Annotated in this window: 110 protein-coding genes, 1 tRNA gene and 1 pseudogene (2 of these 112 running past the window's edge); 64 read left to right on the top strand and 48 right to left on the bottom strand. The window is 69.2% G+C overall.

Annotation, left to right across the window (positions count from 1 at the left end; translation table 11 throughout):
• Both HPO96_RS06875 and HPO96_RS06870 read right to left on the bottom strand, forming a co-directional pair.
• A protein-coding gene (locus HPO96_RS06875; RefSeq protein ID WP_171671949.1) for a nicotinamidase crosses the window boundary here: on the bottom strand, positions 1 to 343 show its 5' portion. It extends 236 nt beyond the left edge of the window; only the first 343 of its 579 coding nucleotides appear in the window; it begins with the start codon at positions 341 to 343; the stop codon falls past the left edge of the window.
• 124 nt (positions 344 to 467) lie between these two features.
• Positions 468 to 830, bottom strand: coding sequence for a hypothetical protein (locus HPO96_RS06870; protein WP_171671947.1), 363 nt, complete (start codon positions 828 to 830; stop codon positions 468 to 470).
• A 361-nt stretch (positions 831 to 1,191) separates the two neighbouring features.
• Between HPO96_RS06870 and HPO96_RS06865 the strand changes: the two genes are divergently transcribed.
• Positions 1,192 to 2,235, top strand: coding sequence for an XRE family transcriptional regulator (locus HPO96_RS06865; RefSeq protein WP_171671946.1), 1,044 nt, complete (start codon positions 1,192 to 1,194; stop codon positions 2,233 to 2,235).
• Positions 2,236 to 3,349: 1,114 nt separating this feature from the next.
• Here the strand turns inward: HPO96_RS06865 and HPO96_RS06860 are convergent.
• Positions 3,350 to 3,856 (bottom strand): GNAT family N-acetyltransferase, encoded by a 507-nt coding sequence (locus HPO96_RS06860; RefSeq protein WP_171671944.1) that lies wholly within the window; start codon positions 3,854 to 3,856, stop codon positions 3,350 to 3,352.
• A gap of 62 nt (positions 3,857 to 3,918) precedes the next feature.
• On the opposite strand from HPO96_RS06860, the gene HPO96_RS06855 reads away from it, so the two are divergent.
• On the top strand, positions 3,919 to 4,506 hold the full coding sequence (locus tag HPO96_RS06855; protein ID WP_171671943.1) for a HutD/Ves family protein: 588 nt from the start codon (positions 3,919 to 3,921) through the stop codon (positions 4,504 to 4,506).
• Here the strand turns inward: HPO96_RS06855 and HPO96_RS06850 are convergent.
• Complete coding sequence (locus HPO96_RS06850; protein WP_171671941.1) at positions 4,418 to 6,547, bottom strand: GH92 family glycosyl hydrolase; 2,130 nt, start codon at positions 6,545 to 6,547, stop codon at positions 4,418 to 4,420. The genes HPO96_RS06855 and HPO96_RS06850 overlap by 89 nt on opposite strands.
• A 220-nt stretch (positions 6,548 to 6,767) precedes the next feature.
• Between HPO96_RS06850 and HPO96_RS06845 the strand changes: the two genes are divergently transcribed.
• Positions 6,768 to 9,713 carry an AfsR/SARP family transcriptional regulator gene (locus HPO96_RS06845; RefSeq protein WP_171671939.1) on the top strand — a complete coding sequence of 982 codons (2,946 nt, stop codon included), beginning with the start codon at positions 6,768 to 6,770 and terminating at the stop codon, positions 9,711 to 9,713.
• Positions 9,710 to 12,646, top strand: coding sequence for an AfsR/SARP family transcriptional regulator (locus tag HPO96_RS06840; RefSeq protein ID WP_171671938.1), 2,937 nt, complete (start codon positions 9,710 to 9,712; stop codon positions 12,644 to 12,646). Before HPO96_RS06845 ends, HPO96_RS06840 begins: the two co-directional genes overlap by 4 nt.
• Here HPO96_RS06840 and HPO96_RS06835 read toward each other — a convergent pair.
• From HPO96_RS06835 to HPO96_RS06790, 10 genes are all read right to left on the bottom strand, one after another.
• Positions 12,630 to 18,179 carry an RHS repeat-associated core domain-containing protein gene (locus HPO96_RS06835; protein WP_171671936.1) on the bottom strand — a complete coding sequence of 1,850 codons (5,550 nt, stop codon included), beginning with the start codon at positions 18,177 to 18,179 and terminating at the stop codon, positions 12,630 to 12,632. The two genes, HPO96_RS06840 and HPO96_RS06835, sit on opposite strands and share 17 nt — an antisense overlap.
• A 2-nt stretch (positions 18,180 to 18,181) precedes the next feature.
• On the bottom strand, positions 18,182 to 21,973 hold the full coding sequence (locus tag HPO96_RS39535; protein ID WP_171671934.1) for a LamG-like jellyroll fold domain-containing protein: 3,792 nt from the start codon (positions 21,971 to 21,973) through the stop codon (positions 18,182 to 18,184).
• Between the two features lie 316 nt (positions 21,974 to 22,289).
• On the bottom strand, positions 22,290 to 23,669 hold the full coding sequence (locus tag HPO96_RS06825) for an alkaline phosphatase family protein (protein ID WP_171671932.1): 1,380 nt from the start codon (positions 23,667 to 23,669) through the stop codon (positions 22,290 to 22,292).
• Entirely contained in the window at positions 23,666 to 24,814 is a 1,149-nt protein-coding gene (gene eboE / locus HPO96_RS06820; protein ID WP_171671931.1) for a metabolite traffic protein EboE, read from the bottom strand. Before eboE ends, HPO96_RS06825 begins: the two co-directional genes overlap by 4 nt.
• Complete coding sequence (locus HPO96_RS06815; protein WP_171671929.1) at positions 24,811 to 25,662, bottom strand: TatD family hydrolase; 852 nt, start codon at positions 25,660 to 25,662, stop codon at positions 24,811 to 24,813. Before HPO96_RS06815 ends, eboE begins: the two co-directional genes overlap by 4 nt.
• An 8-nt stretch (positions 25,663 to 25,670) precedes the next feature.
• Positions 25,671 to 26,222 (bottom strand): EboA domain-containing protein, encoded by a 552-nt coding sequence (locus HPO96_RS06810; protein WP_171671927.1) that lies wholly within the window; start codon positions 26,220 to 26,222, stop codon positions 25,671 to 25,673.
• A complete protein-coding gene (locus HPO96_RS06805) occupies positions 26,219 to 27,043 on the bottom strand; it encodes a sugar phosphate isomerase/epimerase family protein (RefSeq protein ID WP_171671926.1) in 825 nt (274 codons plus the stop codon). Before HPO96_RS06805 ends, HPO96_RS06810 begins: the two co-directional genes overlap by 4 nt.
• Complete coding sequence (locus HPO96_RS06800; protein WP_337796525.1) at positions 27,040 to 27,903, bottom strand: SCO3242 family prenyltransferase; 864 nt, start codon at positions 27,901 to 27,903, stop codon at positions 27,040 to 27,042. Before HPO96_RS06800 ends, HPO96_RS06805 begins: the two co-directional genes overlap by 4 nt.
• Positions 27,897 to 29,021, bottom strand: a complete 1,125-nt coding sequence (locus HPO96_RS06795; RefSeq protein WP_171671924.1) for an inositol-3-phosphate synthase — start codon at positions 29,019 to 29,021, stop codon at positions 27,897 to 27,899. The genes HPO96_RS06800 and HPO96_RS06795 overlap by 7 nt, the downstream gene beginning before the upstream one ends.
• Before the next feature lie 59 nt (positions 29,022 to 29,080).
• On the bottom strand, positions 29,081 to 29,956 hold the full coding sequence (locus tag HPO96_RS06790) for an AraC family transcriptional regulator (protein ID WP_202885520.1): 876 nt from the start codon (positions 29,954 to 29,956) through the stop codon (positions 29,081 to 29,083).
• 149 nt (positions 29,957 to 30,105) lie between these two features.
• Here HPO96_RS06790 and HPO96_RS06785 point away from each other — a divergent pair, with 149 nt between their 5' ends.
• From HPO96_RS06785 to HPO96_RS06765, 5 genes are all read left to right on the top strand, one after another.
• Entirely contained in the window at positions 30,106 to 31,188 is a 1,083-nt protein-coding gene (locus HPO96_RS06785; RefSeq protein ID WP_202885519.1) for an aldo/keto reductase, read from the top strand.
• 329 nt (positions 31,189 to 31,517) lie between these two features.
• Positions 31,518 to 32,609 carry a HesA/MoeB/ThiF family protein gene (locus tag HPO96_RS06780; protein WP_171671922.1) on the top strand — a complete coding sequence of 364 codons (1,092 nt, stop codon included), beginning with the start codon at positions 31,518 to 31,520 and terminating at the stop codon, positions 32,607 to 32,609.
• Positions 32,606 to 33,820: a hypothetical protein gene (locus tag HPO96_RS06775; protein WP_171671920.1), complete on the top strand. Its 1,215-nt coding sequence runs from the start codon at positions 32,606 to 32,608 to the stop codon at positions 33,818 to 33,820. Before HPO96_RS06780 ends, HPO96_RS06775 begins: the two co-directional genes overlap by 4 nt.
• Positions 33,817 to 34,383: a DUF3105 domain-containing protein gene (locus tag HPO96_RS06770; protein ID WP_171671919.1), complete on the top strand. Its 567-nt coding sequence runs from the start codon at positions 33,817 to 33,819 to the stop codon at positions 34,381 to 34,383. The genes HPO96_RS06775 and HPO96_RS06770 overlap by 4 nt, the downstream gene beginning before the upstream one ends.
• 60 nt (positions 34,384 to 34,443) lie before the next feature.
• Complete coding sequence (locus tag HPO96_RS06765; RefSeq protein WP_171671917.1) at positions 34,444 to 34,623, top strand: alpha/beta fold hydrolase; 180 nt, start codon at positions 34,444 to 34,446, stop codon at positions 34,621 to 34,623.
• Here HPO96_RS06765 and HPO96_RS06760 read toward each other — a convergent pair.
• Entirely contained in the window at positions 34,604 to 36,001 is a 1,398-nt protein-coding gene (locus HPO96_RS06760) for a carboxyl transferase domain-containing protein (RefSeq protein WP_171671916.1), read from the bottom strand. The genes HPO96_RS06765 and HPO96_RS06760 overlap by 20 nt on opposite strands.
• Entirely contained in the window at positions 35,995 to 37,263 is a 1,269-nt protein-coding gene (locus HPO96_RS06755) for an SLC13 family permease (protein WP_337796524.1), read from the bottom strand. The genes HPO96_RS06760 and HPO96_RS06755 overlap by 7 nt, the downstream gene beginning before the upstream one ends.
• Before the next feature lie 69 nt (positions 37,264 to 37,332).
• On the opposite strand from HPO96_RS06755, the gene HPO96_RS06750 reads away from it, so the two are divergent.
• Positions 37,333 to 38,037 (top strand): FadR/GntR family transcriptional regulator, encoded by a 705-nt coding sequence (locus HPO96_RS06750; RefSeq protein WP_171671914.1) that lies wholly within the window; start codon positions 37,333 to 37,335, stop codon positions 38,035 to 38,037.
• The gene (locus tag HPO96_RS06745) at positions 38,034 to 38,798 is read left to right on the top strand and encodes a TSUP family transporter (RefSeq protein ID WP_171671912.1); all 765 of its coding nucleotides are present in this window, start codon (positions 38,034 to 38,036) and stop codon (positions 38,796 to 38,798) included. The genes HPO96_RS06750 and HPO96_RS06745 overlap by 4 nt, the downstream gene beginning before the upstream one ends.
• On the opposite strand, the gene HPO96_RS06740 is transcribed toward HPO96_RS06745, so the two are convergent.
• Positions 38,795 to 39,826: a YdcF family protein gene (locus tag HPO96_RS06740; RefSeq protein ID WP_202885518.1), complete on the bottom strand. Its 1,032-nt coding sequence runs from the start codon at positions 39,824 to 39,826 to the stop codon at positions 38,795 to 38,797. The two genes, HPO96_RS06745 and HPO96_RS06740, sit on opposite strands and share 4 nt — an antisense overlap.
• Before the next feature lie 37 nt (positions 39,827 to 39,863).
• Positions 39,864 to 40,832 (bottom strand): hypothetical protein, encoded by a 969-nt coding sequence (locus tag HPO96_RS06735; protein WP_171671911.1) that lies wholly within the window; start codon positions 40,830 to 40,832, stop codon positions 39,864 to 39,866.
• A 24-nt stretch (positions 40,833 to 40,856) separates the two neighbouring features.
• On the opposite strand from HPO96_RS06735, the gene HPO96_RS39530 reads away from it, so the two are divergent.
• A complete protein-coding gene (locus HPO96_RS39530; protein WP_337796523.1) occupies positions 40,857 to 42,122 on the top strand; it encodes a D-arabinono-1,4-lactone oxidase in 1,266 nt (421 codons plus the stop codon).
• A 3-nt stretch (positions 42,123 to 42,125) separates the two neighbouring features.
• Here the strand turns inward: HPO96_RS39530 and HPO96_RS06725 are convergent, their stop codons facing one another.
• Positions 42,126 to 42,812 (bottom strand): cache domain-containing protein, encoded by a 687-nt coding sequence (locus HPO96_RS06725; RefSeq protein WP_171671907.1) that lies wholly within the window; start codon positions 42,810 to 42,812, stop codon positions 42,126 to 42,128.
• Between the two features lies 1 nt (position 42,813).
• On the bottom strand, positions 42,814 to 43,557 hold the full coding sequence (locus HPO96_RS06720) for an FCD domain-containing protein (RefSeq protein ID WP_171671906.1): 744 nt from the start codon (positions 43,555 to 43,557) through the stop codon (positions 42,814 to 42,816).
• Between the two features lie 118 nt (positions 43,558 to 43,675).
• Here HPO96_RS06720 and HPO96_RS06715 point away from each other — a divergent pair, with 118 nt between their 5' ends.
• From HPO96_RS06715 to HPO96_RS06695, 5 genes are read left to right on the top strand one after another with little or no spacing between them, the layout of a single operon-like run.
• Complete coding sequence (locus HPO96_RS06715) at positions 43,676 to 45,112, top strand: gamma-aminobutyraldehyde dehydrogenase (protein ID WP_171671904.1); 1,437 nt, start codon at positions 43,676 to 43,678, stop codon at positions 45,110 to 45,112.
• A gap of 8 nt (positions 45,113 to 45,120) precedes the next feature.
• Positions 45,121 to 46,161: an ABC transporter ATP-binding protein gene (locus HPO96_RS06710; RefSeq protein ID WP_337796522.1), complete on the top strand. Its 1,041-nt coding sequence runs from the start codon at positions 45,121 to 45,123 to the stop codon at positions 46,159 to 46,161.
• A 35-nt stretch (positions 46,162 to 46,196) separates the two neighbouring features.
• Positions 46,197 to 47,405 carry an ABC transporter substrate-binding protein gene (locus HPO96_RS06705; RefSeq protein ID WP_171671901.1) on the top strand — a complete coding sequence of 403 codons (1,209 nt, stop codon included), beginning with the start codon at positions 46,197 to 46,199 and terminating at the stop codon, positions 47,403 to 47,405.
• Between the two features lie 6 nt (positions 47,406 to 47,411).
• A complete protein-coding gene (locus HPO96_RS06700) occupies positions 47,412 to 48,254 on the top strand; it encodes an ABC transporter permease (protein ID WP_171671899.1) in 843 nt (280 codons plus the stop codon).
• Positions 48,254 to 49,063, top strand: coding sequence for an ABC transporter permease (locus tag HPO96_RS06695; RefSeq protein ID WP_171671897.1), 810 nt, complete (start codon positions 48,254 to 48,256; stop codon positions 49,061 to 49,063). Before HPO96_RS06700 ends, HPO96_RS06695 begins: the two co-directional genes overlap by 1 nt.
• A 183-nt stretch (positions 49,064 to 49,246) precedes the next feature.
• Here HPO96_RS06695 and HPO96_RS06690 read toward each other — a convergent pair whose 3' ends face one another.
• Positions 49,247 to 50,551, bottom strand: a complete 1,305-nt coding sequence (locus HPO96_RS06690; RefSeq protein ID WP_202885731.1) for a nicotinate phosphoribosyltransferase — start codon at positions 50,549 to 50,551, stop codon at positions 49,247 to 49,249.
• 94 nt (positions 50,552 to 50,645) lie between these two features.
• On the opposite strand from HPO96_RS06690, the gene clpS reads away from it, so the two are divergent.
• The 7 genes from clpS to HPO96_RS06655 all read left to right on the top strand — a co-directional run bounded on the left by clpS (position 50,646) and on the right by HPO96_RS06655 (position 57,606).
• Positions 50,646 to 50,933 carry an ATP-dependent Clp protease adapter ClpS gene (gene clpS / locus HPO96_RS06685; protein WP_171671894.1) on the top strand — a complete coding sequence of 96 codons (288 nt, stop codon included), beginning with the start codon at positions 50,646 to 50,648 and terminating at the stop codon, positions 50,931 to 50,933.
• Entirely contained in the window at positions 50,930 to 51,481 is a 552-nt protein-coding gene (locus HPO96_RS06680; RefSeq protein ID WP_171671892.1) for a DUF2017 family protein, read from the top strand. Before clpS ends, HPO96_RS06680 begins: the two co-directional genes overlap by 4 nt.
• Before the next feature lie 369 nt (positions 51,482 to 51,850).
• Complete coding sequence (gene ileS / locus HPO96_RS06675; protein WP_171671891.1) at positions 51,851 to 54,871, top strand: isoleucine--tRNA ligase; 3,021 nt, start codon at positions 51,851 to 51,853, stop codon at positions 54,869 to 54,871.
• A gap of 10 nt (positions 54,872 to 54,881) precedes the next feature.
• A complete protein-coding gene (locus HPO96_RS06670; RefSeq protein WP_171671889.1) occupies positions 54,882 to 55,859 on the top strand; it encodes an aldo/keto reductase in 978 nt (325 codons plus the stop codon).
• Between the two features lie 64 nt (positions 55,860 to 55,923).
• Positions 55,924 to 56,376 (top strand): Mov34/MPN/PAD-1 family protein, encoded by a 453-nt coding sequence (locus HPO96_RS06665; protein ID WP_171671887.1) that lies wholly within the window; start codon positions 55,924 to 55,926, stop codon positions 56,374 to 56,376.
• Position 56,377: 1 nt separating this feature from the next.
• Positions 56,378 to 56,656, top strand: a complete 279-nt coding sequence (locus tag HPO96_RS06660) for a MoaD/ThiS family protein (protein WP_171671886.1) — start codon at positions 56,378 to 56,380, stop codon at positions 56,654 to 56,656.
• 2 nt (positions 56,657 to 56,658) lie between these two features.
• On the top strand, positions 56,659 to 57,606 hold the full coding sequence (locus HPO96_RS06655; RefSeq protein ID WP_171671884.1) for a pyridoxal-phosphate dependent enzyme: 948 nt from the start codon (positions 56,659 to 56,661) through the stop codon (positions 57,604 to 57,606).
• Positions 57,607 to 57,636: 30 nt separating this feature from the next.
• On the opposite strand, the gene HPO96_RS06650 is transcribed toward HPO96_RS06655, so the two are convergent.
• Complete coding sequence (locus tag HPO96_RS06650; RefSeq protein ID WP_171671883.1) at positions 57,637 to 57,996, bottom strand: hypothetical protein; 360 nt, start codon at positions 57,994 to 57,996, stop codon at positions 57,637 to 57,639.
• Positions 57,997 to 58,199: 203 nt separating this feature from the next.
• Here HPO96_RS06650 and murI point away from each other — a divergent pair, with 203 nt between their 5' ends.
• Entirely contained in the window at positions 58,200 to 59,003 is an 804-nt protein-coding gene (gene murI, locus HPO96_RS06645; protein WP_171671881.1) for a glutamate racemase, read from the top strand.
• On the opposite strand, the gene HPO96_RS06640 is transcribed toward murI, so the two are convergent.
• Positions 59,000 to 59,230: a hypothetical protein gene (locus tag HPO96_RS06640; protein ID WP_171671879.1), complete on the bottom strand. Its 231-nt coding sequence runs from the start codon at positions 59,228 to 59,230 to the stop codon at positions 59,000 to 59,002. The genes murI and HPO96_RS06640 overlap by 4 nt on opposite strands.
• Positions 59,231 to 59,304: 74 nt before the next feature.
• On the opposite strand from HPO96_RS06640, the gene HPO96_RS06635 reads away from it, so the two are divergent.
• Positions 59,305 to 60,054: a TetR family transcriptional regulator C-terminal domain-containing protein gene (locus tag HPO96_RS06635; protein ID WP_202885517.1), complete on the top strand. Its 750-nt coding sequence runs from the start codon at positions 59,305 to 59,307 to the stop codon at positions 60,052 to 60,054.
• 10 nt (positions 60,055 to 60,064) lie between these two features.
• On the top strand, positions 60,065 to 60,811 hold the full coding sequence (locus HPO96_RS06630; RefSeq protein ID WP_171671878.1) for an MBL fold metallo-hydrolase: 747 nt from the start codon (positions 60,065 to 60,067) through the stop codon (positions 60,809 to 60,811).
• Here HPO96_RS06630 and HPO96_RS06625 read toward each other — a convergent pair.
• On the bottom strand, positions 60,808 to 61,635 hold the full coding sequence (locus HPO96_RS06625) for a hypothetical protein (RefSeq protein WP_184999613.1): 828 nt from the start codon (positions 61,633 to 61,635) through the stop codon (positions 60,808 to 60,810). The two genes, HPO96_RS06630 and HPO96_RS06625, sit on opposite strands and share 4 nt — an antisense overlap.
• A 166-nt stretch (positions 61,636 to 61,801) precedes the next feature.
• Positions 61,802 to 62,974, bottom strand: coding sequence for a Gfo/Idh/MocA family protein (locus HPO96_RS06620; RefSeq protein ID WP_171671876.1), 1,173 nt, complete (start codon positions 62,972 to 62,974; stop codon positions 61,802 to 61,804).
• 162 nt (positions 62,975 to 63,136) lie between these two features.
• Between HPO96_RS06620 and HPO96_RS06615 the strand changes: the two genes are divergently transcribed.
• The 4 genes from HPO96_RS06615 to HPO96_RS06600 are packed head-to-tail and all read left to right on the top strand — an operon-like array spanning position 63,137 to position 65,954.
• Positions 63,137 to 64,036 carry an SGNH/GDSL hydrolase family protein gene (locus HPO96_RS06615; RefSeq protein WP_337796521.1) on the top strand — a complete coding sequence of 300 codons (900 nt, stop codon included), beginning with the start codon at positions 63,137 to 63,139 and terminating at the stop codon, positions 64,034 to 64,036.
• 10 nt (positions 64,037 to 64,046) lie between these two features.
• On the top strand, positions 64,047 to 64,763 hold the full coding sequence (rph, locus tag HPO96_RS06610; RefSeq protein ID WP_171671873.1) for a ribonuclease PH: 717 nt from the start codon (positions 64,047 to 64,049) through the stop codon (positions 64,761 to 64,763).
• Positions 64,760 to 65,365 carry an RdgB/HAM1 family non-canonical purine NTP pyrophosphatase gene (gene rdgB / locus HPO96_RS06605; protein ID WP_171671871.1) on the top strand — a complete coding sequence of 202 codons (606 nt, stop codon included), beginning with the start codon at positions 64,760 to 64,762 and terminating at the stop codon, positions 65,363 to 65,365. Before rph ends, rdgB begins: the two co-directional genes overlap by 4 nt.
• Position 65,366: 1 nt before the next feature.
• Positions 65,367 to 65,954 carry a hypothetical protein gene (locus tag HPO96_RS06600; RefSeq protein WP_171671865.1) on the top strand — a complete coding sequence of 196 codons (588 nt, stop codon included), beginning with the start codon at positions 65,367 to 65,369 and terminating at the stop codon, positions 65,952 to 65,954.
• On the opposite strand, the gene HPO96_RS06595 is transcribed toward HPO96_RS06600, so the two are convergent.
• Positions 65,938 to 66,285, bottom strand: coding sequence for a DMT family transporter (locus tag HPO96_RS06595; RefSeq protein WP_171671863.1), 348 nt, complete (start codon positions 66,283 to 66,285; stop codon positions 65,938 to 65,940). The genes HPO96_RS06600 and HPO96_RS06595 overlap by 17 nt on opposite strands.
• A gap of 17 nt (positions 66,286 to 66,302) precedes the next feature.
• The gene (locus HPO96_RS06590) at positions 66,303 to 66,623 is read right to left on the bottom strand and encodes a DMT family transporter (RefSeq protein WP_171671862.1); all 321 of its coding nucleotides are present in this window, start codon (positions 66,621 to 66,623) and stop codon (positions 66,303 to 66,305) included.
• Positions 66,624 to 66,729: 106 nt separating this feature from the next.
• Here HPO96_RS06590 and HPO96_RS06585 point away from each other — a divergent pair, with 106 nt between their 5' ends.
• The gene (locus HPO96_RS06585) at positions 66,730 to 67,170 is read left to right on the top strand and encodes a MarR family winged helix-turn-helix transcriptional regulator (protein ID WP_171671860.1); all 441 of its coding nucleotides are present in this window, start codon (positions 66,730 to 66,732) and stop codon (positions 67,168 to 67,170) included.
• Between the two features lie 17 nt (positions 67,171 to 67,187).
• On the opposite strand, the gene HPO96_RS06580 is transcribed toward HPO96_RS06585, so the two are convergent.
• The gene (locus HPO96_RS06580; protein WP_171671858.1) at positions 67,188 to 67,580 is read right to left on the bottom strand and encodes an arsenate reductase ArsC; all 393 of its coding nucleotides are present in this window, start codon (positions 67,578 to 67,580) and stop codon (positions 67,188 to 67,190) included.
• On the bottom strand, positions 67,573 to 67,914 hold the full coding sequence (locus tag HPO96_RS06575; protein ID WP_171671857.1) for a metalloregulator ArsR/SmtB family transcription factor: 342 nt from the start codon (positions 67,912 to 67,914) through the stop codon (positions 67,573 to 67,575). The genes HPO96_RS06580 and HPO96_RS06575 overlap by 8 nt, the downstream gene beginning before the upstream one ends.
• Positions 67,915 to 67,994: 80 nt before the next feature.
• Between HPO96_RS06575 and HPO96_RS06570 the strand changes: the two genes are divergently transcribed.
• A complete protein-coding gene (locus HPO96_RS06570; RefSeq protein ID WP_171671855.1) occupies positions 67,995 to 69,239 on the top strand; it encodes an FAD-dependent oxidoreductase in 1,245 nt (414 codons plus the stop codon).
• A gap of 10 nt (positions 69,240 to 69,249) precedes the next feature.
• Here HPO96_RS06570 and HPO96_RS06565 read toward each other — a convergent pair.
• From HPO96_RS06565 to bcp, 3 genes are all read right to left on the bottom strand, one after another.
• Positions 69,250 to 69,333 (bottom strand) — tRNA-Leu (locus HPO96_RS06565).
• Between the two features lie 47 nt (positions 69,334 to 69,380).
• Positions 69,381 to 71,042 (bottom strand): VWA domain-containing protein, encoded by a 1,662-nt coding sequence (locus HPO96_RS06560; protein ID WP_171671853.1) that lies wholly within the window; start codon positions 71,040 to 71,042, stop codon positions 69,381 to 69,383.
• A 267-nt stretch (positions 71,043 to 71,309) separates the two neighbouring features.
• Positions 71,310 to 71,777 carry a thioredoxin-dependent thiol peroxidase gene (bcp, locus tag HPO96_RS06555; protein WP_171671851.1) on the bottom strand — a complete coding sequence of 156 codons (468 nt, stop codon included), beginning with the start codon at positions 71,775 to 71,777 and terminating at the stop codon, positions 71,310 to 71,312.
• A 155-nt stretch (positions 71,778 to 71,932) separates the two neighbouring features.
• Here bcp and HPO96_RS06550 point away from each other — a divergent pair, with 155 nt between their 5' ends.
• From HPO96_RS06550 to HPO96_RS06525, 6 genes are all read left to right on the top strand, one after another.
• Positions 71,933 to 73,516 (top strand): circularly permuted type 2 ATP-grasp protein, encoded by a 1,584-nt coding sequence (locus tag HPO96_RS06550; protein ID WP_171671850.1) that lies wholly within the window; start codon positions 71,933 to 71,935, stop codon positions 73,514 to 73,516.
• Between the two features lie 16 nt (positions 73,517 to 73,532).
• Positions 73,533 to 74,477 carry an alpha-E domain-containing protein gene (locus HPO96_RS06545; protein WP_171671848.1) on the top strand — a complete coding sequence of 315 codons (945 nt, stop codon included), beginning with the start codon at positions 73,533 to 73,535 and terminating at the stop codon, positions 74,475 to 74,477.
• Entirely contained in the window at positions 74,474 to 75,316 is an 843-nt protein-coding gene (locus HPO96_RS06540) for a transglutaminase family protein (protein WP_171671846.1), read from the top strand. The genes HPO96_RS06545 and HPO96_RS06540 overlap by 4 nt, the downstream gene beginning before the upstream one ends.
• Positions 75,317 to 75,320: 4 nt before the next feature.
• The gene (locus HPO96_RS06535; protein WP_171671844.1) at positions 75,321 to 76,364 is read left to right on the top strand and encodes a glucose 1-dehydrogenase; all 1,044 of its coding nucleotides are present in this window, start codon (positions 75,321 to 75,323) and stop codon (positions 76,362 to 76,364) included.
• Positions 76,365 to 76,432: 68 nt separating this feature from the next.
• Positions 76,433 to 76,696 (top strand): DUF3618 domain-containing protein, encoded by a 264-nt coding sequence (locus HPO96_RS38960; protein WP_171671842.1) that lies wholly within the window; start codon positions 76,433 to 76,435, stop codon positions 76,694 to 76,696.
• Complete coding sequence (locus HPO96_RS06525) at positions 76,693 to 77,031, top strand: GroES family chaperonin (protein ID WP_425551743.1); 339 nt, start codon at positions 76,693 to 76,695, stop codon at positions 77,029 to 77,031. Before HPO96_RS38960 ends, HPO96_RS06525 begins: the two co-directional genes overlap by 4 nt.
• Here the strand turns inward: HPO96_RS06525 and HPO96_RS06520 are convergent.
• Together HPO96_RS06520 and HPO96_RS06515 are read right to left on the bottom strand one after the other, a co-directional pair.
• Complete coding sequence (locus tag HPO96_RS06520) at positions 77,022 to 78,095, bottom strand: FAD-dependent oxidoreductase (protein ID WP_171671841.1); 1,074 nt, start codon at positions 78,093 to 78,095, stop codon at positions 77,022 to 77,024. The two genes, HPO96_RS06525 and HPO96_RS06520, sit on opposite strands and share 10 nt — an antisense overlap.
• Positions 78,096 to 78,116: 21 nt before the next feature.
• On the bottom strand, positions 78,117 to 78,494 hold the full coding sequence (locus tag HPO96_RS06515; protein WP_171671839.1) for a DoxX family protein: 378 nt from the start codon (positions 78,492 to 78,494) through the stop codon (positions 78,117 to 78,119).
• Positions 78,495 to 78,580: 86 nt separating this feature from the next.
• Here HPO96_RS06515 and HPO96_RS06510 point away from each other — a divergent pair, with 86 nt between their 5' ends.
• The 6 genes from HPO96_RS06510 to HPO96_RS06485 are packed head-to-tail and all read left to right on the top strand — an operon-like array spanning position 78,581 to position 83,860.
• Positions 78,581 to 79,051 carry a MarR family winged helix-turn-helix transcriptional regulator gene (locus HPO96_RS06510; protein WP_171671837.1) on the top strand — a complete coding sequence of 157 codons (471 nt, stop codon included), beginning with the start codon at positions 78,581 to 78,583 and terminating at the stop codon, positions 79,049 to 79,051.
• A gap of 17 nt (positions 79,052 to 79,068) precedes the next feature.
• Entirely contained in the window at positions 79,069 to 80,169 is a 1,101-nt protein-coding gene (dapC, locus tag HPO96_RS06505) for a succinyldiaminopimelate transaminase (protein ID WP_171672425.1), read from the top strand.
• 53 nt (positions 80,170 to 80,222) lie between these two features.
• Positions 80,223 to 81,380, top strand: coding sequence for an amino acid deaminase/aldolase (locus HPO96_RS06500; protein WP_171671836.1), 1,158 nt, complete (start codon positions 80,223 to 80,225; stop codon positions 81,378 to 81,380).
• Positions 81,377 to 82,684 carry a D-arabinono-1,4-lactone oxidase gene (locus tag HPO96_RS06495; RefSeq protein ID WP_171671834.1) on the top strand — a complete coding sequence of 436 codons (1,308 nt, stop codon included), beginning with the start codon at positions 81,377 to 81,379 and terminating at the stop codon, positions 82,682 to 82,684. The genes HPO96_RS06500 and HPO96_RS06495 overlap by 4 nt, the downstream gene beginning before the upstream one ends.
• Before the next feature lie 9 nt (positions 82,685 to 82,693).
• Positions 82,694 to 83,416, top strand: coding sequence for a PIG-L deacetylase family protein (locus HPO96_RS06490; RefSeq protein ID WP_171671833.1), 723 nt, complete (start codon positions 82,694 to 82,696; stop codon positions 83,414 to 83,416).
• A gap of 42 nt (positions 83,417 to 83,458) precedes the next feature.
• Positions 83,459 to 83,860: a hypothetical protein gene (locus tag HPO96_RS06485; protein ID WP_171671831.1), complete on the top strand. Its 402-nt coding sequence runs from the start codon at positions 83,459 to 83,461 to the stop codon at positions 83,858 to 83,860.
• Between the two features lie 13 nt (positions 83,861 to 83,873).
• On the opposite strand, the gene HPO96_RS06480 is transcribed toward HPO96_RS06485, so the two are convergent.
• The gene (locus tag HPO96_RS06480; RefSeq protein WP_171671829.1) at positions 83,874 to 84,425 is read right to left on the bottom strand and encodes a DUF6817 domain-containing protein; all 552 of its coding nucleotides are present in this window, start codon (positions 84,423 to 84,425) and stop codon (positions 83,874 to 83,876) included.
• A gap of 212 nt (positions 84,426 to 84,637) precedes the next feature.
• On the opposite strand from HPO96_RS06480, the gene HPO96_RS38955 reads away from it, so the two are divergent.
• Positions 84,638 to 84,766 carry a hypothetical protein gene (locus HPO96_RS38955; protein WP_272954513.1) on the top strand — a complete coding sequence of 43 codons (129 nt, stop codon included), beginning with the start codon at positions 84,638 to 84,640 and terminating at the stop codon, positions 84,764 to 84,766.
• Between the two features lie 115 nt (positions 84,767 to 84,881).
• Here the strand turns inward: HPO96_RS38955 and HPO96_RS06475 are convergent, their stop codons facing one another.
• The 4 genes from HPO96_RS06475 to gndA form a co-directional block, all read right to left on the bottom strand.
• Positions 84,882 to 85,121, bottom strand: coding sequence for a hypothetical protein (locus HPO96_RS06475; RefSeq protein ID WP_171671828.1), 240 nt, complete (start codon positions 85,119 to 85,121; stop codon positions 84,882 to 84,884).
• Between the two features lie 28 nt (positions 85,122 to 85,149).
• Positions 85,150 to 85,380, bottom strand: coding sequence for a hypothetical protein (locus HPO96_RS06470; RefSeq protein WP_171671826.1), 231 nt, complete (start codon positions 85,378 to 85,380; stop codon positions 85,150 to 85,152).
• Between the two features lie 448 nt (positions 85,381 to 85,828).
• Positions 85,829 to 86,263: a DUF6319 family protein gene (locus HPO96_RS06465; protein ID WP_171671824.1), complete on the bottom strand. Its 435-nt coding sequence runs from the start codon at positions 86,261 to 86,263 to the stop codon at positions 85,829 to 85,831.
• 110 nt (positions 86,264 to 86,373) lie between these two features.
• Entirely contained in the window at positions 86,374 to 87,813 is a 1,440-nt protein-coding gene (gene gndA, locus HPO96_RS06460; RefSeq protein WP_171671822.1) for an NADP-dependent phosphogluconate dehydrogenase, read from the bottom strand.
• A gap of 173 nt (positions 87,814 to 87,986) precedes the next feature.
• Here gndA and HPO96_RS06455 point away from each other — a divergent pair, with 173 nt between their 5' ends.
• Entirely contained in the window at positions 87,987 to 92,648 is a 4,662-nt protein-coding gene (locus tag HPO96_RS06455; RefSeq protein ID WP_171671821.1) for a DUF2961 domain-containing protein, read from the top strand.
• Here the strand turns inward: HPO96_RS06455 and tyrS are convergent.
• The gene (gene tyrS / locus HPO96_RS06450; protein WP_337796520.1) at positions 92,638 to 93,840 is read right to left on the bottom strand and encodes a tyrosine--tRNA ligase; all 1,203 of its coding nucleotides are present in this window, start codon (positions 93,838 to 93,840) and stop codon (positions 92,638 to 92,640) included. The two genes, HPO96_RS06455 and tyrS, sit on opposite strands and share 11 nt — an antisense overlap.
• Positions 93,841 to 94,075: 235 nt before the next feature.
• Between tyrS and idi the strand changes: the two genes are divergently transcribed.
• Positions 94,076 to 94,642 carry an isopentenyl-diphosphate Delta-isomerase gene (gene idi / locus HPO96_RS06445; RefSeq protein WP_171671819.1) on the top strand — a complete coding sequence of 189 codons (567 nt, stop codon included), beginning with the start codon at positions 94,076 to 94,078 and terminating at the stop codon, positions 94,640 to 94,642.
• Positions 94,643 to 94,676: 34 nt separating this feature from the next.
• Positions 94,677 to 95,573 (top strand): GNAT family N-acetyltransferase, encoded by an 897-nt coding sequence (locus HPO96_RS06440; RefSeq protein ID WP_171671805.1) that lies wholly within the window; start codon positions 94,677 to 94,679, stop codon positions 95,571 to 95,573.
• Here HPO96_RS06440 and HPO96_RS06435 read toward each other — a convergent pair.
• The 4 genes and pseudogenes from HPO96_RS06435 to HPO96_RS37985 all read right to left on the bottom strand — a co-directional run bounded on the left by HPO96_RS06435 (position 95,550) and on the right by HPO96_RS37985 (position 97,514).
• Positions 95,550 to 96,548 carry a 2-dehydropantoate 2-reductase gene (locus HPO96_RS06435; protein ID WP_171671803.1) on the bottom strand — a complete coding sequence of 333 codons (999 nt, stop codon included), beginning with the start codon at positions 96,546 to 96,548 and terminating at the stop codon, positions 95,550 to 95,552. The two genes, HPO96_RS06440 and HPO96_RS06435, sit on opposite strands and share 24 nt — an antisense overlap.
• A gap of 11 nt (positions 96,549 to 96,559) precedes the next feature.
• Positions 96,560 to 96,868: an ABC transporter permease gene (locus HPO96_RS37995; protein ID WP_337796546.1), complete on the bottom strand. Its 309-nt coding sequence runs from the start codon at positions 96,866 to 96,868 to the stop codon at positions 96,560 to 96,562.
• A 238-nt stretch (positions 96,869 to 97,106) separates the two neighbouring features.
• Positions 97,107 to 97,304, bottom strand: a pseudogene (locus HPO96_RS37990) (hypothetical protein); the annotation flags it as partial.
• Between the two features lie 48 nt (positions 97,305 to 97,352).
• Positions 97,353 to 97,514: a hypothetical protein gene (locus tag HPO96_RS37985; protein ID WP_238354707.1), complete on the bottom strand. Its 162-nt coding sequence runs from the start codon at positions 97,512 to 97,514 to the stop codon at positions 97,353 to 97,355.
• A gap of 30 nt (positions 97,515 to 97,544) precedes the next feature.
• Between HPO96_RS37985 and HPO96_RS06420 the strand changes: the two genes are divergently transcribed.
• The 4 genes from HPO96_RS06420 to HPO96_RS06405 all read left to right on the top strand — a co-directional run bounded on the left by HPO96_RS06420 (position 97,545) and on the right by HPO96_RS06405 (position 101,732).
• On the top strand, positions 97,545 to 97,862 hold the full coding sequence (locus tag HPO96_RS06420) for a hypothetical protein (RefSeq protein WP_171671802.1): 318 nt from the start codon (positions 97,545 to 97,547) through the stop codon (positions 97,860 to 97,862).
• 45 nt (positions 97,863 to 97,907) lie between these two features.
• Complete coding sequence (locus HPO96_RS06415) at positions 97,908 to 98,591, top strand: response regulator (protein ID WP_171671800.1); 684 nt, start codon at positions 97,908 to 97,910, stop codon at positions 98,589 to 98,591.
• Between the two features lie 47 nt (positions 98,592 to 98,638).
• Entirely contained in the window at positions 98,639 to 100,009 is a 1,371-nt protein-coding gene (locus HPO96_RS06410) for a HAMP domain-containing sensor histidine kinase (protein WP_171671798.1), read from the top strand.
• Positions 100,010 to 100,133: 124 nt separating this feature from the next.
• A complete protein-coding gene (locus tag HPO96_RS06405) occupies positions 100,134 to 101,732 on the top strand; it encodes an ABC-F family ATP-binding cassette domain-containing protein (protein ID WP_171671797.1) in 1,599 nt (532 codons plus the stop codon).
• Here HPO96_RS06405 and HPO96_RS06400 read toward each other — a convergent pair.
• Both HPO96_RS06400 and HPO96_RS06395 read right to left on the bottom strand, forming a co-directional pair.
• Complete coding sequence (locus HPO96_RS06400) at positions 101,705 to 102,220, bottom strand: mycothiol transferase (protein WP_171671795.1); 516 nt, start codon at positions 102,218 to 102,220, stop codon at positions 101,705 to 101,707. The genes HPO96_RS06405 and HPO96_RS06400 overlap by 28 nt on opposite strands.
• Positions 102,217 to 103,101 (bottom strand): endonuclease/exonuclease/phosphatase family protein, encoded by an 885-nt coding sequence (locus HPO96_RS06395; RefSeq protein ID WP_171671793.1) that lies wholly within the window; start codon positions 103,099 to 103,101, stop codon positions 102,217 to 102,219. The genes HPO96_RS06400 and HPO96_RS06395 overlap by 4 nt, the downstream gene beginning before the upstream one ends.
• Positions 103,102 to 103,157: 56 nt before the next feature.
• Here HPO96_RS06395 and HPO96_RS06390 point away from each other — a divergent pair, with 56 nt between their 5' ends.
• Together HPO96_RS06390 and HPO96_RS06385 are read left to right on the top strand one after the other, a co-directional pair.
• Positions 103,158 to 103,553 (top strand): ArsR/SmtB family transcription factor, encoded by a 396-nt coding sequence (locus HPO96_RS06390; protein WP_171671792.1) that lies wholly within the window; start codon positions 103,158 to 103,160, stop codon positions 103,551 to 103,553.
• 1 nt (position 103,554) lies between these two features.
• Positions 103,555 to 104,538, top strand: a complete 984-nt coding sequence (locus HPO96_RS06385) for a cation diffusion facilitator family transporter (protein WP_171671790.1) — start codon at positions 103,555 to 103,557, stop codon at positions 104,536 to 104,538.
• Here HPO96_RS06385 and HPO96_RS06380 read toward each other — a convergent pair.
• The gene (locus HPO96_RS06380; protein ID WP_171672422.1) at positions 104,492 to 105,004 is read right to left on the bottom strand and encodes a GNAT family N-acetyltransferase; all 513 of its coding nucleotides are present in this window, start codon (positions 105,002 to 105,004) and stop codon (positions 104,492 to 104,494) included. The genes HPO96_RS06385 and HPO96_RS06380 overlap by 47 nt on opposite strands.
• 96 nt (positions 105,005 to 105,100) lie before the next feature.
• Here HPO96_RS06380 and HPO96_RS06375 point away from each other — a divergent pair, with 96 nt between their 5' ends.
• The 7 genes from HPO96_RS06375 (at position 105,101) to HPO96_RS06345 (ending at position 110,327) form a co-directional block, all read left to right on the top strand.
• Positions 105,101 to 105,379, top strand: a complete 279-nt coding sequence (locus HPO96_RS06375; RefSeq protein WP_171671788.1) for a DUF1905 domain-containing protein — start codon at positions 105,101 to 105,103, stop codon at positions 105,377 to 105,379.
• 202 nt (positions 105,380 to 105,581) lie between these two features.
• Complete coding sequence (locus HPO96_RS06370) at positions 105,582 to 105,842, top strand: hypothetical protein (protein WP_238354706.1); 261 nt, start codon at positions 105,582 to 105,584, stop codon at positions 105,840 to 105,842.
• Between the two features lie 322 nt (positions 105,843 to 106,164).
• Positions 106,165 to 106,707, top strand: coding sequence for a response regulator transcription factor (locus tag HPO96_RS06365; protein ID WP_337796519.1), 543 nt, complete (start codon positions 106,165 to 106,167; stop codon positions 106,705 to 106,707).
• Positions 106,708 to 106,726: 19 nt separating this feature from the next.
• Positions 106,727 to 107,353: a DUF2461 domain-containing protein gene (locus tag HPO96_RS06360; RefSeq protein ID WP_171671783.1), complete on the top strand. Its 627-nt coding sequence runs from the start codon at positions 106,727 to 106,729 to the stop codon at positions 107,351 to 107,353.
• An 87-nt stretch (positions 107,354 to 107,440) separates the two neighbouring features.
• Positions 107,441 to 108,658 carry an FAD-dependent monooxygenase gene (locus tag HPO96_RS06355; RefSeq protein WP_171671781.1) on the top strand — a complete coding sequence of 406 codons (1,218 nt, stop codon included), beginning with the start codon at positions 107,441 to 107,443 and terminating at the stop codon, positions 108,656 to 108,658.
• A 30-nt stretch (positions 108,659 to 108,688) separates the two neighbouring features.
• On the top strand, positions 108,689 to 109,396 hold the full coding sequence (locus tag HPO96_RS06350; RefSeq protein WP_171671779.1) for a TetR/AcrR family transcriptional regulator: 708 nt from the start codon (positions 108,689 to 108,691) through the stop codon (positions 109,394 to 109,396).
• A 10-nt stretch (positions 109,397 to 109,406) separates the two neighbouring features.
• Positions 109,407 to 110,327, top strand: coding sequence for an alpha/beta fold hydrolase (locus tag HPO96_RS06345; protein WP_171671777.1), 921 nt, complete (start codon positions 109,407 to 109,409; stop codon positions 110,325 to 110,327).
• Here HPO96_RS06345 and HPO96_RS06340 read toward each other — a convergent pair.
• Positions 110,324 to 110,668 (bottom strand): hypothetical protein, encoded by a 345-nt coding sequence (locus HPO96_RS06340; protein WP_171671775.1) that lies wholly within the window; start codon positions 110,666 to 110,668, stop codon positions 110,324 to 110,326. The two genes, HPO96_RS06345 and HPO96_RS06340, sit on opposite strands and share 4 nt — an antisense overlap.
• Positions 110,669 to 110,794: 126 nt before the next feature.
• Between HPO96_RS06340 and HPO96_RS06335 the strand changes: the two genes are divergently transcribed.
• On the top strand, positions 110,795 to 111,667 hold the full coding sequence (locus tag HPO96_RS06335) for a helix-turn-helix domain-containing protein (protein ID WP_171671774.1): 873 nt from the start codon (positions 110,795 to 110,797) through the stop codon (positions 111,665 to 111,667).
• A gap of 4 nt (positions 111,668 to 111,671) precedes the next feature.
• Positions 111,672 to 112,305, top strand: the 5' portion of a protein-coding gene (locus tag HPO96_RS06330) for a Scr1 family TA system antitoxin-like transcriptional regulator (protein WP_171671772.1). It continues 230 nt past the right edge of the window; the window shows 634 of its 864 coding nt (coding positions 1–634); the start codon lies at positions 111,672 to 111,674; the stop codon falls past the right edge of the window.

Genomic DNA, 112,305 nt, shown 5'->3' with positions numbered 1-112,305 from the left:
CGAAACCCGAGTACGCCGCGGCGTACTCGCCCTTGTCGAAGATGGCGTCGAACGGCTGTGGGTCGAGGTTCGGATGGAAGCTGACGCCGTCCGTCCCGGCCACGCAGTGCCGCGGCCAGGAGTTCACGTAGTCGGGCTCGTCGGAGAAGTGGTCACCCGGGTCGATGTGGTGGTCCCGGGTGGCCACGACGTACTGGTACTGCCGCTCCTCGGGCTCGGCCTCGTGCCAGCGGTGCACCAGCTCGCCGATCCGGAACGCCACCTCGGCGCCGCCGCTGACCGCCAGACTCCCGCCTTCGCAGAAATCGTTCTGCACATCCACCACGATCAGTGCCTTACTCATCCACGTCCTCGCTTCGCTCCGGGCGCGGCTGAGGCACCAAGCGACCCGTCTCATTTGTGAACTCGCTTCGCTCCTTCACGGCGACGCTCCCTTTTCGCAGGTCCTTGAGCCCCACCGTACAAGCTCAGGGCCGGAGTTTGCCGAAGATCAGCCGGCTCAGCAGCGCGGCGAGGATGAGCGCGATCAGGCCGGCCAGCGCGATCACCGAGATGACGCAGGCGACGTTGGTGGCGATGGTGAGTTTGGTGGTCGCCTTCGTGAAGCCCTCGGTGAGGATCGCGAGCGCGGCCAGCATGGCGAACCCGATCGCGGCGGCGATCATCACGATCAGGTGGTGGCCGCCGAGGGTTGCCGTGGAGGTGAAACGGGACGAGTGGTCGAGCCAGGGGCCGAAGATGTGCATCCAAACGACGGCCATCAGATCGGCGGCCATCAGGAACCACAGGCTGGTGGCGGGGCGCGTGGTGCTGCGCGTGGATTTCAGCATGGTCACCACCTCTTACGAAATGCGGAGGACCGGCGACGCCGTCGAACTCTCGGCGTAGGCCAGGGTTCCCTCGCGCACTGCGTGTCGAGTGGGGCCCTGGCGTCTCCTCTACCGTCCTTACCGACTACACCTGAAATCGGTAGACTCTATGTATAGAGAGTAGATCCGGTGTGATCCGCTGGCAATGCGGTTCTGCGCGTCGGTGTGAACCGTGACCTTTGGTGACCGCATCCGTTGTCTCTGTGCCGACTGCACCGCGAAAGGTCTCGAATGGCATGCATCTACAGCATTTCGGGTGTAATCGGGTGTATACACGGGTGTACGCGTTCCGAACACTCAACCGATTTTCCGGGAGCCTGTCTTGGTCGCTTCACCTGAGGCCGTCCGGCTTGCCAGCAAGCTGCGGGACCTGCGCGAGTCGCAGGAGCCGAAGCTGACTCAGGCGATGCTCGCGGATGCCCTGAGCGCGGAGGAGCCGGTCGCGGTCTCGACGATCAGCTCCTGGGAGTCGCTGTCCACGCCGAAGCTACCGCCGGCCGAGCGGCTGCATTCCTACGCGCTGTTCTTCGCCTCCGATCCGCCGCGCCTGATCCCCGGCGGTGAGCTCTCGGCCGTCGAGCAGCGCAACTTCCAGGAGCTGCACCAAGAGCTGATCGGTCTCCGGGACGCCGTCCACGGCGGCGCGCGCCCGGCGTCCACCTGGAAGTTCGAGGACGGGCCGATCACGATCATCTGCCCCGAAGTCCCGGAGGACGAGCGGTCGCCGCTGGCGAACGAGGCCGATCCCAACTACACCCGGATGTACCGGTACGCCGATCTCGACGCGCTCATCGAGCTGGTGGGTCATCTGCGGGCGGTCAATCCGGAGCTGACCGTCGTCCACCGCCTGCCCTCGGAGTTCGTCCACGAGGATCTGAGCAGTCACGTCGTCGTCCTCGGCGGCGTCGCGTGGAACCAGCTGGCCAAGCGGATGCTGCGGATCTTCCGGGAGCTCCCGGTCTCCCAGGTCGAGGTCCCGGAGCTGGAGACCGGCGAGATCTTCCGGTCGAGCAGCGCCGGCGGCCAGGAGTTCTGGCCGGTCTGGGACGAGGTCGAAGGCGTCCGGATGCTCGCCGAGGACGTCGCACTGCTGGCCCGCCTGCGGAATCCGTTCAAACACGGCCGCACTGTGACCATCTGCAACGGTATCCACAGCCGTGGCGTGCTCGGCGCGGTCCGGACGCTGACCGATGCCGACGTGCGCGAACGCAACGAGGCCTACCTGGCCGAGCACTTCCCGGGCGGCTCGTTCGCGCTGCTGCTGCGCGTTCTGGTGGTCGGCACCGAGACGATCTCACCCGACCTGGAGATCGCGGCGAACCGCCTCTTCGAGTGGTCGCCGAAGAAGAAGGCATCTGCCGAGTGAGCCACCCGATCAAACACGTCCCCTCCCACGCGTCCCTGCTGCGCGACGTCTCGACGGTCCGGTCGACCTCGGCGAACAGCCGGCTGGACGCGATCGTCGTCCCGGCCGCGCGATCGTCGCTGCAGCGGCTCATCGAGTTGTCCGCGCAGCTGTCGGTCCCGCTGGTCGTGTTGTGCAGCCGGCAGGCCCAGGCGGACAAGGTCGCGGCCCGCGTCGAGGACACCTTCGGGGCCCAGGCGCTGGTCGTCGACGTCCCCGACGACTACACGCTGCCGGGCCACCAGCCGCGCACATCCGACGAGATCTTCCGGACGGTCAGCTGCGGCCGCTCCAGCGATCTCAGCGTCAAGCGCAACCTCGGCCTGCTCCTCGCGCGGCTGCGCGGCTGGCGCAAGATCCTGTTCGTCGACGACGACATCTACCAGCTGCGCCCGCTGGATGTCTCCCGGCTGGCCGCTTCGCTCGATCGCTATCCGGTCGCGTCGATGGCCAGCCGATACTTCCCGGACAACTCGGTGGTCTGCCACGCCCGCCGCCTCGCCGGCCTGCAGCAGGACATCTTCGTCAGCGGCGCCGTGCTCGGCGTCAACACTCAGCATCCGGCGTTGTCGTTCTTTCCCGATATCTACAACGAGGACTGGTTCTTCTTCGCGCAGCACGCGGCCGCTCGCGCGCTGCCCAAGATCGGCGAGGTCCGGCAGGACGAGTACCGGCCGTTCGAAGATCCGGAGCGGGCCGGCCGTGAGGAGCTGGGCGACGTCCTCGCCGAAGGCCTCTACGCGCTCTTCTCCAGTACGCCGGGCTGGAGTCTGGCCGAGCAATTGGAGGCTGCGACCGGTCCACGGCATTGGCAGTACTTCCTGGAAGACCGCCAGGCGATGATCAGCACGACCCGCGACCGGCTGGCGCGGCTGTCGGCAGACGATGCGCTGCAATCGCTGGCGCAGGCCACGGAGCAGCTGAGCTTGATCAGTCCGGAGCTTTGTGTCGACTTCATCGAGAAGTGGCGTGCCGACGACGCGAGCTGGCAGCGGCTGCTGCCGGCGGCAGGGACGGCCTGTAGTGAGCGTGAGGCGATGGAGACTCTCGGGCTCTCGACTTGGTACGCGGCGGGCTACGACTCCGGGGCGGGGTCGGTCGAATCGTGGTTGGCGTTGAGTGCGAGTCTGAGCCGCTCCTCGACGCGGCGCGGTGCGCCGGGGAGGGGCTGGCGCTCGCCGGTGGATTCGAACCCCAGCCGTTCGTAGGTGGCGCGCGCCGCGTCGTTGCCGTCGAGGATCCAGACCATCAGCGTGCGGACGGCCGGGTCGTAGGCGACCAGATGGCTCAGGAACGCGCGCAGGACGCCGCTGCGCCGGTGCAGCGGATCGACCCAGACCGACTCGAAATGCCGCTCGTCCGCCGGTCGGTCGTCACCCCGCACGCAGTGGACGACGCCGATCACCTGCTCGCCGTGCCGGGCGACGATCCAGTCGCCGTCGCGGACGGCGGCCCGCCACTCCGGCTCGCCCCAGGAGGTCTCGGTCTTCGCCAGGAACGCGGCCGGCGAGTCTTCGAGCGCGCGCAACCGAACGGAGCGGAGCGCTTTCCAGTCGTCTTCGGCCAGCACCTCGATGTCCACGCTCGATGCCCCCCGGTGCGTCCAGCCGTCACCCGTCCGAACCAGCGTACTAGCGTTACCGGATGAGGTTTCGGGTGTTGCGAGCCGCGGAGCACCGGCCGGTGCCGTGGAAGAACGGCCTGGGGGTCACTTACGAGGTGGCCCACGGGAGTGGCGAGCCGCCGGGCGATCGCGGCGCCGCCGATCGGTTCGACTGGCGGCTGAGCTTCGCGGAGATCGAGCGGCCCGGCGCCTTCTCCGTCTTCCCGGGGATCGATCGGATTCTGACGGTCGCGGCCGGTGACGAGCTCCGGCTGATGCTGCCGCGAGCGCGGGTCCTGCGGCCGTTCGAGCCGTTCGCCTTCGCGGGCGAGGCGGAGGTCACGGCTGAGGTGGCGGCGCCGGTGGTCGCCTTCAACGTGATGACGCGTCGGGGCGTGGTGACGGCCGCGGTGGAGTGTCGGCGGGTAACTGGCGAGGAGTCGGTGCAGGGTGACTTCCTGGCCGTGCTGGACGGCGCGTTCACGGTCGGGAGCGAGCTGCTCGGCGTCCGTGATGTGGTGGCCGGGCCGCCCGCTTCCGTCACCGGCGCCGGAGTCGTGGCGGTAGTTGCTTTGAGCCCCAATCTGTCGGCGCCGGCGTCAGGTGGAAGTGGAGCTCCCCACCGGTGACGACTTCGGAGTGGGTGATCCAGGCGCGGTCGATTGGCCGGCCGTTGAGGGTCGCGCTCGCGACGTACGGGCCGGTGCCGGTTCGGCGTACGGCGAACTCCGTCCCGCGGCTGGTGCGGAAGGTGACGGTGTCGAAGATCGGGCTGCCGAGGATGTAGATCTGGTCGACGGGGGAGACGGGGTAGAGTCCGGCGGCGGCGAAGATGTACCAGGCGGACATCTGGCCGCAGTCCTCGTTGCCGCCGAGTCCTTCGGGGCCCGTGCCGTAGCCGTGGTCGCAGATGTAGCGCGACCATTTCTGGGTCAGCCAGGGGGCGCCGGCGTAGGTGAACAGGAACGCCATCTGGTGCACCGGCTCGTTGGAGTGGTTGTAGAAATCGTTCCACTTCATCAGGTCGGCCGGGGGCGTGTTCTCGAAGATCGCGTTCAGGCGCTCGATGAACGGCTCCGGTCCGCCGACCAGGTCGATCAGGCCGGCGACGTCGTGCGGGACGAACCAGCCCTGCTGCTCGGGGTTGCTCTCCGCGCAGCCTTCGTCCGGGCCCATCCAGGTTCCGTCGGGGTGCCGGCCGCGGAACCAGCCGAGCTCGGGGTTGAAGACGTTGCGGTAGTTCTGCGCGCTCGCGTCGAGGATCGCCGCGTCGTCCGGGTGGCCGAGGTGTTCGGCGAGTCTGGCCAGTGCGTGGTCGGTGTAGGCGTTCTCGACGGTCATCGACAGCGAGTACTCGCCGGATGCGTAGCCCTGCTGCAGCCAGTTCGCCAGTTCGCCGCGGTTCGACCGCTCGGCCGGGCCGAGTGCGACCTCGCGGCTGAAGCGGTACGCCTTGTCGACGTCGAAGTCGACGATGCCCTTCAGCACGGCCTCCGCGATGAGGTTGATCGCCGGGTCGCCGAGCATCGTGTCGGTGTCGGTGCCGAGCAGTTCCCACCGGGCCAGGCCTATGACCTGACCCGAGTCGGTCAGGTCGATCAGGGTGTTCAGCTGATCGGTCACCACCTGCTCGTCGATGATCGTCATCAGCGGCATCTGGGCCCGGAAGACGTCCCAGCCGCTGAAGACGGTCCGCCGCTCGTACGGCGTACCGGCGTCGACATCCGCGAAGCGGCGGGGCTCGAGCATCGTGTGATAGAGCGCCGTCCGGAAGATCTGCCGCTGGTCGGGGGTGCCGCCCTCGATCGCGACCTTGTCGAGGACGGCGGCCCACTGCGCGCGGGCGCGGGTGACGACCGCGTCGAAATCCCAGTCCGGCAGGTCGTGGGCGAGATTCGCCCGGGCGCCGTCGAGACTGGTGTAGGAGATGCCGGCCTTCGCGCGCAGCACTCCCGGGCCGTCGAACTCCGCGTAGCAACCGGCCTCCGCCGCGGTCGTCGTCCGGGATCGGTCGGCGCGCACCTCGGCGCCTTCCCAGTTGCCATGCGCAACGATCGCGCGATCGAAGACCAGCGCGAAGTGGACCGTGAACGCCGGGCCCTGGCCGCAGATCCAGCCGCCGCCGCTGCGATCGCACCGCATCCAGCCCTCGACCCGGTGGTCGTCCACGACGGTGAACGACTGCTCGACCGAATGCGACCCGTCGAACCCGATCCGCCGGGCCAGGTCGACCTTGACCCGCGGCCGGTCGGCGGCGAACGTGAATCGCAGCATCCCGGCCCGCGCCGCGGCCGCGAGTTCGACGCGGACGTCGTACCGCTCCAGCTCGACCGAGTAGTACCCGGCGCTGACGGTCTGCTCGCGGTACCGGCTGTTCGCCGCGACCCGGCCGGTGACCAACGCGCCCGTCTGCGGCATCACCTGGAGGTTCCCGAGGTCGCCGTAACACCCGACTCCGCCCAGATGCGTGAAGCTGAACCCCTCGATCGTCTCCATGTCGGCCGAGTAGCCACTGCCGTGATCACCCCCGCTGACGGTGTCCGGGCTGAGCTGCACCAATCCGAACGGCGTCACCGGCCCCGGGTACGTCTTCCCACACGCCGTCTCCGGCAACGTGGTCAGTGCTCCGATCAATGGGTCGATATCGTCCACCGCTGGCCGCTCAGTCATCGAACGTTCCCTCGCAAAGATCCGATCTATGGCCGCCACAGCATGCCAGTCCACCCCGCCGTCCGCGCACCCGGCGCTCACCGATCGGACACCGCGGCCTCCGCCCTCGGCCGACGGAGGCCGCGGCGCCGACCCCCTCCATACGTCGGCTCGCGGGCGCCGGTTCAGCGCGTGAGATCTCGGCTGCTGGGATGACCGTTGAGCTGTTAACGTCCGCGGCATGCCGCCTTCCCCCGCCAGGATCCGGCTGCTCGGACCGGTGGCGATCGCCGGCGACGTGATCCGCGCGCCCAAGCTCGCCTGTGTGCTCGCAGTCCTTGCGCTGCAGCCTGGCATGCCGGTGCCGCAAACCGACCTGATCGACCGCGTCTGGGACGGCGACCCGCCGGACAGCGTCCTGAGTGCGCTCTACTCGTACGTCGCCCGGCTGCGCACAGCGCTGAAGGCGGTGCCAGGGGCTGCGATTCGGCGCGCCGGTGCCCACGGGTACGTGCTGGAGGTCGAGCCGGGGGAGGTCGACCTCCATGCGTCGCGGGTGCTGCGTGACGAGGCGCGTGGCCTCGGCCGCGGGGAAGCAGCTCTGGAGGCCTGGCGGAGTGCCTGTGGGTTGGCTGGTGAGGAGGCGCTGGTTGGGATCGGCGGACGTTGGGCCGAGCAGACGCGGGCGGCGCTGGCCGTTGAACGGGGCGAGCTGCTGGCTGAGCGGTACGCGGCCGAGCTGGAGGCTGGCCGGCATGAGGCTGCGCTGACCGAGCTGGTCGGGCTGGTTGACGCGGCGCCTCTGACTGAGCCGCTCGTCAGGCTGCTGATGCTCGCTTACTACCGCTGCGGCCGCCCAGCTGAGGCGCTCGCTCGGTTTGAGGCGACACGGACGCACCTGCGGCAGGAGCTGGGAACAGATCCGTCCCAGCAGCTGCGTGACCTGCAGCTGCGCGTTCTTCGGCAGGACCCGACGCTGGAGCTGGTCACCGCGCCGGTTCAGCTACCGGCGGACATCAGCGGTTTCACCGGCCGCACCGAAGAGCTGAAGCTCCTGGACCAGCTGGCAGACCCGGCGGCTGCCGTGGCACTCGCCGCGGTGATCGGGCCGGCTGGGGCCGGCAAGACCGCACTGGCCGTCCACTGGGGGCACTCGATGGTCGAGCGGTTCCCTGGCGGTCTGCTGTCGGTGAACCTGCGCGGCTTCGACGACGGTGAGACAGTCGCGCCGCGGGAGGCGCTGAGCCGGTTGCTGGTGGCGATGAACCTGCCAGGTGAGGCGATCCCCCAGGACGTCGATGCCGCCGGGGCGCTCTTCCGGAGCATCACGGCCGATCGCCGCGTCCTCGTCATCCTCGACAACGCGCGCAACGCCGAGCAGGTTCGGCCGCTGCTGCCCGGCGCCGGATGCTTCACGATCGTCACGAGCCGCGACCGGCTCACCGGGCTGATCGCTGTGAACGGCGCCCGTCCGGTGCCGGTCGGCATGCTCGGACCAGCAGAGGCAGTCGAGCTGCTCGCGCGCATCCTCGGCCCGGAGCGGGTTGCGGCCGAGCCAACGGCAGCTGAGCGGCTCGCAGAGCTGTGCGGGCACCTGGTGCTCGCACTGCGGATCGCCGCGGCCTACGTGGCCGCCGAACCGCACCTCCGGATCGCCGACTACGTGCGTGAGCTGGAGCGACGCGACCGCCTCGATGTCCTCGCTGTCGATGACGATCCGGCCGCCGCCGTCACTGCCAACCTGGATCTGTCGCTCCGAGTGCTCGACGCAGAGGCGCGTGAGCTCTTCGCCCAGCTGGGCGTTCTGCCCGGGGAGGACTTCACCGAAGAGCTGATCGGGTCCCTGTCCGAGCTGGCCGAGGCGGACACGGTGCGGGCGCTCCGCAAACTCGTCGGCGCACATCTGCTGGAACAGCACCAGGCGCGCAGATACCGCATGCACGACCTGGTCCGCCTGTACGCCGCTCGCACCGGCGCCCAGGCGCTCAGCGAACCCGCTCGAGCCACGCTGATCGACGGCTTCATCACCTGGCACCATGACCGCGCCTACCGGCCGGTCATTGCCGAAGAGACCAACATGTTCGTCGCCTGTGAGGTCCTGCACGACCACCCGCAACTGTGGCGGCTGGTCTTCGGACTGCGCAACGTCCTCAACGAAGGTCGTCTCAGCGGCCGCCTGCGCCAGCTGACCGAGCTGGCCGGCGACAACGCGGCGGCGGCCGGAGACGCCTTCGGGCTGTTCCGGATGACTAGCCTGCGCGCGAACACCTACCGGGTGGACGGCGACACCGCGAGCGCGATCGAGCTCGGCACCCGAGCGCTTGCCCTCGCGGAGAGCCTGAGCGCTCGGGAGCAGACCGCCGCGGGCGGCAACCTCGGCATCTACCTGATCGATCACGGCGACTTCGCCGGCGCCGCAGCCGCCTTCAAGGTGGCGCTGGACCTCGCGATCGCCTCGGAGAACAGCCGCTCGTTGCAGATCTTCGTCACGACGCTGGCCCGCTTGCTGGCGCAACTCGGCCGGTACGACGAAGGCCCGCCGTACGTCGAGAGCGCGCGTCGCATCGCCGGGGCGGAGCTGACCGTCGCCCAACGGGTCGGCCTCGACCTGTCCGACGCCGAGTTGCAGATTGCCGCCGGTGCGGTCGACCAGGCCTTGCAGACGGTGGACGCGGCCATGGCGGCCGCTCGCCAGGCGGCACATCCCTACCTGGACATGTGGTGCCTGAACGTCCAAGGGCGTGCTCAGCTGAGCGCCGGGCGTCCGGAGGCGGCGCGTGACTCGTTCGAGGAAGAGCTGCGGCTGGCGCGGTTACGCAAGCTGGCCAGCTTCGATCTGGACATCCTGTGCGATCTCGGCGAGGCCCTTGTCGAACTGGGCGAGTACCGGCAGGCTGCGGAGCTGCTTCCCGAGGTGCGCCGGAAATGGACGGACCTGTCGCGCGGTGCACAGGCCTTCGTGGACTACCTGCAGGCGCGCGTCCATCTCGGTCTGGGCGAGTACGACGCGGCGCGTGCCCATGCGCAGGTCGCTGTCGACATCTTCGCCGCGATGCCGTGGCCGGCTCGGCATGAGCTGGCGCTGGTGGCGTTGGCGGAGGCGCATGCTGGGCAGGACCCGGGATTCCTGGCCGCCGCCGATGAGATCAGCGCACCCATCAACCGCCTCCTGCGAGCGCGTAGATGACCGAACCCACAATCCGGCTGCTCGGCCGGGTAGCGATCGCCGGTCAGCCGATCCGTGCGCCCAAACTGGCCTGTGTGCTGGCGGTGCTCGCCTTGCACCCGGGGACGCCGGTTGCGCAGTCCGACCTGATTGACCAGGTTTGGGACGGCGATCCGCCGGACGCCGTCCTGAGTGCGCTCTACTCGTACGTCGCCCGGCTGCGCGCTGCACTGAAGGCGGTGCCCGGTGCAACGATCCGGCGAGCTGGTTCGCATGGCTATGTGCTGGATGTCGATCCATGTGCGGTCGACGTGCTTGCTGTCCGTGCGCTGCGCGCGGAAGCCCGGACGACCGGGCTGGACGCATGGCGGCAAGCGTGTGAGCTGGTGGGTGCTGATGCGCTGGTGGGGATTGGTGGGCGCTGGGCCGAGCAGGCGCGGGCTGTGCTGGCGGCTGAGCGACTCGAGTTGCTGGCTGAGCGGTACACGGCTGAGCTGGAGGCCGGTCGGCATGAGGCTGTGCTGGGAGAGCTGGTGGGGCTTGCGGATGCGGCGCCGCTGGTGGAACCGCTGGCTGGGTTGTTGATGCTCGCCTATTACCGCTGCGGTCGTCCTGCGGAGGCGTTGACTCGGTTCGAGGCGATGCGGACCCGGTTGCGGGAGGAGCTGGGTGCTGATCCGTCGACGCAGCTGCGTGAGCTGCACGTGCGGATTCTGCAGCAGGATCCGACGCTGGGGTTGGAGGTGGCGCCGATCCAGCTGCCGGCCGACATCAGCGGGTTCACCGGCCGAGCAGCGGAGCTGGGCGCCCTGGACCAGCTGCTCGACCCAGCGCCCGGCGTGCCGCTGGTGGCTGTGGTCGGGCCGGGTGGTGCTGGAAAGACTGCGCTGGCAGTGCATTGGGGGCATTCGCGGGTACGGGACTTCCCCGGCGGCTTGCTGTACGTCAATCTGCGCGGCTTCGACGAAGGGGACGCCGTGTCGCCGCGCGACGCACTTGGCCGGTTGCTGCTGGCGCTGAGTGTGCCGGGGGAGGAGGTGCCGGACGACGTGGACGCAGCGGCCGAGCTGTTCCGTGCTGTCACGGCTGACCGCGGCGTACTCGTCGTCCTGGACAACGCGCGCAATGCCGAACAGGTGCGGCCGCTACTGCCCGGTGTCGGCTGCCACACGATCGTGACCAGTCGCGACCGCCTTACCGGCTTGATTGCCCTGAACGACGCCCGTCCGGTGCAGGTGGGCATGTTCAGCCGCAGTGAGGCGGTGGAGCTGCTGACGCAGGTCCTCGGTGTGGAGCGGGTCGGTGGGGAGCCGGAAGCTGCAGAACGGCTCGTGGACCTGTGTGGGCAGCTTGCGCTCGCACTGCGCATCGCCGCCGCCCATGTAGCCGCCGAGCCACACCTCTCGATCGGTGACTACGTCAGCGAGCTAGTACGCCGAGACCGGCTCGAAGTGCTCGCAGTCGAAGGCGACCCGGCTGCGGCGGTCACTGCGAGCCTGGACCTGTCGTACCGCGTCCTCGACGGCGAAGCGCAGCGACTGTTCGCACTCCTCGGCGCACTGCCCGGAGAGGACTTCGCCGAAGAGCTCGTCGTGGCGGTGTCCGAGTCGGATCCAACGGCCGCACTGCGCCGGCTGCTGACCGCGAACCTGATGGAGCAGCACCAAGCCCGCAGATACCGTCTGCACGACCTCGTCCGCCTGTACGCCGCCCGAGTCGCCGAACGCGACCTGACGCCGGAGGACCGAGCCCAGCTGGTCGATCGCTTCATCGACTGGCACCACGACCGCGCCTACGAACCGATCGCCGCTGAGGAGACCAACGTCTTCCTCGCCGCCGAGGCGCTCCAGGACCACCCGCGCCTCTGGCGACTTGTGCTCCCACTGCGCAACACCCTCAACGAGTGGCGCTCGGTCGAGCGGATCCGCCGACTCATCGAGGTGGCCACCCGGCGCGCCGAGCAGGCCGACGATGCGCTCGGCCGATTCCGGATGACGGTGCTGACGGCATCCGCCGCGCGGATCGACGGCGACACCGCCGCCGCTATCGAGATCGGCACCCGGGCCGTCGCGCTCGCCGCGCCGCTGACCGATCGCGAACAGACCACGGCGAACGGGAACCTCGGCATCTACCTGCACGACCACGGCGACTTCGCCCGCTCGGCGCCGGCCTTCATCCGGGCGGTCGAGCTGGCGGCCGCGCACGGGAACATCCGATCCCAGGTCACCGGCACCGGGAACATGATCCAGGTGCTGCTCCGGATCGGGCGGTTCGACGAGGCGGCGGAGTACATCCGGCGCGCCGAGCAGGCCACCGCGGACTCGCGGACCGACGAGCAGCGCATCCGGCTCGGCGTCTCCACCGCGGAGCTGCACGTCAACCGCGGCGAGTTCGACCAGGCCACGCAGGCGATCGCGGCCGCGCTGTCGATCGCACGCGGCGGCTCGTTCGGCCACCTCGACATCTGGTGCCTGCAGGTCCAGGCGCAGATCCACCTGCACGCCGGCCGCCTGGAGTCCGCGCGGTCCACCTTCGAAACCGAACTCCGGCTGGTCTACGAGCGCAAGATGTCCTCGATGGCGCCCGCCGTCCTGCTCGACCTGGCCGAAGTCCTCGTCGAACTCGGTGACCACGCCGCCGCCCACGACCTGGTCACCGAAGCCCGCGCCAAGTGGCCCCGGATCGCCCGCGGCTCCCAGATCTACCTGACCCTCGTCCTGGCCGGCGTCCACAACGGCCTCGGCAACCACCCCACCGCCCGCGACCACGCCACCCAAGCCGCCCACGCCTACGCAGCCATGCCCTGGCCCGCCCGCCAAGAACTAGCCCTCCGAGCCCTAACCACCGCCCAAACCGCCCTAGGCGCCCCCACCCACCCCCACCGCGAGGCGGCCGACCGGATAGCCGCACCGATCAACCGCCTCCGCCGGGGTCAGGTCAGAAGAACGGCATGACCTCCCGCCAAGCTTCCATGTATTGGTCGTAGGTGACCGCGGTCGTCTCCTCGTAGGTCAGCGATCCGCCGATCGGCGGGCTGACGCCGGCGCCGACGCCGACATTCGCACCGGTGGACCAGTTGCCGCCGGTCGGTACCGAGCTCGAGGTGCCGACCGAGACGAAGTCGCTCGCGCCGCCCTCAACGCCCACCGTCCAGCCGGAGCCGGTGAGTTCCTCGGCCGAGGACGCCGACGTGAGCGTGCCGCCGAGATTCGCGCCGACGCCGAGCAGCGTGCTGGTGAACCCCTTCTGCGTGGTGCTGGTCATCACCAGGCCGTCGTCTCTGGTGTACACCGCACAGTTGCTCACGCCGACTTGGCCGAGCGACGAGGCATTCACTCCGGTGCACACCCCGATCCCGCCCGGTGCGTACTCCTCGGTGTAAATCTCACAGCCCAGGCGCAGCCGTTCGGTGGGCTGCAGACCACAGGTCGAGCTGGCCACGTCCCACACCTGGTCGACGCCGTTCCAGAACCGGTCCGACATGTCGTCGCGAGGTGCGGCCACGCCGGTTCCGCCGGGGTGGGTTATGGGGCCGCCAGGGCGGACCTTCTTGTCGTTGGGGCGGTCGGGGATGCCTTTGGGGGCTCGGGGTGGGGTGGCCTCGGAGGAGCCGGGGCCGCGGCGGGCGGCGCCGTTGGTGTTGGGTTTGCGGGGGGTGCGGGTCTGGCCGGTGGATTTGGACTGTTTCTTGACCTTCTTGCCGGGTTTGGGGACTCGGGCGGCTTTGCGCACGCTCTTGAGGCCGCTGGGGTCGGACATCGTGACGGGGGAATTGTTGGCGTAGGCGTAGCCGTTGAGTTGTTGCGGGTCGGCCAGGTCCATCAGCGGGTCGGCCGAGATGAAGCGGCCGGTGGCGGCGTCGTACTCGCGGGCGCCGATGGTGGTGAGCTGGACGGCGTCGTTCTGCAGGCCGCCGACGAAACCACGGTTGTCGGGCCAGGTGGCCGGCGCTGGCCCGCGCTGGTTGCCGAACGGGTCGCGGCGCCGGACGGTTGCGGTCAGCGTTTCGCTGTTGACGATCCACTGGTTGGTGCCGTGGTGATCACCGGCGACCCACAGCAGGTCCCCGAGCCCGTTGCGGGTGCCGACGACGTCGTCGCCGTGCTTGTAGTACCGCGTGGCCTCGACCTTGCCGGTCGCCTTCGTGTACGTCAGCTCATACCCCGCGACCCACGCCGTCAGGTCGCCGTTGGCATCGGCCCGCAACAGTCGTTGCCCGTCAGCGTTGTCGTAGAACTTCGCTGTCCCGGCCGCAGAGGTGACGGTGTTCAGCCGGCCGGTCGGCGTCCAGTCCAGGACGTCGGCGTCGATACCGGTGCTGAAACCGGCCTTGTCGTAGCTGAACGCGGTCGACGCACCGCTGGTCGACGCAACCCCGGTCAGCTGATGCGGACCAGCCGCGTACGAGTACGTGTCCTCGACCGAGCCGCCCGGAGTCCACCGCCGCTCACTCTTCCGGTTGCCGACCAGGTCGTACGTGTACGCCGAGTGGTACGCAGCCGGCCCACCGGCAGTTGGCTCCGCGCATGTAGCGCTGGTCTGCGCCCAGGCATCCGTCAGACGTTGCAACGAGTCGTAGCGGAAGCACTGCGTCTCCGGAGTGTCCCCGATGGCCAGCACATTGCCGGAAGCGTCGTACCGGTACGACAGCGCGGCCACATCATGATTCGTGCCGTTCTTGTCGAAGTAGAACTGTTCGAGCCGTCCGGTGCCCTCCTCGTAGATCCACGTCTGCCAGGCCGAGTCGCCCAAGCGCCGCTGCAACAGCTGCCCGTACGGCGAGTAGACGGCGTTGTCGACGTAGACGTGGCCGAACCCGAAGTCGTCACCCCACGACGTCACCCGGCTCGGCCGGCCCATCGCGTCGTACGACTGCGTCATCACCTCTTCGTCCAGACTGCCTGCGGCCTTTGCGCCGGAGGTGTGGAGTGAGCCGTCCTCGTTATAGGTGTAGGCCTCCCAGTACGACCCGGCCAACGCGCCTGCAGCCTTCGGCAGATGCGTGTAGACCTGCTTGGCCTGGCCTTCCGGCGTGTACTTTCGGGTCTCCGACGTCCATGCCTGCCCGTCGACCCAACGCGTCGCCGTGAACGGCATCCCGATCCCGTGCTCGGCGCCGTCGTACGCACGCTCGACGAGCGGCGTCGTACCGGCCAGAACCCTCGTCTGCCGCCCCAACGCGTCGTACTGGTAGTTGATGGTCTCGTTGTTCCCGTTCGTCGTCGCTGTGACCTGACCGCCCGCGTTGTACGCCGTACGCGACGTACCGGTGTCCGGGTCGTGCAGTGCGGTCCGGCGGCCGCGCACGTCGTACTCGTATCGCCACTGATTGCGCCCCGGGTCGGTGACGGTGCCCAGTTGGCCGTTCGGCGCATACGTGTACTTCGTCGCGTCGAACGCCCCGGTCGCGTTGCGGTCCTTGTACTGCCGCAGCTCAACCGTGCGACCAAGTGCGTCGACCAGTGTCGATCGGCTCGTCCCGCCCTCGGGAGCGATCACCGTGGTCCGCCAGTTCGTGGCGTCACCGCCGAACCGGTACGACGTCCGCCACTTCTCCCGGTCCTTCACCACGAACACCTCGTCGGTGACCCGACCAGCTGCGTCGTAAGCGAGTTCGGTGCGTGCGACGTCGTTCGTCCGGCTGATCCGGACGAGCGTCCCGTTCGGACCGGAGACGTTGTTGTACACCGGCCCGGAGTTGAATCGCTCTCGACCGTAGGAGTCGTAGACGGTCTGCGAGACGAGCCGGCCGCCGTTCGTCTGTGCCTGCACCTGCCGGGAGCGCAGCAGGGAGTCGTAGAGCGTCACACTGCGCAGGTACGAGCCATCGTGGATCATCCGCTCGGCTGTCACCGTGGTCGGCGTGTTCTGCGCGACGTGATAGCTGAACCGCTGGCTGGCGCTTTCGGTCGTAGCATCGCGCCCAGGCAGCCACACCGCGGTCCGGCGGCCCAGCGGGTCGTAGGACGCGACTGTCCGGCGGGCGTTCGGGTCGGTTGTCTCGGTGATCAAACCCCAGCCAGGCAACAGCTTGGTGGTGGTGACATGCCCCAGCGCGTTGGTGCTGGTCGTTGCCGTCACCGGCCCGCCTGCAGCAGGTACGTACGCCGTGGTCGTCTTGTTGCCCAGTGCGTCGGTAGCGGTCAGCTGCCGACCGAGGGTGTCGAAGGTGGACGTTCCGATCGTCTTGTAGACATCGCCACTCTCCAACGCCTCCGAGCGAGTCATCAGGCCAGTACCGTTGTAGTACGCCCGCAGCCCACCGATGACGTCGGTCGGCCGGTTCACCGTGGCGGCACAACCAACGGAGACGGACTCCACTGTCGACACCAGCTCCAGCAGCCAGAGCGCTGTGTTGTCCGCGTACGTCGTCCGCACACACCGCTCGTCGCCTGACTTGGCGACATCCCCCTGCTGGTCGACGCGGATCTCCCGGCCGCGTTCGTCGTACGCCGTCTCGGTCCGGGCAGTTCGCCAGACTGACGGCGCCAGCAACGTGCGAGTGTCGGTACGCCGCTCGCCGGTCAGCCAAGCCTCGACGGAGCCGCCCTCGTAGCTGCGCTTCGCGGTGCGTGCTGTCCAGTACCAGCTGGTCTCCGTTCCGATCAGTGTGGTGTCGTTGAAGGATGCTGTCTCCCACTCCACACCGGCGAGTGCCCGATGGTCCGTTGCGGTCTGACCGTTCGCATCGGTGAGCGTGACCGAGCGCTTCCCACTGGGGAGCTTGTCGCCGTCCAGACCGCGGTAGTACCGGGCGCGGGTGCGCAGCTGCGGGCCCGGGTCGGCCGGATCTCCGGTCAGTGTGACGACCTGCGCGTAGCCGCGCCACTGGTTCCAGTCCCGGTCCTTCTTCTCGACGAACTCTGCGTCGTTCCAGGCCCACAGTGCGGCCGTTCCGCCGCCCTCGGTCGAGTACTCGTAGAACTTCCAAACCGTGTCGCCACCGCCCGTCGCGTCCGACTCGGCGACCGACCGGACGACGTACTTGTGGAAGTAGACGTCCACCGGCTCACTCAGGCCTTCTGGTGTGTAGCGGGCCGGGAAGCAGCGCCGGTTGTTCTGATGCGCGCTGGCCGGCAGGTCACCGCGGCCGCAGTCCGGCTCGGTGTAGTTGACGGTCGTCACGCCGCCGGTCTCGTTCTTGATCGAGGTCAGCCGCGGCCGCCAGATCCCCGGGAACGCCTCGCCGGTGTCGACGCGGTTCGGGAGGAACGTCCCGCCGAACTCCACCGGCGGCGTCGTCGCCGTCCCGCCGACGTGTCCGGTGTGCTGAATGGCGGCCAGCCACAGGACGACCTGCTCTTTGTCCCCGTAGTCCTTGAACTTGTGGGTCAGCTTCCAGGAGTCCACCGGCGTGTAGTTGCCGTTGGCCACGACGTACGACGTCACCGCGGCCAGCCGCTTGGACGAGAAGAACGCGGGGGCGGTCCGCTCGCACCTCGTCCCGGCCTTGCAGGTCAGCTCCCAGGGCGTGTCCGGCCACTTGGCCTTGCGCGGCTCGCCGTCCGGCTCGCGGCAGTCCGACAGACAGCGGTCTGCCATCGTGAACTCGACCTTGGCCGTCTTGGCGTTCGTCCGCACGCCGTACTCGATCGACTTCAGCCAGCCCTCCCGGACGTACGTCGCCTGGGTGTCGGAGTCGACCGCGTAGCGGCCGGTCGCCGTCTCGTAGGTGTATTGCGTCGAGTTGCCGTGGACGTCGACGGACTTGTCCAGCATCCAGCGATAGGTCTGGTCGCAGCGGGACGGGTAGCAGGCTTCACCGGAGTGGTTGCCGAAGACGGGCACCGTCCACCGCGAGGTCGCCGTGGCGCCGAAGTGGTGTTTGGTGCCGTCGGTCGTGGTGATCGTCCACTGTTCGGGTGATTCCGAGTGCTGGATCTTCCAGTCGACGTCGTCCGCGGCCTTCCAGGCCTTGGTGGCATCGTCGCGGACGAGCGCCGTGCTGACGCCGTCCAGACTGATCGTGATCGACGGCGAATCGCCGTCCCAGCAGAGGTTCCCGGCCGGATCGCCGGACTTGTCGTCGGCGCAGGAGGTGTAGGTGCGTTCGATGAAGTTGGGCGCCAGCGACCAGCCGTCGCCGACAGCGGACGCCTGGCTGTTACTGCCCGACGTCCGGCCGTCGTGTTCGGCCGACGAATAGGTCAGACCGAGCGACGGCGTCGGCCCGGTCGCTGGAGGGAGCCGTAGGTCGTAGGTGTAGGAGAACGCGCCGGACGCGCCGCCCTGGGTCCAGGCCCCGGCCGCAGCCAGGTCGGTGGCCGACCAGTCGCCGTCGTCGGCATCGCCGGCCGCGTCGCCGGGAGTGCCGGACCAGTCCGCGGCCCCGTCCCGGAACGCGGAGTCGGCACCCGCGACCGGCTCGACCGGGGTCGAGTCGTACGGCTGTGGTTTGCGGTCGAAGTCGGCGTACGCGGTGGTGGTCAGCATGGACAGGAAGAGCGCGACGGTGACGAGGCCTGCCGCGGCTTTGCGGTAGCGCATGATCAGCTCCCCTCGGTCGTACCGGACATGTTCTTGATCGCCCGCGGGGAGACGACGTGGCGCCAGACCACGACGTCGTCCACGCGGCCCTCGAGGTGGTGGAACGGCGCGCCGGCGGTCGTGTCGGCCGCGCCGAGCACGAGTGGGCCGGCGGCGTTCCACGGGCGGTCCGGGCCGGGGCCGCTCGCGACCTCGGCGCCGTTCACGAACAGACGGATCGTCTTGGCGCGCAGGTCGAAGCTGCCGACCAGGAAGGTCCAGGCGCCGGCAGTCGGCGCGGATCCGCCGCGGACCCAGCGGCCGGTGACGTCGCTGACGTCCTCGCTCGCCATCCCGAACTCGAACTGCTGCAGGGTCGTGTTGAACCGCAGGCGGAACGCGGTGTTGTTCGCACCGGACGCCGATACGACGGTCTGATCGGTGTCGAGCGCGTCGAGCCGGACCCAGGCCGCGACCGTGAAGGACTCATCGGTGGCGACGACCGGCGTATTGGTTGCCGCGCTGGTCGTGCCGGTCAGTTCGAGGGCGCTGTCGGGGTTGTCCCACCAGCCGTCGTTGTAGCGCGGGGTCCCGGCGAAGGTGAGATCGCGGTTGTTCGGCGTCTCGTCGAGGCCGTTCTCCTCCAGGGCCCACCAGGACGCGACCTCGGCGGGTGGCGAGGCTTTGACCGACGTCACCGGTTTGCTGCCGCGCCACACCTGGATGTCGTGCAGCATGCCGGTGAAGTAGTCCTGCGTGCCCTTGGCGCAGCCGACGGTCAACGGCGCTTGGGTTCGGCCGGGGATGCCGCGGGTCCAGTTCTCGCCGCGGCTGCCGTTGACGCTGACGATCCAGCGGCCGGCGCCCTCGTACTGGAACTCGACGTACTGCCAGTCGGCCTTGGGCGGTGTGTACGAACCAGCGCTGCGGGGCGCCATACCGCCGGCTGCCGGCTCGACCTCCCACCGGCCCTCGGCGGTGATCAGCAGGGTGAAGCCGCCGTCCTGGGCGAACAGCACCTGGCGACCGCCCTTCACCTGGGTCGGTTTCACCCAGGCCCCGAAGCCGAACGGCGCGTCGGACGGCGCGATCGGCGTACCGGTCGTCGCACAGGACCGGCCGTCGAGGACGAGCGCGCCGTCGGGGCGACCGAACGGGTCGAAGCTCTGCTGTGCGGACTCGGGCAGCGTCAGGTCGCGGCCGAAGCCGCTGCTGTCGGAGCCGTCGCCGCGGAGGTCCCAATGGGCGATCTCGCCGGACGGAAGCTCGGCGCCGGCCTTGATCGCGGCCGGGGTCAGCAGGCCCTGCCAGACGCCGACGTTCTCCACGGCGCCGGTGAGCGCGTGCGAGGCGCCGCCGGCTGACGTCGGGAGGCAGCCGAGGCTGAAGAAGCCGGTCGCGTTCCACGGAGTGAAGTTGACCGCGAGCTCACCGGCCAGGACGCCGTTGAGGTAGATCCGGGACAGACCGGCGTCCGGGTCGTAGGTCGCGACGATGCGCAGCCACTCGCCGTACGGGACGGGGTTGGCCACCGTGACGCTCTTCCAGCCGTAGGTGTCACCGGGAGAGTCGACGAGGGAGAACGACCAGCGGTTGTCGGCGCCGTTGTGCTGGATCTGGTACATCGAGTGTTTGAGATTGCCCTGGGCAAGGACTTTGGTGTAGCCGTTCGGGGCGTCCAGGCGGACCGAGAGCGCGACGCTGAACGCGGCGTCCGTCCGGATCGCGGTCGGCGCCTGGAGGCAGTCGTTGCCGTCGAAGGCCGCCGCGACGTTGCCGTTGGCATCGGTGGTGAAGGTCGGCGCGCCGGTCAGCACGGTCAGGTCCTTGCCGTGGCCGGTGTCGTCGGCGAGGTCGCCGCCGAGCCGCCAGGCGGCCATCGGCGTCGCCGGGATGAGCCGGCCGGCGAAGAAGGTGAAGACCTTACGGCCGGAGATGTTGCCGGCGGCATCGACCGCGCGGAGGTAGAGGACGTGCCGGCCGGCGGTGACCGCCGTCCGCTTGATCGTCGCCGTCCCGGTCGAGGCGAGCCGCTGGTCGTAGGTGTCGGTGTTCCACGAGTACTCGAACCGGGCCAGGCCGGAGCGGGAGCCGTTGACGATCGGGTCCGTCGCGGCTACGGCCAGGCTGACGGTCGAGCCTTCGGTGACGGCGCCGGTCGGCCCCGTGACCGTCGGGACCGTCGGCGTGGTGGCGTCGACCTTGAAGTAGCAGTAGCTCGTGTAGCCCGAGTTCACCGCGTCGGTCTGTTGCGAGTCACTCCGCGCCTGCCACTTGTAGGCGCCGTCGGGGAGTGCGGTCGTCGACTTCTTGGCGGACGTCGTGTTCGCGGCCAGCGGGTCCGGCGTCCGGTACCAGTAGTAGTTGGTCTCCTCGGCGACCTTGCGGACGCGGAAGCGGAGGTAGACCGGCTCGGACTCCGAGGACCGCGCGCGGGCGGAGAAGGTCGGGTACCGCTCGGTGACCCAGGGCGAACCGGACTCGGTCGGGTCGCAGCCGGCGCCGTCGACCGTCAGGCGATCGGGGTGCGGCGGGTAGATGTAATAGGTGACGTGCAGCTGGACGGACGAGGTCTTGATCCGGCGCCACGCGTCCCGCGAGCCCTCGTCGGACGAACGCAGTCCGAAGCTGATCGCGTCGTAGTTGTGGTCGGCGGCGGACTGGACGCGTTTGCGGACGTTCGCGCCGTCGAACTCGACCCACTCGTCGGACTTGCCGGAGCAGCCGGTCGTGTTGGACGACGGGACCGACTTGGTTTGGAGCGGATCGCCGTACAGCCAGTCGACGCCGTTCCAGGAGGTGCCGTTGGAGATCTCGGCGGTGCGCCACAGCTGGAGGTTCTGCGCAGCGCAGCCGCCGGTGTGGGTCTGCAGCAGGTTGACGCTCGCGGAGGCGATGTGTTTGCCGTTCAGCTTGCCGATGTCGACTTTGATCGCCGAGCGCCAGAGGCCGCAGCCGTCACCGCAGTTGCTCCAGGTGTCGCGGCCGACCCGCATCCCGCCGTCCCGCGGCCAGCTGGTGTCGCCGGTCCAGCCCTGGGTGGGGCGGCCCTGGAAGACGTTCGCCCAGGCCTTGCGGGTCGAGGTGAACGGCGGGTCGATGTACAGCGGGAACTTCAGGTTCTTGGCCTTCAGCATCGCGGTGTCGGGGACCAAGGTGAGCCCGGTGGCGGTTCGGCGTACGTCGACGTCCGCCATCTGTTGGGCGTCCCACATCAGGCCTTGGCCGGCTTCGAACACGACGTCGCCGTCCGCGTCCAGTACGTCGAGGCGACCGGACTCGGCGTCCTCGGCAACCGTCAGCCCGACCGTCGTGATCCCGACCCGGATCGTGGCCAGTTCTGGGTTCTGCGCGGCCTCCGCCGTCTTCACCACGAGCGCCCACGAGAACCCGACCGCTTCCGCCTGAACCGTCAGGTCGACATCAGGCAACACATTCGGGTACGTCGCCACGGCGCCGGCGAGCACCGGCTCCGGTAGCTCCCCCTTCGGCCAAGTCAGCGACAGCACCCCGCCGTCCGGATCAGTAGCCGTCACGAACGGCCCCGCGCCCGCGCCCCCAACCTCAACCCCGATCACCGTCGCCTTGGCCCGGGCCGACCCGTCGTCCCGCCCCACCAACGTCGGATCGATCCCAACCCAGCCCCCGCCCGCATCCCTGACCCGATACGGCTCCACCGCGATCTTGGTCTCCAACAACCCGGCCGGCGTAGCAAACGCCTCCCGGTCGTTCCCCCTGAGCCCCACCACCTCAACCGGCACCCCACAAGCCAGCGCCAGCCGATAGGCCTCGAACTCCCCCTCAGCCCCCTTCACCCCCGCCGGACACTCAACCCGCGGCACCTCCCCATCAGGCGGTTCCACGGTCGCCCACCCGGGCGCGCCCGCTCCCACCACCAACCCCACGACCAGCACTCCGACAACCCAAACCCGCCGCCAACCCCACACAGGCCGCTCCCAACACCCGGACTCCCCACGGCAACCACCGCAGCCCGTTCACGCTAAACACGCACCCCGCTCCGCCCCTTAACCCAACCTTGAGCGGGCGTCGCCAACGACATGAGGTACCCGCCTGCGGTGGGGGTTTCCGCGGTCGGCCGAGGCGTGGGTGGAGCCCGCGGAGACGACTACCTCATGTCCTTACCGACGGGATGCCGGCGGCTTTGAGGAGGAGGTCGCGGACGGCGGTGGCGCGGATGGGGCCTTCGGGGGCCAGGTTGGGGTCGGTGCTGAGGAAGACGGGGCCGTCTTCGGGGTCGGCGGGGAGGCGGCCGTGGGAGCCGCGGACGGGGGCGGGGTCGAGGGGGACTACTTGCATGGCGTAGCGGAAGCCGAGCTTCTTGCGGAGCAGGTAGGAGGCGGCGCGGGGTTTGACCAGGGGATCGTTGGGGTCGAAGAAGAGTTCAGCGGGGTCGTAGCCGGGTTTGCGGTGAATCTCGACGCTGCGGGCAAAGTCGGGGGCGCGGGCGTCGTCGAGCCAGTAGTAGTAGGTGAACCAGGCGTCGGGGTCGGCGACGGCGACGAGTTCGCCGGCGCGTTCGTGGTCGAGGCCGTGGGCTTTCTTGCCTTCGGCATCCAACAGTTCGGCGACGCCGGGGAGACCGGCCAGCAGTTTGGCGACCGGTTCGAGGTCGGCCGGGTCCTGCACGTAGACGTGCGCGATCTGGTGGTCGGCGACGGCGAACGCGCGGGAGGCCCAGGGATCGAGGTACTCCATCCCGTCCTGGGTGTAGACCTCCAGCAGGCCTTCACGGCGGAGCAGGCGGTTGATGTCGACCGGACGGCTGACGTCGGTGATGCCGTACTCGGAGAGCACGACGACGGTCGCGCCGCGGGCCTCGGCGTCGTCCAGGAGCGGCGCGAGGACGCCGTCCAGCTCGATCGCGGCCCGGGTGGCCTGGACGGACGACGCGCCGTACCGCTGCAGGTCGTAGTCGAGGTGCGGGATGTAGGTGAGCAGCAGGTCGGGGTTGTCCTCGGCAAGGATCTGCCGGGAGGCGTCCACGATCCATTGGCTCGACCTGATACTTGCCGTCGGCCCCCAATAGGTGAACAACGGGAAGTCGCCGAGTTTGCCGGTCAGCCGGTCGTGCAGCTCGACCGGACGGGTGTAACAGTCCGGCGCCTTGCGGCCGTCGGCGTAGTAGATCGGCCGCGGGGTGACGAGCAGGTCGGTCTCCGCGCCCATCGCGTACCACCAGCAGACGTTGGCGACCTTGTACGCCGGGTTGGACCGCCGAGCGACGTCCCACAGCTTCTCACCCTGGACGAGCCGGTTGTGCTGCCGCCACAGGAAGACCTCGCCGAGATCGCGGAAGTACCAGCCGTTCCCGACGATCCCGTGCTCACTGGGCAACGTGCCGGTCAGGAAGGTCGCCTGCGCCGAACACGTCACGGCCGGCAACACCGTCCCCAGCTCCCTGCTCAACGGCAACGACCGCAACCGCGGCATCTTGCGCAGCAGACGCGGGGTCAGTCCGACGACGTCGATGACGACTACTTGGCGGCTCACTTGACTTCCTCCAGTCCAAGAGCGGTGATGCGGTCCCGCAACCAGGCCAGCTCGCCGGCGATCCCTTCGGCCAGCTCCTGGGTGTCCCGCGGGGACGACGGGAGCACCGACCAGGTGTAGGTCTCCGACTCCAAATGCAGTGTGCGCGGATGCTCGCCGCCGACCAGCCGGGTCAGCGAGTCACCCAGCACATCCGTCGTACTGCTCAACGGCGGCCGCGGCGCGGCGTGCACCGGCACATGGAAATGCACCCGCCACGGCGCCGCCCCCGACAACTCGGCCACCGCGTCCAAGTTGTCGATCGCGCCGCCGCCCAGCTCCCGCGTCTGATGTAAGAACTTCGGCTCGGCGAACTCGTCCAACAGCCGCCGCGCCTCCACGTCACCGGGGTCCGTGACGTGCAGCGCCGCCGACACCTGACTCTTCACGATCGGCACCCCGGCTCGCTCGAGGACGCCGAACGCCGTACCCGGCTCCTCGAACTGAACAGCCAGGTGACACGTGTCCAGACACAATCCGATCCGCCCGGCCGCGCCGTACGGCGCCAACCACTCGGCCCCCTGCGGCACGACCTCGATCACACACCCCGGCTCCGGCTCGAACGCGACCCGGATCCGCCGTCCGGTCGTCTCCTCGGTCCGGGCCAGATGCATCTCCAGCCGGCTGATCGCCGCCCGCGCCCGCGTGTCCTGCTCGGCGGACCACGGCTCCCGCCAGCCCAGCGGCAGTGTCGAGATCGACCCGTACGCCGCGTCCTCCGGCAGCAACTGCGCCAGCACGTCGACCAGATCGCGGGTGTAGTGCAGCCGCTCGGGATGCGTCCAGTCCGGCAGGTAGACCTTCTTCCCGACCACCTCGTCGTGGAACCCGGCGTACGGGAAGCCGTTCAGCGTGACGACCTCGAGGCCGTTGCGGTCCAGCGCCTGGCGGAGCCGGTGCAGGGCGTCGGGGGAGTTGGCCAGCTGGTTGGCGAGCCGGTACGCGAGCCACAGGCCGACGCCGAGCACCGGGACGTCCAGCTCCTTGCGGACCAGCGCCGAACACCCGTCGAGCTGAGCGATCACGCCGTCCAGATCCTCGGCCGGGTGGACGTTGGTGCAGTACGCCAAGTGGACGAGCGAGCCGTCGGGATGGCGGAACCTCATGCCGGTGCACCTCGCAGGATCGAGTTCCCGGCGTAGGTCTGCGCCGGTTCGGTATCGGTCAGGTCGAGCCGCCCGGACTGGCCGTAGAAGGCGACCGGGTTCCGCCAGAGCACCTGATCGACGTCGTCGTCGGTGAACCCGGCGGCAAGCATCGCCTGGGCGGTCGCGTAGGTGCGCAGCGGGTCGGAGCGGCCCCAGTCGGCGGCGGAGTTGACCAGGATCCGCTCGGTGCCGAACCGCTGCAGGATCGCGACCATCCGATCGGGGTCCATCTTGGTGTCGGGGTAGATCGAGAAGCCCATCCAGCAGCCCGAGTTCGCGACCTCTTCGACGGTCACCTCGTTCAGGTGGTCGACCACGACATGCTCGGCGGGGATGCCGGACTCGCGGACGACGTCGAGCGTCCGCGTCGTCCCGGTCGCCTTGTCCCGGTGCGGCGTGTGCACGAGCGCGGGCAGGCCGAACCGGACCGCGAGCGCCAGCTGCTCGGCGAACACCTCGTCCTCGGCCGGCGTCATCGAGTCGTACCCGACCTCGCCGACCGCGACCACGCCGTCCTTGGCCAGGTACCGCGGCAGCAGGGCGAGCACCTCGCGGCAGCGCGGGTCGTTCGCCTCCTTCGGGTTCAGCGCGATCGTGCAGTGGTGCTTGATCCCGTACTGCGAGGCGCGGAACGGCTCCCAGCCGATCAGCGAGTCGAAGTAGTCGACGAACGACGCGGCGCTGGTCCGCGGCTGGCCGAGCCAGAAGGCCGGTTCGACGACCGCCCGGACGCCGTGCGCGGCCATCGCCGCGTAGTCGTCGGTGGTCCGGGACGTCATGTGGATGTGCGGGTCGAAGATGCGCATCGGTCGAGTCACCTCTCGTCAGGACTGCTGAGGTACGGCGTCAGATCGGCGGGTACGGCGCGGCCCGCGGCCCTCCTCTCCGCCGCGAAATCGGACATCATCCGGAGCAGCTCGGCGTCCGCCCGGTCCGGCAGGCCGTCGACCTCGGCCAGCGGGATTCCGGAGAAGACGCATTTCAGGACCGCCTGCCGGAAAGTTGCGATCGGCAACTTCGCGGTGGCGTACGCCGATCCGAGCGCGGCCGTGATCAGCCGCGGATCGTTGGTGCGGATCGCGTCGTCGAGGAGGCCGACACCGTGTGCGCTCATGGTGTCGGCGACCTCGTCCAGCGCGAGGGCCTTGAGGACGGCGCGTTTCTCCGCGGCGTCGCCGTACCGGTACAGCTCGGTGATCTCGGCGGCGCTCGCGGTGGACAACAACACGGCCCGGGCGGCTTCGTCGGCGGTCCAGCCGTTCCCGAGCAGCTCCCGCCCGACGATCCGGCCGACCGCCGGGAACACCTCCGCGAGCGGGCGGTCGCGGAGCTCGGCCACATCGACGGTCAGCTCGGCGGCCTTCATTGCTGAGCCTTTCGGAGGAAGTCGATCGAGTCGCGGGCGACGGCCGGGGCGGCGTGCGAGTGCCGGGGGAGCTCGACGGCGACCAGGCCGGTGTACCCGATCTCGCGGAGCGCCTCGAAGACCGGCGGGAAGTCGACCTCTCCGGTACCGAACTCGAGGTGCTCATGTACGCCTGGGCGCATGTCGTCGATCTGCACGTTCACCAGATACGGCGCGCCGGTGCGGATGCAGTCGGGCGGGGACTGCGGCTCGTTGCAGACGAGGTGCCCGATGTCGAGGGTGAGGCCCAGGGCGTCACTGCCCACCTCGGCCTGCAGCTTCAGGTAGCCGGCCAGGTCGTCGACGAGCATGCCGGGCTCGGGCTCGAACCCCAGCCGGACGCCGCGATCGGCGGCGTAGCTCGCGATCTTGGCGCACCCCGCGACCAGCCGCTGCCAGCCGACCGTCGGTTCGACGTCCGGGGGGAGCGTCCCGGACCAGAACGAGACGGCGTCCGCGCCGAGGTCGGCCGAGATCTGGATCGCCCGCTGCAGCAGGTCGACGCGTAGCTCCGCGCCGTCCGTGTGCAGCAGCGTCGGCTCGTGTTTGCGGAACGGATCGAGCACGTACCGCCCACCCGTTTCGATCACCACACTCAACCCGTACCGCTCCAGCAACCGCCCGACCTCGGCCGTGCGCTCCCGCAACCCACTGCCGAACGGATCCAGGTGATTGTGGTCGACCGTCAACGCGACCCCGTCGTACCCCAGGTCGGCGATCACGGCCAGCGCGTCGGCCAGCCGATGATTGGCGAACCCGTTCGTCCCGTAACCCAGCCTCATGTCGACGACACCTTCTTCGCCAGCGCCTTCACCAGCGGCAACGCAAGCACCAGCCCAGCCCCCAACCGCGGCGCCCCACCCCGAGCAATCCAAGCCGCCTGCAAGGGCACCAGCCCATGAATCCCAGCCCCCACCGCCCGCCGCACATTAGCCGCCTCCGGCGCCCGAGCAGCCGCCGTCTGAGCCGGCCCCACCGCCCGAGCAAACCACCCGGCAAGCGCTGCCGTGATCACCTGCCTGCCGACGTGCGCGGAGGCAATCCGCGACGGGCGGGCGGTGGTGAGAGTCAGGGCGGTGGTGGCGGCTAGTGAGGCGCGGGCTGGGGTGGGGGTGCTGCCGTGGACTTCGCCTCGGGAGAGGGTGGTTACGCCGAGGATGTGGGCGCCTACGGCTAGGGCGGGGGCGAGGGCTCGGCGGCGGGTGGGGCCGGCGCCGACGAGGACGTCGAGGGCTCGGGCGGAGGCCATGACGGCGGGGCCGGCGATGGTGTTCTTGGCGTAGACGTCGTAGGTCCAGGCGGTGGCGGCGAGGGCGGTCGAGGTGGCGAGGGTTGATTTGCCGCCGCTGAGCGCGGAGAGGGCGAGGCCGCCGGCGGTCAGGCCGGCGGCGAGGTTGAAAGCCGTGCCGGCCGGCACGCGGCCCGAGGGGATCGGCCGCTCGGGCCGCTCGACCGCGTCGAGCTCGCGGTCGGCCCAGTCGTTCAGCGCCATCCCGGCCCAGTAGATACAGATGGACGACGCCGACAACCCGACCGCCCGGCCGACCCGGAGATCACCGGCGGCGACCGCGCCCGCGAGCACATCACCAGGCACCGTCAACGCAGCCGGCGCCCGCACCAGCTCCACGAGCGCCCTCAGCACGCCTGGACCCACTTCACCAGCTCGTCGTACTGGACGGTCAACGAGTGCTCGGTCGAGTCGACGGGGTCTTTGAAGTAGAAGCCGAGGAAGGGCATCGAACCGACGTGACCGCGCTGGAGCGCGAGGGCCGACAGCCGGGCCAGGTCCAGCACGAGCGGCGCCGCGAGGGCGGAGTCACAGCCCTGCCAGGTGAACTGCAACGTCATGCGGACGCCGAGGAAACCGGAGAAGAGCACGTGGTCCCAGGCGGTCTTCCAGTCGCCGAGCGGGTCGACGTAATCGATGTGGACCTGACCGGCGACGTCCGGCCCGAGGAGGTCGGACAGGCCGCGCTCCTTGGAGACGTTCTTGGACTCGGCCGCGCGCGGATCGGCGAGGGTCGCGCCGTCGCCGCCGCCGAGCAGGTTGGTCCCCGACCAGGCGTGCACGGGCAGCGAGCGGGCAGTGAACATCGGCGCGAGGACGGTCTTCACCAGCGTCTCGCCGGTCTTCGCATCCTGCCCGCCGAACGGCAGCCCGCGCTCGACGGCCCATTCGCGGATCACCGGCGGCCGGATCGACGTCGACGGGGTGAAGTCGATGAAGGACGCCCCCGCCTCGAAGGCCGCCAGCGCGGCCGCACAGCTCGCGGGTAACGGCGTCCCGGCGTCCAGCGCGGCCCGCAGCTCGGGCAGCTCGGTGAACCCGACCTCGGCCGGCGGCTCCGTCGACGCGACGTTGATCGCGACGACGTGATCGAGGTCGTTGCGCAACCGGAACGCGCGCAGGTCCTCGGCCATCCGCCGGATCGCCTCGGCCTGGGTGGCTGCGACCGGGAGGACCACCAGGTTCCGCTCGGCCGCGGCCAGTTCCGCGGTGATCAGGGCATTCAGCCCGGCCGGGAGCACCCCGCCGGCGATCAGCCGCTCGACTTGTTTGGCGAGCGGAGTGTCGATCACGTCGTGACCGCCGAAGACCAGGCTCTCGATCGGGGCCAGGCCCGCGCCGGCGAACGCCGGCTGAGCCGTGACGACCCCGGCCGGTGGCGCGCCGTGCGCCAGCGCCGCGGCGCCGGCCACGGTCGTGGTCGCGACCGATCCGCGTGCTCCGAACAACCAGACACCAACACGTGGACGCATGGAAGCTCCTCACGCCACGGAAAGTGCTTGGACGGTAAACGATCCGTGGCAGCGGAACTCTAAGGTGCTGCAATCCCTTCTGGGAAGCGCTTGTCCGAACCTGGGCCCGGGATCCGGTCAACGGACGGCGGCACGCCGAACATCCTGCGGTACTCGCGGCTGAACTGAGAGAGTGAGGTGTATCCGACCTGATGCCCGATCCGCGCGACGTCGGCGCCGGAGGACAGCAGCGCGAGCCGCGCCTGCTGCAGCCGCAGCGCTTTCTGATACTGCAACGGGCTCAACCGGGTCGCCGCCCGGAAATGCCGGTTCAGCGTCGACACACCGGCCGCGACTCCGGCCGCCAGCTCATCGACCCGGAGCGGCTGATCCACGTGCTCCTGGATCCACCGGACGGCGGCCGCGACCAGCGTCGTACCGGACTCGGTGTCACCCAACTGCCGGACCAGGGACTGCTGCGACCCGGTCAGCAACCACCAGTGGATCTCCCGGATGATGCCCGGGGCAAGGACTGCGTAGTCCGCCGGACGCCGGGACAGCCGCAGCAACCGGGTGATCGCGTCCAGCAACTGGTCGTCTGCGGTGCTGACCGCGAGGGCCGGCGTACTCCGCACCGCGGAACGCCGGCCCTGATCAGGCGACTCCAGTAACAAGGCGGCGATCAGCTCCTTCCGCAGCGGCAGCCCGAGCCCGACGAACGGCGTCCGCTCGGAGGCCTCGGAGATCCGCCCGACCAGCGGCAGATCAACCGTCACCACCAGGAACTCACCCGCCCGGTAGTCGTAGACCTGGTCGCCGAGCGCCGACTGCTTGGCGCCCTGCAACACCAGACCGACGGTCGGCGTCGTGGTCGAGCCCAGCGGCCGCGTCGTCCGCGACGCCTGGACCAGCGACATCCCGCCGATCTCGATCCGCCGATCCGGGGCGCCGGTCATCGTGAGTACCAGGTCCCGCAGTGCGGTCAGCGTCCACGTCCTCCAGTAAACCCGCCGGTTGCCCGATCCCGGCGCAGGTGAGCCGATCAGGCAAGAAGCCGGGCGAATCGGTCTACGGACGCCGGCCGCCGCGGCGAAGACTCGATCACATGACCACATTGGATTCCTATCGCACCGTGCCCGGCTCGGGCCTGCGGATCAGCCCGGCGACCCTGGGCACGATGACCTTCGGCGAGGACCACGGCTGGGGCGCCTCGGTCGCGGACTCCGAGCGGATGCTCGACGAGTACGTCGACGCCGGCGGCAACTCGATCGACACCGCGAACATCTACACCTTCGGCCATTCCGAGGTGATCATCGGCGACTGGCTGGCCGCCCACCCCGGGGTGCGCGACCGGCTCGTCGTGGGCTCGAAGTTCTTCGCGAACCTGCACGCCGGCGATCCGAACGGCGGCGGCGCGGGCCGCAAGGCGATCCTGCACCAGCTGCACGACTCGTTACGCCGCCTGCGCACCGACCATCTGGACATCTACTGGCTGCACAACTTCGACCCCGGCACCCCGCTCGACGAGACGCTGCGGACCCTCGACGACCTCGTCACCGCCGGGAAGATCCGGTACGCCGGGTTCTCCGACGTCCCGGCGTGGGCGACGGCCGAGGCGATCACGACGGCCCGGCTGCGCGGCTGGTCGGCGCCGATCGCGATCCAGGCCGAGTACTCGCTGCTGGAGCGGACGATTGAAGGCGAGCTGCTCCCGATGGCCCGCAGTCTCGGCGTCGGCGCCTTCGCCTGGTCGCCGCTCAAGGGCGGCTGGCTGGCCGGCAAGTTCGGCGCCGGTCCGACCGAACCGGCCGACACGGCCCGGAGCCGGGCTCAGCAGCCGCCGGCCGCGACTTACCCGATCCTGGACGCCGTCCGCGAGGTCGCGACCGAGCTCGGGGTGAGCGCGGCCGAGGTCGCGCTGGCCTGGGTCCGGGACGGTGCGGGCCTGACCACCACGATTCTCGGCGCGCGGCGTCCCGAGCAGCTCCGGGCGAACCTGAAGTCGCTGGCCCTCGATCTGCCCGCCGACGCCCGGGCGCGGCTCGCGGCGGTCTCGGCGCCGGCGCTGAACTTCCCGGCCGAAAACAATGCCTTGCTCGCGCCGCTGCTGCAGTTCCCGGGGCTCACCGTGGACGGCTCGGCGTACGGGCGGCTGGAGATCCTCGGCGAGCCGGCCGAGCGGTACTGAAATTCGTTCGAGGGTTTGAAAGAGGGCCGAAATCATCGGGATTTCCCCAATGGGCAGTGCCGGAAATCGATGTTCTACTGAGGCTCGCGGTGGGCCCGCCGTAGTTACGCAGTTACCGCCCGAACAAGAGGGGAAACCGTCATGGAGAAGGTCGAGACCAAGCCGGAGCCGCGCAAGATCATGGTTCGCCGGCTCGAGAAGCTGGAGACCACGGCGATCATCGTCACCGACCCCGGTTGCCGTAACGAGGTCTGTGGCTAGTCGCAGCGTTTGATTCGGAGCCGGGGCGTGGGCGACCACGTCCCGGTTCGCGCTCTGGGGAGGGCTCGATGGAGAAACCGCGCGTGAAGGGGATCCACAAACCGGTCCGGCTGACGCCGGCCCTGGTCACGATCGGGGGGAGACAACAGGGGATCGGCGCCGAGATCGACGACCCCGACGGGATGGTCTGGCAACTACTCGGGCTGATGGACGGCAGCCGGAGTCGCACCGAGATCGTCGAGCAGCTGACCGCCGATCGGCCCGAGCTGACACCGGACGAGGCGACCGACGCACTGCAGGCGATCATCGATGCCGGCTACGTCGAGGACGCCGCCGCGCCGCCGCCCGGCAACCTGAGCCCCGAGGAGCTCGATCGCTACGACCGTGCGCACACCTATTACGCCTGGGTCGACCTGACGCCACGCGTGTCCCGGTACGACGTCCAGTCACGACTCAAGGCGAGCAAAGTCGTCGTCCTCGGCCTCGGCGGCACCGGATCCGCGGTCGCCGCCTCGCTGGTCGCGGCCGGCGTCGGCGCGGTGCACTGTGCGGATTTCGACGTGATCGAGGCCGGTAACCTCACTCGCCAGTTGCTCTACACCGAGGAGGACCTCGGCAAACCGAAGATTCCGGTCGCGGTCGAGCGGCTGAGCAAGATCAACAAGCACGCCGTCGTCACCGGCGAGGAGCTCAAGGTCGACTCCGCCGACGCCGTCGCCTATCTGATGGACCAAGGCGATCTGCTCATCCTCTGCGCCGACCAGCCGATGCACACCATTCGCGAGTGGACGAACGCGGCCGCCCTGCGGACCCGGACGCCGTGGATGCAAGCGCAGTACGCCGGTCCGATGGCTGTCGTCGGACTCTTCGTACCGGGGGAGACCTGTTGCCCGGACTGTCTGCCGAGTGTCCGCGACCGCCTGCGGGAGCAGCACGGCCAAGAGCCGGAGGATCTGTTCCCGTTCACCGGTCACGCCGTGATCGCCCCGACCGCGAACCTCACCGGCCATCTGGCCGCATTGGACGCCGTCTACCACCTCGCCGGCATCCCGACCACGACGCGCGGTCTGATGTTCCACCTCAGCCTGACCGACCTGACCTACCACTACACCGTCCGCCCGACCCCCGGCGTCACCTGCCCAACCTGCGGGTGGACATGACCCAGGTGATCGACGCCGACTCCCGGCTCGACCTCGCCGGGGTGATCGTCCGGCGCGAGGCCGACGACGAGTACGTCGTTGGCGACCCGGCGACCGGCGACTTCATCGTCGTCCCGGAAGCCGGCGCCCGGCTGGTCGAGCTGCTGGCGGCCGGCAGTTCGGTCGCAGCGGCGGCTGCCGAGCTGGAGCGGGAGACCGGCGAGGCGATCGACGCGGCCGACTTCGCGGCGGCCCTCGTCGAAGCCGGGATCGCCCGTCCGGCTGCCGATCCCGCCGCCACGGCGGTGCGCGACGAGGCGCGGCACTGGGCGGTGTCGCGGATCCCGTCCTGGCTGGTCCGGCCGTTCTTCGGGCCGGTGGCGTGGGCGGCGTACGTCGCCTGCCTGGTCGCGACGCTGGTGATGTTCGGGCTGGAGCCGTCGCTGCGCCCGACGTACGAGGACACGTTCGTCTTCCCGGATATCGTGCTGAGCCTGCTGGTCACCAACGTGGTGGTGATCCTGCTGACCTTCCTGCACGAGGCCTGGCATGCGTTCGCGGGCGCGGCGGTCGGCATCCCGTCGCGGTTGCGGCTGGAGCGCCGGGGCATCTTCCCGGTGCTCGAGACCGACCTGTCGGGGTTGTGGGCGCTGCCGCCGGCCAAACGCTACGGGCCGTTCCTGGCCGGGATGGCGATCGACAGCGTCGTCCTGTTCCTCGCCGTCGCGCCGCGGTACGCCTGGTCGCGCGGCTGGATCGACCTGTCGCCGATGCTGATCCGGATCCTCGCGATGGTCGTGCTCAGCCAGGTCGCGAAACTCGCCTTCCAGACCTTGGCCTACCTGCGCACCGACATGTATCTCGTGATGTCCACCGCGACCGGCTGTGGCAACCTGCACCAAGTCACCCGGCTGTCGCTGAAGCGCCTGGTCCGCCGGCTCAAGCCGGAGGAGCAGACCGTGCTCGACACGGCCGCCGCACGCGACCTGCGCGTCGCGCGCTGGTACCGCCTGCTGTACGTCGCCGGTCTGATCTGGATGGTCTGGTTCGCGATCCACTTCATCGTCCCGAGCGCGAAAGTCACCTTCGGCTGGGCGTTCGGGGTCATCGCCCAGGCGCCCGTCCTGAGCCTCTACTGGTGGGAGGGCCTGATCTTGCTCGCCTTCACGTCCCTGAACGTCTTCCTCCCAGTCGGCGTCGCGATCCGCAACCGCCGCCGGGCCGCCCGATGAGACAACGGGCCGGCCTGCTCGTCGGCATCCTCGTCACCACGCTCAGCGTGATCACCATGTCCAGCTTCGCGTTCGGCGTCCTGCTCGGTCAGTTCACCGACCGCGAAGCCCTGCCCTGCAACGAGGTCCCCGGCACGCCGCAACCCTTCGAAGGCAACCGGCACCTCGCCTACAGCAACGCCCCGCACGACCCCTACCGCACCGACCCGCCCACCTCCGGCCCGCACTCACCCCGCGTCGTCATCCCCGGCATCTACCGATCGCCCATCCCGCCGGAGCTTCAGGTCCACATCCTCGAACACGGCCATGTCCTCCTCCAGTACGCGCCTGGCACCTCGCCCGCCGACATCGATCGCCTGGAGCGCGTCGGACGCCGCCACCCGCGCGACGTCGTCGTCGCACCACACCCCACCCTCAGCACCGGCATCGCCCTCACCGCCTGGCAACGCCTGCAAAAGTCCCCCACCATCGACGCCGACGCCATCGAATCCTTCGTCACCAAGGTCGCCGGCCGCTACGACCACCAATGGCGCAACGGAGCCACCGACTGCCTTACCTCCTGAGTTCCGCCCAGTGGAAGCGACCTCTTGCTGCCGTCGGGGGAGCGGGCGTGCACTGAGGCCATGTCAGAACGTCCCGCTCTGCTGCTGGTTCACGGCGCCTGGCACGGCTCGTGGTGCTGGCAGGCTTTACGTGATTCGCTCGACGGCCGGCGCGTCGAGACGGTCGACCTGCCGAGTGTCGGGTCGACCCGGCACGTATGCACGACGATGCCCGCGATCGTTACGCGGATTGCCGACTGAGCTGCGCGGCCGCCTCCGCGACGACGGCGACCGCCAGGGACTGCGCGGTGTCGGCGTCGTTCTCCGGAATCAGCTGGTGGATCATCCGGCTGACGTGCAGATCGAGCGCGCTGATTCGCTGCTGCCGCGCCATGGCCGCGGCGTGCTCGACATCGTGATGGACGATCTGGCTCGCACCCTCCGGCGGGAGCGGAGCGAGCCACGCGTGCTCAGGCGCGATGACGGTCTTGGCCGGTAGCAACGCCAGCGCGCCGCCGCCCGTGCCTTGCCCGAGCAGGATCGCGAGCGTCGGAACGGTCAGCGTGGCCAGCGTCGCGATGCACTGCGCGATCTCCCCGGCCAGCCCGCCCTCCTCGGCCGCCGGGGACAGCTCGGCGCCCGGAGTGTCGATCACGGTCACCAACGGCAGCCCGAGCGACTCGGCCAGGTTCATCCCGCGCCGCGCCTGCCGGAGCGCCGCCGGGCCCATCGGCTTCGACTGGGACCGATCCTGGCCGACCACCACACAAGGCTGCCCGTCGAGGCGCGTCAGCGCGACCAGCACACTCGCATCCGGCTCGGTCAGCCGGACCGTCCCGGTCGCGCCGTACCGCAACAGATCGCGGACGCCGGCCCGCTCCGGACGCCGCGTCCGCAGCACCGAGGCCCAGGCGTCGCCCGGGTCGATCGAGCCGGTACGCCGCGGCAACCGCGGCGCGACCGGCGGATCGACCAGGACGCCGAGCGCCCGGTCGAGCAGCACCGGCAGATCGGCCATCGAGACCACGCCGTCGATCACTCCGTGCGCGGCCAGGTTCTCCGCGGTCTGCACCCCTTCGGGGAACTCCGCACCGTGTAAGGCCTCGAACACCTTCGGGCCGAGGAACCCGGTCAGCGCGCCCGGCTCGGCCACGGTCACATGGCCGAGCGAACCCCAGGACGCGAACACGCCGCCGGTCGTCGGGTGCCGCAGATGGACCAGATACGGCAGCCCGGCGGCCTTGTGCGCCATGATCGCGGTCGAGATCGAGATCATCTCGACGAAGGCCGGCGCCCCTTCCTGGACGCGCGTCCCGCCCGAGGCGGTGGACGCCACGATCGGGAGCCCTTCGGCGGTGGCTCGGCGTACGGCGCTGGTGATCCGCTCCGCGGCGACCCGGCCGATCGAGCCGGCCAGGAACGCGAACTCGCTGACCAGCACGACCACCGGGCGGCCGTGCACGGTGCCCCGGCCGGTCAGCACGGCCTCGTCCGTCCCGGAGCGCTCGGCGGCTCGGCGTAACTGCTCCTGGTACTCCGGATCGGCGACGTGGACGGCCGGCTGGTCCCACGACTCGAACGAGCCGTCGTCGAGGAACGCGTCGATCAATCCCTGCGCGGCGCTCAACGTGGTCACCATCCCGGCGCCACCAGCGCGGCCCAGACCAGCAGCGGCCCGACGACGACCACGATCACGCTGTAGGTCAGGATCTGCTTGTAGTACACGGGTTCGGTGATCGTGTCCGGCCGGTTCGCCAGCATCAGCGCGCCGTTGGTGGAGAACGGGCTGACGTCGACGATCGTCGAGGCGACCGCGAGGGCCGCGACGAACAGGCCGGCGTTCAGGTGGCCGTGCGCGATCAGCGGCAGCGCGATCGGGATGATCACCGGCAGCAGCGCGGTCGACGAGGCGAATGCGGAGACGACGCCGCCGACGTAGCAGAGCACGAGCGCGCCGATCACCGCCGCGCCGAGGCCCGCGGCCCACTTGCCGACGAACTGCGGCGAGCCGGCCTCGGTGAGGATCGCGGCGTACGTGCTGACGCCGGCGACCAGCAGGACGGTCGGCCAGGCGACCTGCTTGGCGGCGTCCTTGTTCTTGATCGGCGACAGGATCGCGAGCAGCACAGCGGCCGTGATCGCGACGAAGCCGATGTTCTTGTCGAAGACCAGCGCGACGACCGCGACGCCGAGGAACGCGATCAGCGTCAGGATCTGATCCCGGCGCGCGCCCAGCGGCGTCTCGGCGTCCGCCGGTTCGGTCTTGTCGGCGCGCTGGGACAGCAGTTTGCGGCCGCCGAGCAGCACGAACAGGATGATCGCCATCACGAGGTTGACGGCCAGGCTGGACAGGAAGACGGTCAGCTCGCTGTTCGGCAGGCCGTTGTCGGCCATCACCGAGTTGGTGATCGTGCCGTAGATGCTGATCGGCGAGAACCCGCCGCCCTGCGCGCCGTGGACGACGAACATCCCCATCATCAGCGGGTTGATCTGATATCGCGCGGCGAAGCCGAGGGCGATCGGCCCGATGATCGCGCACGCCGCCGGGCTCGCGGCGCCGATCGCGGTCAGCACGGCGGTGACCGCGAACATCACCCACGGGATCAGCGCGACCCGCCCGCCCACCCCGCGGACGGCGCCCCGGACTATCAGGTCGACGGTGCCGTTGTTCTTCGCTATCCCGAACAAGAACGTGACGCCGATCAGCGTCAGGACGAGATCACCGCTGATCCCGGCCAGAATCTCCTTCTCGCTGAGTTTCAGCGAGTACATCCCGACCAGCCAGGCGGCGACGTACGCCAGTGCGCCCATGTTGATCGGTAGCACGGTCCCCACCACGAACAGCGCGACCAGCGCCAGGATCGCTACCCATTCCGGTCCCACGGTGCCCCCCAGGATCACAGTGTCAATGTTATGGTTCAGTGGCCTAGCCAATAGTCCAGTGAGCCATCTTGTCAATAAGCTTGGGGTATGGATTTGCTGCCACCTCCCCGTCCGGTGCCGCGATCCCGCCTGTACGAGCAGGTGGCCGATCAGATCAGCACGTGGATCAGTGAGAACGGGTTGCGGCCCGGGGACCGGCTGCCGCCCGAGCGTGAGCTCGCGCAGCGGCTCGGGGTGAGCCGGGCGACGCTGAGCCAGGCGCTGGTCGCGCTGGAGGTGATCGGCGCCGTCGTCGTCCGGCACGGCGACGGGACGGTGCTCACCGAACGCGCCCGCACCGGCCCGGTCATCGACGCCATCCGCGCGCACGCCGATCGCCTCCCCGAGGTGATCGAGGCCCGCGACGCCCTCGAAACGAAACTGGCCGCCCTCGCCGCGGCCCGGCGGACCGACGCCGACCTGGCCGCCATCCAGGCGGCGCTGGCCGAGATGGAAGCCGATATCGCCGCCGGCGGCCGCGGCGTCGAAGCCGACGAACGCTTCCACGGCGCGATCACCGAAGCCGCCCGCTCCTCCCTCCTCGCCCAGATGATGGGCACCATCCACGACCTCATCCGCGAGACTCGCCTCGAATCCCTCTCCCAACCCGGCCGCCCCAAAGAGTCCCTGGCCGGCCACCGCAAGATCGCCGAAGCCATCGCCGCCCGCAACCCCACCGCCGCAGCCGCCGCCATGCACGACCACGTCCTCCTCGTCTCCGACGTAGCCCTCCTCCGCGAGCAGCAACCGTGACCGGCGCCGAACATCTGGCGGTGATCGCGGCTGGGCTCGGTGCTGGGGTGCTTACTTCGACGGTGGGGGTTGCGTCGTTGCTGAGTTTTCCGGTGTTGATCGCGTTGGGGATTCCGCCGGTGGTGGCGAATGTTTCGAACACGATCGGGTTGTTGCCGGGGTCGATGTCGGGGGTGGTGGGGTACCGCCGGGAGATTCGCGAGGTGCCGCGGCCGATCACGATCGCGGTGGTTGTGTTGTGTGCGGTGGGGTCGATCGGGGGTGTCGTGCTGTTGCTGGCGTTGCCGCCGGGAGTGTTTGCGGCGGCGGCGCCGTGGCTCATCTTGTTCACCTGCCTGATCGTGGGCGCGCAGCCGCGGATCTCGCGGTGGTTGCGGGCGCGCAGCGACCATCCGCACGAGCTGCGGACGTCGATGTCCCCGGCCACCTACTTCTTCACCGCGCTGACCGGGGTGTACGGCGGCTACTTCGGCGCGGGCGCCGGGGTCATGATGATGGCCGTGCTCGGCCTCGGCCTGGATCTCGAGCTACGCGTCGTGAACGGTCTCAAAACCCTGTCGCTGCTGGCCGCCAACGTCGTCGCGGGCGCGATCTTCGTGCTGATCGCCGAGATCGACTGGACCGCGGCCGCGCTGCTGGCCGCCGGTTCGATCGTCGGCGGGTACGTCGGCGCCCACATCGGCCGCCGCATCCCGGGCGGGCTGCTGCGGACGCTGATCGTGATCGCCGGTGTCGTCGCCGCCGTCCTGATGCTGCGTTAGAGGAACTGCAGGAACGGCGTCACGAACAGCAGGCCGATGATGATCCCGTTGATCCACTTGTGGCTGAACAGGATCGCGACGAACTCCCGGATCGTCGCCGTCGGCCAGAAGTAGCGCGCGGTCGGCGAGCCGACCACCTGCCCGTTCACCTTGGTCTTGCGCGCGGTCAGCGCGGCCCGGAACGCGTGGAAGTTGTTCGTCACGATCAGGCACCGGTACTTCGGCTTCAGCGCGACCATCAACTCGCGGCTGAACAGCAGGTTCTCGGTCGTCGTGGTCGACCGGTCCTCGCGAAGCACCCGATCCTCGGGCACCCCGCGCTCGATCAGGTACGCCGCCATCGCGTGCGCCTCGGCGACATCCTCACCCGGTCCCTGCCCACCGGACGCGATGATGATCGGATCGCGGCCCTTGCGGACGGCGCGGTCCCGGACGAACTTGCCGCGGTCCAGCCGGCTGGCCAGCAGCGGCGGCACCCGCGACCCGCGCAACCCCGAGCCGAGCACGATCACGAAGTCGATCTTCCGCGACGAGCGGACCCGGCTGTAGACGAACGCGTAGATCAGGAAACAGCCGAACAGGAACGAGACGTACGTCAGCACGCCGGTGATCGCGGTCATCAACGCGGTCAGCGGCCGCCAGTCGAGCGCCTGCGAGACCGCGCCGAAGATCACCAGCCCGAAGATGCCGACCCCGGCCGCGAGCGACAGCAGGTTCTTCGGCCGCCGGCCCTCGCGCCGGATCATCGTCACCCCGTTGACGACCAGGAAGATCGCCAGCACCCCGATCGAGATCGGGATCAGCACCAGGATGCCGACCGCGAGCACCTCGGCCAGCGTGCGGCTGACGGTAGCGATCGCGAAGATGCCGCCGAGCCCGGCGAACATCAGCGTCAGCACCAGGAAGATGCTGTTGCGGAACAGCCGCCGGTCGTAGAGGAAGCTGATCAGGAAGATCAGGAACCAGAACCCCGCGATCGCGAACGGGATCAGGAACGGATAGCGGCTGAGCGTGTCACTGAGGTTCATCGGGCGCCATCCAACCACCGGATGGCGCCCGATCAGGTCACGCCAGGCTGGTCAGTGACGAAATCGTCGCTTTGTGCAGCCGGGTGATCACGTTCTTGGTCCTCGGATCCGACCGGTACGGGTACGAGCCGGACTCGAACACCAGGTACGCGCGGCCGCCGAACTCGGTGATCCCCTCGGACATACTCGGGGCCCGGAAACATGACAGCTTCGCCTTGTCCAGATCGGTCTGGCCGCGGCGGACGACGTACAGGTTGCTGAGTTTGTCGCGCCCGTACGACGTGCTGTAGACGAAGTGCGTCTTCGTGACCAGCAGCCCCTGGGTCTTGGTGGGGATCTCCCAGGCCCGGTTCACCGTGGTCAGGTTCCCGTTGGCGGCGATCTTGTACTCGTACATCTTGTCGCGGCCCTTGTCGTTGAACTTGCCCGACCAGAGCGAGTCGCCGTAGCTGGTCAGGAACGACGCGCCGTACACCTTGCGCTCCGAGCCGACCGCCTTGACGTACGGCGTCCCGGACTTCTTCATCGCGGCCGCGAGCGTGGACAGCTTGTACTTGCGGATGCCGTTGGTGCTGCCCTGGACGAAAGCCCAGCCCTTCGACGTGGTGATCCCGCCGCCGTGCGTCTCGGCGATCGCGACATCGCCGACGACCTTGTTGGTGGCCGGGTCGATCCCGACGATCAGCGAGTTCTGGCCCTTGTGGTACATCGTGACCAGCAGCAGGTTCTTCGAGCCGGACCAGTTCCACCAGGTGCCGATCCCCTGCGGGACGTGTGTGCCCAGCTTGGGCAGCGCCGCGCTGTTGCTGAAGCGGCTGTCGTACTTCTTGGACGCCGACGGCCCGTCGTAGAAGTGCGCGCCGCCGGCCTTGGTGTCACAACTGATCGCGGCGTCGGCCGACCGGGCCGGTCCCTTCACGGCGACGGTGATCGCTCCGCCGGCGGCGAGCGCGCCGGCCAATCCGAGAGTGAGGGCGAGCCGGGGGCGGGTCATCGTGAATCGCATTGCTCGACCCTAACGTGCTGCGGTGTGAAAGAGTCGCAGCAGGTTGGTGCGACGAAGGGATCCGCCGTGGTTGCGAACTGGGCCGGAAACGTGGAGTTCTCCAGTGTGCTCGAACGACCACGATCCGTGGCTGAGCTTCAAGAGCTGGTCGCCCGCTCGGCGAAGGTGCGCGTCCTCGGCACCGGCCATTCGTTCAACCGGATCGCCGACACCACCGGCACTCTGCTCACGGTGGCCGACCTGCCGCGCGTGATCGACATCGGCCCGAACGGCGTCACCGTCTCGGCCGGCCTGCGGTACGGCGAGATCACCGCCGCCCTGCAGGCACAGGGCCTTGCCCTGCACAACCTCGGCTCACTCCCGCACATCTCGGTAGCCGGCGCCTGTTCCACCGGAACCCACGGTTCCGGCGACGCCAACGGCCCACTCGCGGATGCCGTCAACGCGATCACCTTCGTCAACGCCGCCGGCGACCTGGTCACCCTGACCCGCGACGACCCCGACTTCAACGGCTCGATCATCTCCCTCGGCGCGCTCGGCGTCACGGTCAGCCTGACCCTGGACGTGCAACCGGCGTACGAGCTCAGTCAGGTCGTGTACGACGGGCTTCCGGTCGAGCGCCTGGCCACCGACTTCGACGCGATCATGAGCAGCGCCTACAGCGTCAGCGCCTTCACCGATTGGGCCGACCCCGAGGTGATGGTCTGGCGCAAGCAGAAGTCCCCGGACTTCCCGGCCGGCTGGCTCGGCGCGAAAGTTGCCGACGGCCCCCGGCATCCGATCAAGGCGATGCCGGCCGACCACGCGACCCAGCAGGGCGGCGTCGCCGGGCCCTGGAACGAACGCCTCCCGCACTTCCGCCTCGAGTTCACCCCGAGCAACGGCGACGAACTCCAGTCCGAGTACTTCGTCCCGCGCGCTCGCGCCGCCGAGGCGGTCGACGTACTCCGTGCCCTGGGCAACCAGTTCGCCGAAATCATCCAGGTCTCCGAGGTGCGTACGATCGCCGCCGACGACCTCTGGCTCAGCCCCAGCCAGGGCCGCGACACGGTGGCCCTGCACTTCACCTGGATCCAGAACGAAGCCGCCGTCCGCCCGGTCCTCGTCGCGCTGGAGGAGGCGCTGGCCCCGCTCGACGCCCGCCCGCACTGGGGCAAGGTCTTCGCCGCGGACGCCGTCACCCTCGCCGAGCGCTACCCGAAAGTCCCCGACTTCATCGCGCTGGCCGCCCGCCGCGACCCCGACGGCAAGTTCCGCAACGACTACCTGGACACCTTCCTCCCGGCCTGATCGTCAGGTGAGCTCGACCAGGCTCAACGGGAGATCGCCGATGGGCTGCGGGGGAGCGGTGGTCCTGAGGAGGGTGCCGCTGACATGCCGGGCGCTGTTGCTGAGCACGACGCGGCCCTGGTCGTTGACGACGGCAACCGTGCGATGCGTCGCGCGGAGACAAGGCAGGACGGCCTTCTCGAACGTGAAGACGCGGACGTCGGCGCCCGCGACGCCGACGAAGGTGCTGCCGACAACCACCGGGACGGTGAAGGTGAGCGTGTAGTCCTCGGTGCAGAGGTAGTCGACGTACGGGCCGGTGATGTGCTGCCGGCCGGTCGTGCGCGGGACGTCGTACCAGGGCAGCGACTCGTAGTCGTAGAAGTTGTCGCCGCGCGGGTCGGTGTCGACGAGCAGGCGCTCGGCCTTGCCGTTGTTGCGCATGAACCACTCGAGCCACCAGCGGGAGTCGGCGAGCGCGTCGACGGCGGCGACGAAACCGGCGCCCTGGATGGGGCTGCCGGCGGCGTCGATCGCCGGGCGGACGAGCGCGGCGATACTTTTGAGATCACCGCGACGGGCGGTCTGCTGTCTGGTGAAGGTGGTGGCGGCCGCGGCGGCGATCCGGTCGGCCAGGCCGAACGCCTCGCCCGCCAGAGCGCCGACGAGCTCGATGACGGCGGCGGTGTCCTGCGCAACGTGAGTGCTCATCTCAGTCCTCCAAAGCCAGTCTGAGGTCGATCAGCCGGGCCGTCGAGTCCGCGACCCGCTCCTCGGCGGCGGCGCGCGCGGCGTCGCCGTCCGTTCGTTCGATGGCCGCGACGACCTCCCGGCAACTGGCGACGGTACGCCGGTGGCTGTCGTCGTCGCCGAAGGCCAGCCACAACAGCGTGCCGACCTCGGCCTGCAGGCTCACCTCGGCCCGGTAGAGCCGGGTGGACTGCGCGGTCGCCGCGACCTCGATGTGGAACTGCGCATCCGCGCGCCGTCGAGCTCCAGGGCCTTCGGCGTGCTCCAGCGCGTCGCAGACCGCGGCCAGCCGGCGGACGTCGTCCGGGGTCGCGCGCTCGGCGGCGAGGCGGGCCGCCGTCCCGGCGATCGCGCCGTAGTGGTCACCGAGGTCACGCAGCTGCGCCAGGCTCAGCTCTTCGAGCCGGGCGCGGACGAGACTCGACGACATGTCTTCCTGAGCACGGACGAAGCTGCCGCCGCCACGCCCGCGCCGGGTGTCGATCAGCCCGCGCAGCCGCAGCGCGGACAGCGCCTCGCGGATCGTCGTCGTGGAGACGCCGAAGATCCCGGCCAGATCCGACTCCCCGGGGAGCTGCTCGGAATCCGGGATCAGGCCGAGCGCGATCGCGTCGGTGAGCCGGCGGGCCACCAGTTCCGAACGGCTCAACGACTCCAGCGGTGCGAAGACCGCCGCCGCGCCACTGCCGTAGAACCGCACTGCCACTGGGCCACCCCTTAACGACCGAAGAACAGATTCCGGCTATTCTCCCCGATCCCTTGAACTTTAACATCTGATTTCATATGTTAACCGCCACGAGTCGTGGCGGCACTGGGAGTGAGCAATGCGAACTGTGCGGAATCTGATCGGCGGCGAGTCGCGGGACGCGCTCAGCGGTGCGACCAGCGAGTTGATCGATCCGGCCACCGGCAAGGTGTTCGGAACGGCGCCGCTGTCGAGCGAGGAGGACGTCGACGCGGCGTACGGCGCTGCGGCGGCCGCAGTCCAGAGCTGGGCCGGGGTGACACCGGGCGACCGGCAACGGATGCTGCTCCGGTTCGCGGACGCTCTGGAAGCACGTGCCGACGAGATGATCGCCGCCGAGTCGCAGAACACCGGCAAACCGCTCGGCCTCACCCGGGACGAGGAGTTCGCGGTCATGGTCGACCAGCTGCGCTTCTTCGCCGGAGCCGCCCGGTTGCTGGAGGGCAAGTCGGCCGGTGAGTACCTGGCCGGTCATACGTCGTGGATCCGCCGCGAGCCGATCGGCGTCGTCGGCCAGATCACGCCCTGGAACTACCCGATGATGATGGCTGTCTGGAAGATCGGCCCAGCTCTTGCCGCCGGCAACACGCTCGTTCTGAAACCTGCCGAGACGACTCCGGTCAGCACGGTCTTGATGGCCGAGATCGCCGCCGGGGTCCTACCTGCCGGGGTCTTCAACGTCGTCTGCGGCGACCGCGCGACCGGTCAGGCCGTGGTCGCGCACCCGACGCCGGGGCTGGTCAGCATCACCGGCTCGACTCGTGCCGGTACGGAGGTCGCCTCGACGGCCGCGCTAGACCTCAAGCGCACCCATCTGGAGCTCGGCGGCAAGGCTCCGGCGGTCGTCTTCGCGGACGCCGACCTGGTCGCCGCGGCCGAGGCGATCGGCGTCGGCGGCTTCTTCAACGCCGGCCAGGACTGTACGGCGGCCTGCCGAGTCCTCGTCGAGGCGTCGGCTCACGACGCGTTCGTCGCGGCCTTGACCTCCTGGGCCAGTGAAAACGCCAGACCTGGGCTGCCGGATGACGAGGATGCGCTGTTCGGCCCGCTCAACAGCAGCCTGCAGCTGGACCGGGTTCGCGGGTTCCTGGCCCGAATGCCCGCTCATGGCGCGATCGCGCTCGGCGGCTCGCGGTCCGGCGGAGAGCTTGCCGACGGCTACTACCTCGACGCGACCGTGGTCACCGGCCTGCGGCAGGACGACGAGATGATCCAGGACGAGGTGTTCGGCCCGGTCATCACCGTGCAGCCCTTCGCCGACGAGGCCGAGGCGCTGGAGCTGGCGAACGGCGTCCAGTACGGCCTCGCCTCCAGCGTCTTCACCACCGACCATTCGCGGGCGCTGCGGATGTCGGCCGCTCTCGACTTCGGCTGCGTGTGGCTCAACACCCATATCCCGCTGGTCGCCGAGATGCCGCACGGCGGCTTCAAACACTCCGGCCACGGCAAGGACCTCTCGCTGTACGGCGTCGAGGACTACACCCGGATCAAGCACGTCATGTCGGCGATCCGATGAGCGCTCCGGTGGAGGAACGAGTGGGGACAGCGGTCAGCCTGCGTGGGCTGCGGAAGAGTTTCGGCGAGGTGGTCGCCGTCGACGGGGTCGACCTCGATCTGGCCGAGGGCGAGTTCTTCTCGATGCTCGGCCCGTCCGGCTCCGGGAAGACGACCGTCCTCCGGATGATCGCCGGGTTCGAGGAGCCGACGGCCGGGCAGATCCTGCTCGGCGGCGTCGACGTCACCGGGCGGCCGCCGTACGCGCGAGATGTGAACACGGTCTTCCAGGACTATGCGCTGTTCCCGCACATGAGCGTGCTGCAGAACGTCGAGTACGGGTTGCGCGTCAAGGGCGTCGATCGGCGGGCCCGGCGTACGCAGGCCGGCGAGGCGCTGGAAACCGTGCGGTTGAGCGGTTTCGGCGACCGGAAGCCGAGCCAGCTGTCCGGTGGCCAACGGCAACGAGTCGCGCTGGCCCGGGCGCTGGTCAACCGGCCGAAGGTCTTGTTGCTCGACGAGCCGCTCGGCGCCCTCGACCTGAAGCTGCGCCGCGAGATGCAGCTGGAGCTGAAGGCGCTGCAGCGCGACGTCGGCATCACCTTCGTGTTCGTCACCCACGACCAGGAGGAGGCGCTGACCATGAGCGACCGGATCGCCGTGTTCAACGGCGGCCGGATCGAGCAGCTGGCCGGCCCGGCCGAGCTGTACGAGCGGCCCGCGACGGCCTTCGTGGCCGGTTTCGTCGGGACGTCCAACCTGCTCGCGGACGACGCCGCGGAAGCGATCATCGGCGTCCCGGGAGTCTTCACCGTGCGGCCGGAGAAGATCCGGCTGCAACCCGCCGGCGCCCCGGCCGAACCCGGTCGCTGTACGGCGCTCGGCGTCGTCCGCGAGGTCGTCTACCTCGGCGCGGCCACGCAGTCCGTGGTCGACCTCGACGCCGGCGGATCCCTGCTCGTCCTGCAGCAGAACGAAGGCGGTTCGGTCCAGGACAAGCTCGAACTTCGCGGTGCCCAGGTCCGCCTCACCTGGCATCGCGAACATGCCGTCGAGATCGGCGGCCAGTAGTCCCCGCCCCCACCAAGTTGGCAAGGAGCAATCGAATGAAGAAGTCATTCGCAGTGGTGAGCTTCGCAGTGCTCGCCCTGCTCGCCGCCTCGTGCGGCACGTCCGGCGGCGACTCCGGCGGATCGGGCAGCAACGACACCGCCGGCGGTTTCACCCCGCCGGACCTGAAGAAACTCGAGACGCTCGGCGCCGGCGAGGGCAAGCTCAGCGTGCTCGCCTGGCCCGGGTACGCCGAGGACGGCTCGAACGACCCGAAGGTCGACTGGGTCTCGTCGTTCGAGAAGGAGACCGGCTGCCAGGTCACGGTGAAGACGTTCGGAACATCGGACGAGGCCGTCAGCCTGATGAAGACCGGTCAGTACGACGTCGTCTCGGCGTCCGGCGACGCGTCGCTGCGGCTGATCGCGGGCGGCGTCGTCGAACCCGTCAACACCGGCCTGATCAAGAACTACGCCGACGTCTACCCGTTCCTGAAGGACCGGCCGTGGAACTCGGTCAAGGGACAGATGTACGGCGTCCCGCACGGCTACGGCGCCAACCTGCTGATGTGGCGGACCGACAAGGTGAAGCCGGCGCCGACGTCCTGGAGCGCGGTGTTCGACGCGAACTCGCCGTACAAGGGCGCGGTGACGGCGTACGACTCGCCGATCTACATCGCGGACGCGGCCATGTACCTGATGGCGACCAAGCCGGAGCTCGGGATCAAGAACCCGTACGCGCTCGACGACAAGCAGTTCCAGGCCGCGGTCGATCTGCTCAAACAGCAGAAGGGGCTGGTCTCGGAGTACTGGTCGGACTACCTGAAGGAGGTGCAGGCGTTCACCAGCGGCAACTCGGTGATCGGCACCACCTGGCAGGTGATCGCGAACGTCGCCAAGGGCGAGAAGGTCCCGGTCGACGTGACGGTTCCGACCGAGGGCGTCACCGGCTGGTCCGACACCTGGATGCTGAGCGCCACGTCGAAGAGCAAGAACTGCGGCTACCTGTGGATGAACCACATCGTCAGCCCGAAGGCGAACGCCGCGGTCGCGGAGTACTTCGGCGAGTCGCCGTCCAACGGGAAGGCCTGCGCGGAGACCGCGGACAAGAACCACTGCACCACGTTCCACGCCGGTGACCAGGCCTACTCGGAGAAGATCTGGTACTGGACCACGCCCATCGAACAGTGCCTGGACGGCCGTACCGACGTGAAATGCGCCGACTACGCCAAGTGGACCCAGGCCTGGACGTCGATCAAGGGATAACTGAGCATGTTGCACCGCCACCCGCGGGTTCGGCTCGCGTTGTTGCTCGGTCCGCCGATGTTGTGGCTCGGGGTCGCGTACCTCGGCGCGCTGGCGGCGCTGTTCGTCACCGCGCTGTGGACGCAGAACGGGTTCACCGGCGTGATCGAGCGGCAGTGGACGCTGGACAGTTTCCGGACGCTGTTCACCGAGGACGTGTATCGGACGATCGCGCTGCGGACGATCGGGGTCGCCGTCCTGGTGACCCTGGTCGACGCGGTGGTCGCGTTCCCGATCGCGCTGTACATGTCGAAGGTGGCGCGTCCGGGGCTGCGGCGGATCCTGCTGGTGGCGGTGCTGATGCCGTTGTGGGCTTCGTATCTGGTCAAGGCGTACGCCTGGCGGGGGATGTTCTCCGAGGGTGGGCTGGTCTCGTCGGCGTTCAACGCGGTCGGGCTGGAGTCGCCGGGATACGGGCTGACGGCAACTGTGGTGACACTGGCCTACCTGTGGCTGCCGTACATGATCCTGCCGATCTACGCCGGGCTCGAACGGCTGCCGAACTCGTTGCTGGAGGCATCGGCCGATCTGGGCGCGCGTACCGGGCACACGATTCGCCGGGTGATCGTGCCGGTGGTGATCCCGGCGATGGTGGCTGGGTCGATCTTCACGTTCAGCCTGACGCTGGGCGACTACATCGCCGTCCGGATCGTCGGCGGGACGAATCAGCTGCTGGGGAACGTGGTCTACGACAACGTGGGGGCGGCGAACAACCTGCCGTTCGCGGCGGCGGTGGCCACGATCCCGGTCGTGGTGATGCTGGTGTACCTGGCCGCGGTTCGGCGTACCGGAGCAATGGAGAACCTCTGATGACACTCTCCGGACCTACCCGCGTCGTCCTGCGGGTGCTGACCGGGTTGATCCTGGTGGCGATCTACGTACCGCTGCTGTTGGTGCTGGTGAACTCGTTCAACGTGAACAAGACATTCGCCTGGCCGCCGCGCGACTTCACGCTGGAGTGGTGGCGGCGGGCGGCCGAGAGCCAGGGCGCGCTCGACGCGCTGTGGGTGAGTGTGCGGGTCGGGCTGGCGGCGACGGCGATCGCGCTGGTGCTCGGCACGATGATCGCGTTCGCCTTGCAGCGCTTCAGCTTCTACGGCCGGGACACCGTGTCGCTGCTGGTCATCCTGCCGATCGCGCTGCCCGGGATCGTCACCGGGATCGCGCTGAACAACGCGTTCCGGACGCTGTTCGGCCTGGAGCTCGGGTTCATCACGATCGTGGTCGCCCACGCGACGTTCTGCATCGTGACGGTCTTCAACAACGTGATCGCGCGCCTTCGCCGGACTGGCTTGCAACTGGAGCAGGCCTCGGCCGACCTCGGCGCCTCCGCCTTCCAGACCTTCCGCCTGGTCACCTTCCCGATGATCCGCTCGGCCCTCCTGGCCGGCGGCCTGCTCGCCTTCGCCCTCTCCTTCGACGAAATCATCGTCACCACCTTCACCGCCGGCGCCAACCAGCAGACCCTCCCCATCTGGATCTTCAACAACCTTTTCCGCCCCAACCAGGCCCCCATCGTCAACGTCGTAGCGGCCGCCCTCATCGTCATCTCGGTAGTACCCGTCTACCTGGCCCAACGCCTCTCCGGCGACACCGACTCCGTCGGACCCGGCCGCTGACTATCCTTCGGGGCATGTCCCGTCGGCCGCTGCTCTGGATCGGCATCGCATCCGTTGCCCGGGGACTGGTCGGCAGCGGGCTCTTCACCTGGTCCGCCCTCCGCCGCCCCGGCACGAAGAACAGGACGTAGACGGGAACGTAGACCGCCTGACGCGCGTAGCGGTGGTCGGGGCGGGCGTGGTTCAGGAGGTACTACCTGTTCTTCGTGCTGTGGGGGTGAAGGGGTTGGTGGAGGTGTAGTCGCCTACGTATTGGGTGGGGAGGGCGGGTTCGCCGCGGGAGAGTTGGCTGGCGTAGCGGGGGAGTTCGTCGCGGACTTTGAGGTGGTGTGTCTGGGATTCGGCGGGGGTGGTGCGGCCGATGATCTCGCCGGATTTGACGAGGGGGCGGAGGAGCTCGCGGTCGTCGCCGTCGTCCTCGGGGAGGCTGCCGACGCCGACCAGCTCGGCTTCGGCGACGCCGGCGGGGTTGCGGCGGCGGAGGGCCCACTTGCGGCCGCCGATCGAGATCTTGTCGACGCTCTTCTTCGCGACCGGGACCATCGCGCCGGTCGCGTCCTCGCGGGCGACGAGTTTGTAGACGAAACCGCAGGTCGGGTAGCCGGAGCCGGTGACGAGCGACGTCCCGACGCCGTAGCCGTCGACGGGCGCCGGGGCGAGGGCCGCGATCTGGAACTCGTCCAGATCGGAGGTGACGATGATCCGGGTGCGGGTCGCGCCGAGCGAGTCGAGCTGCTCGCGGACCTGCCCGGCCAGCGACGGCAGGTCGCCGGAGTCGAGCCGAACGGCGCCCAGCTCGGGGCCGGTCAGCTCGATCGCCGTCCGGACCGCCTCGGCGACGTCGTAGGTGTCGACGAGCAGCGTCGTGCCCTTGCCGAGGGCATCCACCTGGGAGGTGAACGCCTCCCGCTCGGTGTCGTGCAGGAGGGTGAACGAGTGCGCCGACGTCCCGGCGCTCGGGATGCCGTACCGGCGGGCCGCCTCCAGGTTGGAGGTGGTCGCGAACCCGGCGATGTACGCCGCCAGCGCGGACGCGACCGCCGCCTCCTCGTGGGTGCGCCGCGAGCCCATCTCGATACACGGCCGGCCGCCGGCCCACCAGGTCATCCGGGAGGCGGCCGAGGCGACCGCGGAGTCGTGGTTCAGGATCGACAGGAAGACGGTTTCCAGCAGCACCGCCTCGGCGAACGTCGACTCGACCACCAGGACCGGGGAGCCGGGGAAGAAGATTTCGCCGTCGGCGTACCCGGCGATGTCACCGGAGAACCGGTAGGCGGCCAGCCAGTCCCGGGTAGTGTGGTCGACGACGCCGCGATCGGCCAGGAAGGCGATCGCCTGCTCGTCGAAACGGAAGCCGTCGAGCGCGTCGAGGAGCCGGTTGACGCCGGCCACCACGCCGTACCGGCGGCCGTCGGGCAGCCGGCGGGCGAACAGCTCGAAGACCGAGCGGCGCTGCGCCGTGCCGTCCGCGAGGCTGGCCTGCAACATGGTCAACTCGTAGTGGTCCGTCAGGAGCGCGGTCGAGGTGTTCACAAGGGCAGCCTATTGCGAGATCAGATCCGATGATGGAGAGAATGGACCGGTGACCACCGCACCCAGCGAACTCGACAGCCCCGAGGTCGACGAGGCGATCGAGCTCAGCCCACCGTGGGTGACGATCGTCTGGAACGACCCGGTCAACCTGATGGACTACGTCACGTTCGTCTTCCAGACGTATTTCGGCTACTCCAAGGCGAAGTCGGAGAAGCTGATGATGCAGGTCCACGAGGAGGGTAAGTCGGCGGTGTCGAACGGTAACCGCGAGGCGATGGAACGCGACGTCGAGGCGATGCACTCCTACGGCCTGTGGGCCACCTGCGAGAAGTCGTGACGCGCTTCCGCAAGCGGCGCAAGCTCGTCGCGGTCAGCTTCGCCGAGCACGAGGCCGAGATCCTCGCCAACCTGCTCCGCAACCTGGTCGAACTCCTGTACGACGGCCTCCCGCCGCGGGCCACCGAGTCCAGCGACCCGCTGGCCGCCCTGCTCGACTCCGACGGCCCGACCTCCCCGCCCGAGGACATCGTCCTGCAGCGGCTGCTCCCCGACGCCTACGGCTCCGACGACCTGGCCTCGGCGGAGTTCCGCCGCTTCACCGAGCGCGGTCTGCGCGACGGCAAGATCACCGACGCCAAACGCGTCCTGTCCGCCCTCGAGTCCGCCGGCGCCGACGAGATCGCCCTCGAACCCGACGAACAGCTCTCCTGGCTGCGCGCCCTCAACGACCTCCGCCTGGCCATCGGCACCCGCCTCGGCATCGAGGACGACAACGACTACGCCACCTGGGAGAAACTTCCCGAGGACGACCCCCGCCGCCTCACCTACGACCTCTACGACTGGCTCGGCTACCTCCAATCAGCCCTCCTCCACAACATGCGCTGAACGGACACCGCCTCCGGCGGCGACTGCCTCTCCCCGGCGCCCCGCGGCCGCGGGCGACACCTGAGCTGGTTCAGCGGGGGACTGGTGTGACGTGGCTGGTCCCAGCTGTGCGGAGTCCGCCTCCGGCGGCTGCTGCTTGGCGGCGCCTCCCGCACGCCGAGGCACGAGGTGGTTCGGTGGACGGCTGTCGTGAGGGAAGGGGCCCTCTGGTCGTGTGTGGGGATTGGCCTGGCCGCCAGCGGCTAGTGGAGCGGACGCCAGGCACTCACCAACACCGCGGACCAGTGGGTCGGCACGCTCGGCGGCGGCCGGGGTTCGGGTTTCGGGGGGAGTTGGTGAGTGGGGGCGGTTCGGGGCAGCATGCGTGGCATGAGCTATCCGAGGGTGGGGGCGGCGGACTTTCCCGGGGTTGAGGGGGAGGTGCTGGCCTATTGGGCGGCGGATGACACGTTCCGGGCCTCGGTGGCGGGGGAGCCGGAGTTCGTGTTCTACGACGGGCCGCCGTTCGCGAACGGGTTGCCGCATTACGGGCACCTGCTGACCGGGTACGTGAAGGATCTGGTGCCGCGGTACCGCACGATGCGGGGCGCCCGGGTGGAGCGGCGGTTCGGGTGGGACACGCACGGGCTTCCGGCTGAGCTGGAGGCGCAGCGGGTGCTGGGCCTGAAGACGAAGGCGGAGATCCTCGAGCTGGGGATCGAGAAGTTCAACGCGGTCTGCCGGGAGCGGGTGCTCAGGTACGCCGACGAGTGGCGGGCCTACGTCACCCGGCAGGCCCGCTGGGTCGACTTCGACAACGACTACAAGACACTGAATCCGGAGTACATGGAGTCGGTGATCTGGGCCTTCAAGACGCTCTACGACAAAGGTCTGGTATACGAGGGCCTGCGCGTGCTCCCGTACTGCTGGAACGACGAGACCCCGCTGTCGAACCACGAGCTCCGCATGGACGACGACGTCTACCAGCCCCGCCAGGACCCATCCGTGACGGTGGCGGTCGAGCTGGAGACCGGCGAACGTCTGCTCGCCTGGACGACGACCCCCTGGACACTCCCCAGCAACCTCGCGATGGCCGTCGGCCCAGAGCTCGACTACGTAGTAGCCGCCACCCCAGCAGGCCCGGCGATCCTGGCCGCCGCCCGCGCCCAGGCGTACGGGTGCACCGAAATCCTCCGCAGCCTCAAAGGCGCCGAGCTGATCGGCAAGCGCTACACCCCGCTCTTCGACTTCTTCGCCGACACCCCCAACGCCTTCCAGATCATCGCCGCCGACCATGTCACGACGGACGACGGCACCGGCGTCGTCCACCTGGCGCCGGCGTACGGCGAGGAGGACCAGCTCGCCTGCGCCGCCGCCGGCATCCCGACGATCCTGACCGTGGACGACGGCGCCCGGTTCACCGCCGTCGTCCCGCCGTACCAGGGGCTGCACGTCTTCGAGGCGAACCGCCCGATCATCCGCGACCTCGAAGCGAGCGGCGCGCTCGTCCGCGAGGACAGCTACGTGCACAGCTACCCGCACTGCTGGCGCTGCCGGAACCCGCTGATCTACAAGGCCGTGTCGAGCTGGTTCGTCGAGGTGACCGCGATCCGCGACCGCATGGTCGAGCTGAACGAGGAAATCACCTGGACGCCGGAGCACATCAAACATGGCCAGTTCGGCAAATGGCTGTCGAACGCGCGGGACTGGTCGATCAGCCGGAACCGCTTCTGGGGCAGCCCGATCCCGGTCTGGCGCTCCGACGACCCGGCGTACCCGCGGATCGACGTCTACGGCTCGATCGCCGACCTCGAGCGGGACTTCGGCGTCGAGGTGACCGACCTGCACCGCCCGTACGTCGATCGGCTCACCCGGCCCAATCCGGACGATCCGACCGGGAGGTCGACGATGCGCCGGGTGCCGGACGTCCTGGACGTCTGGTTCGACTCGGGCTCGATGAGTTTCGCCCAGGTGCACTACCCGTTCGAGAACACGGACTGGTTCGACAGCCACTTCCCGGGCGACTTCATCGTCGAGTACATCGGCCAGACCCGCGGCTGGTTCTACACGCTCCATGTGTTGTCGACCGCGCTGTTCGACCGGCCGGCGTTCAAGTCCTGCCTGAGCCACGGGATCGTGCTCGGCAGCGACGGGCAGAAGATGGCCAAATCGCTGCGCAACTACCCGGACGTGTCGGAGGTGTTCGACCGGGACGGCGCGGACGCGATGCGCTGGTTCCTGATGTCGAGCCCGATCCTGCGCGGCGGGAACCTGATCGTCACCGAGGCGGGGATCCGCGAAGGGGTCCGCCAAGTGCTGATCCCGCTGTGGAACGCGTGGTCGTTCTTCGCCCTCTCCGCGAACGCCGCCGGTCGGCAGGCCCGTCGTGACACCCGGTCGCCCGACCTGCTGGACCGGTATCTGCTCGCCCGGCTCCGGCTGCTGGTCGCCGACGTCCAGGAGAAGCTCGATCGGTACGACATCGCGTCGGCTTGTGACGCGGTGACGGCGTACGTCGACGTCCTCACGAACTGGTACATCCGGCGGTCGCGGGGCCGGTTCGGCCAGGGCGATCCGGCCGCGATCGACACGCTCTACACCGCGCTCGAGACGCTCTGCCGGGTGGTCGCGCCGCTGTTGCCGCTGATCAGCGAGCACATCTGGCGCGGGTTGACGGGTGAGCGGTCGGTGCACCTGACCGACTGGCCGACGGTGGACGACCTGCCGGACGACGCGGAGCTGGTCGCGCGGATGGAGCAGACGCGGGCGGTGTGCTCGGTGGCATCGTCCCTGCGGAAGGCGGCCGGGGTCCGGGCTCGGCAACCGCTGCTGAAGCTGACCGTGGCGACGTCCGCGGATCTGCGCGAGTTGACGGGGTTGATCGCCGCCGAGGTGAACGTGCGGGAGGTCGTGCTGACGTCGGTGGATGCGGCCGGCGCGCCGGTGTCGCAGCGGCTGACGATCAACGCCCGGGCCGCCGGGCCGCGGTTGGGGAAGGCGGTGCAGGCGGCGATCAAGGCGTCGAAGACAGGTGCGTGGTCGTTGTCCGACGGCGTTGTGGTTGCCGGAGGCATCGAGTTGGCCGAGGGGGAGTACACCCTGGAGGCGACGCCGGCGGCGGATCGTGCGTCGAGTGGATTGTTACCCGGTGGCGGTTTCGTCGTCCTCGACACCACCGTCACGCCGGAGCTGGCCGCGGAGGGGACAGCGCGCGACGTCGTCCGCGCGATTCAGCAGGCGCGCCGGGACGCCGGGCTCGAGGTGGCCGACCGGGTGCGGGTGACGATCCAGGGGGACGCCGCTGTGCTGGCGGCGGTCAGCGCGCATCGCGAGCTGATCGGGCGGGAGACGTCGGCGGATGACATCAGCACGAGGGAGGGCCCTGAGCTGCGTGTCCAGCTGACCTCCTAGGGTTGGCGCCATGGAGACGCGGAAGCTGGGACGAACCGGTCGGGACGTGGGTGTGGTCGGGCTCGGCGCTTGGCAGCTGGGCGCGGACTGGGGCTCGGTCGACGAGAGCGACGCGCTGGCCGTCTTGCGCGCGGCCGTCGAGGACGGCGTCACATTCATCGACACCGCCGACGTGTACGGCGACGGCCGCAGCGAGCGGCTCGTCGGGCAGATCCTCAAGGAGCACGAGGGCCTGACCGTCGCCACCAAGATGGGCCGCCGCGTCGAGCAGCTCCCGGAGAACTACAACCCGGCCAACTTCCGCGCCTGGAACGACCGCTCCCGGCAGAATCTCGGCGTCGACACCCTCGATCTCGTCCAGCTGCACTGCCCGCCGACCCCGGTCTATTCCACCGCCGCCGTCTTCGACGACCTGGACGCGATGGTCGACGAGGGCCGGATCGCGGCGTACGGCGTCAGCGTCGAGACCACTGCCGAGGCGCTCACCGCGATCGCGCGCCCCAACGTGGCGAGTGTGCAGATCATCCTGAACGCGCTCCGCCTCAAACCCCTCGACGAGGTCCTCCCGGCGGCCCAGGAGGCGGGTGTCGCCATCATCGCCCGCGTCCCGCTCGCCAGCGGCCTGCTCTCCGGCAAGTACGACGAGCACACCGTCTTCGCGGCCGACGACCACCGGACCTACAACCGCCACGGCGAGGCGTTCGACATCGGCGAGACCTTCTCCGGCGTCGACTTCGGCACCGGCCTCGAAGCCGTCCGCCGCCTCCTGCCCCAGCTCTCCGCCGACGCCACCATGGCCCAGTTCGCCCTCCGCTGGATCATCGACCAGCCCGGCGTCTCGGTCGTCATCCCCGGCGCCCGCAACCCCCACCAGGTCGCCGGCAACACTGCCGCCGCGGCCCTCCCGCCCCTCACCGCCGCCCAACTCCAAGCCGTCCGCGACACCTACGACGAGCTGATCCGCCCCCAAATCCACGACCGCTGGTAGTCCACATATTGGACGGCCTCCCGGGTTGGCGGGCTCGGCGTGACGGCCCCCGTACCGTGGTGGCGTGTTGATCATCGAGCAGGCGGCGTACGACGCGATCGTCGCGCATGCGCGGCGGGACCATCCGGACGAGGCGTGTGGGGTGGTGATCGGCCCGGAGGGGTCGGATCGGCCGGAGCGGGTGGTGCCGATGCTGAACGCGGCGATGAGCCCGACGTTCTACGAGTTCGATCAGGACGACTGGAAGAAGCTGTACGACGAGATGTGGGACAACGACGAGGAAGCGGTCGTGGTCTACCACTCGCACACGGCGACCGAGGCGTACCCGTCGCGGACGGATGTCGCGATCGCGCAGTTGCCGACGGCGCATTACGTGCTGGTGTCGACGCGCGACGGGGCGGATTCGCTCACCTACGACGGTCCGGTCGAGTTCCGGTCGTTCCGGATCGTCGGCGGTACGGTCACCGAGGAAGAGGTCAAGGTCGTGACGGCCTACGGCGAAACAGGAGAGAACTGAGATGGCGATCGAGTTGCGGGTTCCGACGATCCTGCGCACCTTCACCGGCGGCGAGAAGCTGGTCACCGGCGCCGGGGACACGCTGGCGGCGTTCATCGACGACGTCGAGGGCAGCCACCCGGGGATCAAGGAGCGGATCGTCGAGGGGGAGCCGGCCGAGCTGCGCCGGTTCGTCAACGTCTACGTCAACGACGAGGACGTACGTTTCACCGGCGGCCTGCAGACCGGTGTGAAGGACGGCGACGTCGTCGTCGTGCTGCCCGCGGTCGCCGGCGGCTGACCGTGCGGTTCGACAGCCTGCTCGACTCGGTCGGGGGTACGCCGCTGGTCGGTCTGCCCCGGCTGTCGCCGACCGACGACGTCCGGCTCTGGGCCAAACTCGAGGACCGCAACCCGACCGGCTCGATCAAGGACCGGGCCGCGCTGCGGATGCTGCTGGACGCCGAGAAGGACGGCCGGCTGCGCCCGGGGAACACGATCCTCGAGCCGACGTCGGGGAACACCGGGATATCCCTCGCGATGGCCGCCAAACTGCGCGGCTACCGGATGGTCTGCGTCCTGCCGGAGAACACCTCGGAGGAGCGCCGGCAGATCCTGCGGATGTGGGGAGTCGAGATCATCTCCTCCCCGGCCGCGGGCGGCTCCAACGAGGCGGTCCGGGTGGCCAAACAGGTCGCCGAGGAGCACCCGGACTGGGTGATGCTCTACCAGTACGGCAACCCGTCGAACGCCGCCGCCCACTACGACGGCACCGCGCGGGAGATCCTCGCCGATCTGCCCTCGGTGACGCATTTCGTGGCCGGCCTCGGCACCACCGGCACGCTGATGGGCAGCGGCCGGTTCTTCCGCGAGCACAAACCTGACGTCAAGATCGTCGCGGCCGAGCCTCGCTACGGCGAGCTCGTCTACGGCCTGCGCAATCTCGACGAGGGGTTCGTCCCCGAGCTGTACGACGAGACGCTGATCGACGCCCGGTTCTCGGTCGGGCCGCGGGACGCCGTCCGGCGGGTCCGCGAGCTGCTCGACAACGAGGGCATCTTCGCCGGCGTCTCCACCGGCGCCATCCTGCACGCCGCGCTCGGCCAGGCGGCCAAATGCGTCCGGGAGGGTGAGCGCGCCGATATCGCCTTCGTCGTCCCCGACGGGGGCTGGAAATACCTGTCGACGGGCGCCTATGAGGGCACCATCGACGAGGCGGAGGATCGCCTCGAGGGTCAGCTCTGGGCCTGAGAACCCTTATTCACTTGAGGAAAGCCGGCGTTACGGAGACTTGAAGAGAATCCGGCGGCCGATCCGGGGGTGGACGCCGCGGCCCTTGCAACTCGTGCAGGGACGCTGCGCGTAACTGAAGATGCCGCCGTGGTGACGCCCGGCGCCCTTACAACGGTTGCACTTGGCGTTCGGGTGCAGCGACAACGAGACGACGTACAAGAAGAACGCCGCCATCAGCAGCAGCAGGAAGACACCCATCGGCCCGAGGGACGATGCGATATCTGCGGCCGTGCTGTTGGTTTCGACAGCCTGGTTGGCGGTCTGCCCGGAGGCGGTGACCTGGTCAGGCTGCGGGTTCGGTCCGGCGGTGGTGTTCAGCACCACCGCGATGTGGTGCGCCAGGCTCATGACATCACGAGGGGCGGTCGAACTAACATCGGTCCAGAGTGGCGCGGATCACGTGGATTGGCAATTGCATAACGTAAAGATGTGGACAAGTTCGGCGTGTCGTTTCGTGAGTTCGAATGGGGTGAACTTCAAAACGACCCGAAACCGGGTTCGGTTACGGGTCGCCGCGGCCGGGCTGCCGAGCCCCGGATAAACTCGCGGTCGTGACGGATGCGCCGGTAGGGATCTTCGATTCAGGGTTCGGCGGCCTCACCGTCGCGCGCGCGGTGCTCGACCAGTTGCCGCACGAGCCGATCCTCTACCTCGGCGACACCGCCCGGCAGCCGTACGGCCCGAAGCCGATCGCCGAGGTCCGCGAGTACGCGCTGGAATGCCTGGACCACCTGGTCGAGGCCGGCGTGAAAATGATCGTGATCGCCTGCAACTCGGCCAGCGCGGCGATGCTGCGGGATGCGCGTGAACGGTACGACGTCCCGGTCGTCGAGGTGATCCTGCCGGCCGCGCGGCGCGCCGTCGCCGCCACGCGGAACCACAAGGTCGGCGTGATCTGCACCAAGGCGACCGCGCAGTCCCAGGCGTACGACGACGCCTTCGCCGCGGCGCCGCAGGTCGAGCTGATCACCCGGCCCTGCCCGAAGTTCGTCGATTTCGTCGAGTCCGGCGTGACGTCCGGCCCCGAGCTGCTCGAGGCCGCGCACGAGTACCTCGACCCGCTGGTCGACGCCGGCGTCGACACGCTCATCCTCGGTTGCACGCACTACCCGCTGCTGACCGGCGTCATCTCGTATGTCGTCGGCGACCGCGTCACCCTGGTCAGCAGCGCCGAGGAGTGCGCCAAGGACGTGTACGGCGTCCTCACCAAGACCGGCCTGCTCCGGCCCGACCACCTGCCCGAGCCGAAGCACCGTTTCGTCACGACCGGCACGCCCGCCGAGTTCGAGGCCATCGGCTCCCGTTTCCTCGGCCCGGTCCTGTCGTCGGTCGACCAGTTCGCCTGGGTGCGCTAGGCCGCGGCCCGCTCCCGGCCCTTGTCGAGGGCCGCGAGCAACAGCAGCGCGACGACGATTGCGCCGCCTGCAACGACGTAACACCAGGGCGCGGCCAGGTAGTTCGCCGCGGTGAGCACGGTCGGTCCCTTGTCGGTCCAGAGTTCGAGGATCAGCGCGATGACGCCTTCCCAGATCCCGAAGAACGTCACCACGACCATGGCCAGTCTGTACATTCCCTCGTCCATGGATACGACCGTAACAACGGACCCGTGCGACTTAAGTCTGGGTTTCGCCGTTTCGTCACGGATATCCTGTCGGTGTGCGTGATGAAATGTGTCGGGTCTGCGGCCGGGCGCTGAGCCTGCCCGAGCGCGGCCGGCGGCCCGTGTACTGCTCGCGGGCCTGCCAGGCCAAGGCCTACCGCGCGCGCCGGACGCCGGCCCCGGTGGCGAGCGGGCCGAGTGAGCGGCGGACCGAGATCGCCCGGGTGGTGTGGCAGATCGCCGCCGAGCAGGGGCTGGACGCGGTCAGCATGCGTTCGGTGGCCGCCGCGGCCGGGGTGTCGGTCCGAGTTGTGCAGTATCACTTCGGAACCAAACATCAACTGCTCGTCGACTCGCTGGAGTTGTTGCATCGCACCAACGAACAGCTCGCCGCCGGCCGGATCCAGGCCGACCTGACCGACCCGAAAGCCTTGCTGGGCGCGATTCTGGAGGAATTCCTGCCCCTCGACGCGCACCGCCGGCTGAGCCTGCGCGCCCTTGTCGGGTACTACGCCCGCAGCCTGGCCGACCCGGCGCTGGCCGCGGTCTTCCTGACCGGCGACCGCGCCCTGGAGGACTTCGTCGCGCTGATCCTGCGGTACGCCGAGGAACAGGGCCTGCTCCGGCCCGGGATCCACCTCGCCTCGACCGCCGACCTGCTGGTCGCCGGGGTGACCGGGCTCGGGCTGGATGTTGTCCACGGCACCAGAACCGCCCGGGACGTCCGCGAAATCATTGCCAGGCAACTGGATCAGCTGTTCCGCGACGCGACCGGCTTGCCTGCAAAGGTCGCAACCCGCCGGTAATCTTCAAGATATGAAGCTCACCGTGCTCGGCTGCTCCGGGTCAGTCCCCGGGCCGGACTCGGCCGCCTCGAGCTATCTGGTCACTGCCGAGGACTTTCACCTGGTCCTCGACCTCGGCAGCGGCGCACTCGGATCGCTCCAGCGGCATATCGCCGTCCCGCAGATTGGCGCGATCGGCCTGTCCCACTTGCATCCTGACCACTGTATGGACCTGTGCGGCCTGTACGTCGCGGCGAAGTACGCGCCGGGTTCACCGATTCCCCGTATCCCCGTGTTCGCCCCGCCCGGCGCGGCGGAGCGAATGGCGCTGGCCTACGACCTCCCGCTCGACCCCGGGATGGAGGAGGAGCTGGATTTCCAGCCCTGGCAGGAGGTTCAGCAGATCGGCCCGTTCACGGTCCGGACGGCACCGATGGTGCACCCGGTGCCGGCGTACGCGATTCGGGTCGAGCACAACGGAAAGACGCTGGTCTACACCGGTGACACCGGGCCGAACGAAGCGCTGATCGAGCTGGCCCGGGGCGCCGACCTGCTGTTGTCCGAAGCCGCCTTGCCGGACGACAACCCCAACAATCCCGTCGATCTGCACCTGTCCCCGTCCGATGCCGGCGAACACGCGAAGAAGGCCTGCGTGAAGAAACTCGTCATCACCCATGTCCCGCCGTGGTTCGACCGGGCCACCCAGGCCGAGAACGCCCGGCGCACCTACCCCGGCCCGATCGAGATCGCCACTCCACACGCAGTCTTCGACATCTAGCCGTTGTTGTGCTCCGCAACGACCGGTCCGGCGACCCCTGCCGCCGCGCCGGTGCGATCGGCAACAAACCCCGCCTCGAGCCGATCGCCCTGCCGCAGGCCGAAGTGTTCCGCCGCTGATCCGCCGCGGACGACGAGTTCGGCGTACCCGTCGCCGGAGCTTCCGGGGATCAATCCCGCCTGCTGAAGCGGTACAGCAGTCAGGTGCGGGTGCCGGGTGACACCGTCGAGAGCGATGCTCTCGGGTCTCCGATCGAGTTTGCAGTTGCCGAAATTGTCGACAACGGTCACGATCGGGCCTACCTCGGGGGTGTCGGGAATCGCGGTCGGCGTGGCCGGGATCGGCGTCCCGTCGAGGACCCATTTCGCGAGCAGCGGCAGGTACCAGAGACTGCGGAACTGGGTGTCGGTGATCCGCTGCGCCTCGGTGTCGTCGAGGCGGGTGGTGGCGAGAACCTCGGCGATGTCGGTGACGTGGAGCTTGGCGACGCCCAGCTCCCGGCGTACCAGCTGGAGTGCGCGCGGGTTGAACGTCGTGGCGACCAGATGCGAGCCGTAGTGGAAGTAGCCGAAGGGGACGCCGTTCGGCCAGTGGCCGTCGCGGGGCGCCAGGTTGAGCAGCGTGATGGTCGGGTGGGCCGCCTGGCCGAGTGACTCGGTGGCGCGCAGGCAGTCGAGCAGGGTGAGCGCAGCGAAGGACTCCGGGTCCGGACCGTCCAGCGCGATGATGGTCGGGGACTGGCCGAAGAGTGCGCCGATACGGGTGCTGAGCCGGGCGCGGGCGTTGCCGTCGTGACAGTCGGTCAGGTAGGTGATCTGAGGCATGGGCTGAGGCTCCTGGGGTGTGTGTTTGCCGGAAATGCGAAGAGGCCCCCGAAATCGGAGGCCTCTCGCTGCAAGCACACGTGCCTACGCCGCTGACGGACCTCCGAATCGGGGGCTCAGCATTCGCATCGCGGCGTACCTGGTCACGTTGTAGAAGATAGCACCCTCATCTGGCCTGTCCGCCGTCGAAGTAGCGCACCAGCTCCGGAGCGAGCTCAGGGACGTCGACAGGGACGCCGTTCGAGCGCAGTGAGGTCGTAGCGGCGTACCCGGCGGCTACTGCGGCGCGGGCCGCGATTGGGGAGGTCAGAGTGGCGCCGCTGTCCCGGACGAAGCGGATGAACTCGTCGACCAGATGTGGGTCGGCACCGCCGTGGTGTTCGGTCTCGCCGGCGATTTCGACCACCTGGTCGGCGTCCTCGCGGTAGCCGGAGCGGCGGCTGTTCCAGACCTTCACCACGCCGCCTGCGGTGTCACCGAAGTTCTCCAGGCGGCCGTGGGTGCCGATGACGGTGTAGTTGCGCCAGTAGTCCGGAGTGAAGTGGCACTGCTCGTACGTCATCAGTACGCCGTTGTCGAGCAGCAGATTGGCCGAGGAGAGGTCCTCGACATCCATGACCGGCGCCAGGCCCTTCTGCTCCAGCGGGGGCCAGTTGTCCGAGCTGACGAAGTCGGCGAACCGCTGGCCGGAGCGGTCGAGCCGGTCGGTGATGCCGCCGTACAGGGTCAGGGCGCCCATCGCGTTGACGCGCGTCGTGTAGCCGCCGGCCAGCCAGTGCATCACATCGATGTCGTGGGCACCCTTCTGCAGCAGCAGGCTGGTGGTCCGGCGGCGGTCGGCGTGCCAATCCTTGAAGTAGAAGTCGCCGCCGTGGCCGACGAAGTGGCGGCACCAGATCGCCTTGACGTCGCCGATCGCGCCGTCATGGATCAGCTGTCGCATGGTCTGGACGACGGGCATGTGGCGCATGTTGTGGCCGACGTACAGCCGGGCGCCGGAGTCGTAGGCCGCCTGCAGCACGCGGTCGCAGCCCTCGGTGGTGATCGCCAGCGGCTTCTCCACGAACACGGAGACGCCGGCGGTGAGGAAGTCGATGGCCGGCCCCTCGTGCAGGTCGTCCGGTGTGGTCAGGAAGACGCCGTCCAGCTTCAAGTCGAGCAGTTCGGCGTGATCGGCGTACGCCGTCGCCTCGGGATACAGCTCGAGCGTCTGCTCGCGCTGCCCGGCGACCGGGTCGGCGACCGCTACCACCGCCGAGCCCTGGCCGGGCCGGTGGGCATACTGCGCGATGCGGCTCCGGGCGCCGAGCCCGACCACACCGAACCGAAGATCAGTCATCAGCCAGCAACTCCTGCACGTAGATGTTTGTAACACCCTAACTCCGCGCAATTGCGTCCTTCAATCACCCGTCCTCCCACTGGAATTGCCTTCCTGGTCACCCAGGCAACATCGGAGTCTCGCTCCGTGCGCGCACCATGGCGGAATGTGAGCCTCCACTACGTGGCACTTGGGGACTCGACCACCGTTGGGGTCGGGGATCCGATGAACGGCAGCAGTACGACCGATCTTTCCGGTGCGGGAGCGCGGTCCGGTGAGGGGTGGCGGGGCTGGGCCTCGCTGCTCGCCGAATCGCTGGCCAGCTCCCACCGTGTGACGTTCTCCAACTTCGCGACCAGTGGCGCGACCGTCAACCTGGTCGCGACCGAACAGCTCCCCGAGACCGGCAGCGGGCCGATCGATCTGGCATCGCTCATCGTCGGGGTCAACGACACCCTGCGCTCGACGTTCGACCCGGGGCGGATTCGTGAGCACCTGCACGTGTGCGCCGAGCAGTTGACCGCTCGGGGCGCGCTGCTGCTCACCGTCCGGTTCCACGACCATGGTCAGGTCTTCGGCCTGCCGAAATGGATGCGGCGGCCGCTGTGGCAGCGCATCGAACAGGTGAACCTCGCCTACGACGACCTGTACGCCCGGTACGGCGGCGTCCGGCTGGACATGGCCGACTACCCCGAGGTGTATCGGCGGGACTTCTGGAGCATCGACCGATTGCACCCGGGGGAGCGTGGGCACCGCCACCTGGCCCGGATCTTCGCCGACGAGCTCGCCGTCCGCGGCCTGCGGATCGACGTACCGCCGGCGCTGGACTGCGCTTACAAGCCGCCGAGCAAGTGGGCGGACACGGTCTGGATGGTGCGGGAGGGTGTGCCGTGGATCGGGCGCCGGGCCGGCGATCTGGTCCCGTTCGTCGCCCGGATGGGGATGGGTGCACTAACGACAGGAGGTAGGGCCTTCGGCCCGACTGCGCTGAGCGGCGGCAGCCCCGCCGCAGGCCTGCCGGCGGGGACCACCTCCTGTCCTTGGAGCTCTTCCAATGCGGAGGTCCAGCGCTTGGAGGCATAGGGTTCGGTCCATGGCTCGTATCGACGGACGTACCCCTGATCAGCTCCGCCCGGTGACACTGACGCGGCAGTGGCTCGACCACGCCGAAGGCTCGGTGCTGGTGGAGTTCGGGAAGACGCGGGTGCTCTGCGCGGCGAGTGTGACCGAAGGGGTTCCGCGCTGGCGCAAGGGCTCCGGGCTCGGGTGGGTCAGCGCGGAGTACGCGATGTTGCCGCGCGCCACCAACACCCGCTCGGACCGCGAGTCGGTGAAGGGCCGGATCGGCGGCCGGACGCATGAGATCTCCCGGCTGATCGGGCGGTCGCTGCGCGCCGTCATCGACTACAAGGCGCTCGGCGAGAACACCATCCTGCTGGACTGCGACGTCCTGCAGGCCGACGGCGGCACGCGGACGGCCGCGATCACCGGCGCCTACGTCGCGCTCGCGGATGCCGTGTCGTACCTGCGCGACCGCAAGCTGCTGAAGAGCGAGCCGCTCACCGGCACGGTCTCGGCAGTCTCGGTCGGGATCATCGACGGCGCCCCGATGCTCGACCTCTGCTACGAGGAGGACGTCCGGGCCGAGACCGACATGAACCTCGTCATCACCGGTGACGGCAAGTTCATCGAGGTGCAGGGCACGGCCGAGGGCGCGCCGTTCGACCGCGCCGAGCTGGACAGCCTGCTCTCGCTGGGCGTCGCGGGCTGTGCTGACTTGGCGAAGCTGCAGCAGGAGGCGTTGGCGTGACAAAGGTTTTGCTGGCTTCGAACAACAAGAAGAAGCTCGAGGAGCTGCGGCGCATTCTGACGCCGATCGTGCCCGGGATCGAGGTGCTCGGGCTGGGCGACGTCCCGGCGTACCCGGAGCCGCCGGAGACCGAGCCGACGTTCGAGGGCAACGCGCTGCTCAAGGCGCATGCGGCGCTGGCCGCGACCGGCCTGCCGTCGATCGCCGACGACAGCGGAATCTGCGTCGACGCGCTGAACGGGATGCCGGGCGTCCTGTCGGCGCGCTGGTCCGGCCCGCTGAAGGACAACGACGCGAACAACCAGCTCCTGCTCGGCCAGCTGGAGGACGTGCCGGAGGAGCGCCGCGGCGCGTCGTTCGTGGCGGCTGTCGCCTTCGTCCGGCCCGGTGCGGCCGACGAGCTGGTGCTCGGCGAGATGCGCGGCTCGGTGATCCGCGAGGTCCGCGGCTCGGGCGGCTTCGGGTACGACGTCCTGTTCGCGGCCGAGGGCTACGACCGGACGACGGCCGAGCTGTCGATCGAGGAGAAGGACGCGATCAGCCACCGGGGCAAGGCCCTGCGCGCGCTCGCGCCGATCGTCGCGAAAGCATTGGGGGCCTGACATGTTGTTCGCCGGAACCGATCGCGAAGGTGTCGAGGACGGCTGGATCACGTCGGCGTACCGGCGCTGGTCCGAGGCCCGGGTGGTGGAGGGCCGCATCTACCGGACCAACGCCGGCCGCATCCAGATCGACAGCATCAGCGAGATCAACCCCGCGCTGATCGCCGACAACGACCCCGACGTCGCCCTCGCCGACCGCCGCAACGCCGGCGACATCCTCCGCCGCCTCCGCGGCGAGGAGTCCTGGCCGACCTTCCTGATCCGCTTCCACCTGGTCAAAGGCCCCGACCCCCGCGAAGAGCTCGCCGCCCAGACCGACCTCACCGCCGAAGACCTCACCGAGCTCACCGAACGCCTGGCCCGCTTCGACGCCGCCAACCCCCACGGCCCCTGGACCACCGCCACCCTCCGCCTCATCCAGTCCACCCCCGCCACCCGAGCCGCCGACCTCGCGGCCTCCCTCGGCCGCGAAACCGCCCCCTTCAAACTCGACGTCCGCAAACTCAAGAACCTCGGTCTCACCCACAGCCTCGAAGTCGGCTACGAACTCTCCCCCCGAGGCGCCGCCTACCTCAAGACACTCGGCTAGGCGCGTCGGCGAGTTTCAGCCAGATGACGCCGAGGATGATCAGGCCCAGCCAGAGGGACTGGGGGAGGGTGAGGGACTGGTCGAAGAAGGCGGGGCCGAGGGCTGCGGCGCCGGCGGCGCCGATGCCGGCCCAGACGGCGTAGCCGATGCCGACTTCGATGGTGCGCAGGGCGGTGCTGAGGGCCCAGAGGGTGAGCAGGAAGAAGACGACGGCGACGAGGGACCAGCTCAGCCGGGTGAAGCCGTGGCTGCCGCCGACGGCGAGGGCGTAGCCGATCTCGAAGGCGCCGGCGAGTAGGAGCATGAGCCAGGCGTTGGCTGTGGAGCGCATGGGGGTTCCTTTCGCGGTCATGCCGCACCGCTGAGTTGGAGGCCGACGACGCCGGCGATGATCGCGGCGATGCCGAGGGCTTTCCGCCAGCTGAGCCGCTGGCCGAAGAGCAGTGCGCCGAGCAGGGTGATTCCGACGCCGGACACCGACGTCCAGAGCGCGTAGCCGACGCCGACGTCGAACGTCAGCAAGGCGCGGCTGAGGAAGAACGTCCCGAACGCGCCGCTGACCAGGGTCACGATCGTCCAGCGGCGGTTGGTGAACCCTTGGGCCTTACCGGCCGCGATCGCCACCACCACCTCGAAGACCACCGCGACGGCTAGGTAGAGCCATTCCATCTGTAGATCCTTTCAATGCATGTACATGCAAGTACTTGACGAAGAATACGGTACGAAACCCGGGCTCGTTCTGCCAACTCTTTGCATGAACATGTAATCTGAGGCCATGGCAACCCCGGCCGTCGCCCTCGCCTCCGACCGCAGCGCATGGGACCGCGTCCTCGCGCTGCACGCCCGTGTCGAACGCGAGCTGGCCCAGGCCCTCCAAACCCGCCACGGCCTGGCCCTCTCCGACTACCGCTCCCTCGAACACTTGGCGGCGTCGTCCACCAACGAGCTCCGCATGCAGGAGCTGGCCGACAAGGTCGGCCTCAATCAGTCGTCGGTCACTCGCCTGGTGTCCCGCCTCGAAACCGCCGGCTACGCCTACAAAGACCTCTGCCCCTCCGACAAGCGCGGCGTCTACGCCGTCATCACCCCTGAAGGTCGCGAGCGCCACGCCCAAGCCCGCGCCACCTACGCCGAAGTCCTCTCCGCCACCCTCAACCAGCACGCCACCGACCCCACCCTGGCGCCGACCGTCCAGGCCCTCCGCACCGCCCGGTGATGCGCGCTCGGGCCGGCCTATCCGAGTAGCTCGTCGAGAAGGGCGCGGACGCGGGTGTCGATCTCGTCCCGGATCGGGCGGACGGCGTCCAGGCCTTGGCCGGCCGGGTCGTCGAGTTTCCAGTCGAGGTAGCGCTTGCCTGGAAAATAAGGGCATTCGTCGCCGCAGCCCATGGTGATGACGACGTCGGCGGCCTGTACGGCGTCCTCGGTCAGCGGCTTGGGGAACTCCTTGGAGATGTCCAGGCCGAGCTCGGCCATGGCCTCGACGACCGCGGGGTTGAGCTGGTCGGCGGGCTGGGAGCCGGCGGAGCGGACGACGACGCGGCCGGCGGCGTGGTGGTCGAGGAGGGCCGCGGCCATCTGAGAGCGGCCGGCGTTGTGTACGCAGACGAAGAGGACCTCAGGCATGGCGTTGGTTGGTTGCGGGAACGGCAAGCAGGCTGGCGATCCACTCCAGCCGCGCCGGGATTGGCCAGTAGTAGACCCACGTCCCGCGGCGCTCGCAGTCGACCAGCCCGGCCTCGCGCAACACCTTCAGATGGTGCGAAATGGTCGGCCCGGAGACGTCGAAGTGCGGGGTGATGTCACACACGCACACCTCCCCTTCGGCGGACGCAATGATCGACATCAGCCGCAACCGCACCGGATCACCCAACGCCTTGAAAACCCCGGCCCCGACCCCCGCAGCCTCCGCCGCGAGCGGTGCCACCGAGATCGGCGTACAGCACTCTTGTTTCGACACATGTCTATCTTGACTTCCATCTAATCAAGATGCAAGGTGGGTGGCGTTAATTAGATGAACGTCTAGACAGTGGAGTGATCATGCGGACTGTGGTGGTGATCGGTGCTGGGCCGGTTGGTCTGGCGGCGGCTGCGCAGCTGGCCGAGCGCGGGCTCGACTTCTTGGTGCTGGAATCGGGTGCGAGTGTCGCGGCGGCGGTCGACGAGTGGCGGCACGTGCGGCTGTTCAGCCCGTGGCGCTACGACATCGACCCCGCGGCCCGGCGGCTACTCGAGTCCGCCGGCGGCTGGGCAGAACCAGAGCTGGGCAAGCTGCCGACCGGCGGTGACCTGATCGACGCCTACCTCGAACCGCTGACCAAGACCCCGCAGCTGTCCGGCCGGATCCGGTATGACGCCGAGGTCGCAGCAGTCACCCGCGTCGGGTTCGACCGGGTCCGCACCGCCGGTCGCGAGCACGCACCCTTCCTGATCCGCCTCACCGACGGCACCGAGCTACTCGCCGCCTCAGTCATCGACGCCTCCGGCACCTGGCGTCGTCCGAACGTGCTGGGTGGCTCCGGCATCCCCGCCCGCGGCGAGACCCTCGCCGTCGACCACATTGCACCCGCCCTCCCCGACGTCCGCGGCCGCGACCGCGACCGGTACGCCGGACGTCGTACGGCGGTCGTCGGCGCCGGCCACTCCGCGTCGACCACCCTGCTGGAGCTGGGCGAGCTGGCCGCCGACGTACCAGGCACCGAGGTGTACTGGGTCGTCCGCGGCGCCGACCAGGCCCGCACCTACGGCGGTGGTGCGGCCGACGAACTCCCCGCCCGCGGCGCACTCGGCACCCGCCTCAAGCAGCTGGTGGACTCCGGCCGCATCACCCTCGTCGGCAACTTCCGCACCGACCAGCTGACCGCCACCGCGGACGGCGTCCAACTCAGCGCAGGCGACACCCACCTGACCGTCGACACCGTCGTCAACTCGACCGGCTTCCGCCCCGACCACGACATCGTCAGCGAACTACGCCTCGACCTCGACCCCATCCTCGGCTCGACCCGCGCCCTCGCCCCACTCATCGACCCGAACCAGCACTCCTGCGGAACGGTGCCGCCGCACGGCGTCGACGAACTCACCCACCCCGAGCCCGGCTACTACGCCATCGGCGCCAAGTCCTACGGCCGAGCCCCCACCTTCCTGCTCGCCACCGGCTACGAACAAGCCCGCTCGGTCGTCGCCGCCCTCGCCGGCGACTGGCCCGCCGCCCGCGCCGTCCACCTGGCCCTACCCGAAACCGGCGTCTGCTCCTCGAACCTGCCCGTCGCCAACTGCTGCAACTGACCGCGCCGTTTGGTACCAGAGACGGGATTTGAACCCGCACGCCCGGGGGCACCGGCACCTAAAGCCGGCGTGTCTGCCGTTCCACCACTCTGGCTGGGGGGAGGGGCTCCCCTAGGCGACATCCTAGGGGAGCGGGGTGGGTCAGCGGCTTTGGAGGGCGTCTACGAAGACGGCTTTGAGGTCGCTGGGGTCTTCGGCCACGTAGGACTGGCCGCCGGTGGCTTGGGCGAGGCGGCGGAGTTCTTCGGGGTTGGCGTCGGGGCCCATGCCGATGGCGATGATGCGGACCGGGCGGGCCGGGTCGCGGAGGCCTTCGAGGGCGCGGATGGTGTCCTCGAGGCTGGGGCTGCCGGGGTCGTCGTTCTTGCCGTCGGTGAACAGCAGGATCGAGTTGACGGCATCCGACTGGTACTGCTGGCGGACGGCGCGGACGGCGGCGATGGCGGTGTCGTAGAGACCGGTGCCGCCGTTCGGGGTCGGGCGCTGGGCCTTGAGGTTGTTCAGGATCTTCTGCCGCTGGTTCGGCGACAGGGTCCGGATCGGGACCAGCTCCTTGAAGTCGGCGCCGTCGCGGCCGATCTTGGTGGAGAAGGTCCACAGGCCCAGGGCGGCCTCGTTGGGGAACATCTGCAGGCCGCCGCCGGCCGCCTCGATGGTCAGCTGCATGCGGGTCTTGTTGCCGACCTTCTCCGCCATCGAGCCGGAGACGTCGATGACCGCGAGCGAGTGGGTCGACAGCGACAGCCGGCTCCAGTTGCCGAGGGCGGTGTTGATGCCGTCGGCGTTCGGCTTCGGGAGCTGCTGGACGTCGCCGACGCCGCGGCCGCCGGTCAGCGGGGTGAGGCTCGGCACCCGCAGGCCGGTCTTGTCGAGCTCCTTGGTGAAGGCGTCGCTGATCACCTCGGAGGCGAGCGCCTTGGCGGCGTCGGTGGCCTTCGTGGTGTCGGTCTTGGCGGTGACGACGATCGGGTAGTCCAGCGCCAGGGTGCCGGTGCTCGGGATGACGGCCTTGGTCAGGCTCTCCGGGTGCTCCTCCTGGAACTTCACGAAGCCCTGCTCCGAGACCGGGACGATGACCTTGCTGCCCTCGCGCGCCGCGCGGCTGAGGACGACGCCGGCGTCGGTGTACGGCTTCGGCATCGAGCCGAGCCGCTGCGCGAGCGGGACGACGACCTGGGCGACGTCGTTGTTCGACGTCGACGTCTTCTGCCGCTCGGACTGGACGGCGAGCAGCGCCAGCGCGCCCGCCGAGGTGTTCAGCGGGTCGAGCAGCGCGGGCTCGGCGCCCGCGAAGGTGCCCAGCCAGGACGAGGTGTCGGCGAAGTTCGCGCTGAGGCCCGCGAGTACCAGCGGCGAGCTGGCGATCGACGGGACGGCGACGGTCGGCACGGACTCGCCGTCGTCGGCCTGGGAGACCCACAGCGACGAGTCGGGGATCCACAGGTCGGGCCGGTTGTCGCTACCGCTCTGGATGTCTCTTGCCACGCGGGACGCCGAGGCGGCGGTGATCGTGAACTGCAGGCACGGGATGCCGTTCTCGCCGCCCTTGGCCGACAGCGACTTCGCCGCGGCCTCCAGCGGGCCCTGCACCTCGGGTGTGGTGCTCAGCGAGACCTGGGCGGGGTCGTCACAGGCCTTGCCGCCGAGGAAACCGTCGGCGCCGGACTCCGACCCGAAGGAGCGGACCACGAACACACCGCCGATGGCGAGCACCAGTAGTCCGACCGCGGTGATGTACACGGGCCGGCGGTTGGTGCTGCTGCTCTTGTTACTTCGCGTGACCGCAGAGGAATGTTTTCCCATCGCGGCAGGTCCCTCCCTCCCAGAGGCTGACTGCGCGCGCAGAGTATCCGGTTTCGGCTGGTCAGGGCGAAGTTCGCCACGAACCGAAACGGGGCCTCCGGAAGACCGCAAAGCGCTTGCCAGTACTGCTGCTTCACAGGAAAGCGGAAAATCTCACCGTCGGTGACGTCGTCACTGCGGATCGCTCAACTCGCGGTGTGATCCAACTCACACCGCTTTGCCCGCTCCCTGGACCGCTTGCATGAAACGGTCGAAGGTTTCCCTCCGTCAGAGCCCCAGGTCGCGGCGGAGTTTGGCGACGTGCCCGGTGGCCTTCACGTTGTACTGCGCGACCGCGACCTTGCCGTCCGGATCGACGACGAACGTCGACCGGATCACGCCGGTCACCTTCTTGCCGTACATCGTCTTCTCGCCGAACGCGCCGTACGCCGTCAGCACGTCCTTGCCCGGGTCGCTGAGCAGCGGGAACGTCACGCCGTCGCGGTCGCGGAACTTGGCCAGCTTCTCCGGCTTGTCGGGGGAGATGCCGAGGACGGCGTACCCCGCGGCCTGCAGCGAGTCGAGCGAGTCGCGGAAGTCGCAGGCCTGCTTCGTGCAGCCCGGCGTCATCGCGGCCGGGTAGAAGTACACGATCACGTTCTTGCCGCGCAGGCTCTTCAGCGCGACCTCGTTGCCGTCGGCATCCTGGAGGGCGAAATCAGGTGCGGTGTCGCCGACGGAAAGACGTTCGGACATCAGGTCCTCCAGATTCGAGTGAACTGCGACCAATCCTACGTTTCAGGTGCGCGCGGGCCGCCGGTGGGTGAAGATGCGGACATGAGCGAGCGGAGCGAGGTCATCATTCAACACAGCGCCCCCTCATCCACGCCCGGAGCGAAGCGAGGACGGGGATGAGCCGCGCAACCCGCCCCGCGGAGCTGTTCGCCGGGTACCTGAACCCACGCCGTCCGCACGCCGGCGCGTACGACGAGATGTTCGATCCCGTCGACGGAGTCCGGACGGCGTACAAGCGGCTGCACGACTCGCTGAGCCCACTGCGCCCAGGCGACCTGACGACGCGCTCCGAGGCGCTGGACCGCGCTCTGGTCGACCAGGGCATCACGTTCAGCCTCTCCGGCCAGGAGCGGCCGTTCCCGCTCGATCTGGTGCCGCGCGTCATCACAGCCTCGGAGTGGTCGCGGCTGGAGCGCGGGATCGTGCAGCGGGTCCGTGCGCTGGAGGCGTTCCTGGCTGACATCTACGGCGGGCAGCAGATCGTGGCGGACGGCGTACTGCCACGCCGGCTGATCACCTCGTGCGAGCACTTCCACCGGCAGGCGGCCGGTATCGCGCCGCCGAACGGCGTCCGGATCCACGTCGCCGGCATCGACGTCGTGCGGGACGAGCAGGGCGACTTCCGGGTGCTGGAGGACAACCTGCGTAGTCCGTCCGGCGTGTCGTACGTCATGGAGAACCGCCGCACGATGGCGCGCGTGTTCCCGGACCTGTTCGCCAAGCATCGAGTGCGGCCAGTGGGGGACTACGCCGTCCATCTGCTCCGCTCTCTGCGGGCAGCCGCGCCCTCCGGCGCCACCGACCCGAACGTCGTCGTACTGACGCCGGGCGTCTACAACTCGGCCTACTTCGAGCACTCGCTGCTCGCACGACAGATGGGCGTCGAGCTGGTCGAAGGACGCGACCTGTTCGCCCGCAACAACGTCATCTATCTGCGGACCACTGAGGGCGAGCAGCGCGTCGATGTGATCTACCGGCGGATCGACGACGACTTCCTCGACCCGGTGCACTTCGTGCCGGACTCCGTGCTCGGTGTGGCCGGTCTGGTCAACGCAGCGCGTGCCGGCAACGTGGTGATCGCCAACGCGATCGGAAACGGCGTAGGTGACGACAAGCTGATCTACACCTACCTGCCGGAGATCCTGAAGTACTACCTCGGTGAAACGCCGCTGCTGCCGAACGTCGACACGTACCGGTGTTGGCTGCCGTCAGAACAGACCGAAGTGCTGGACCGGCTCGACGAGCTCGTCACGAAGCCGGTGGAAGGCTCTGGTGGCTACGGCATCGTCTTCGGACCAGATGCCTCGCCCAAAGAGCTCCAGGCCCAGCGGCGGCGTATCAAGGCCAATCCGCGCGGCTGGATCGCGCAGCCTGTCGTCCAGCTGTCGACTGTGCCGACCAAGGTGGGTGAGCGGCTGCAGCCGCGGCATGTCGACCTGCGGCCGTTTGCAGTCAACGACGGCGACTCTGTGTTCGTACTACCCGGCGGTCTGACCCGAGTGGCGATCCCTGAGGGCAGTCTGATCGTCAACTCGTCCCAGGGCGGCGGCTCCAAGGACACCTGGGTTCTGGCACCCCGTGCGTCCGGTGTGGCTGAGCTGAGCGGCTCCGGGCTCGGTGCGGCGGCAGCGGCCGACGAGGCGTCCACACCTGAGCACGGTCCCGAACTGAACGTCGCCCAACAGCAGCAGCAACAGTGATGGGGAGGTGCTGACGATGCTCGCACGCAACGCCGAGTCGCTGTACTGGATCGGCCGGTACGTCGAACGCGCGGACGACACCGCGCGGATTCTCGACGTGTCCGTCCATCAGCTGCTCGAAGACGCGTCAGTCGACGCCGACACGGCCAGCCGGACCCTGCTGCACGTCCTCGGGATCACTCCGCCGGACGGTACGCCGCTCGATGTGTGGGGCCTGACGGAGCTGGTCGCCATGTCACCGGAGACCGGATCGATCGTCTCGTCGATCTCCAGCGCCCGCGAGAACACCCGCGTCGCCCGGGAGGTGGTCTCCAGCGAGCTCTGGCAGTGCATCAACGCCACCTGGAACGCCGTGCCCGAGCGGCAGCGCGCTGCGCGCCGGATGGGTCCGCATGGCTTCCTGACCTTCGTGGAGGACCGGGCTGCGATGTTCGCCGGTCTGGCCGACTCCACAATGAGCCGGGACGACGGCTGGCGGTTCCTGGTCCTAGGGCGGTCGATCGAGCGCGTCGACATGATCGTGCGGCTGCTGATGTCCCGCGTCGGTGACAAGCCGACGTCCCCCGGCTGGGTGACGGTACTGCGTTCCGCGGGCGCCCACGACACGTACCTGCGGACGTATCGCGGTGCGCTCGATGCGTCCCGGGTCGTGCAGTTCCTGCTCCTCGACCGGCTGTTCCCGCGGTCGGCGTTCCACGCGCTGCTACAGGCCGAGACGTGTCTGGAGGAGCTGGACCATGGCCCGTCCGCCCGCATCGGCGCGGGAGCCGAGGCGTCCCGGCTGCTGGGCAAGGCACGCAGCGATCTGGAGTTCCTGCGGCCCGCTGAGCTGCTGGACAACCTCACCGGTCGCCTGCAGGCTCTGCAGACCACGGTGCGCGAGGTCGGCGAGGCAGTGTCGCGGCAGTACTTCCACGCGGTGCCCTGGATCGAGTGGAACAACGCGGAGGTGAACCTGTGAAGTGGCGGCTCCGGGTCGTGCACACGACCGGCTACCGGTACGAGGGCGCGGTCTCGCAGTCCTACAACGAGGCTCGGCTGACTCCGCGCAGCGACGACCGGCAGAACCTGATGGTCGCGCGCCTCGAGACCGTCCCGGCGTCGAGGGCCTACAAGTACACCGACTACTGGGGGACAGAGGTCAACGCGTTCGACCTCTTCACTCCGCACACCGAGCTGAAGGTCGTAGCGGCGTCCGTGGTCGAGACGAGCGAGCAGGCGCCGCCGGCTGTCGATGCGAGCTGGGCCGACGTGAAGTCGCCGGAGTCCCTCGACACGTACGCGGAGTACCTCGAATGGACGGCGTACGTGCCGAAACATCGCGAGCTGGCCGCAGTGGCGCGGGAGCTGCGCAAAGGGCACACGCCACAGGAGACCGTGCTCGCTGTCTCCAAGTGGGTGCACGACACGCTCAAGTACCAACGCGGTACGACGGGCGTCCACTCGTCCGCTGTGGATGCCTGGCAGGCCGGTGAGGGCGTCTGCCAGGACTATGCGCATCTGACGCTGGCCATGCTGCGTTCGGTCGGTATCCCGGGCCGCTACGTCTCCGGCTACCTCCACACCAAACCCGGTGCCGCGGTGGGTGAGACGGTCGTCGGCGAGAGCCATGCGTGGATCGAGGCCTGGACCGGTGACTGGTGGGGTTTCGACCCGACCAACGACATTCCGATCGGCCACCGGCACGTGTGGGTTGCCACTGGTCGCGACTACGGCGATGTGTCCCCGCTGAAGGGCATCTACTCCGGTGGCGCGGCGACGGCGATCGAGGTGACGGTCGATATGACCCGGTTAGCCTGAACCCATGCGGGCCATGACCGTCACGCCAGGGCGGGCCAACTCGGCAACACTGGGCGAAATCCCCGAACCACCCGAGAGCGACGGCTCGATCCTTGTCGAAGGGCTGCTGACCGGCATCTGCGGCACAGACCTCGAGCTGGTCGAAGGAGTCTTCGGTAGCGGACGGCCTGGGGCGGACCAGTTGGTGATCGGCCATGAGTCGCTCGGCCGTGTTCTGGAGGCCCCACAGGGCTCCGGCTTCGCACCGGGCGATCTGGTCGCCGGCGTGGTCCGTAGGCCTGACCCCGAGCCCTGTCCGGCCTGTGCACGCGGTGAGTGGGATTTCTGCCGCAACTTCCGCTACACCGAGCGCGGCATCAAGGAGATGGACGGGTACGGCGCCGAACGCTGGCGAGTCGACCCGTACTTCGCCGTCCCCATCCCCGCGGAGCTCGGCGAGCTCGGCATCCTGGTCGAGCCGGCCAGCGTGCTCACCAAAGCCTGGGAGCAGATCGAGCTGGTCGGACGCCGAGCCTGGTACGGCCCGGAGCACGTGCTGATCACCGGTGCCGGGCCGATCGGGCTCCTGGCCGCCATGATCGGCAGACTGCGCGGGTACGACGTCCACGTCCTCGACCGGATGAAGGACGGGCTCAAACCCGATCTGGTCCGCGCACTCGACGCGACGTATCTCAGCGACCTGACTGAGCTGACCGTCGTCCCGGACGTCGTGATCGAGGCAACCGGCGCCGGGCAGGTCGTCTACGACTGCGCGAAGCTGCTGGGGCCCGCTGGGGTGATGTGCCTGGTGGGCATCTCGCCCGGCCCGGCGTCCATCGAGGTGCAGCTGGACGCGCTGATCCGTCAGCTCGTCGTGCGCAACGTCGCAGTGGTCGGTGCGGTCAACGCAGGTAAGCGGCACTATGCGGACGCCGTCGACGTGCTCCAAATGGCCGACCCGGCGTGGCTGCGGCGTCTGATCACCCGAACGGTTCCGCTGTCCGACTGGACAGCCGCACTGGTCCGTGAGCCGGATGACATCAAGGTGGTCGTGGACTTGCGGAGCTGACCTGCGAGGATGGGGTGGGGCATTGCCCACCCGGGCGGTGCTCTACGCAGCGAAGGGAGCGACGACAAGTGTCGGACACGAAGGCTCGGACTGCCGAGCAGATCGAGGCGGACATCGCCGCCACGCGGGCGCGGTTGGCCTCGACCGTGGACGAGCTGGTCGACCGTGCGCACCCGAAGAATGTCGCGATGCGCCAGGTGGAGCAGGCCAAGGCTCAGGTTTTCGACGAGACCGGCCAGCTGCGCACCCAGAAGATCGTCGCCGTGGCCGGTGCGGTCGCCGGTGGGCTCGCCGTCCTGCTGCTGATCCGCAAGCTGGTGGGACGCCGGTGACCTCTCGCAAGAAGCTGGCCGACGACAAGCTGCCGGTCCGGATGCTGCACGACCGCGTCCTGGTCTCGGTGGAGGCCGAAGGTGAGCGCAAGTCGTCAGCGGGCATCCTGATCCCCGCCACCGCCCAGATGGGCCGCCGGCTGGCTTGGGCCAAGGTCGTCGCGATCGGCGCCAACGTCCGGACCGTAGAGGTCGACGACCGCGTGTTGTTCGACCCGGAGGACCGGGCCGAGGTAGAGGTCCGCGGTGACGACTACATCCTGCTGCGCGAGCGCGACCTGCACGCCGTCGCCGCCAACCGCCTGGAGGACGGCCAGACCGGCCTCTACCTCTGATGTGAGCTCAGCCGGAATCGCTCCGGTACACCGGCGGCGCCGGTCACCAGATCACGCACGTACTGGCCCACCAGCGGTACGAACTTGAACCCGGAGCCGCAGAACCCCGCAGCGACGGTGATGGGCCCGGAGCGGTCGATGACAAAGGCCCCCGACGGCGTGTTGTCGTAGAGGCAGCTGTTGGCCGTCGTCCGCCCGGTGTCCAGGCCGGGGAATGTGGACTCGACGTACCTGATCAGCTCGGCGTCCCGCTCGGGCTCGACCTGGAAGTCGCGGGTATCCGGGTCGACTGTCGGCCCAGTCGCATGCAGACCGACTTTCACACCCGAGCCCTCCTCGAAGAGGCCATAGCTGCTGACGCTCTGGTCCACGAAGCTCGGCCAGACCAGCTCTGGTGACACAGGTGCGAAGAAGCGTGGCTGCTCCTGGCTGACCCGGAACGGCGGCAGCGCCACCAGACCGCCCAGAAGCCTCGGCGCCCAGCAGCCGGCCGTCACGACGACCTGCGCTGCTCTGACCGCACCACCCGGTACGTCGAGCTCAACCAGGCCGTTGTGGCGCCGCAGCCCCGCTACCGGTGACTGCCCGCGGAACTCGGCGCCCAGCCGAGCCGCCACGGTCTGCAGCGCTTTGACGGTTCGATCGGCGTACAGCCGGCCGGAACCGGGTTGATGCAGGACTGGCGTGCTGAAGCGGAAGCCGGCCCAGCGCTCGGAGGCCTCCGCGGCGGTCAGCACCTCACCTGTTGTCGCGTGCAGAGCGCGGAAGGTCTCAACAGTCGCGGCTGTGACGTTGAAGTCGATGCCACCGGTCACTTCGAACAGTGTCTCGCCGGACTCCGCCTCCAGTTCGCGCCACAGCGGACGGGCCTGCTCGGTGATCGCAGCGAGCTCGGCGTCGTCCGCGGCCGGGCGGAAAAGCCGCGTGCCGCCGTGCGAGCCGCCGCGGTCGTGGCCGAGCGGGTACTGCTCCAGGACGACGACCTCACGGCCAGCGGCGGCCAGCGCCCGGGCGGCTGCCGATCCCATCGCTCCGGCGCCGACCACCGCTACGTCGTACGTCATCCATCGAGTATTGCGCAGGGATCAGAAGCTGTTCGGGCCGAACCGGAAGATCGCGACGACGAGCGCGACCACCAGGACGATCGCGTTCAGCACGATCGGCTGGTTCTCCTTGCGGCGCGCGTGCGTGACGATCGCGCCGATCATGATGACAGCCAGACCGGAGGCCGCGAGCGGCGTCAGGATCGGCGCGATGTCGAGAGCGGCGGGCAGGATCAGGCCGAGCGCTCCGAGCAGCTCCGCCGTGCCGAGCAGTTTCAGTTGACCGGGGGAGAAGTCTTCGACCCACTTCATGTTCGGGTTCGCGCGCACCTTGTCGTACGGCCGGCCGACCTTGCCGAGACCGGCGGCCAGGAAGAAGGCGGCCAGTACTCCGGCCAGGATCCACAGAAAGACGTTCATGGCCCACTCTCGGTGATGAGTTGATGTTTCAACCCAACCGTAGAGGCCATCACTTGAAGCGTCAAGCAACGCGGTAGACTGTCCTCATGGCGGCGGATCCGAAGTGGCTTTCCCCGGACGAGCTGGCGGCGTGGTTGTCGCTGGCCGGCCTGATGTTCAAGCTGCCCGGAGCGCTCGACAGCCAGCTCCAGCGGGACTCCGGGCTCACTCACTTCGAGTACCTCGTCCTGGCCGGCCTGTCCGAGTCCGAGGGGCGCTCGCGCCGGATGAGCGACCTGGCCGGCTGGGCCAACGGCTCGTTGTCGCGCTTGTCGCATGTGGTGAAGCGGCTGGAGAGCCGCGGGTTCGTGGAGCGTCGTCCAGCTGAGGACGACGGCCGCATCACGGTCGCCACCCTGACGGACGCCGGTTTCGCGTTCCTTGAGACCGCTGCGCCCGGCCATGTGGCCGCGGTGCGCGAGTACGTCATCGACGCGCTCACTCCGGAGCAGCTGGCTCAGTTGCGGGTTGTCGCTGACCAGATCCTGGCCCGCGTCGATCCGGACAAGTCCTGCTGAGCAACAATGGACAGGTGATCTTCGAGACCTCCAAACGGCTGCCGGACTTCCCGTGGGACAAGCTCGCCCCCTATAAGCAGAAGGCGGCTGAGCATCCGGACGGCATCGTCGACCTGTCGGTCGGCAGTCCGGTCGACCCGGTGCCCGCTCTGGTGCAGAAGGCGCTGGCAGACGCGGCGAACGCCCCGGCGTACCCGACCACCCTCGGTACGGCGTCCGCCCGGCAGTCTGCGGTCGACTGGCTCGCCCGGCGGCTCGACGTGGTGGATGTGGACCCGAAGTCCGCAGTGCTGCCGGTGATCGGTACCAAAGAGCTGATCATGATGCTGCCGACCCTGCTCGGGGTGGGCGCCGGTGACACCGTGCTGATCCCGGATCTGGCGTACCCGACGTACGAGGCCGGTGCGGCGCTGACCCGGGCCACTAGTGTCCCGGTGACCGACCCGACGGCCTACGACGGTCCGGTCCGGATCGCCTATCTGAACTCGCCCCGCAACCCGTCCGGTGAGATCACCTCGGCCGACGACCTGCGGCGCGCAGTCGAGTGGGCCCGCGCGAACGACGTCCTGCTGGTCAGTGACGAGTGCTATGCCGAGTTCGGTTGGGACGAGAAGCCGGTCTCGGTTCTGCACCCGTCGGTGTGCGGCGGCAGCTTCGACAACCTGCTCGCAGTGCACTCGCTGTCCAAGCGGTCGAACCTTGCGGGCTACCGGGGCGGTTTCGTGGTCGGCGACGAGACTGTGGTCGCGGAGCTGCTCGCAGTCCGCAAACACGCCGGTCTGATGGTTCCGAGCCCGATTCAGGCCGCTATGGCCGCAGCGTTCGCGGACGACGTCCATGTCGACGAACAGCGCGAGCGCTACCTGCGTCGCCGTACTCTGCTCCGCGACGCGCTCACGGCAGCCGGCTGGAACATCACCCTGTCGAACGGCGGCCTCTACCTTTGGGCAGACCACCCCACGGATGAGGCGTACACGCAGCTGGGCACTCTGGCTGAGTACGGCATCCTGGCCGCGCCGGGCACCTTCTACAACCCAGGGGCCACCCACCACATCCGGGTCGCGCTCACCGCGACCGACGAGCGCATCGAGGCTGCGGCCAAACGCCTCACCCCGTAGTTCACCGCAAAAGATGTATTACCTTTCAGTATTCCTTCGCCTACACTCCCGTTATGGGTGAGTTCGAGCGGTACGCACGGCTGACGGCGGCGGTCGAGACGCCGTACGCGGTGGTCGACCTGGCCGCCTTCCGCCGGAACGCCGACGACCTGGTCCGCCGGGCGGCCGGTACGCCGATCCGCGTCGCCTCGAAGTCGGTCCGCTGCCGGCCGCTGCTCGCGGCCGCGCTCGAGCGGCCCGGCTTCCACGGCGTCATGGGGTATTCGCTCGCCGAGGCGCTCTGGCTCGCGCAGAACGGCGTCGACGACATCCTGCTCGGCTATCCGACCGTGAATCGCACCGCGCTGCGCGCGCTCGCCGCCGATCCCGAGGCGGCCGCGAAGATCACGCTGATGATCGACTCACCCGAACACCTCGCCTTCGTGCGCAGCGTCACCGGTGGCGGCGGCGCGAAGATCCAGGTCTGCCTGGACGTCGACGCCTCGCTCCGGCTCTTCGGCCAGCATCTCGGCGTCCGCCGGTCGCCGCTCCGCACCCCCGCGGACGTCGTCACGCTCGCGCGCCAGGTCGTCGCGAACGACGCCTTCGAGCTGACCGGCGTGATGTTCTACGAGGCCCAGATCGCCGGGCTCCCCGACACCTCACCCGCTGTCCGCTGGGTGAAGCGCCGGTCCGCGGCCGAGCTCGCCGACCGCCGCGGCGCCGTCGTCGACGCGGTCAAGCAGTTCGCCGCGCTCCGGATCGTGAACAGCGGCGGCACCGGCAGCCTCGAGATCAGCAGCGCCGACCCGGCCGTCACCGAGGTCACCGCCGGCTCCGGCCTCTACGGACCGACACTCTTCGACAAGTACGACATCTTCCAGCCCGAGCCCGCGGTCGCCTACGCGCTCGACGTCGTCCGGCGGCCCGCACCGAAGATCGCGACGCTGTTCGGCGGCGGGTACGTCGCGTCGGGGCCGGCGAAGAAGTCGCGGCTGCCGCTGCCCGCATGGCCCGCCGGTCTGAAGCTGCTGGGGACCGAAGGGGCCGGGGAGGTGCAAACGCCGGTCGTCGGCGGCGCCGCCGATGGGCTGCGGCTCGGCGATCGGGTCTGGATGCGCTACGCGAAGGCGGGCGAGATGTTCGAGCGATTCGACACCGTGCACGCGATCGACGGCGCCGAGCTGACCGAGCTGGCGACGTACCGAGGTGAGGGGAAGAACTTCGGATGACGACCACCACCTGGCGGAACTGGGCCGGCACCGAGACGGCGACCGGGATCGAGGTGCTGCGGCCGTCGTCCGTCGACGAGCTGGCGGCGGCGGTCAAGGCGGCGGCCGAGCAGGGTAAGAAACTCAAGGCGGTCGGCTCCGGCCACTCGTTCACCGGGTGCGCCGCGCCTGAGCAGACGATGATCCAGCTCGACGGGCTGTCGGCGATCACCTCGGCCGATCAGGCATCCGGCCTGGTCACGGTCGGCGCGGGCACCGGGCTGCGCAAGCTGAACGCCGGCATCCACGCCTTCGATCTCGCCCTGGAGAACCTCGGCGACATCGACAAGCAGACGATCTCCGGCGCGATCTCGACCGGCACGCACGGCACCGGCGCGCGCCTCGGCGGCCTCGCCACGCAGATCGCCGCGCTCGACCTGGTCACCGCGGACGGCTCCGTGCTGCACTGTTCCGCGGAGGAGAACGCCGATGTCTTCGCCGCCGCGCGGGTCTCGGTCGGCGCGCTCGGCGTGATCAGCTCGCTGACGCTGCGCACGGTCCCGGCGTTCCTGCTCCGCGCGCAGGAGATGCCGCTACCGCTCGCCGAGGTGCTGGCCGGGTTCGATGAGCTTGCCGACGGCAACGATCACTTCGAGTTCTACTGGTTCCCGCACACCGACGTCGCGCTGACCAAACGCAACAACCGGGTCGCGCCCGGCGTCCGGCCCGCCCCGGTCGGCGCGGTCCGCGGCTGGATCGACGACGAGTTGCTGTCGAACAAGGTCTTCGAGCTGACCAACCGGCTCGCCCAGCGGCGTCCGGGGCTCGTCCCGCGGATCAACAAGCTGGCCTCCCGGGCGCTGTCCGCGCGCGAATACATCGACTCCTCGCACAAGGTCTTCTGCTCCGAACGCAACGTGGTCTTCCGGGAGTCGGAGTACGCCGTCCCGCGCGCGCACGTGGTCGAGGTGATCCAGCGGCTGCGGGCCTGGATCGATGCCTCAGGCATCCACATCCCGTTCCCGATCGAGGTCCGGGTCGCGGCCGCCGACGACATCTGGCTGTCGACGGCGTCCGGGCGGGAGACGGCGTACGTCGCCATTCACCAGTACCACCGGATGGCGCACGACGCGTACTTCCAGGCCTTCGAGCGGATCGTCGCCGACTACCAGGGCCGGCCGCACTGGGGGAAGCTGCACACCCTCGGCGCCGACGAGCTGCGCGCGGTCTACCCGCGGTTCGACGACTTCCTCGCGGTGCGCGATCGGGTCGACCCGGGGCGCGTGTTCGGCAACCCCTACACGCGGCGGGTCTTCGGCCAGTAAATTCGCGGTATGAATGCTGTGGAGGGGCTGCAAACAGTCGACGAGGACTGGCAGAAGGCGCTGGCCGTGGTCGCGCATCCGGACGACCTGGAGTTCGGCTGCGCGGCGGCGATCGCGCGCTGGACGGCGCAGGGCAAGGAGATCGTGTACTGCCTGCTGACCTCGGGTGAGGCCGGGATCGACGGGCTCGCGCCGGCGGAGTCCGGGCCGCTGCGCGAGGCGGAGCAGATCGAGTCGTCGCGGATCGTGGGGGTGTCGGCGGTCGAGTTCCTCGGTCAGCCGGACGGCACGATCGAGTACGGCGTACCGCTGCGGCGCGCGATCGCCGAGGTGATCCGCCGGCACCGGCCCGAGATCGTGCTGACCAACAACTTCCGTGACACCTGGGACGGCGACGTCGTACTCAACCAGGCCGATCACATCGCTACCGGGCGGGCCACGCTGGACGCCGTCCGGGACGCCGCCAACCGGTGGATCTTCCCGGATGCGGGGGAGAAGTGGGGCGGGGTGAAACAGGTCTGGGCGGCCGGCTCGCCGAACTCGCGGCACGCTGTCGACACCACCGACACCTTCGCGGTCGGCGTGGATTCGCTGAAGGCGCACAAGGCCTATATCGACGGGCTGAACTGGCCGCATTTCGACCCGGAGGAGTTCCTCGAAGGGGTCTCCCGGCCGACCGGCGCGGCGCTGGGGACGAAGTACGGGACGCGCTTCGAGGTCTTCACGGTCTAGCGGTTCCTTGAAGGTCGGCGGCCGGCGACGGATGATCGAGACATGTCCAGGTACGAAGTGATCGCTCATGCCAAGCCGGTCCGTCGACTCACCGATCCCGAATACCTCGAGCTGTCGCTGAAGTCGTTCGCGCTGGACCGGGCCCTGCGCCTGCAGCGCGTCGACAACCTGCCGGACGGGTCGCTCGCTATCGTCCTCGCGCATCGGACGTCGCCGCGCAAACACGACCAGGCGTACGAGAAGGCGCAGCGCAGCCTGGCGCAGCTCGGCATCCCGGCTGCGCAGGTCGAGCGCGTCGACCTGCATCGGCTGAGCCGGCGCGGTCGGACGCTCGTCCGGACCTGGATCTCACCCCTGGGCCCGGGCGACCCGGCCGGCGACCGCGAGCCGCGGCGTCCGCAGCCGAACCCGCCGTCGTTGAAGGCGGCCGAAGAACTGCCTTAGGCGAGGAGCTGTCCTACGCGGCAGGTGCGCCGAGCTGCAGCACGCGCTGCGCCTCGGCGAGCACCGCGGGTGAGGCGAGCGACTGCCACCGCGGGATCTGCTCCTGCAGGAACGGCCGCAGCTTGGCCTGCAGGCTCGGGGCGTGATCGAGGACGTCGAGCTCGTTCACGATCGTGAGGTCGACGAGGTCGCGCAGCGCGGCCGAGCCGAGCTCCTCCGACGTCCCGGTGAACCGGTCGGCGATTGTCCGATGCTCGGCCAGATCGCGCCAGCTGGTCTCCCGGTCGGTCGCGCCGTACGCGTAGACGAGCGCTTCGGCGTCCGCCCCGATCACCGACTCGAGCACCGGCCGCTCGGTCTGCCAGTCGAACAGATGGGTCGGGAACCCGTCCGTCCCGTACGCCGCGTGCCCCAGCCCGGCCAGCACCAGCGTCTCCGACGCGCCCAGCCCGGCCAGCCGCTTGGCCACCCGGTGCAGGTGCACATACAGGCTGCCGCCGGCGTGCTCGATCTCATCGGCCCCGCGGACCAGCAGCAACGAACCCAAGTCCTGGAAAGTGCTCATCTGACCTCTTCTCGACGCGGAGCGGCCAGGGCCCACGGACCGGCCCAGGCACCAACCGTAAGGTCAATCCGCACTCCCCGCCCACCACCCCGGCGTGCCGATTCGGTCACACCCGCTTCATCCCTCGTTTCCCTGACCCGCACCCCGGACCCACCCCTGATTCCACCGAAACCCCGTTCCGTCCCACCGCCCCAGCACCCCAAACTCTTCCCATGAGCAACGCGTCGGCCCGCTGGACCCTCATCGCCGCCCTGGCCCTCCTCACCATCCTCACCATCACCCTCACCACCCGCCTCGACGCCGCCCTCACCCCAGCCCCGGCCCCCGCAGCCAACCGCTGACCCCGAACCGCCCCCACTCACCAACTGCGGATCGGCCCGGCGACACGCCGTTGGCTACGGCGCGTCGCCACGCACACCAGCAGTTGGTGAGTGTCTGAGCTCCGGGCGGGCCGGCTCAGCGGTCGACCAGCACCCACAGCTCGTGGGTACCGTCGGCCACCTGGTCACAGCGGTACGCGTCGGCGCCGCGCTCGGTCGTCCACACGTGACCCATGTAGTGACAGCTGGCGCCGCCCATACCCCAGTCGACGCGGCTCCATCGGGGCGCGGCTTCAGCCGGCAGCGCGGCGAGCGCGCCGAGCCCGACGGTCGCGGCCAAGGTCGTGACAGCAGTAATCGCTTGACGAAACTTCAAAAGAGTCTCCTCAGGTGGGTTGGGCCGGTCAGGTGTCGAGCAGGAGCCAGAGGTCGTAGTTGCCGTTCAGGAGTTCGTCGCAGCGGTACGCGTGAGCGCCGGCCCGCACTTGGAGCTCGCCGAGGCGGTGACAGCTGGCCTCAATCAGGTTGGGCTCGGACAGGTGCCAGCGGACACCCGCATGAGCGGGCAACGCGGTCCCTCCGACCACAGCGGCAGCGAGAGCAAACGTCCCGGCAACGGCTCTGCGGTAGTTCACAAAAGACCTCCTCAGCTCGTTTTAACATGATCGTACTTTTTAAAAGGGTCATGTCGCCCCGGCTGGAAGTACTCGTAGGAAGCGGCTCCGGATGGCTTTTTGCGGGTGTGGGTGGGTGGTTCGTGGGTCGGACGGTTGGCGGGGGCAGGGGCAGGTGGTGTTGGGGTGGTGCGTGCGGGGGTGGTTGGTGTTGGGGTGGAACGGCCGCAGCCCCGGGGCGGAGGCGCCGGGGCTGCGGGACGCGATGGTCGCCCTGGGAAGAGGGCGGCATCGGGTGGGCCTGGATGCCAGGGAAGGTAGCGGCCAGGGCCTGGTCGTGGCCGGCGAGGGCTGTGACCGGGGGAGCCGGACCGGTGAGGGTCGCGGCGTGGTGTGGGGTGAGCTGGAGTGGTTGGCTCGTGAGCTCGCGCAGTCGGGCCGTGGATTGATGGCTGGACTGGCCGCGGGGTCAGTCGAGGTCGGCGAGGGCCTTTTTGGCGGCTTCGAGCTCGGCTTCCAGGGCGGCTACTTTGGCGGCCTGCTGGGAGCGGGCTTCTTCGATGACCTCATCGATGGGGGTGGAGAGGTCTTCGTGGAGCTCTTTGGCGGCGCGGGAGACGGCTGCGGCGGCGACGGCGAGGCCGCGGGCCAGGTAGGTGGTGCCCTGCTTGAGCTCGGCGTGCCACTCGCCGTCGGCGGTGCCGGTGACGGTCAGCGTGAGCTCGATGGTCTTGGTCTTCTTGCCGGCGGCCTTCTTCGCGGGCGCCTTCTTCGGCGCGGGCGCCTCGGCGGGCTCCGGCGTCGCGTCGACCGGCGGGCCGGTGAGGGCTGAGTCGGTCGCGGTGGTGTCGGGAGTGTCGGCGACGCCCGACGGCGCTTCTACTGCCAGAGTGTCTACAGTCATCGTTGCGGCGATCTCCTTCTAGAACATCGCCCGCGGTGAGCGGGCTGGCGCTGTGCGAACATTAGAACATACGTTCGACCCCAACACCAACCCGCCCGCGTGTCACGACGTCAGGACTGCGTCTCCGACCGATCGCCCGACCACTCCAGGTGGAAGGTCCCCTCGCGGTCCACCCGCTTGTAGGTGTGCGCCCCGAACAGATCCCGCAGACCCTGGATCAGCGCGGCCGGCAGGCGCTCGGCCCGCAGCCCGTCGTAGTACGACAGTGCCGCCGAGAAACCAGGCGCCGGTACGCCGGCCGTCGCGGCGGTCGCCACGACCCGGCGCCACGCCTCCTGGCCGTTGCTGACGGCGTCCTTGAAGTAGTCGTCGACGAGCAGCGACGGCAGCTCCGGGTTCCGGTCGTAGGCCTCCTTGATCCGGTCCAGGAAGCGGGCCCGGATGATGCAGCCGCCCCGCCAGATCGTCGCCATCGCGCCCAGGTCGACACCCCACTCGTACTGCTCGGAGGCGGCCCGGATCGCGTCGAACCCCTGCGCGTACGCGACCAGCTTCGACGCGTACAGCGCGTGCCGCACGTCCTCGATGAACGCCTCCCGGTCGACATCCGCCTTCGCGGTGGCCGGCCCCGGCAGTACGCCGGCCGCGGCCTCCCGTCGGACGACGTCGCCCGACAGCGACCGCGCGAACACGGCCTCGGCCATCCCGCTGACCGGGATGCCCAGGTCGAGCGCGGACTGCACGGTCCACCGGCCGGTGCCCTTCTGCTCCGCCTGGTCCAGGACGACATCCACGAACGCGCCGCCGGTCGTCGGGTCGGTCTGGCTGAGCACATCCGCGGTGATCTCGATCAGGAACGACTCGAGGTCGCCGGTGTTCCACTCGCGGAACACGTCGGCCAGCTCGGCCGGCGACAGGCCCAGCACGTGCCGGAGCAGGTCGTACGCCTCGGCGATCAGCTGCATGTCGGCGTACTCGATGCCGTTGTGCAGCATCTTCACGAAGTGGCCGGCGCCGTCCGGGCCGACGTGCACGCAGCACGGCTCGCCGTTCACATGGGCCGAGATCTTGGTCAGGATCGGGCCGAGCGCGGCGTACGACTCCTTGGAGCCGCCGGGCATGATGCTCGGCCCGTTCAGCGCGCCCTCCTCGCCGCCGGAGACGCCGCTGCCGACGAAGTGCAGGTTCTTCTCCGCGAGCGCCTGCTCGCGCCGCCGGGTGTCCAGGAAGTGCGCGTTACCGGCGTCGATGACGATGTCGCCCTCGTCGAGCAGCGGCACCAGCTCGTCGATCACGGCGTCGGTCGGCTCGCCGGCCTTGACCATGATGATGATCTTGCGCGGCTGCTCCAATGCCTCGACCAGCGCGGGCAGGTCGGCGGCGGGGGTGAAGTCACCTTCGTGACCGAACTCCTCGATCAGCGCGTCCGTCCGGCCCTGGGACCGATTGTGGACGGCGACACGGAACCCGTTGCGCGCCAGGTTCCGGGCCAGGTTGCGGCCCATCACGGCCAGGCCGGTGACGGCGATCTGGGCTTTCTCAGAGCTCATCAGTTCTCCGTAAGTCTCAAGTTGTGTGCGGACCTATCCTCGCGCGCCCGGCAAGCGTTCCCCAATGCGGCCCGAGTTCCGGACGAAGCTGAGCCCTTCTCAAGCCTCGTACATCGATGGTAGACACGGAGAAATCGATTTCCCGCCATCCAGATCCGCCGGAGGGCCCGCCCATGTTGCGTCGATTCGTCGCGGTTGCCATCGCCGCCGCCCTGACCTTTCCCACAACGACAGCCACCGCTGGTACGACGCCGCCCACAACGAACGGCCCCGTCGGATGGGACGTCTACCGCCAGCTGGACCGCCTGCCGGAACTCCAGACCGGCGTCCGCGCCAAACAGTTCTCCAGCTTCGGCCGCGACGGCACCAACAACGACGGTTTCGACGGCACCTACTCCTGCCTGCGGACGACGTCCGCCGGCTGCGTGCTCGCCGAGGACAGCGGCCCTGGTGAGATCGCGTCCATCTGGTTCACCCGCGACGAGGGCAACGTGATCAAGACCGGCACGATCACGGTCGAGCTCGACGGCAAGCAGGTCCTGCACGCGTCACTCCAGGACGTCGCCGACGGCAAACTCGGCGCGCCGTTCACCTACCCCCTGGTCGCGAACAGCCCGCAGACCAGCGGCGGCGTCTACCTTCGCGTCCCGATGCCGTACCGCTCCTCGATGCGCGTCACCACCCAGAACAACCCGTACTTCTACCACGTCGGCTACCGCGAGTTCCCCGCCGCGACCGGCCTCCGCACGTTCGACCCGAAGGACAAAGCCGAAGACGTCATCGCACTCCTCAAAACCGCCGGTACGAAGGACCCGAAACCGGCCAAGCCGAGTCGCACCACCGCGACCCCGCTGCAGCTTGCCCCCGGCAAGCGCATCACCCTCGCCGAAGCTCACGGACCGGGTGAGCTGAGCGCGCTCCGCCTCAAACTGCCGGAGATCGTCGGCCTCGACCTGCCCTCTTTCGCGGACGACGGCCGCGCGTTCACCGGCGGCAGCACCTTCCGGATGAAGATCGACCCGGCGAACAACGGCGTGAAACTCACCCGCCGGATGGACGTGCGGATCGGCAACCAGCGTGCCAAGATCCTCGTCGACGGAGTCGAGGCCGGTGAGTGGCCGCCGCTGAAGGCGGCCGGCGCCCAGTGGCACGACCAGACCGTCGAACTGCCGGCCGCGCTGACCAAAGGCAAGTCGCAGCTCACGATCACCAACCAGTTCATCTCGTCGGACCTCGACTTCAACGAGTTCACCTATTGGGTCGATTCGCCCCAGCGCACCGACACCCTCGATGTCGGCCCAGCACATCTCGCGGACGAGCAAGCCCACGGCTACGCGATCACCCAGGAGAAGTGGAGCGGTTCGCACACGATGCCGTACGCAGCCACCGCGGCCGACGGCGCTCGGGTCAAACCTTCCGACTCGCTGCTCAGCGGCGTCCGCGTGCAGGTGACGATCGACGGCGAGCAGCGCGTCGATGCGCCGATCGGCGAATTCTTCGGGTCCGGCCTGGGTGAGAACCCGGTCCGCTCGCTGTTCTTCGCGATGGACCCCGCGGGCTGGTACTCGTCCTGGTGGCCGATGCCGTACGCCGCCCGCGCGACGGTGAGCCTGGTGAACGGATCGGCGTACCCGCTGCGCGGGCAGGCGGAGGTCACGACGGCGCGGGACGCCCGCAAGGCGATCGAACTCGCGACGGGCAAGATCGGCTACTTCAGCGCGATCTCGCACCGGGCCGAGACGACGCCGGGCAGCGACTGGACGATCGCGCGCGCGACCGGGCGCGGGAAGCTGGTCGGCGTCATCCAGACCATGGAAGGTCTGCTTGCCGACGGCAACACCCGCGGCTATCTCGAAGGCGACGAGCGGGTGACCGTCGACGGCGAGCGGACGCCGGCGATCCACGGCACCGGAACCGAGGACTACTACGAGTCGGGCTGGTACTTCAACGCCGGGACGTACTCGACGCCGTTCCACGGCAACTCGGCGCACGAGGTGCAGGCGGGGTTCTGCAAGTACGAGTGCGACGCCGCCTGGCGACTGCACGTCACCGACGCGATCCCGTTCCAGAACGAGCTGGACTTCGGGATCGAGCACGGGCCGCAGAACGATCACCCGGCCGGGTACGGCTCGACCGCGTTCCTCTACACCTCAGCCCGGTTCGGCGCCCGCGAGACCGACCGCGTCGAGGTGGCCGGAGCGCCGCTGACCTCGGTCTACGAAGGGGACCATGACGACGTCCAGTTGACCGACGAGGTCGGATCGACGACGAAACCGGTGCGGATGTCGGTGAAAGTCGATCCGGCCAACCGGGGGGTGACGTTGCGCCGGACCAGCGATCAGGCGGTCGGCGGTCAGACGGCTCAGGTCTTCGTGAACGGCCGCGCCGCCGGGACGTGGATGCAGCCGTTGTCGAACCCGCATCAGCGCTGGCTGGACGACAACTATCAGTTGCCCCCGGCACTCACCGCCGGACGCTCCCGGCTGGAGATCGAGTTGCATCCGAGTGGACCGGCCTGGACAGCGGCCCGGTACGTCGTCCAATCACTCGTCCAGCCGTACGTCGATCGCCGGGCGCCGGGTCGGCCGCAAGACCTCCAGGCGGTCGGGGGTGTCGGCAACGAGATCAGCTTGAGCTGGAGTCACTCGGGCGACGACTCGGGTGTCGCTCGGTACCACATCTACGGGACGACCGGAGGTCGCGAGCGGCTGGTGGGGTCGTCGGCTTTGCCCGGGTTCGTGCATCGAGGCGTGGGCCTGGGGGAGCGATGGCGGTACCGCGTCGAAGCCGTCGATCTGGCCGGGAACGTCGGTCCGAAGTCCGCGGTGGTCGAGGCGACCAGTGGGAACACGTTGCGGGTCGAGGGCGAGGCGACGTTGCCGCCGGTGTCGTCGACCGTACTGGTGGATGCGCAGGGCAACTGTTGTGGGGTCAGCTGGTCGGGCGGCGCCCAGGCCTGGGTGCACGGTGGGAAGGCCGGAGACCAGGTGGTGCTGGGGTTCGACGTACCGGCCGGCGGGAACTACGAGCTCGCGGCCGTGCTGACGAAGGCTGCCGACTACGGCGTGGTCGAGCTGCGGGTCGACGGCGGGGCGCCGGTACGGTTCGACGGGTATGCGGCGTCGGGGGTCAGCACCCAGCGGGTCGGCTTGGGGAGCCGGCAGCTGGCGGCCGGGAAACATCAGTTGACGATCACCGTCACCGGGAAGAATCCGGCGGCGACCGGGTTCCTGGCCGGGCTCGACGTCTTGGAGCTGACCTTGTACCGACCACAGATCACACCGTTCACGACCATCGAGCAAGTGGTTGCTGCAGGCAAGTTCACCAAGGTCTACGACCCGAGCACGGGCGAGGCCGGCCCTTGGTACTACAACGACCACACCCTCGTTCAGGACCGCGCGACCGGTACCTGGCACGTGTACGCGATCACCCATGCCGAACCCGCCAACCCGCTCGACGAGAAGAGTTTCGGGCACGCGACGGCGCCGACCCCGAACGGCCCGTGGACGAAACAGCCACCCGCGCTCGTCGCGGATCCCCGGCAAGGCGAGAGTCACATCTGGGCGCCGCACGTGCTGTACGACAACGGCACCTACTACATGTTCTACGCCGCCGGAACGCCCGACCACACGGCGTACCGGATGCATCTGGCCACCTCGACCGACCTCAAGACCTGGACGCGAGACAGCGCGAACCCGTTGTTCACCGACGGCTTCGACGGCCGCGACCCGATGGTGCACAGGGTTGGCAACCAGTGGGTCATGTACTACACCGCCAACTCGACACCGAGCGGCGGTAACCACATCGTCGCCTACCGGACCAGCACCGATCTGAAGCACTGGAGTGCACGTCAGACCGCGTTCCAGCACCCCGCGACCGGGACGTTCGGCGGCCCGACCGAGTCGCCGTTCGTCGTCCAGCGCGGCAGCGACTGGTACCTGTTCATCTGCTGTGACGGCGGCTACGAGGTCACGAAGGTCTACAAGAGCCAAGACCCGCTCCGATTCACAACCAACCAGTTGGTCGGAACTATCCAGGCCCACGCGGCCGAGGTCGTCCAGGACGGCGCCGACTGGTACGTCACCGGCGCGGGCTGGGGCAAAGGTGGCCTCTTCATCGCCCCGCTCGACTTCGCCAAGCAGCAAGTGACCAAGGGCAGCGCCGTCAGTACGCCGTACTATCGCGCAACCATCCAGACCACACCCCGTGCGGCCCTCACCAGCCTCGAAGTCGACCCCACCGGCACCGGCCAGTACCGGACCGCCCTCGACGCCAGCGGCCGCGCCACCGCTCCCTACCTTGCCGTCGGCAACTTCGGCGCCACCGTCGTCACCGGCCCGGCAGCCAGCACCGAAACCACCGAAACCGCCCTGAACCTGAAGGCCATCCAGTTCGGCGACGAACCGGTCACCGCCGACTGGTCCTTCGCCTTCGGCAGCAAGACCTTCGACACCACCCTCACCTGGCACGTCAACGCTCCAACCACAGCCTCAGTCTGGGAGGTAGCCCTCAACGTCGATTCGGCCCTCCCCGACCAAGGCGACCCCGGCGGCTTCAACCGCACCGGCGACGTCCCCGGTCTGCCCACATGGTCCATGGCCACCGCCCCCGGCCTCAGCCTGGTCACCGCCTACAAACCGGCCTCCGCCTGGTCCGCCGACAACCACTGGTACGACACCGTCAGCAACGGCGTCGCCTGGCAACCCCACTGGAAACCCGGCGGCCGCCCGCTCCCACCAGGCGCCTACCCCGGCGGCACCTGGCGAATCGGCTCGTCAGGCAACCACCGCGACACTGCCTACGCCAACGCCCTGGCCGCCTCGCTCACGAACTGACTGCTTGATGGACGTGATGCCAGGTCCGGGGGCCGGAGCGGACCAAGAGGATGTCGTCGGCAGGAGTCGGTGTCGTGGGGTTGTGGATCTTTTGGTTGTTGACGGTGACGGCGCCTTGGTGGATCAGGCGGCGGAGGTGCGAGCGGGTTGCGGTGGGGTGCAGGGCCAGGAGGAGGTCGAGGACGGTGGACGGCGGCGTTGGGAGGGTGACGGTTGGGATGTCGGGTGGAGGTTGGCGGGTGCTGAAGGTTTGGTGGAAGGCGGTCCGTTCGGCGCGGGCCGCGTTGGCGCCGTGGTAGCGGGTGACCACGGCGGCGGCGAGCTGGAGCTTGGCATCGCGAGCATGCAGTCCGCCGGACGTCGCGGCGGCGGTCAGCGCGGACACGGTGTCGAGCGGGAGTTCGGTGTAGACGTGCGCGTAGGCCCCGACGAGCTGATCGGGGATGCTCATCAGCTTGCCGAACTTGTCGCGCGGCGTATCGGTCAGTGCGATGTAGTTGTTCAGGGATTTGGACTGTTTGGCGCGGCCGTCGATACCGGGGGTGATGGTGCTGGTGATGACGGCCTGCGGCGGCATGCCGAGGCGCTGCTGGAAGTGGCGGCCGAGTTGCTCGTTGAAGAGCTGGTCGGAGCCGACGATCGTCAGGTCGCTCCGGATCGCGAAGCTGTCGTAGCCCTGCAGCACCGGGTAGACCAGCTCGTGGACGGCGATCTCCCGCCCGGCCTCGACCCGGGCGCGGAACATGTCCCGGCTCATCAGCTGCGCCTGCGTCACCTGGCCGAACAACCCGAGCAGCTCGGCGACCGGCATCGCGTCGTACCACTCCGAGTTCCGCCGGACCTCGAACACCGCGGGGTCGGTCCGCAACACCAGCGCGACCTGCTCGAGGAACGCGGCCGCATTCGCCGAGATCTCCGCCGGGGTCAGCACCGGCCGGGTCTCCGAGCGCCCGGTCGGGTCGCCGACCTGCGTCGTCAGATCGCCGAGCAGGAACACCACCTGATGCCCCAGATCCTGCAGCTGCCGCATCATCCACAGGTTGACCGCGTGCCCGAGGTGGAGATCCGGCGCGGTGCAGTCGACGCCGTACTTGATCCGTAGCGGCTGCCCTGCGGCGAGCCGCTCGCGCAGGTCGGCCTCGCCGATGATCGTGTCGGTGGTCCGGCGTAATCGGTCGATGACGTCGTTCACAAGAATGCTCCATGGTTCAGCGGAGACACCCGTGCGACAGCGCCTCCGGCAACGGAAAGAGGCAGGAACCCGGATGGTTCCTGCCTCGGAGGCTCTGGACGGAGCGGAGAGTGGGGACTACGAAACGCCGGCTCCTCCCAGAGCCGGTCGATAACCCACACGCTGCGTCAGCATGCGGTGAGGCTAACACGCCCGTAGTTGGGTGCGCAGGCGGTTATCCGCTTACGCTCAGGGCGTGACGCAGGAGCTGGTGGTGCTGGTGGACGAGCTGGGGCGTGCGGTGGGGACGGAGGCGAAGGCCACCGTTCATCACAGCGCGACGCCGCTGCATCTGGCGTTCTCGAGTTACGTGGTCGACGGCGCCGGCCGGGTGCTGCTGACGCAGCGGGCGCTCAGCAAGCCCACCTGGCCGGGGGTTTGGACCAATAGTTGCTGTGGGCATCCGTTGCCGGGGGAGCCGATCGCGGACGCCGTCGTCCGGCGGCTGTCCGACGAGCTGGGGATCACCGGCGTCGAGACCGAGCTGGTGCTACCCGGTTTCCGGTATCGCGCGGAGATGCCGAACGGAATGGTGGAGAACGAGCTGTGTCCGGTCTTCCGGGTGCGCTGGGAGGGGACGCCGACACCCGCGCCGGCCGAGGTCGAGGCCTACCGGTGGGTCGAGTGGGGCGAGATCCGGGCTGTCGAGGGCCTGTCGCCGTGGGCCGAGTTGCAGCTGGACGAGCTGGACCGGCTCGGCTCGTCGCCGGCTGACTGGCCGCTGGGCGACGAAAACCTGCTGCCGCCGGCGGCCCGCCCCTGATACAACGGTCGGGTCACCAGGAGGGGGAGCGAACATGGTGGAGATCCGGCCGGTCGAATCCGATGCGGACTACGAGGCCTGGCGACAGGTCCGGATTGCCGCGCTCCCGTACGAACGCTGCCCCAGCGTGGCCGAGCTCCGTGCTCAGGAGGCCCCGGGCCGGTTGCTCGTGATCGCCGAGGCCGACGGCCAGGTCGTCGGCCATGGGCTTGCCGACCGTTCGTCGGAGTCCGGTCGCGCGGCGGTGGCGCCCCGCGTCCGGCCGGAGGCCCGGCGGCAAGGCGTCGGTACGGCGCTGCTGCGCGCACTCACCGAGCATGCCCGCGCCCAGGGCCACACCGTCGCCGGGACGACGGTCGACGACGACGGATCGTTCGCGTTCGCGGAGCGGTTCGGGTTCACGGAGTCCGGGCGGCAGGTCGAGCAGGTCCGGGCGATCGGCGCCGAGCCGAGCCCGCCCGCGCCGACGGCGTACGAGATCGTGTCGGTCGCCGAGCGGCCCGAGCTGTGGGCGCGGGCGTACGACCAGGTCGCCGTCCCGACCTTCCCGGATATGGCCACCCGGTCCCCGCTCCAGGTGACGGCCGAGGAGTGGGCGACGGAGTGGATCAACGATCCGGCGGCGATGTTCGTCGCACTCGACGGCGCCGACGTCATCGGGGTCGCCGGGCTGATGATCGACACCGATCAGCCGCAGCGCGCCGAGGTTGCCTACACCGCCGTCCGCCGGAGCTGGCGTGGCAAGGGCGTCGCCGCGACGCTGAAGCGGACGAGTATGGCCTGGGCCGCGCAGAACGGCATCACCGAGATCTACACCTGGACGCAGGAGGGCAACGCCGACATGCGCCGCCTGAACGAGCATCTCGGCTTCCGGTACGGCATCGTCAGTATCGACGTCCGCGCGGAGCTACCCCTGCAGTTCGCGGAGTAGATCGGCGCCCGCCCAGGCCCGGCGCTTCGTCTCGGCGGCCCGGATCAGCTCGACCAGCCGCGCGTTGACCGGCGCCGTCCGCCCGAGCGACTCCGCGAGCCGCACGACCTCGCCGTTCAGGTAGTCGATCTCCGTCGGCCGGCCGGCTTCGAGGTCGTCCCACATCGACGATCGGGCCAACGGATCGATCGCGAGCATCGGCGCCGCCAGCCGCCGGAACAAGAAGTCGGGCAGCCGCAACACGCTCGGCAGCCGCTGCATCGGAACCCGCAGAATCTGCGCCGGCTCGATCTCGGCGCCGGCCAGCAAGGTCAGCGCCTCCGCTTGCGCCGCGGCGAAGCACCGCCGGAACGCACGCTGCGACAACTCGTCCCGCAGCGGGATGTCGGACAGCGCGTTGACCGGGTTGTTCAGATTCAGCAAGAGCTTCGACCACTGCACCGGCAGGATGTCGTCGTGCTGCTGCAACGGCAGCCCCGCCAAGATGAACGCATCCTCGTACGCCGCCAGCGCGTCGTGAGTCTGGACGTCGAGCAACCCCTCCGTCCCCTGGTGGAAGTGCCCGTCCCCGCGGTTCACCACATTGAACGGAACCATCCCGGTCACCACGGTCTGTTCGGCCAACCGCGCCCGGAGCAGCTCCCCGTTCCGGATCCCGTTCTGGAAGCTCACCACCACAGCCCCTGGCTTGAGCACCCCGGCCAGCTCGTCGGCCGCCGTCGCCGTAGCGGCCGACTTCACCGTGACCAGCACCAGGTCGGCGTCCGCCGTGGCGTCCGGCGTCGTCTCGTACCGCAGGTCCGTGGCCGAGACTCCCAGTGAGGCACCCAGGTAGTCGGTCAGCCGAAGCCCGTGCTCGGCCAGGACGGCGGCCGTCCGCGGCCGGCCCACGAACGTCACGCCGGCCCCGCCCGCGGCCAGCCGGCCGCCGACATAACACCCGATTCCACCCGCGCCGTACACCGCGATCTTCACGCGAACGAACACTAATGCAGCCGGACGCGCGGATCGAGTACGGCGTACGCGACGTCGACCAGCAGGTTCGCGATCACCACCGCGACCGACGCGAACAAGACGATACCGATGATCACCGGCAGATCCTGCTGGTTGATCGCGGTGACCGCGGTCTTGCCGAGCCCGGGCAGGCTGAACACGGTCTCGATCACGACGACGCCGCCGATCAGCTGCCCGAGATCGATCCCGAACTGGGTGACCACCGGGGTGAGCGCGCTGCGCAACCCGTGCCGGACGATCACCCGGCGCTCGCGGATCCCCTTCGACCGCGCCGTCCGGATGTCGTCCTCGCCGAGAGTACAAGAAGTACAGCAGCAGCAACCCGAGCAGGAACGACGGGAACGAGTAGAAGAACAACGCGAACAGCGTCAGCCCGCGATCGGCCAGGGAGCGGGGATGTGTCGCCGAGACGACGCCGTTGAACACCCCGAGACTGAGCCAGAGGACGGCGGCGCCGATCGCCAGTGAGACCGTGATCGGCAGCGCCTGCCCGATGATCGTGGTCACCGGGACCTGGTGGTAGTAGTCGTAGCCGAGGTCGCCCTGGACGGCGTTCGTGAGGAAGTTCAGGTACTGCTTCCAGATCGGCAGGTCGAGCCCGAGCCGGTGCTGGATCAGCGCGATCGTCTCGGGGGTCGCCTGCCGGCCGGCCGGCGTCTGCGCAACGTTGCTCGGGGCAACGAAGAACAGGCGAAGACGGCGATCGAGATCAGCCACAGGACGAGCAGCCCGTGGCCCAGGCGGCGGAGCAGGAACAGTGCCATCTCAGGTCCGATCTGCGCGCGGGTCGAAGGCGTCCCGGACCCCGTCGCCGAACAGGTTGAACGCCAGGGTCGTGATCAGCAGGGCCAGACCGGGGAACAGGATGAACCACCAGTACTTCAGCGACTCGATCGGGGCGGGGGAGAAGGCGGGTAGCGTCAGCATGTCGACGAAGTAGCCGGCGGGCTGGGTGAGGTGGAAGACGACCGTGCTGTCGTCCTTGGCCTCGACGCCGGGCAGCGGGGTCTTGTCCAGGTAGTCCTGGATGCCGGCGACGGTCTTGGGCGCCTTCGCGAAACCGGCGGCGAACTGGTTGTAGCCGACCAGCAGGTCGGCGAAGTCGGGGCTGCCGCCGAACGGCTGGACCGGGTTCGCCGTCCGCTTGACGCCGCGGACGACGTCCGCCGCGGTGACCTGGCGGGCGAGGACTTCCGGGCCCGGCCGGAACCCGGGGGCAACGAAGCGTCAAGGAGTTGTCACATGGCGTGCGGGGCGGATGTTGCGGATTCATGACAGCCGTAATCGGCGTCCGGACCGGTGGTGCGCGACACTGGTGGGGTGGCACACAGCCTGTTGCTGGTCGACGACGAGCCCCGCATCCGCCGGGTACTGCGGCTCGCCCTGGAAGACGAGGGCTACGAGGTCGCCGAGGCGGCCAACGGGATCGACGCGCTGACCGCGCTCCGGCGCCAGCCGCCGGACGTCGTCCTGCTGGACATCATGCTGCCCGACCGGGACGGGTTCACCGTCTGCCGGGAGATCCGCCGGGCGAGCGACGTACCGGTGATCATGGTGACCGCGCGGACGGACAGCCACGACGTCGTGGCCGGGCTGGAGGCGGGCGCGGACGACTACGTGACCAAGCCGCTGGTGGCCAAGGAGCTGTCGGCGCGGATCCGGGCGTTGCTGCGCCGGGTCGAGCCGGCCAACGCGCGGCAGCCCGACGTCCTGGTGGTCGGTGACCTGACCATCGACATCCCCGGGGCCGAGGTGAAGCGCGGCGACGAGGCGCTGCCGCTGACGCGAACCGAGTTCAAGCTGCTCGCCGAGCTGGCCGGCGCCGAGAGCCGGGTGCTGTCCCGGGAGCAGCTGTTGTCGAAGGTGTGGGGTTACGGCTACTTCGGGGACAGCCGGATCGTCGACGTCCACATCCGGCGGCTGCGGCTGAAGATCGAGCACGACCCCGCGAATCCGCAGTACCTCGTCACGGCCCGCGGCCTGGGCTATCGCTTGGTCGGCTAGTGGGCCGGTTCGGACTGCTCGGCAGGGCGAGCCTGCGGGGGCGGGTGATGATCGCGTACGGGCTGCTCGCGCTCGGGTTGTCGTCGGTGCTCGCCGTCGTCACCTGGAACATCGTCTCCAAGTACCTGACCGAGGAGCGCGAGACGTCGGCGTGGGTGCAGACGAAGGACAACGCGGCGGCGTTCCGGTTCGGGATCTACGGGTCGCCGACGTCGTGTATGCCGGTCCGCGAGCGGTCGGACTGCGGCGTCATCCAGGCCCGGCCCGGCGTCAGCGTGATGTCGCTGCTCAGCACGCTGCCGTCGACGGACTCGGCGGCTTCGATGGTCTACTTCGACAACGAGTGGTACTCGCTGTCCGGGCGGCCGGAGGATCTGCCGCCGGAGTTGATCGCTCTGGTCCGCGGCGGGACGGCGGGTGACGCGCGGCTGACCGTCAACGGGCAGCGGGTGCTCGCAGTCGGCGTACCGGTCAGCAGGCCGGGGGAGGCGTTCTTCGAGTGGCATCCGCTGACGCAGCTGGACGACACGCTGCGGACGCTGAAGATCACGCTGGTCGCGGCGGCGATCGCGACCGCGCTGATCGGGCTCGCGGTCGGGCGGCTGGCCAGCACGCTCGCGCTGCGCCCGCTGGCCGAGCTGACCAAGGTCGCGGACGCCGTGTCCCGCGGCCGGCTCGATGCGCGCCTCGACGCCGAGAACGACCGGGACCTCGGCGGCCTCGCACGGTCGTTCAACCAGACCGCCGCGAACCTGGAGCGCCGGGTCGAGGCGGACGCGCGGTTCGCCGGCGACGTCAGCCATGAGCTGCGGACGCCGCTGATGACGATGCTGAACTCGATGCAGCTGATCCAGAACCACCGCGACGAGCTGCCCGAGCCGGTCCGCGAGCCGGTCGACCTGCTCGGGGACGACCTCGAACGCTTCCGCCGGCTCGTCATCGACCTGCTGGAGATCTCCCGCGACGACGGTGGCGACCGCGGCAGCCGCGAGATCGTCCGGATCGCGGACCTGGTCCGCGCCGCCGCCGACGCCACCGCCGGCCGCCCCGTCACCACCGTCGCCCCCGGCGCCGAACTCCTCACCATGCAAGCCGACAAACGCCGCCTCGAACGTGTCGTGGCCAACCTCGTCGAGAACGCCGAAGACCACGCCGGCGGCTGCAAAGGCGTCACCGTCGCCCCCGGCGGCCTCGGCGTCGTGATCACCGTCGACGACGCCGGCCCCGGCATCGCCCCCGAAGACCACGACCGCATCTTCGAACGCTTCGCCCGCACCGAGTCCTCCTCCCGAGGCCGCGGCGTAGGCCTGGGCCTGGCCATCGTCGCCCGCCACGTCCAATGGCACCAAGGCGCCATCCACCTAACCACCCGCCCCACCGGCGGCGCCCGCTTCACCATCGACCTCCCCGCCCATTAATTCGGCTGACGGGGTTCTTGGTTGGGCCTAGGGTGGGCACATGGCTATTCGCCTCTGTGCTTAGGTCCGCGACCCGCTTCCGCAGAAGGAGTGTGTCCGCTTACCATCACAGAGAGTTACAGTCATGATCACCGTTAGTGGTGTGGATCTTCGTGTCGGGGCCCGGTTGTTGCTGGGTGGGGTGGCGTTTCAGGTGGGGCCGGGGGACCGGGTGGGGCTGGTCGGGCGTAATGGGGCCGGGAAGACGACGTTGTTGCGGGCGCTGGCGGGGGAAGAGCGGCCGGCGGCGGGGAGTGTGACGGCGGTCGGGTCGGTGGGGTATCTGCCGCAGGACCCGCGAGCCGCCGACCCGGGGACGACGGTCACCGATCGGATCTTGTCGGCGCGCGGGCTGGACACCGCCGTCCGGGATCTGCGCCGGGCCGAGGCGACGATGAGTACGGCGTCCGGTGCCGCGCAGGAGCGGGCGATGGCGGCGTACGCGCGGGCCGAGGCGCGGTTCCAGGCGGGCGGCGGGTATGCGGCCGAGGCCGAGGCGGCACGGCTCGCGGGTGGGGTCGGGTTGCCGGTGCGGGCGCTGGAGCAGCCGGTCGGGGAGCTGTCCGGCGGGCAGCGGCGGCGGGTCGAGCTGGCCCGGATCCTGTTCGCGCAGCACGACACGCTGCTGCTCGACGAGCCGACCAACCACCTGGACGCCGACTCCGTGGTCTGGCTGCGGTCGTTCCTGCTCGGGTACCCGGGCGGTCTGATCGTGATCAGCCACGACCGTGAGTTGCTCAAGGCAACGGTCAACCGGGTCTTCCACCTCGATCCGCAGCGGTCGGCGATCGACGTCCACAACACCGGCTGGACGAAGTACCTGCAGCAGCTCGAGCTGGACGAACGCCGCCGGACCCGCGAACGCAACACCGCGGAGCGCAAGGCGTCGGTCCTGCACGCGCAGGCGCGGAAGATGCAGGCCGGCTCGAACACCGCGGTCGCCGCCCGCAACATGGCCCGCCGCGCCGACCAGCTGCTCGCCGGTCTGGAGCCGACCCGGCGGGCCGAGCGGGTGGCGAAGATCCGGCTGCCCGAGCCGGCGCCGTCCGGGAAGACCCCGCTGACCGCCCGCGGCCTGCGCAAGGCGTACGGCGGTCTGCAGGTGCTCGACGGCGTCGACCTCGCGATCGATCGGGGTAGCCGCGTCGTCGTCCTCGGCCTGAACGGCGCGGGTAAGACGACCCTGCTCCGGCTGCTCGCCGGGCGGGAGCAGCCGGACGCCGGTCAGGTCGTGCCGGGCCACGGGCTCCGGCTCGGGTACTTCGCCCAGGAGCACGACACCCTCGATCTGGCCGGCACCGTCCGGCAGAACCTGGCCGCCGTGGCCCCCGGCCTCACCGACGGCGAGGTGCGCAACGTGCTGGGCTCGTTCCTGTTCAGCGGCGACGACGTCGACAAACCGGCCGGCGTCCTCTCCGGCGGCGAGAAGACCCGCCTGGCGCTGGCCGGGCTGGTCCACTCCGGCGCCAACGTCCTGCTTCTCGACGAGCCCACCAACAACCTCGACCCGGCCTCCCGCGACGAGGTCCTCGGTGCCGTCGGCAACTACCCCGGCGCCACCGTCATGGTCACCCACGACGAAGGCGCCATCGAGGCCCTCCGCCCCGACCGCGTCCTCATCCTGCCCGACGCCGACGAAGACCTCTGGTCCGACGACTATCTCTCCCTGGTCTCCCTCGCCTGACGCACCGCATCCAGCAACAGATCGAGGTGACCGCGATGCTGCGCGGTCTCCTCGATCATGTGCAGGTACACCCAGCGCAGACTCACGTCCTGATCCCCGAACGACGGACGCCGGGCCCGGTAGTCCAGCCCGAACCGCCCCGCCACCTCACGACTCCGTCGGCACGCCGTCACATACAACTCCCGCAACTCCGCCACCGTCTGCTCACCGGCCGAGTGCCACTCCCAGTCCACATCCTGGTCGAACGGCGCCGACCGCCACGGCTCCGCACTCGGCACATCGAGCAACTTCCGGCTGAACCACAGATCCTCGACCGCCGACAGATGTTTCACCACCCCGCCGACCGTCATATCCGTCGCCGGCAACACCCGCGCCGCCGCCTCCGCATCCGACACCCCGTCGAGCGCCCTCAACACCCGCCCCCGATGAAAATCGAGAAACTGCTCCAGCGAGGCCCGCTCGTCAGCGTTCGTCTCGGGATAGCTCATCGGTCCAGTGTGACGGTGGCGGTGAGGATTCGGTGGTCGGAGCAGGGACCGGCGCAGGATTGGGCGATGGCGAGGGAGTCGGCGGAGTAGGGGCCGGCCAGGTGGTTCTTGCGGACGAAGATCAGGTCGATCTTGGCGGCCTGGTTGCAGGCGCCGGAGGTGTTGTTCTCGGTGGTGGCTTCGCCGTAGCCGGGGCAGTTGGCGTCGGTGTCGTCCAGCTCGCGGTAGTTGCCGCGGTTCTGGCCGTTGTGGTCGGTGGTGAGGGCGGCGTCGTAGTACTTGTCGAGCCGCGCCCAGCTCGGCTGGGCGTTGAAGTCGCCCGCGACGAGCGTGGTGTCGCCGTTGGCGTTGTGCTGCTCGAGCGTGGCCAGCACTTTGTCGAGCTGCGCGACGTTCGTGCTGTACGGCGTCACGTGGACGGCGCAGACCCGCAGCTTCGGCCGCGCGACCAGCGGAGCGCACAACAGCTTCCGCTGCTCGACCGTCTCGTCCTGCGGCAGCAACACACTCGACGCCGTCCCGAGCGGGAGCCTGCTGAAGATCGCCTCCCCGAAGGCCTGCCCGTTGCAGACCGTCTCGCGCTGCGCGGCGAACCGGGAGAAGTTCGTCGAATCCTGCGGCCACCCGGTGGCCGCGAGCCGCCGCTGGATCTCCTTGTACTGCTGCCGGCACACCTCGGTCAGGACGACGAAGTCCGCATCCCGGGCCTGGATCGACGAGACCGCCCCGCTCACCATCCCGGTCGAGATCGACGCCTTGTTCATCACCCAGCCCGAAACGTTCCAGCTCCACACCTTGTACGTCGTCCCGGCAGCGCTCGCCGGGGTGATCGAACCGAGTAACAGGCCGAGGGCGATCAGCACTCCGGCGACACGACGCATGTGATTCTCCTCAGGGGCGGTGGAGGTTGCGACGGATCTTACGTTACCCTCGACATATGAACAGTTCTGCAGATGTGCAGGGTCTCGACGAATGTGCGGTGCGGCTTGTCGATCCGGAGCGCGTGGCCAGTGTCAACGACCGGATGCCGGCCGAGGACGCGATCGTCGACACCGCTGACGTGTTCAGCCTGCTCGGCGACCCACGGCGGCTGAAGTTGCTGGTCGCGTTGCTGGACGGCGAGTTGTGCGTCTGCGATCTGGCGGCGGTGACGGGGCTGAGCGAGTCCGCGACGTCGCATGCGCTGCGGCTCCTCCGCGCGCATCGCGTGGTGGCGGCCCGGCGGGACGGGCGGAACGCGTTCTACCGGCTGGACGACGCCCACGTGCGAATGCTGGTCGACCTGGCGGTCGCCCACACCGAGCACACCGACGCGATTCACCCGGAGCGCTGACATGGGCGAAGCAGGACACGGGCACGGCCACGGGCACGCGGTCAGCTCGGAGGCGGACCGGAAGCTGTTGAGCGGGGCGCTGGTGCTGATCGTCGGGTTCATGCTGGCCGAGGTGGTGGTCGGGTTCGCGGCCGGGTCGCTGGCCCTGATCACGGACGCCGCGCACATGCTGACCGACGCGATCGCGATCGTGCTCGCGCTGGTGGCGATCCGGCTGGCCGCCAAACCGCCGGTCGGCGGGTTCACCTACGGGTTCAAACGGGTCGAGATCCTGTCCGCCCAGGCGAACGGGATCACGCTGCTGCTGCTCGCGGCGTTCTTCGTGTACGAGGCGATCAACCGGATGATCCACCCGCCGGAGGTGAAGGGCGCGCTGGTGCTGATCACCGGCGTCGTCGGTATCGTGGTGAATCTGATCGCGACCTGGCTGATCAGCAAGGCGAATCGCTCCAGCCTGAACGTCGAGGGCGCCTTCCAGCACATCCTGAACGACCTGTTCGCGTTCATCGCGACCGCGATCGCCGGTCTGGTCGTGCTGCTCACCGGCTTCGCCCGGGCCGACGCGATCGCCGCGCTCGTGGTCGCCGCGCTGATGCTGAAGGCCGGCGTCGCGCTGGTTCGCGACTCGGGCCGGATCTTCCTCGAGGCGGCCCCGGCCACGATCGACCCGCAGGCGCTGGGCGCCGAGCTGTGCGCGATCGACGGCGTCGTCGAGGTGCACGACCTGCACGTCTGGGAGATCACCTCGGGTGAGCCCGCGGCGTCCGCGCACATCCTGGTCGCCGAGGGTCTCGACTGTCACCAGATCCGGGTCCGGATCGAGGAGCTGCTGGCCGAGCGGCACGGGCTGACGCACTCGACGCTCCAGGTCGACCACGCCAGCGACGACGACATCGCCGCACACTGCTCGGACGCGCACGGCACCGTGCACCGCGCGATCACAGCCGCTGGACGAGGACCTGACCTGGCCAGTCCGGGGCATTGACCCGGGTGACGACGAAGGCGGCGTCCCGAGTGAACCCCTGGGACTCGTAGTACCGGACGAGTGCCCCGTCGTTCCCGCCGAAGCAGTCGACGCGGACGAGGCTGATCCCGGCCTCCCGCGCCAGCTGCCGCGCGTGGTCGAGCAGGACGCCGCCGATACCCGACCCGGCCGCCTCCCGATCGGTGACGAGCAGCCGCACGTACACCTCGGGCTCGTCGACCGGCGGGACGGGCGGCTGCGCGGGCCCGATCGCGAGCGCTCCGACGACGCGGCCGGCGTCCTCGGCGATCCAGAGCTGCCGCTCGGCGGCGAACCCGGTGATCTGGTTGATCCGGCGTTCGCTGGTCGAATGCGGCTCGGTGCCCCACTGGTCGGTGCGCCCGCGGGCCACCAGCCATTCGGTCGCCTTGTCGAGCAGGGCCAGCACGGCCGGTACGTCGTCCCCGCCGCCGGGCCGGATCGTCATTTCCACAGTGGCCAGAATAGTTCCCGGAAAAGTTCACCGTACGATGTCGAAATCGGTCCGTCGGTCTCTACCAACAGGTGTAGAGAGGAGCTCACCGTGAGCACACACAAGCTGGACAAGACCTTCACCGCGCCCCTGCTGCAGAGCGACGCCAAGGGCGGCTGGACCTACCTGCAGATGCCCGGCTCGGCCGAGTACTTCGGCACCCGCGGGCTGGTCAAGGTCAGCGGCACGATGGATGGCCACCCGTTCGAGAGCTCGTTCATGGCGCTCGGTGACGGAACCCACAAACTCCCGGTGAAGGCCGAACTCCGCGCTTTGCTGGCCAAAAACCCTGGTGACGAGATCACCGTGCACCTCACGGAGCGACGCTGACCAGGTGGCGGTCGTCACAGAACGTCATGTTCTGAGTAAGGACTGTGTGAAGAATCAGTGCTGACGGCCGCCTCGACTGGGGATCATCCGGCCCGGACCGTAAGTTCGGATCGGGTGGTCCGTCGAGATGGGGAGTGAACGAAGTGCAACGGGGCTCAGCAAGCGTGCCGTCGGCATGCCCGCAGTCACCGGGGTGGGTGTCATGACGATTCTCAACAAAGTGCTGGGCGCGGTCGGCGTGGTGTTGTTACTCGCCGGTGTGGCGCTCGGATTCCGCTCGGTCTCGTCCAGCGGCGCCAACTGCGGCTCCGCCTTCCGGACGGCGGCCGGCATCACACCCATGACCTGCGACAGCGCCCTGAACAGCGCCGGCACCCTGGTCACCGTCGTGATCGGCATCGGCGTCGTCTTCCTGGCCGCCGCCTTCACCGTCACCCGCCTCCAGGCCCGCACCGGCAGCTGAGTGCGCGTCGAGCCCTTCCAGCTGAGCGTGCCGGCCGCCGAGCTGACCGACCTCCGGGCCCGGCTCGACCTGGTCCGTTGGCCGATTCGCGTGCGCTCGTCGACGACATGCGGGCCTTCTTCGCCGGACAGTTGTTCACCCTAGGATAGGTAGTGACAACTCAGGGGCAGCTAGAACAAACTGGCTGTTGCCAAGTTACGAAAGCTGGGGAGATTTCGTAACTGGTCAGTGTTGAACGCAACGTTCGCCAGGGGGGCGGGGAACGGTGATCCGAGTATTGCTCGGGCATCGTGGCGCATTGCTGAGGGGAGCATTGGCCACGGTGTTCGCTACTGAGGACGATCTACAAGTCGTGGCCGTGCTGGACCATGCGGACGACGTCATACCGGCGTCCGCGCGGGAGCGGCCGCATGTGCTGGTGCTGGACGCTTGCTTGCCTGGGGTCGGGATCGAGACCCTGGCCCGGCGGTCGCCGTCCAGTGGGGTGCTGGTGCTGATGGATCGCGAGCTGTCGGCGGCCGCGAGTCTGCGGCTGGTTCGGCAGGCGCCGCGGGTCGGGCTGATCGCGACCGACGCCTCGCCGGAGGATCTGGTGACCGCCATCCGCGACATCGCCGACGGTCGGCCGGTGCTCGACCCGCACCTGGCGCTGGCCGCGTTGCGGGTCGGCGACAACCCGCTGACCGAGCGCGAGTGCGAGGTGCTCCGGCTGGTGACGACCGGCGCGACTGCGCAGGAGGTCGCCCGCAAGCTCTGCCTGAGCGCGGGAACGGTGCGCAACTACCTGTCCCGGATCCTCGCCAAGACCCAGGCGCGGACCCGGATCGAGGCCATCCGCAAAGCCGAGCGAGCCGGCTGGATCTGAGCGTCGTAGGGTGGCCGGTATGGGTTTCACCGGGTTCCCGGCGGCGGCGCTGGACTTCTACGACGACCTCGAGATGGACAACAGCAAGACCTTCTGGACGGAGCGCAAACACGTCTACGAGGAGTCGGTCCGGGCGCCGATGGTCGCGCTGCTGGCCGAGCTCGAGCCCGAGTTCGGCACGGCCAAGGTCTTCCGCCCGTACCGCGACGTCCGGTTCGCGCGTGACAAGACGCCGTACAAGACCCATCAGGGCGCGTTCATCGATCTCGCGCCGGCCACCGGCTGGTACGTCGAGGTCGCGGCGCCCGGCGTCCGGGTGGCGGCCGGGTTCTACGAGGCGAGCTCGGAGCGGCTGGCCCGGGTCCGGACGGCGATCGACGACAGCCGCCGGGGCAAGCAGCTCGAAGCGCTGCTGGCCGAGCTGACCGCGGCCGGCTGGTCGGTCGGCGGCGATCGGCTGAAGACGACGCCGCGTGGGTACGCCGCGGACCACCCGCGGATCGAGTTGTTGCGGCACAAGTCCCTCACGGTCACCAAGTCGTACGGGTTCGAGCCGGTGATCCACACGGCCGAGCTGGCCGCCGAGATCCGCGCCGACTGGAAGTCCACCCAGCCGCTGCTGACCTGGCTCACCGACAACAGCTGACGGCCGTGTCGAGCCGGTCGCGCGGAGTGACGCGCCTCACCGACTGAACCAAATGACGAATTTGGTCATTTAGGCTATTTTCGAGATATGACCACGACATCGGAACGGCAGCGCCGGGCACTGGTTGTTGGGCTCGGCATCAGCGGCACCTCCACAGCACTCGCCCTGCTCCGCGCCGGCTGGACGCCGGTTCTGGTCGAGAAAGCGCCGCAACGGCGCTCGGGCGGGTACTTCGTCGGCCTGTTCGGCGCGGGGAAGTCCGCGGCCGCGCGGCTCGGCATCCTGGACGCCCTGCACGACCGGACGGCGTACGACGGCCGCAACTACGACAGCGATCGCTTCGGCGCCTGGCGCGCCGGGCTGGGTTTCCGGGACATCCCCGGTGAGCCGTGGCTGATGCTGCGCGGCGACGTCGAACGGGCCGCGTTCGAGGCATTACCCGCGGACGTCGAGATCCGGTACTCGACCGTGCCGACGAATATTGCTCAGGACGCCGATGGCGTGGACGTCACCCTGGCGAACACCGCCGACGGCAGCGAGGTCACCGAGCGGTTCGACCTGGTGGTCGGCGCGGACGGGCTGCGCTCGACGGTCCGGCGGCTCGCGTTCGGGCCGGACGAGCGGTACCTGCATCGGCTGAACTACATCATCGCGGCGTTCCAGTTGCCCGGCGGCCTGGGCAGGCTCCCGCTGCACGACGGCCTCACGTTGCTGGAGCCCGACCGCTCGCTCTGGGTGTTCCCGTTCGCCGACCACGCGCCGACCGTCTTGATCGGCTACCAGACCGACGATGTGGACGCCGAGTTCACCGAGCCGCCCGCCGTCCGGGTCCGCAAAGCGTTCGGGCCGGAGCCGACCGGCGACATGCTCGGCGCCGCGCTCGAAGCGCTGGAGGCGACCGACGAGCTGCTGTTCGACTCGGTCGAGCAGGTGCACATGGATCAATGGCACAACGGACGCGTCGTCCTGGTCGGCGACTCGGCCTGGTGCGTCACGCTCTACGCCGGGATGGGCGCCTCGGCCGGGCTCGCCGGCGCCGACCTGCTCGGCACGATGATCGGCCGGTACGGCGACGTCGTCCAGGCGCTCACCGAGTGGGATCGGCAGCTGCGGCCGCATATGGGCTACTACCAGCAGCTCGGGTTCGAGCAGACCGCGATCTTCACGCCGAACCGCAAGCAGATCAACCTCCGGCGGATCCTGATGCGGGCGATGGCGATGCCGGTCAGCTCGCAGGTGCTGAAGTTCGTGCGGACGCACAACAGGTCCGGCCGGATGAAGGACCTGGACATCGCCCGGGCATAATCGCAAGGCCGGTGCGACAGGAGGACGACGATGGCGGTACTTGCCGAACAGGAATCCGGGAGCGCGGCGCGCATTCTCGGCGCGGCCCGGGAGCTGGTGCTCAAACGCGGGGTCAAGGGGCTCACGGTCGCGGAGATCGCGGACCGGGCACATGTTGCCAAGGGCACCATTTATCTGCACTGGAGCACCCGCGAGGACCTGCTCGTCGGGCTCTTCGGCCGCGACTTCCTGGCCGAACACGACGAGTTGGCCGAGCTGCTCACCGCCGACCCCGACGTCGCCCGCCCCAGCCGTCTGCTGCCCTTGCTGGTCCAGGCCACGATCGACCACCCGTTCATCCGGGCGCTGCAGTCCGAGGACGACGACCTGCTCGGCGTCCTCACCCAACACCCGCGCAGCGCCAAACTGCTGGAGAACCTCGGCCCGGCCGCGCTGCTGCGCGTCGCCCTGCCGGTCTGGCGCCGACACCATCTCGCCCGGACGGACTGGTCGTTCGACGACCAGGCCTACGCCCTGCAGGCGCTGCTCCTCGGCTTCCTGAACACCGCCGTCGAACGCCGTGCCCTGGCGATCATCTCCGTCGACGAACCCGCCCAAGTCATCTCCGCCGCCGTCACCGCCCTACTCGGCCCCGAACAACCCGGCCCGGGCGACATTCAGGCAACCGCCGACGCCGCCCTGGCCGAGCTCGCCGTCCGGCGCGCAGCACTCCTGGAATCCATCGCCAAATCAGACTGAGGAGACAACCTTGCCCAGCACCCGATCTGTCCGGCTGAACGGTCTCGACATCCACCTCGCTGAGCAAGGCAGCAGCACCGACCCACTCGTCGTTCTCCTGCACGGCTTCCCGGAGACGTCGTACTCCTGGCGGCACCAGCTCGACGCCCTCGCCGCCGCCGGCTACCGCGTCGTCGCACCGGACCAGCGCGGGTACGGCGCCAGCGACCGCCCGGCCGCGATCGACCAGTACTCGATCTTCCACCTCGTCGGCGACGTCGTCGCGCTCATCCGCGAGCTGGGATCGGAGCAAGCCGTGGTGGTCGGCCACGACTGGGGCTCGATCGTTGCATGGAACACGGCGCTGCTCCGACCGGACGTCGTCCGCGGCGTGGTCGGTATCAGCGTGCCGCCCTGGCCGCGCGGCGCGCTGCCCCCGCTCACCGTCACCGAGCAGCGCTTCGGCCCGGACTTCTACCAGAACTACTTCCAGGAGCCCGGCGTCGCCGATGCCGAGCTCGAGAAGGACATCGCCAGCACGTTGCGCCGCGTCTACGCCGGAGTCCCCGATCCGGATCCGGCGCCGGGCTTCGCCGGCCGCTTCCTCGAGCCGACGCAACTACCGGCCTGGCTGACCGAGCAGGACCTGGCCGTCTTCGTCGACCAGTTCACCGCGAGCGGCTTCACCGGCGGCCTGAACTACTACCGCAACCTCGACCGCAACTGGGAGCAGACCGCAGCCTGGCAGGACGCCCCGATCACCCCGCCGTCCCTGTACATCAGCGGCCTGGACGACGCCGTCCGCACGATGTATCCCCTGGACGACGCGGCCCGCGCCGTCGTCCCGAACTTGCGCGCGGCCATCGACGTCCCGAACTGCGGCCACTGGACCCAGCAAGAACAGCCGGCCGTCGTCAACGCGGCCCTGCTCGACTTCCTCCGCGAGCTCTAAGCGGCGTCGCGCAACACGATCAGCGGCCGCCCGGTCAGCCGCTCGACGAACATCCGCCAGGCCAGCGCATCCCCTTGAGCCTGCAGATGCCCCAGGTGCGGCACAGCGACCGCGATCGCCCCCGGGTTCTCCAACTCGGTCCGCACGATGGTCGCCAACCCGTCCGGCACGCCTTCGTGAATCCCCGGCGCCTCGACCACGATGGCCCCCACCTGAAAGCCGCCGTCCCGCGCCGCATCGTCCAGCGCCTCACTCACGTCGATCCAGTCCTGGATGTCGCGAGTAAGCGATCCGTGCACATAACAGTGCAGCGTCACCGTCGCCGACCCGATAGCTCCCATAAGTCGACAGTACGGAGCGTAAGGACTGTCGTACCATACGAACTTGGGGGCCCGGATCGACGCTTATGCGACTCATTCGCCCTTTCCTGTACCCATAAGCGCCTGAAAACGAGAGGTTGTGGATAAGTGCCGAGACCCGCGGGGCTGCCCACGGTGCGGTTGCGGCGGGTGGCGGCGGAGCTGCGGGAATTGCGGGACGGCGCGGGGTTGAGTCGTGAGCAGGTGCAGGAGCGGGTGGGGGTTGGCGCGGGGGTGCTGGCGCGGATCGAGCAGGGGCGAGCGAAGCCGGCGGGTGGGGTGCTGGAGGCTTTGTTCGAGGCGTACGACGTACCGGCGGGGCGCCGGGGTGAGTTGCTCGAGCTGGTGCGGGGTGCGAAGCGGCCGGGGTGGCTTCGGCAGTACGAGCGAGTGACGGAGACGTTGTCCGACGGATACCTGACGTACGTCGGGTTCGAGGCCGAGGCGAAGGCGTTGCACAGCTATCAGCCGCTGCTGGTGCCGGGGCTGCTGCAGACCGAGGAGTACGCCGCCGCGACGATCGAGAACGGTTTGACGATCACGGCCGAGGCGGTAGAGCTCCGGGTACGGACGCGGCTGGAGCGGCAGGCTAATTTGGTGGCGCGGGGGAGTGGTGAGCCGCTGCAGTTTTGGGCGGTTGTCGACGAGGCTGTGCTGCGGCGGGCCGTGGGTGGGGCGGCGGTGATGCGGCGGCAGTTGGAGCGTCTGTTGGAGGAGGCCGAGCGGCCCAATGTGACGCTGCAGGTGATTCCGTTCCATACCGGGGCGTACCCAGGTATGGTCGGCTCCTTCGTTCGGCTGGTCTTCGGCGGTGCCGTGCCTGACCTGGTCTACGAAGAGCGGGTCGGGACCGATCTCTTCCTCGAGTTGGAGGCTGAGCTCGATCGGTACGGCGACGTCTTCGACAAGCTCCGGGTCGAGGCGCTGAGCCCGCGGGACAGCAGCACGTTCATCAGCACCATCCTTGCCGAGAGGTCGTGACCGAGTGCCCAGACCGTCTGGTCCGCCGACTGTTCGGTTGCGCCTGCTGGCAGCCGAGCTGCAGGAGCTGCGGAGCGCGGCGCGGCTGACCCGCGAACAGGTCGAGGAGCAGGCCGGCGTCAATCAGGGCACGCTGTGGCGGATCGAGAAGGCGCAGGCCAAACCGCACAACGGGACGCTCGAGGCGCTATTCGAGCTGTACGGCGTGCCGGCGGAGCGGCGCACCGAGCTGCTGGAGCTGGCGCAGGCCGCGAAGACGCCGGGGTGGTCGCACACCGGGCCGCAACAAGTGCACGATGCCGGGTACGCGGCGTACGTCGCGTTCGAGTCCCAGGCCAAGGCGATGCACAACTACGAGTCGATCTACGTGCCGGGGTTGTTGCAGACCGAGGAGTACGCCCGGGCCTCGATGGTCGACGGCCCGCCGATGGAGCGTGCGGTGATCGATGCCCGCGTGCGGATCCGCACGGAGCGGCAGGCGGTGCTCAGCCGCCAGGGGGATGGCGTCGAGCCGCTGCAGTTCTGGGCGGTGATGGACGAGGCGTTGCTGCATCGCGAGGTCGGCGACCGATCGGTCCTGCGCCGGCAGTTGCAGAAGCTCATCGACGAAGCCGACCGGCCGAACGTGACGCTGCAGG

The sequence above is a fragment of the Kribbella sandramycini genome (genome assembly GCF_013131805.1).
GTDB classification, from domain to species: Bacteria; Actinomycetota; Actinomycetes; order Propionibacteriales; family Kribbellaceae; genus Kribbella; species Kribbella sandramycini.
The sequence above is the reverse complement of the archived record's forward strand: the minus strand, read 5'-3'. Positions and strand labels throughout refer to the sequence as shown.

Bases quoted from the DNA above. Each gene is read 5' to 3' on its own strand.
- HPO96_RS06870 (WP_171671947.1), bottom strand. From the start codon at position 830: ATGCTGAAATCCACGCGCAGCACCACGCGCCCCGCCACCAGCCTGTGG.
- HPO96_RS06855 (WP_171671943.1), top strand. From the start codon at position 3,919: ATGAGGTTTCGGGTGTTGCGAGCCGCGGAGCACCGGCCGGTGCCGTGG.
- HPO96_RS06850 (WP_171671941.1), bottom strand. From the start codon at position 6,547: ATGACTGAGCGGCCAGCGGTGGACGATATCGACCCATTGATCGGAGCA.
- HPO96_RS06845 (WP_171671939.1), top strand. From the start codon at position 6,768: ATGCCGCCTTCCCCCGCCAGGATCCGGCTGCTCGGACCGGTGGCGATC.
- HPO96_RS06840 (WP_171671938.1), top strand. From the start codon at position 9,710: ATGACCGAACCCACAATCCGGCTGCTCGGCCGGGTAGCGATCGCCGGT.
- HPO96_RS06835 (WP_171671936.1), bottom strand. From the start codon at position 18,179: ATGCGCTACCGCAAAGCCGCGGCAGGCCTCGTCACCGTCGCGCTCTTC.
- eboE (WP_171671931.1), bottom strand. From the start codon at position 24,814: ATGAGGTTCCGCCATCCCGACGGCTCGCTCGTCCACTTGGCGTACTGC.
- HPO96_RS06815 (WP_171671929.1), bottom strand. From the start codon at position 25,662: ATGCGCATCTTCGACCCGCACATCCACATGACGTCCCGGACCACCGAC.
- HPO96_RS06810 (WP_171671927.1), bottom strand. From the start codon at position 26,222: ATGAAGGCCGCCGAGCTGACCGTCGATGTGGCCGAGCTCCGCGACCGC.
- HPO96_RS06805 (WP_171671926.1), bottom strand. From the start codon at position 27,043: ATGAGGCTGGGTTACGGGACGAACGGGTTCGCCAATCATCGGCTGGCC.
- HPO96_RS06795 (WP_171671924.1), bottom strand. From the start codon at position 29,021: ATGCGTCCACGTGTTGGTGTCTGGTTGTTCGGAGCACGCGGATCGGTC.
- HPO96_RS06790 (WP_202885520.1), bottom strand. From the start codon at position 29,956: ATGACCGGCGCCCCGGATCGGCGGATCGAGATCGGCGGGATGTCGCTG.
- HPO96_RS06785 (WP_202885519.1), top strand. From the start codon at position 30,106: ATGACCACATTGGATTCCTATCGCACCGTGCCCGGCTCGGGCCTGCGG.
- HPO96_RS06780 (WP_171671922.1), top strand. From the start codon at position 31,518: ATGGAGAAACCGCGCGTGAAGGGGATCCACAAACCGGTCCGGCTGACG.
- HPO96_RS06775 (WP_171671920.1), top strand. From the start codon at position 32,606: ATGACCCAGGTGATCGACGCCGACTCCCGGCTCGACCTCGCCGGGGTG.
- HPO96_RS06770 (WP_171671919.1), top strand. From the start codon at position 33,817: ATGAGACAACGGGCCGGCCTGCTCGTCGGCATCCTCGTCACCACGCTC.
- HPO96_RS06765 (WP_171671917.1), top strand. From the start codon at position 34,444: ATGTCAGAACGTCCCGCTCTGCTGCTGGTTCACGGCGCCTGGCACGGC.
- HPO96_RS06760 (WP_171671916.1), bottom strand. From the start codon at position 36,001: ATGGTGACCACGTTGAGCGCCGCGCAGGGATTGATCGACGCGTTCCTC.
- HPO96_RS06750 (WP_171671914.1), top strand. From the start codon at position 37,333: ATGGATTTGCTGCCACCTCCCCGTCCGGTGCCGCGATCCCGCCTGTAC.
- HPO96_RS06740 (WP_202885518.1), bottom strand. From the start codon at position 39,826: ATGAACCTCAGTGACACGCTCAGCCGCTATCCGTTCCTGATCCCGTTC.
- HPO96_RS06735 (WP_171671911.1), bottom strand. From the start codon at position 40,832: ATGCGATTCACGATGACCCGCCCCCGGCTCGCCCTCACTCTCGGATTG.
- HPO96_RS06725 (WP_171671907.1), bottom strand. From the start codon at position 42,812: ATGAGCACTCACGTTGCGCAGGACACCGCCGCCGTCATCGAGCTCGTC.
- HPO96_RS06715 (WP_171671904.1), top strand. From the start codon at position 43,676: ATGCGAACTGTGCGGAATCTGATCGGCGGCGAGTCGCGGGACGCGCTC.
- HPO96_RS06705 (WP_171671901.1), top strand. From the start codon at position 46,197: ATGAAGAAGTCATTCGCAGTGGTGAGCTTCGCAGTGCTCGCCCTGCTC.
- HPO96_RS06700 (WP_171671899.1), top strand. From the start codon at position 47,412: ATGTTGCACCGCCACCCGCGGGTTCGGCTCGCGTTGTTGCTCGGTCCG.
- HPO96_RS06695 (WP_171671897.1), top strand. From the start codon at position 48,254: ATGACACTCTCCGGACCTACCCGCGTCGTCCTGCGGGTGCTGACCGGG.
- HPO96_RS06690 (WP_202885731.1), bottom strand. From the start codon at position 50,551: ATGTTGCAGGCCAGCCTCGCGGACGGCACGGCGCAGCGCCGCTCGGTC.
- ileS (WP_171671891.1), top strand. From the start codon at position 51,851: ATGAGCTATCCGAGGGTGGGGGCGGCGGACTTTCCCGGGGTTGAGGGG.
- HPO96_RS06670 (WP_171671889.1), top strand. From the start codon at position 54,882: ATGGAGACGCGGAAGCTGGGACGAACCGGTCGGGACGTGGGTGTGGTC.
- HPO96_RS06660 (WP_171671886.1), top strand. From the start codon at position 56,378: ATGGCGATCGAGTTGCGGGTTCCGACGATCCTGCGCACCTTCACCGGC.
- HPO96_RS06650 (WP_171671883.1), bottom strand. From the start codon at position 57,996: ATGAGCCTGGCGCACCACATCGCGGTGGTGCTGAACACCACCGCCGGA.
- HPO96_RS06640 (WP_171671879.1), bottom strand. From the start codon at position 59,230: ATGGACGAGGGAATGTACAGACTGGCCATGGTCGTGGTGACGTTCTTC.
- HPO96_RS06630 (WP_171671878.1), top strand. From the start codon at position 60,065: ATGAAGCTCACCGTGCTCGGCTGCTCCGGGTCAGTCCCCGGGCCGGAC.
- HPO96_RS06625 (WP_184999613.1), bottom strand. From the start codon at position 61,635: ATGCCTCAGATCACCTACCTGACCGACTGTCACGACGGCAACGCCCGC.
- HPO96_RS06620 (WP_171671876.1), bottom strand. From the start codon at position 62,974: ATGACTGATCTTCGGTTCGGTGTGGTCGGGCTCGGCGCCCGGAGCCGC.
- rph (WP_171671873.1), top strand. From the start codon at position 64,047: ATGGCTCGTATCGACGGACGTACCCCTGATCAGCTCCGCCCGGTGACA.
- HPO96_RS06600 (WP_171671865.1), top strand. From the start codon at position 65,367: ATGTTGTTCGCCGGAACCGATCGCGAAGGTGTCGAGGACGGCTGGATC.
- HPO96_RS06595 (WP_171671863.1), bottom strand. From the start codon at position 66,285: ATGCGCTCCACAGCCAACGCCTGGCTCATGCTCCTACTCGCCGGCGCC.
- HPO96_RS06590 (WP_171671862.1), bottom strand. From the start codon at position 66,623: ATGGAATGGCTCTACCTAGCCGTCGCGGTGGTCTTCGAGGTGGTGGTG.
- HPO96_RS06585 (WP_171671860.1), top strand. From the start codon at position 66,730: ATGGCAACCCCGGCCGTCGCCCTCGCCTCCGACCGCAGCGCATGGGAC.
- HPO96_RS06580 (WP_171671858.1), bottom strand. From the start codon at position 67,580: ATGCCTGAGGTCCTCTTCGTCTGCGTACACAACGCCGGCCGCTCTCAG.
- HPO96_RS06570 (WP_171671855.1), top strand. From the start codon at position 67,995: ATGCGGACTGTGGTGGTGATCGGTGCTGGGCCGGTTGGTCTGGCGGCG.
- HPO96_RS06560 (WP_171671853.1), bottom strand. From the start codon at position 71,042: ATGGGAAAACATTCCTCTGCGGTCACGCGAAGTAACAAGAGCAGCAGC.
- bcp (WP_171671851.1), bottom strand. From the start codon at position 71,777: ATGTCCGAACGTCTTTCCGTCGGCGACACCGCACCTGATTTCGCCCTC.
- HPO96_RS06550 (WP_171671850.1), top strand. From the start codon at position 71,933: ATGAGCCGCGCAACCCGCCCCGCGGAGCTGTTCGCCGGGTACCTGAAC.
- HPO96_RS06545 (WP_171671848.1), top strand. From the start codon at position 73,533: ATGCTCGCACGCAACGCCGAGTCGCTGTACTGGATCGGCCGGTACGTC.
- HPO96_RS06535 (WP_171671844.1), top strand. From the start codon at position 75,321: ATGCGGGCCATGACCGTCACGCCAGGGCGGGCCAACTCGGCAACACTG.
- HPO96_RS06520 (WP_171671841.1), bottom strand. From the start codon at position 78,095: ATGACGTACGACGTAGCGGTGGTCGGCGCCGGAGCGATGGGATCGGCA.
- HPO96_RS06515 (WP_171671839.1), bottom strand. From the start codon at position 78,494: ATGAACGTCTTTCTGTGGATCCTGGCCGGAGTACTGGCCGCCTTCTTC.
- HPO96_RS06510 (WP_171671837.1), top strand. From the start codon at position 78,581: ATGGCGGCGGATCCGAAGTGGCTTTCCCCGGACGAGCTGGCGGCGTGG.
- HPO96_RS06500 (WP_171671836.1), top strand. From the start codon at position 80,223: ATGGGTGAGTTCGAGCGGTACGCACGGCTGACGGCGGCGGTCGAGACG.
- HPO96_RS06495 (WP_171671834.1), top strand. From the start codon at position 81,377: ATGACGACCACCACCTGGCGGAACTGGGCCGGCACCGAGACGGCGACC.
- HPO96_RS06490 (WP_171671833.1), top strand. From the start codon at position 82,694: ATGAATGCTGTGGAGGGGCTGCAAACAGTCGACGAGGACTGGCAGAAG.
- HPO96_RS06485 (WP_171671831.1), top strand. From the start codon at position 83,459: ATGTCCAGGTACGAAGTGATCGCTCATGCCAAGCCGGTCCGTCGACTC.
- HPO96_RS06480 (WP_171671829.1), bottom strand. From the start codon at position 84,425: ATGAGCACTTTCCAGGACTTGGGTTCGTTGCTGCTGGTCCGCGGGGCC.
- HPO96_RS38955 (WP_272954513.1), top strand. From the start codon at position 84,638: ATGAGCAACGCGTCGGCCCGCTGGACCCTCATCGCCGCCCTGGCCCTC.
- HPO96_RS06465 (WP_171671824.1), bottom strand. From the start codon at position 86,263: ATGACTGTAGACACTCTGGCAGTAGAAGCGCCGTCGGGCGTCGCCGAC.
- gndA (WP_171671822.1), bottom strand. From the start codon at position 87,813: ATGAGCTCTGAGAAAGCCCAGATCGCCGTCACCGGCCTGGCCGTGATG.
- HPO96_RS06455 (WP_171671821.1), top strand. From the start codon at position 87,987: ATGTTGCGTCGATTCGTCGCGGTTGCCATCGCCGCCGCCCTGACCTTT.
- HPO96_RS06440 (WP_171671805.1), top strand. From the start codon at position 94,677: ATGGTGGAGATCCGGCCGGTCGAATCCGATGCGGACTACGAGGCCTGG.
- HPO96_RS37985 (WP_238354707.1), bottom strand. From the start codon at position 97,514: ATGCTGACGCTACCCGCCTTCTCCCCCGCCCCGATCGAGTCGCTGAAG.
- HPO96_RS06410 (WP_171671798.1), top strand. From the start codon at position 98,639: ATGATCGCGTACGGGCTGCTCGCGCTCGGGTTGTCGTCGGTGCTCGCC.
- HPO96_RS06405 (WP_171671797.1), top strand. From the start codon at position 100,134: ATGATCACCGTTAGTGGTGTGGATCTTCGTGTCGGGGCCCGGTTGTTG.
- HPO96_RS06400 (WP_171671795.1), bottom strand. From the start codon at position 102,220: ATGAGCTATCCCGAGACGAACGCTGACGAGCGGGCCTCGCTGGAGCAG.
- HPO96_RS06395 (WP_171671793.1), bottom strand. From the start codon at position 103,101: ATGCGTCGTGTCGCCGGAGTGCTGATCGCCCTCGGCCTGTTACTCGGT.
- HPO96_RS06390 (WP_171671792.1), top strand. From the start codon at position 103,158: ATGAACAGTTCTGCAGATGTGCAGGGTCTCGACGAATGTGCGGTGCGG.
- HPO96_RS06385 (WP_171671790.1), top strand. From the start codon at position 103,555: ATGGGCGAAGCAGGACACGGGCACGGCCACGGGCACGCGGTCAGCTCG.
- HPO96_RS06380 (WP_171672422.1), bottom strand. From the start codon at position 105,004: ATGACGATCCGGCCCGGCGGCGGGGACGACGTACCGGCCGTGCTGGCC.
- HPO96_RS06370 (WP_238354706.1), top strand. From the start codon at position 105,582: ATGACGATTCTCAACAAAGTGCTGGGCGCGGTCGGCGTGGTGTTGTTA.
- HPO96_RS06360 (WP_171671783.1), top strand. From the start codon at position 106,727: ATGGGTTTCACCGGGTTCCCGGCGGCGGCGCTGGACTTCTACGACGAC.
- HPO96_RS06355 (WP_171671781.1), top strand. From the start codon at position 107,441: ATGACCACGACATCGGAACGGCAGCGCCGGGCACTGGTTGTTGGGCTC.
- HPO96_RS06350 (WP_171671779.1), top strand. From the start codon at position 108,689: ATGGCGGTACTTGCCGAACAGGAATCCGGGAGCGCGGCGCGCATTCTC.
- HPO96_RS06340 (WP_171671775.1), bottom strand. From the start codon at position 110,668: ATGGGAGCTATCGGGTCGGCGACGGTGACGCTGCACTGTTATGTGCAC.